Origin of the sequence: Streptomyces achromogenes (assembly GCF_030816715.1) — a bacterium.
Lineage (GTDB): Bacteria > Actinomycetota > Actinomycetes > Streptomycetales > Streptomycetaceae > Streptomyces > Streptomyces achromogenes_A.
Genome location: NZ_JAUSYH010000001.1, coordinates 5377661 through 5490081, shown reverse-complemented (window position 1 = coordinate 5490081; position 112421 = coordinate 5377661). Strand labels below are relative to the sequence as shown.

Below are 112421 nucleotides of genomic sequence, written 5' to 3'. Positions count from 1 at the left end.
CTGGGCGGAGCTGCCGGTGGCGGAGCGCAACTGGGCGCGGCTCGTCTTCCTGCGCCCCGACTACCAGGACCTGTTCGTGGACTGGGAGCAGAAGGCGATCGACATCGTCTGCGCGCTGCGGATGGACGCGGGCTGCTATCCGGACGACCCGCGGCTCTCCGCGCTGGTGGGCGAACTGTCGGTGAAGAGCGAGGCCTTCCGGCGGTTGTGGGCGACCCACGACGTCAAGGAGAAGAGCCACGGCGTGAAGCGGCTGCGGCATCCGCTGGTCGGCGAGCTCAGCCTGAACTTCGAGGGGTTCAGGCCGGCCGGTGACGGCGAGCAGACCTTGGTGACGTACCACGCGGAGCCCGGGTCGGCGTCGGCGGAGGCGCTGCGGCTGCTGGCGAGCTGGGGCGCCGACGCGCGGAAGGCGGGGGCCGGCTCACAGACGCCGTCCGCCTGACCGCCTCCGCCCCGAACGCCCGCCCCCGGGCGCCGAGCCTTCGGACGCCCGCCCCGGGCCGTCGCCTCCCGGCGCGGAGCCGCCGACCGCCGGCCGTGCTCAGCCCCGGTACGGCGGGGCCGCCCCCCATCCCCACTTCGGCGCCGGCTGCTCGGCCGGCGGCTTGGCGTCCGGTCCGGAGAAGTGGACGGCGAGCCGCGTGCCCCACTCCACATAGGCGAGGAACGCGGACCGGAACTCGGCGTCGGTCGGCAGACCGGCCTCGTCGGCGGCGTCCTGGATCAGGTTGACCCACCGGCGGCGCTGGGGCTCGGTGATGTCGCGGCCGAAGTGCTTGGCGACCATGTGACCGTGGCCGCCCTGGGTCGCCGAGTAGGTATCGGGCCCGCCGAAGACCTCCGCGAGCCAGAGCGCGACGTGTTCGGCGTGCTCCGGGGCGAGGCCGGCGAAGACGGGGGCGAGGAGGTCGTCCTGGAGCACCTTGGCGTAGAACACCTCGGTGAGCCGGGTGAAGGCCTCCGCTCCGCCGGCCCACTCGTACAGCGTGGGCACGGCGGAGCCGGAGCCGTGCACCGAGGTGGCCTTGTAGTGGCGCATCTCGTCGATGTGCCCGACATAGGGGCGGATCTCGGCGAGGAAGGCGGGGAACAGGTCCGAGGTCCTGAAGCCCTCCAGATGGTCCTCGGTCGACGTCCAGGTGATGCGCAGGACGAAGTGCTCGAAGTCCTCCTCGCAGCGGGCGAGTTCGTAGTCGACGCAGTGCGGGGAGGCCGCGAGTTGTCGGGCGCCCCGGGTGTAGGCGGCGAGGAACTCCGCCGACCGCTCCTGCGGGATGCGGTAGCGGATGTACTCGACCGTGGTGGGGCCGGTGGATGGGGTGGCTGTCTCGGCTGCGGTCATGGGGACACGCAAGCACGAACCGCCCGCCGGAGGCTGCTCTTCCGGCGGGCGTTCGCTCAGCGCTCAGCGTGCTCGGTGTTCGGCGTGCTCGGTGTTCGGCGTGCTCGGTGTCAGCGCGGGGGGCGACGCGTGTCAGGCGGAGGTCGCGTTCTCCTTCACCGAGATCCGGCCCTTGCGGATCGTCGCGACGCGCGGCGCCCTCTTCGCGATGGCGGAGTCGTGGGTGACCATGATGAAGGTCAGTCCGTGCTCCTCCCACAGGGTGTGCAGGACGTCCATGATCTCGTCCCGCGTCCCCTCGTCGAGGTTGCCGGTCGGTTCGTCGGCGAGGAGCACCTTCGGCTGCTTGACGAGCGCGCGGGCGATGGCGACGCGCTGCTGCTGACCGCCCGACATCTCGGACGGCAGATGCCCGAGGCGTTCGCCGAGGCCCACCGACTTCAGCGCCTCGGCGGCCCGTTCGCGGCGCTCCCCGCCCTTCACGCCGAGCGGGACGAGGGCCGTCTCGACGTTCTCCCGCGCGTTGAGCGTGGGGATCAGGTTGAAGGACTGGAAGACGAAGCCGATGTTCTCGCTGCGCACCTTCGTCAGCCGGGCCTCGGAGAGTTTGGCCAGGTCGACGCCGTCGAAGACGATCTCGCCCTCGCTGGGCCGGTCGAGCGCGCCGATCATCTGCAGCAAGGTCGACTTGCCGCCGCCCGTGGGCCCCTGGATGACGAGCCGGTCGCCGTCGGGGACCGTCAGGTCGACGCCGTCGAGGGCGTGGACGGTCTCCCGGCCCCGGGTGTAGCGCTTGGTGACGCCGCTGAGTTCGTACATGGGGACAACAACTCCTGGAGCTGGTGGGTGGGTTGGCTATTCGACGCGGCGCAGCGCGTCCGCCGGGCGCAGCCGAGAGGCGCGCCAGCCGCCGAACGCGCCCGCGATCAGGCCGCCGGCCACGGCCAGCGCCACCGCGACGGCCACCGTCGTGACGCTCACCGGAGCCGTCAGCGCGACGTCGAGGGTCCTGGCCGCCGCCCGGCGGCCGAAGCCGCCACCGCCGGGGCCGCCCTGGCCGCCGCCGACGCCGGCGCCCAGCTGGGCCTGGAGGGTGGGGCTGATCGCGGTCACGGCGTAGGCGCCTGCCAGGCCGAGCGCGATGCCGAGGGCGCCGCCCAGCAGTCCGTTGACCACGGCCTCGCCGACGACCTGCCGGGTGACCCGGCCGGACTTCCAGCCCAGCGCCTTCAGGGTGCCGAACTCGCGCACGCGGCGGGAGACGGCCGAGGAGGTGAGCAGTCCGGCGACCAGGAAGGCGGCGATCAGGACCGCGATCGACAGCCACTTGCCGACGTCGGCGGCGAGCGAGGAGGCCGTGGAGAGGGAGCCGGAGACGGTGTCCGCGAGGTCGGCGGAGGTCGTCACCGTCGTCCCCGAGACGTTCTTCTGAATGGTCGACTTGACGCTGCCGATCTTCTGCGAGTCGGTCGCCTTGACGTAGATCGTCGTGACCTTGCTCTTCGCGTCGGCGAGGGTCTGAGCCTGGGCCAGCGGGATGTAGACGTTGGCGGCGGCGTCGCCGCTGTCGGCCGTGGCGATGCCGATGACGGAGAACGTGACGCCGCTGATGGTGAGCGTGGAGCCGACCTTGAGCGACTTCTCCTTGGCGTACGCCGAGTCCACGACGGCGACCTTGCCGTCGGTCTCGGAGGTCTTGAAGGTGCGGCCGCTGCTGATCGTGGAGGAGGTCAGCGGCCCGAGTTCGGGTTCGGTGACGTCGGCGCCGTAGACGGAGTAGTTGTCGACGTCGAAGTCCGCGCCGCCGCCCTGTACTTCCCCCTGCGGCCGGGCGCTGCCTCCGGCCTCCCCGCGCTGCCGGCCGCCACCGCCGCTGCCGCCGCTCTCGCCCTGCCGGAACTGGCCACGGGTGAACTGCCCGTTGATCTTGATGACCCGGAGGCTCAGCCCGCCGGCCGCGTCGGCGACCCCGCTCTGCTCGCCGACCGTGGCGACCGTCGCCGCCGACAGGGTCTCAAAGCCCTGGACCATGACGCGGTCGGTGCTCTGCTCCGCGTCGGAGTCGTTGTCCTGCGCGTCGAACCGGAAGCGCGGGCGGTCCGAGGAGCTCGCGGTGGGCGCGGCGGCCTTGGTGACCGTCATGTCCGTGCCCAGGCCGTACAGGGACTGCAGGACCTTGTCCTGGGCCTTCCCCATACCGGCGGACACGGAGGTGACCACGATGACCAGCGCGATGCCGAGCGCGAGGCCGGAGGCGACGACGAGTGCCGCTTTTCTGCGGCGGCGCAGTTCGCGCCTCAGGTAGGTGAAGAACATGGCCGCAAGCTAGGCACGGCGCGTGATGGTGGCATAAGGCCGATATAAGAGAACGATGAGAAGGCTGTGCCGGACCTCGGAAACGCCGATGCCGCCCCTGGGGGCGGCATCGGGAGTTCTGTGGATCGGCACAGACCGGGGGTCGGGTCGGACGGCTCAGGCGGCCGAACCGGCCTTCCACTGCTCCCAGTCCATGTTCCAGCCGTTGAGGCCGTTGTCCGGGGCCACGGTCTTGTCGCCGGTGTTCTTGACCACCACGACGTCGCCGACGATCGAGTTGGTGAAGAACCAGTAGCCGGCCGTGCCGGTGTCGTTGGCGCCCTTGGTGTCGGACAGGCCCACACAGCCGTGGCTGGTGTTCACCGAGCCGAAGATGGACTTCGCGCCCCAGTAGTTGCCGTGCACGAAGGTGCCGGAGTTGGTGAGACGGATGGCGTGCGGCACGTCCTTGATGTCGTACTCGCCCTTGCCGTCGTCGTCGGTGAAGCCCACGGTCGCGCCGTTCATGCGCGTCTCCTTGAACTTCTCCGACATCACCATCTGGCCCTCGTACGTCTTGTTGTCGGGCGAGCCGGCCGAGATCGGGATGGTCTTGATGACCGTGCCGTTGTGCGTGATCTTCATCTGCTTGGTCTTGGCGTCGACGTAGGAGACCTGGTTGCGGCCGACCTTGAAGGTGATCGTCTTCTGCTGGACGCCGATGACGCCCTTGGCGCCCTCCACACCGTCGAGCGCGAGCTTCAGCGTGACGGTGGAGTTCTCCTTCCAGTAGTCCTTGGGACGGCAGTCCATCCGCTGGGTGGAGAACCAGTGACAGGCGACCTCCTGACCGCTGGTGGAGGTGACCGTGACGCCCTTCTGGACGGCCGCCTTGTCGGTGATCTGCTTGTTGAAGGTGATCGACACGGGCATGCCCACGCCGACGGTCGAGCCGTCCTCGGGCGTGAAGTTGCCTATGAAGCTGTTGGCCGGGGAGACCGTGGTGAACGAGGCGTTCTCGTGCGCCACGAGGCCGTTGGAGTCCTTGGCCTCGGCCGCCACCTTGTAGGTGGTGGAGCGCTCGAGCTGCGCGTCCGGCTTCCAGCTGGTCTTGTCCGCGGAGAGCGCGCCCTTGACGGCTGCGCCCTCTGCGGTGGTCATCGTCACTGCGGTGAGGGTGCCCTTGCTCACCGTGACGGCGGCGGAGTTGTTGATGGAGGCGTTGTCCGAACCGTCCGCCGGCGTGATCTTGATCTGGGCCTCGGAGGACTTCTTCGCGGCCGCCTCGTCGGCTTTGGCCTGCGAGGAGCTGCCTCCGCCGTCGGAGGCGCCGTCGCCGCCGCCGGAACACGCGGAAAGCACCAGAACACCGCCGAGCAGTGCGGACGCCGTCATCAGACCTCGGCGCCGCCTACTGTCCGTCATCACACGCTTCTCCATCGTCGCCGATTGCCTGAACCCCGAGAGTCCCCGTCAAGAACATCAACGCTACGACCGGTTCGTCCCGTTCCCCCTGCACAGCAGGTGTGGGGCACGCCACGTTCGCGGCGCGCAAGGTGCGGGTGTCGGTTCGTGCGCCTGCTGAGACGACGAAACCCCGGCCGGCGGTTGCCGTCCGGGGTCACGAGTTTCCCGGAACGCTCAACCGATGCGGCCTTCTTCGCCGTCCGCCCCGTCATCCTCGTCGAGATCGTCCTCGTCGAGGTCCCACTCCGTCGAATCCGGGTCGTGGTCGGCCCGTTCACTGGACCAGGAGGCCTGCTGGAGCTCCACCCCGGGCACCTCTCCGAGCAGGTCGAAGGGGTCGACGAGGTAGGCGAGGGCCTCCGCGGTGTCTTCCGTCACAGCCGCCTCGGCGTGCGCGCGCTCGTCGTCCGGGACCTCCGGGTCGTCGGCGAGCCGCCGCAGCGCCGCCGTGGTCACGGCGTCCTCGTCGTGCACCTCGAGGAGAACGTCCACCCGAACCCGTACAAAACGTGATGTCTTCTCATCGCTCATGGCCGGAGCGTACGGCTCTCGGCTCCCGCAACTTTCCCACGACCCGCGACTTTCATTAGCATCGGGGGACACGGCCAATTCGCCAGCACCACAAGGGGATCGATATTCCGTGTCATCCGCTCGACGTCCGTTGCTGACCGCCACCGCCGCGGGGACCCTGCTGGGCGCCCTGTGGTTCGTCCCGTCCGCCAACGCGTCCCAGGACGCCCCGGTCAGAACGGTCACGACGACACAGGTCACGACCCAGGCGCGGGCCGCGTCGACGACCACGACCGGGGCGGTGACGCGGGCCGCCGACCGGACGACGGACCGCGACGCCACGCGGACCCTCTCCGACGGCGAGGCCGAAACCGAGGCCCGAACCGGGGCCGAGGCCGGAGCCGGGGCCGACGACGGCGTCCGGCTCGCCGACACCGGAAGCTTCGACACCACCCCCTATGTGATCGGCGGGACGACCCTGCTCGCACTGGGAGCGGGATTCGTGGTTTATTCCATTCGCCGGGAACGTCTGGGTTTTTGATTTGACTTGACTCTCCCTTGACAGCTTCTTCATAGTTCGCTCATGAAGAGATCATCGGGGGCCCGGCTGTGCGCCACGGCCGCAATCGGCGCACTGTCGCTCTCCCTCCTCACCGCCTGTTCGGACGAGGGGTCGAAGGACACCGCGGACCCCAAGACGTCCGCCTCCTCGTCCGCCGCCGCCTCCTCGGATCCGGCCGCGAAGGCGCTCACCAAGGCCGAGCTCGAGAAGCTGCTGCTCGCGCAGGGTGAACTCAAGGGCTACAAGGTCGACTCGGGGGACGACACCCTGCCGGCCTCCAAGAGCGTGGTGAAGACCGACAAGCCGGCCTGCGACCCGCTCGCGTGGGCCACGGCCGCGCTGGCCCCGGGCGACACGGACGCGAGCGTCGGCAACACGGTCGCCGAGGACAAGACGTCCGCCGCCACGGCCAAGCCGACCGACCTCGCGGACGCCTTCGACATCGACATGACGTTCGTCGGTCTCTCCTCGTACGCGGGCGACGGCGCCGAGAAGGCGATGAAGGCCGTCTCCGACGGTGTGGCGGCCTGCGCCGGCGGGTTCGGCCTGACGGCCGACAGCGAGAAGACGAAGATCACCAAGATCGCCGCGGCGAAGGGGTCCGGCAAGGGCGACGAGACGGTGGCGTTCACCGAGGAAGTCGACATGGACGGTCAGGGCAAGGCCACCGCCCACGCCGAGGTGGTGCGCAAGGGCAACACCGTCGCCACGTTCTACACGGTGAACTTCGCCGCGATGGCCAAGGGCGGCGACCTGGGCACCGTTCCGGCGGCCGTGATCGACGCGCAGGTCGCGAAGCTCAAGTAACTCCGCTTCGCCTGAGCGAACTTCGGGGCCCCGCCGCACCTCCCTCCGTGCGGCGGGGCCCCGCTCGTGTCACCTGAGCGGTCCGGTGACCGTCTCCACCGCCGCGACGAGCCCACCGGCGCGCACGAAGGCGTCCGCCGCCGCGAGGTCGGGGGCGAGGAACCGGTCCGGACCGGGCCCCTGCACGCCGGCCTCGCGTACCGCCGCGATGACCGCGCGCGTCGCCGGCGCCGGGGTCAGCCCCTCGCGCAGCTCCACACCGCGCGTGGCGGCGTACAGCTCGACGGCGATCACGCGGGTGAGGTTGTCGACGGCGGTGCGCAGCTTGCGGGCCGCGGACCAGCCCATCGACACGTGGTCCTCCTGCATCGCGGAGGACGGGATCGAGTCGGCGGACGCCGGCACGGCCAGCCGCTTCAGCTCGCTGACCAGCGCGGCCTGCGTGTACTGGGCGATCATCAGCCCGGAGTCGACGCCGGCGTCGTCCGCGAGGAACGGCGGGAGGCCGTGGCTGCGGTTCTTGTCCAGCAGCCGGTCGGTGCGCCGCTCGGCGATGGAGGCGAGGTCGGCCACGGCGATGGCGAGGAAGTCCAGGACGTAGGCCACCGGCGCGCCGTGGAAGTTGCCGTTGGACTCCACCCTGCCGTCGGGCAGCACCACCGGGTTGTCGACGGCCGAGGCCAGCTCGCGCTCGGCGACGAGACGGGCGTGCGCCATGGTGTCGCGGCCGGCGCCGGCGACCTGCGGGGCGCAGCGCACCGAGTAGGCGTCCTGGACGCGCGGGGCGTCGTCCTGGTGGTGGCCGGTGAGTTCCGAACCCGCCAGCACCGCCAGCATGTTGGCGGCCGAGGCGCCCTGCCCCGGGTGCGGGCGGATGGCGTGCAGCTCGGGGGCGAGCACCTTGTCGGTGCCCAACAGGGCCTCCAGCGACAACGCTGCCGTGACGTCGGCGGACTTGTAGAGCATGTCGAGGTCGGCGAGGGCCATCACCAGCATGCCGAGCATGCCGTCGGTGCCGTTGAGGAGCGCCAGGCCCTCCTTCTCGCGCAGCTCGACCGGGGCGATGCCGTGCTCGGCGAGCAGTTCGCCGGCGGGGCGTACGACGCCGTCCGGGCCCTCCGCGTCACCCTCGCCCATGAGGGTGAGGGCGCAGTGCGAGAGCGGGGCCAGGTCGCCGGAGCAGCCGAGGGAGCCGTACTCGTGCACGACCGGCGTGATGCCGGCGTTGAGGATGTCGGCCATGGTCTGCGCGACCTCGGGCCGGACGCCGGTGTGCCCGGAGCAGACCGTCTTCAGCCGCAGGAACATCAGCGCCCGGACGACCTCGCGCTCCACCCGCGGGCCCATGCCGGCGGCGTGCGAGCGGACGATGTTGCGCTGCAGCTGAGCGCGCAGCTCCGGGCTGATGTGCCGGGTGGCGAGGGCGCCGAAACCGGTGGAGACGCCGTAGACGGGCTCGGGCTTGGCCGCCAGCGCGTCCACGATGCCGCGGGCCGCGGCGAGGGCCGCCACCGCCTCCGCGGAGAGCTCGATCCTGGCGCCGTCGCGCGCCACGGCGACCACGTCGGACGCGGTCACGCCGGACGTCCCCACCACCACAGTGTGCATATCCATATTCAGGAGCGTACGCAGTGAAGACGAAGATGTCACCAGTGGGGGCGGGGTTCGCCCCTTACCGATGCGTCACGTCGCCCGCCGCGGGTCACGTCACCCCCGCGCCGCCTCACCTCGCCGCCCACGGATCACGTCGCCGCCCGCGTCTCAGGGCCGCCCGCGGAACCGGCGCCGCTCGGCGGAGGTCCGCTCGCGCGGCGGCTCCGGCTCGTCGGCCAGCCGCACCACGGGGTCGTCGGGGCCCTGCCGTCCGGCGACCACCGGCCGGGCGGCCCGCACGGCCTTGGCGCGGTACTGGGCGGCGTCCGCCAGCCGGAACAGCCGGCGGGCCGAGGACACCGGTCCGATCGGGTCCGCGGTCGAGGCGACCCCGCAGGCCACGCCCTCGCCGAGCTCCAGCTCTCCGGCCCGCCGACAGAGGTCGTCGGCGACCTTGACGACGTCGTCGGCGGGCGGTCCGACGGCCAGCAGGCAGAACTCGTCCCCGCCGAGGCGGGCGGCCAGCGCGCCCGGCAGCATCGCCCCGCACAGCGACAGCACCGAACCGAACCGCTCCAGCAGCCGGTCGCCGACGGCGTGCCCGCGGGTGTCGTTGACCCGCTTCAGCCCGTTGAGGTCGCACACCACGAGAGAGACCGCCACCCCCTCCGCGCGATGCCGCTCCACCGCCTCCTCCAGCCGTACGTCGACGGCGCGACGGTTGGCCAGGCCGGTGAGGGCGTCGGTGAAGGCGAGGCGGTGGGCCTCCTCCAGCCGCTCGGTCTGGGCGAGCCCGGCGGCGACGACGGCGGCGAGGACGGTGGCGAAATCGGCGTCGTCGCGGTCGAAGACCCGGGTGCCGGCGGAGCGGGCGACGTACAGCTCGCCCCAGGCCCGGCCGTGCAGCACGATCGGCGCGACCACGCAGGAACCCCGGCCCCGGCGGCGCAGGGCCGCGACGCGCTGATGGCAGTAGCCGGGACGGCCGGCGGCGAGGCCCTGGGCGGTCTCCACCCAGGCGTTGGGCTCGCCGCCCGCCGCCCAGCGCTCGTGCAGGAACTCGGTGATCTCGGGGAACTGGTGCACCGGGTAGGCCTCCGCCTCCGGGAACTCGGCCTCGTCGGCGGCCCGGTCCCCCACGTTCACCAGGACCCGCAGCCGCCCGAGGTCGCGTTCCCACACCGAGAGCGCGGCGAAGCTTCCCGTCAGCGCCCGGCCGGCTCCCAGCGCGGCCGCCCGCCAGGACTCGCGGGGGGTGCGCGCCGCCGCCATGCCCTGCGCGAGCGCCACCACGGCCGCCAGGCGCGTGTCCTCACCCATCGCCCTCACCCCCACTGCCCTCGCCCATGACATCAGGCTAGGGATATTTGGGTGAAAAAGAGACACGAAGGGGGCACTTGGAGTGACAGCGCCGGGAGCGGCGTGGGCCGCCCCGGGAGTCTCACTCGCCGGGCCACTGCGGCCTGCGCTTCTCGTTGAACGCGGCGACCCCCTCCGCCCGGTCCCCGGAGAACGCCACCGACCGCCACGCCGCGTCCTCGACCTCGAGCCCGGCCCGCAGGTCCAGCCCCTGCCCGAGCCGCAGCGCCCGCTTCGCCGCCCGCAGCCCCACCGGCGAGTTGCCGGCGATCCGCGCGGCCATCGCCAGCGCCTCCTCCCGGTCCCGCCCCTCCTCCGCCAGCACGTCCACCAGACCCAGCTCGCGCGCCTCGGCCGCCTCCACGCGCCGCGCGGTGAAGATCAGCTCGGCCGCCCTGGCCGCGCCCACCCGGCGGGGCAGCAGCTGTGTGCCGCCGCCGCCCGGGATCACGCCCACCGACACCTCGGGCAGGCCCACCACCGCCGTGCGGTCGGCCACGATCACGTCGCACGCCAGAGCCAGCTCGAACCCACCGCCCAGGGCGAAGCCGTGGACGGCCGCGATCGTGGGCGCCGGCAGCTCCAGCACGCCGGTGTACGCGCCGCGGGCGAGGGGCCGCTGCCGCACCAGTTCGGCGTCGCTGAAGGAGTTGCGCTCCTTGAGGTCGGCGCCGACGCAGAACGCCCGCTCGTGCGTCGAGGTCACCACGACCGCCCGCACCTCGCGGTCCTCGCCCAGCGCCGCGCACGCCGCCGCGATCGACCGGGCCATCTCGGTGGAGACCGCGTTCATGGCCTTCGGCCGGTCGAGGACCAGCTCCGCGACATGGCCGCCCTCCCCGTGCCGCCGCACCAGCACGAACTCCCCGAAGCGCTCCTCGCCCACGCGCTCCCCGCCCACGACACCGCTCACGACAGCCCTCCGGTTAACGATGGTTAACTCACAGGGTCCGATCATCCCAGTCGCCGGCCGCGAGCGAAAGACCGGCCCCCTCCGTACCGGTGCCCCGGCCACCCGTACGAGTGACATCCTGCCCAACTCCGCGCACACCGCCCTCGCCGGCGCATAACGTGCCTCCGCCCCGGCGCATCGAGGGCGCTACCGCATCGGGGAGGAACGTGATGGCCGCCACGCTGATCGGGCTGGACGAGACGACACGGCAGGACGTGGCCGCGGAGGCCGACCCGCCCTGGATCCCGCGCGCCCGGGGCCGGCACCGCCGGCCGCGCCCCCGCAAGGTGCTGTTCGCCGTGGGCGGCCTCGCGCTGGCGGCGGGCGTGCTGAGTCTTCTGCGGCCCACCCCCGACGCGGGCGGCGCCGGCGCCGTCGGCACCGCGGAGGCGGAGCCCCAGCCCGACCTGGTCACGAGCGCGGACGACGACACCGGCGACGACGCCGGTGACGAGGCCGGCGAAGGCGCCGACAAGGCGGCGGACCCCAGCGGGGGCGACCGTACGGCCGCCGCCGGCCGGGACTCCGCCGCCGGACCGGCCGCCGTCACGCCCGCCCCCACCGCGCCCACCGCCATGGGCGGCGCGAGCCCCGGCCCGGGCCGCGCGGCGGCCGGCCTCCTGCCGGGCGCGCCCGGAGCTCCGACGTCCGTCGCCCTGACCCCCGGCGCCACCTACGTCCCGGCCCCCCGCGCGGCGACGCCCGCGCCCACCCCGACCCCCGCCGCCGAACCCCCGTCCTCGGCGCCCCGGCCGGCCCCGGCCACCGCCACCCCGGCGCCCCGGCCGCCGAAGCCGCCGAAGGCCGAAGAGCCCCGGCAGCCGGGTCTCTGCGTCCCGATCATCGGCCTCTGCGTGGACCCCCTGAGCGCCCCGGCGTCACAGCGCTAGCCGCAGGCCGGGACAGCCACGCACCGGGCCCGCCGCAGGCCGTCAGCCGCGTCCCGGCGCAGGCGTCCGTCAGCGCGTCCGGAAAAGGCGTCCGTCAGCGGTGCGGGTCAGATGTCGGTGTCGTTGCGGCGGGTGAGCAGCCAGGGTTCGACCACGCCCAGGCCGCGTACCGGGCGCTGCCACATCGGCTGCAGGGCGAAGCGGTACTTCGAGGGCTCCTCGCCCTCCTTCTCCGCGGCGGCCGCCTCCTCCGCGGCCTCGGCCTCCGAGGAGGGGGCGTCGCCGGTGCGGATCAGCTCCTCGGCGAAGGCACTGTCGACCAGGACGGCGTCGCGGGGAGCTATCGACGTCAGCCGCGAGGCCAGGTTGACCGTCGTGCCGAAGACGTCGCCCATCCGGGTGGTGACCGTGCCGAACGCCATCCCGACGCGCAGTTCCGGCATCGTCTCGTCGTTGCTCATCGTCTCGACCAGCAGCAGCGCGATCTCGGCGGCCGTGCCCGCGTCGTCGGCCGCGTAGAGCACCTCGTCGCCGAGGGTCTTGATCAGACGCCCCCCTCGGGCGGCCACCAGATCGGCGGAGGTGGTCTCGAAGGCCTCGACGAGCTCGCCGAGTTCCTCCTCCTCCATCCGGCGGGTCAGCCGGGTGAAGCCCACGAGGTCGGCGAAGCAGACGGCGAGCCGGCGGTCCACCATCTCCTCGTCGTCGGCGGCCTGCACGACCCGGCCGGCCGAGGCGGCGAGCTGGCGGCGCCAGACGTAGACGAGGAACTCCTCCAGTTCGGGCAGCAGCAGCTCGACGATCGGGTAGGTGACCTCGGTGCGGGTCATGCCCGGCTCGGGCGGCTCGGTCAGGCCCTCCAGGAACGAGTCGATCTGCCACTCCGCCAGACGAGCGGTGGTCTGACCCGTGGACCGCGCCACCTGTACGGCCATCGCCTCGCTCAGCAGCCCGGCCTCGACGAGACCGGCCAGCCGCCGCAGGGCCAGCACGTCGGCCTCGGTGAGCGCCTTGGCCTGTCCGATGTCGGCGAAGCCCATCGCCCGCCAGAAGCGCGATGCCAGCTCCATGGAGACGCCCGCGCTGCGGGCGGCCTGGAAGGGGGTGTAGCGGCGCTCGGCGCCGAGGATGAGCTGTTCGAGGCGCAGCGCCAGAGGGTGCGGGTCCTCACCGGGGTCGCCCGGCTCACCGGGGTCGGCGGCCGGCAGGTTGCCCCGGCCGTCCTCGCCCGCGCCGGAGCCCGTGTCGTCGACGGTCACGCCTGCTGCCCTTCCGATCTTCCGCGGTCAGGTTTCGACCGGCCTCAACTCTACGGCAGGTGTGCGCCAGCTCACTCCGTTCGGTTCGGCAGGGGCCGGGGCCCCGTTCGGGTCCGGTCGCCCCCCGAACTCCCCCGGGGAGGCCGCCGGACGGGCTCGGGCACCATGCCCGGCCCACGTTTCGTCGTGCGTCACGCCGGTCGCAAGTGGACGATGTCGCCCGCTCCCACCGGTTCCTGCACCCCTTTCTCGGTGGCGATGACGAGGCGGCCGTCCCCGTCGACCGCGACCGCCTCGCCGACCAGCGACCGGTCGCCGGGCAACTCGGCCCGAACCGTCCGTCCCAGGGTCGCGCATCCGGCCGCGTACGTCTCCTGCAGGCCGCTCGTCACCGGGTCGCCGCCGGCGGCGCGCCAGCGTCCGTACCACTCCTCCAGCGACCGCAGGACGGCCCGCAGCAGCGGGTCCCGGTCCGTGGTGACCGCGCCGGCCAGCGCCAGGGACCCCGCCTGCGGCACCGGCAGCTCCTCCGCGCGCAGGGTGATGTTGAGGCCCACGCCGACGACCACCGCGTCCGTGCCGGCCCGTTCCGCGAGGATGCCGCCGGCCTTGCGTTCCTCGCCGCCGACGGTCACCAGCAGGTCGTTGGGCCATTTGAGTGCCGTGTCGACGCCCGCCGCCCGGGACAGCCCCGTCGCCACCGCGACGCCGGTGAGCAGGGGCAGCCAGCCCCAACGGGCCACCGGCACCTCACTCGGCGAGAGGAGGACGGAGAAGAACAGTCCGGAGCGCGGGGGCGCCGTCCACCGGCGGTCCAGCCGGCCCCGGCCCGAGGTCTGCTCCTCGGCCACCAGGATCGCGCCCTCACGCGCCCTGCCCTCGCCCGCGGCCGTCACCAGGTCGGAGTTGGTGGAGCCGGTGCGCTGCACCACGTCCACCCCGGACCACAGGCCGCCCTCCCGTACCAGCGCCCGGCGCAGGGCCGCGCCGTTGAGGGGCGGGCGGTCGAGGTCGGACCACCGGCCGTCGCCGCCCGCCTCTGATGCATCTCGCGGTGTCATGCAAGCCACCCTAGGTGTGTTGAACACCGCACTGCCGATCCGTAGGGGCACCACTACGCTACGGATGAGTAACCGTCCCCCCTTTTGAGCAGGCAGGGAGCCGCATCCCGATGTCCGAGCCGGAAGAGCGCCACGAGATCCCAGGGATCGACATCCACACCACCGCGGGCAAGCTCGCGGATCTCCAGCGGCGCATCGAGGAAGCGACGCACGCCGGTTCGGCACGCGCCGTCGAGAAGCAGCACGCCAAGGGCAAGCTGACGGCACGTGAGCGGATCGAGCTGCTGCTCGACGAGGGTTCCTTCGTCGAGTTGGACGAGTTCGCCCGGCACCGCTCCACCAACTTCGGTCTGGAGAACAACCGCCCGTACGGGGACGGCGTCGTCACCGGGTACGGCACGGTGGACGGCCGTCCGGTCGCCGTGTTCTCGCAGGACTTCACCGTCTTCGGCGGGGCGCTGGGCGAGGTCTACGGCCAGAAGATCGTCAAGGTCATGGACTTCGCGCTGAAGACCGGCTGCCCGGTCATCGGCATCAACGACTCCGGCGGCGCCCGTATCCAGGAGGGCGTGGCCTCGCTGGGCGCGTACGGCGAGATCTTCCGCCGCAACACCCACGCGTCCGGGGTGATCCCGCAGATCTCCCTGGTCGTCGGCCCGTGCGCGGGAGGAGCCGTCTACTCCCCCGCGATCACCGACTTCACGGTGATGGTCGACCAGACCTCGCACATGTTCATCACCGGCCCGGACGTCATCAAGACGGTCACCGGCGAGGACGTCGGCTTCGAGGAGCTGGGCGGCGCGCGCACCCACAACTCCGTCTCGGGCGTGGCGCACCACATGGCCGGCGACGAGAAGGACGCCATCGAGTACGTCAAGCAGCTGCTGTCGTACCTGCCGTCCAACAACCTGTCCGAGGCGCCGGTGTTCGCGGAGGAGGCGGACCTGTCCGTCACCGACGAGGACCTCGAGCTGGACACGATCGTGCCGGACAGCGCGAACCAGCCGTACGACATGCACACGGTGATCGAGCACGTGCTGGACGACGCCGAGTTCTTCGAGACGCAGGCGCTGTTCGCGCCGAACATCCTCACCGGGTTCGGCCGGGTCGAGGGCCACCCGGTGGGCATCGTCGCCAACCAGCCCATGCAGTTCGCGGGCTGTCTGGACATCACGGCCTCCGAGAAGGCGGCCCGGTTCGTGCGCACGTGCGACGCGTTCAACGTCCCGGTCATCACGTTCGTGGACGTGCCCGGCTTCCTGCCCGGCGTCGGCCAGGAGCACGACGGCATCATCCGCCGCGGCGCGAAGCTGATCTACGCGTACGCGGAGGCCACCGTCCCGCTGATCACCGTCATCACCCGCAAGGCCTTCGGCGGCGCGTACGACGTGATGGGCTCCAAGCACCTGGGCGCCGACCTCAACCTGGCCTGGCCGACCGCGCAGATCGCCGTCATGGGCGCCCAGGGCGCGGTCAACATCCTGCACCGCCGCACGATCGCGGAGGCGCAGGCGGGCGGCGAGGACCTCGAGGCGGTGCGCGCCCGGCTGATCCGGGAGTACGAGGACACCCTCCTCAACCCGTACATCGCGGCCGAGCGCGGCTACGTCGACTCGGTGATCATGCCGTCCGACACCCGCCGGCACATCGTGCGCGGACTGCGTCAGCTGCGCACCAAGCGGGAATCCCTGCCCCCGAAGAAGCACGGCAACATCCCCCTCTAAGGAGCCGCTGTGACGATCAAGGTCGTACGGGGCAACCCGACCCCGGAGGAGCTCGCCGCCGCCCTGGCGGTGGTCCGGGCCCGCGCCGCGGCGGTGGCGGCGACGCCGCCGTCCGGCGCGGAGACCCCGAGGGACGCGTGGTCCGACCCCGCCCGCATCGCGGGCCGGCGCGTACCCCAGCCCGGCCGGGCGTCCTGGACCCGCACCTACTGGCCGAGCTGAGCGCAGCGCGCCTGCGCCTGTCGCTCTCGGGGCGGGCCGTGCCCGCACGCGGCTCCGCCGCGCGGGGGCGGTCGTCCCCCGTCGGCCCGCGGTCGGACGACGACCGGACATCCGGTGAACGACCGCGGGCCCACGACTTGAGTACGGGTACTCAGGCGCCGTCAAGCCGCCGGGCCGCACGCTGGTGGCATGCTGTGGTCCGACCCCGAGAACGAGCCCCCCGAGGAACTCCGCGACATGCAGGAGACCCTGCGCAGACTGGGCCTCTTCCTCGCGCTGGCCATGGTGCTGGCGATGATCGTGCTCGGCGTCAGATGAGAGCACCGGCGATACGCTGACCGCATGACCGCTGCGCGCCGCCTCGTCCTCGCCTCCCAGTCCCCCGCCCGGCTGAACCTGCTGCGGCAGGCCGGCCTCACCCCCGAGGTGATCGTGAGCGGGGTGGACGAGGACGCCGTCACCGCCCCCACCCCCGCCGAACTGGCGCTCGCCCTCGCCGAGGCGAAGGCCTCCGTCGTCGCCGCGAAGCCCGCCGTCAAGGGCGCCCTGGTGATCGGCTGCGACTCGGTGCTCGACCTGGACGGCGAGGCGCTGGGCAAGCCGGCGGACGCCGAGGAGGCCACCGCGCGCTGGAAGGCGATGCGCGGCCGGGCCGGCACGCTGCAGACCGGCCACTGCGTCTACGACACCGCCAGCGGCCGCTACACCTCCGCGACCGCGTCCACCGTGGTGCGCTTCGGCGACCCGACGGACGCGGAGATCGCGGCGTACGTCGCCTCGGGCGAACCCCTCTACGTGGCCGGGGCGTTCACCCTCGACGGCCGGTCGGCGCCGTTCATCGAGGGCATCGACGGCGACCACGGCAACGTGATCGGCCTCAGCCTGCCGCTGCTGCGCCGGCTGCTGGCGCAGCTGGGCGTCGGCATCACGGAGTTGTGGGCGCCGCCGGAGGCGTGACGGGCGCCGGCGCGACCGGCGCCGCCGGGGAGCCGCCGCCGTCGCCCTTGCCCTTGGCGTCCTCGGGCGCCGGGGCGGCGGGCCGCTGCCGGGCGTCGTAGGTCATCAGCAGCAGCACGATCAGGGCGAGCACGACCACCATGAACACGAACTGCGACACGCCGAGCAGTCCCCAGGCGAACGCGCCCAGCAGTCCGTGCACGACGGCGGCGCTGATCAGCAGGACCCGCCCGAACCCGGCGGGCGCGCGGTCGCGCAGCGCCACCAGCAGGGCCACCACGCCGCACAGGACGAAGTAGAGGCCGAAGACGATCCCGCCCACCTTGGAGGACGTCGACATGACGTCCGGGTCCAGGCCGGCCAGGGACATGTCCTGCCGGTCCACCACGACGCCCATGAACCAGTTCAGCGCGGCGACGCCGAGCCCTTCCGCGAAGAGCACGACCGCCACGATCCACGCCACCGGTCTGCGAACCACCGGTCCCCACCCACTTTCGACCCCGACCCGAGCAACGGTGCTGTTACCTCAAGTACGTTCGAGACATCCTGAACGCTACTAACGGGTAAACCCTGGGACAAGGGTTCTGCGGGGGGCAAAGAATCATTGGGCCATTCGTAGGGACTCGACAAAGAAACGGAGTGGGCCGCAGCACGCTCTCACAGAGACCTTGACCACATCGGAGGGCTAGGGTTTCCCGGAGGAGTGCTGCGTACGGCGGTACTGCAAGGAATTTCGGTGTCGAGTGAGCCTCGCATCACGCTCCGTGTGGGCAAGCTCACCTGTGGGCACGGGTCGATGAGTCGTGTCGGCAGTCCCTAAACTCGGCTTGTTTCAAGGAGGGAGCCTCAATCGTGCGCAAGGTGCTCATCGCCAACCGTGGCGAAATCGCTGTCCGCGTGGCCCGGGCATGCCGGGATGCCGGTATCGCGAGCGTGGCCGTCTACGCCGACCCGGACCGGGACGCTCTGCATGTCCGCGCCGCGGATGAGGCGTTCGCCCTGGGCGGTGACACTCCCGGGACCAGCTATCTCGACATCGAGAAGGTGCTGAACGCGGCCCGGGAGTCGGGCGCGGACGCCGTCCATCCGGGTTACGGATTCCTCTCGGAGAACGCCGAGTTCGCCCAGGCGGTCCTGGACGCGGGGCTTATCTGGATCGGCCCGCCGCCACAGGCCATCCGCGACCTCGGCGACAAGGTCGCCGCCCGGCACATCGCCCAACGCGCCGGCGCGCCTCTCGTGGCCGGCACGCCCGACCCGGTCTCCGGCGCCGACGAGGTCGTCGCCTTCGCCGAGGAGCACGGCCTGCCCATCGCGATCAAGGCCGCGTTCGGCGGCGGCGGCCGGGGTCTCAAGGTCGCCCGCACCCTCGAAGAGGTCCCCGAGCTGTACGAGTCGGCGGTCCGCGAGGCGGTCGCCGCCTTCGGCCGGGGCGAGTGCTTCGTCGAGCGCTACCTGGACAAGCCGCGGCACGTGGAGACGCAGTGTCTCGCCGACAGCCACGGCAACGTGGTTGTCGTCTCCACCCGTGACTGCTCCCTGCAGCGCCGCCACCAGAAGCTGGTCGAGGAGGCCCCGGCGCCGTTCCTCTCCGAGGCGCAGACGGCCGAGTTGTACGCCTCCTCCAAGGCCATCCTGAAGGAGGCCGGCTACGTCGGTGCCGGCACCGTGGAGTTCCTCGTCGGCGTCGACGGCACGATCTCGTTCCTGGAGGTCAACACCCGGCTCCAGGTCGAGCACCCGGTGACCGAGGAGGTCGCCGGCATCGACCTCGTCCGCGAGATGTTCCGCATCGCCGACGGCGAGGAGCTCGGTTACGGCGACCCGGAACTGCGCGGCCACTCCTTCGAGTTCCGCATCAACGGCGAGGACCCGGGCCGCAACTTCCTGCCGGCCCCCGGCACGGTCACCCTGTTCGCCCCGCCGTCGGGCCCGGGTGTCCGCCTGGACGCCGGTGTCGAGTCCGGCAGCGTGATCGGCCCGGCCTGGGACTCCCTCCTCGCCAAGCTGATCGTCACCGGCGCGACCCGCGAGCAGGCGCTGCAGCGGGCGGCCCGAGCCCTGGCCGAGTTCCAGGTCGAGGGCATGGCCACGGCGATCCCGTTCCACCGCGCGGTGGTCGCGGACCCGGCGTTCGCCCCCGAACTCACCGGCTCCGACGCCCCCTTCACGGTCCACACCCGCTGGATCGAGACCGAGTTCGTCAATGAGATCCCGGCCTTCTCCGCCGCGGCGGACACCGACGCCGAGGACGAGACGGACCGCGAGACGATCGTCGTCGAGGTCGGCGGCAAGCGCCTGGAGGTCTCCCTCCCGTCCTCGCTCGGCATGTCGCTGGCCCGCACGGGCCTCGCGGCGGGCGCCAAGCCGAAGCGCCGCGCGGCCAAGAAGTCCGGCCCCGTGGCCTCCGGCGACACCCTCGCCTCTCCGATGCAGGGCACGATCGTCAAGGTCGCGGTCGAGGAGGGCCAGGAGGTCAAGGAGGGCGACCTGGTCGTCGTCCTGGAGGCCATGAAGATGGAGCAGCCCCTGAACGCCCACCGTTCCGGCACCGTCAAGGGCCTGAGCGCGGAGGTCGGAGCGTCCATCACGTCGGGCGCGGCGATCTGCGAGATCAAGGACTGACCCCACCGTTCACCACGCCGAGGCGCCCGCTCACCCGGGCGCCTCACCGCGTTGTACCGACGGTCACCCCCGGCCTCCCGGACCCGCACAATCAGCCCGTCCGGCACGATCCGTGCCCGGGGCCCGCACACTCAGCCCCTCGGACGATCAGTCCGGGGCCCCATCCATCAGCCCGTCCGGCGTTCGAGGACGAGGCCCGTCCAGGGCCGATCGGGGGCCTGGGGGCGGAGCTCCCGGCATGCGGACCGCGAGGTCACCGCCGACGCAGGTCCGCGACGCGCGCCCGCTCCGCACCCGGCGGTTGCTCACCCAGCACGGATCCCGCGCGCAGCCCCGACGCGGCTCCGGGGACCTGGCCCCGCCGCGGCGCCGGCAGCGGTACGTCCCGGCGCTGTTGCTGATGGCGCGCCGGGACCGCGTCACCCCCCGGGCTTCCCGACGCCCCGGCCACGGCGATCTGCACCCCCTGGTCCGCCAGGGCCTGCAGTTCGGTGGCGGCACGGTCGTCGTGCGCGGGCGGCTCGTCCGTCACCAGGCGGGTGACGAGGTCCGTGGGCACGGTCTGGAACATGGTGTCCGTGCCGAGCTTGGTGTGGTCGGCGAGGACGACGACCTCGGCGGCCGCCTGGACGAGCGCCCGGTCGACCGACGCCGACAGCATGTTGGACGTGGACAGCCCGCGCTCGGCGGTCAGCCCGCTCCCGGAGAGGAAGGCGCGGGAGACCCTGAGTCCCTGGAGGGACTGTTCGGCCCCGCTGCCCACCAGGGCGTAGTTGGAACCGCGCAGGGTGCCGCCCGTCATCACCACCTCGACCCGGTTGGCGTGGGCCAGGGCCTGTGCCACCAGAAGGGAGTTGGTGACCACGGTCAGTCCGGGCACCCGGGCGAGCCGGCGGGCCAGCTCCTGTGTCGTGGTGCCCGCCCCGACCACGATGGCCTCGCCCTCTTCGACGAAGTTGGCGGCGAGGTCCGCGATGGCGGTTTTTTCGGCGGTCGCGAGATGGGATTTCTGCGGAAAGCCGGACTCCCGCGTGAACCCGCCCGGCAATACCGCACCGCCGTGCCGGCGGTCGAGGAGTCCTTCTGCCTCCAGTGCGCGCACGTCCCGCCGCACGGTCACTTCGGAGGTCTGGACGACGCGGGCGAGTTCACGGAGCGACACGGCCCCGTTCGCTCGCACCATTTCGAGGATCAATTGACGACGTTCTGCAGCGAACACGAAACTGACAGTAACGCGGGCGACCGTCTGCTTTCAGCTCTTTGCGCCGAATAGTAGAAGTTGTTCGCACAGAGGCACAGGGGGTGGTATAGGGCCCGGTTCCGGCGCCTGCGCCTCCCGCACCGGACCCGACGCGGCGCCGGCCCACCGGTCAACTTCCTTTGACCGGCGGGGAGTCCGGCGGGCGGGCGGCAGCGGGCGGAACGGGCGGTCAGCCCTCGTCCGACGTCTTCCGGGTGTGCAACTGTCGCGCCACCTCCGCGATCGACCCCGAAAGGGACGGGTACACGGTGAACGCGTTCGCGATCTGTTCGACCGTCAGGTTGTTGTCGACGGCGATCGAGATGGGGTGGATCAGTTCCGAGGCGCGCGGGGCGACGACCACGCCGCCGACGACGATCCCCGTGCCGGGCCGGCAGAAGATCTTGACGAAGCCGTCCCGGATGCCCTGCATCTTGGCGCGCGGGTTGCGCAGCAGCGGCAGCTTGACGACCCGGGCGTCGATCTTCCCGCCGTCCACGTCCGCCTGGCTGTACCCGACGGTGGCGATCTCGGGGTCGGTGAAGACGTTCGAGGAGACCGTCTTGAGGTTGAGCGGGGCCACCGCGTCGCCCAGGAAGTGGTACATGGCGATCCGGCCCTGCATGGCGGCGACGGAGGCGAGGGCGAAGATCCCGGTCACGTCGCCGGCCGCGTAGACGCCCGGGGCGGTGGTACGGCTGACCTTGTCGGTCCAGATGTGCCCGGACTCGCGGACCCTGACGCCCGCCTCCTCGAGCCCCATCCCCTCGCTGTTGGGGATGGCGCCGACCGCCATGAGGCAGTGCGAGCCGGTGATGACCCGGCCGTCGGACAGGGTGACCTCGACCCGGTCGCCGACCCGCTTGGCGGACTCGGCGCGCGAGCGGGCCATGACGTTCATGCCGCGACGGCGGAAGACGTCCTCGAGGACGGCGGCCGCGTCCGGGTCCTCGCCGGGCAGCACGCGGTCGCGGGAGGAGACCAGGGTGACCTTGGAGCCGAGGGCCTGGTAGGCGCCGGCGAACTCCGCGCCGGTGACGCCCGAGCCGACCACGATGAGCTCCTCGGGCAGCTCGGCGAGGTCGTAGACCTGGGTCCAGTTCAGGATGCGCTCGCCGTCGGGCTGCGCGTCCGGCAGCTCGCGCGGGTGGGCGCCGGTGGCGAGCAGCACGGCGTCGGCGGTGAGGGTCTCCTCGGTGCCGTCCACGGCGGCGACCACGACCTTGCGCGAGCCGTCGAGGGCCTGCATGCCCTCCAGCCGGCCGCGACCGCGCAGCACGCGCGCGCCGGCCCGGGTGACGGAGGCGGTGATGTCGTGCGACTGGGCGAGCGCGAGGCGCTTCACGCGCCGGTTCACCTTGCCGAGGTCGACCCCGACGACCCGGGCCGCCTGCTCCAGCGGCGGGGTGTCGTCGGCGACGATGATGCCGAGTTCCTCGTACGACGAGTCGAAGGTCGTCATGACCTCGGCCGTAGCGATAAGAGTCTTCGACGGCACGCAGTCGGTCAGCACCGACGCTCCGCCCAGACCGTCGCAGTCGACGACGGTCACCTCCGCGCCGAGCTGCGCGGCCACCAGGGCCGCTTCATAGCCGCCGGGTCCGCCACCGATGATCACGATCCGAGTCACGTACTCCATTCTCCCGCACGAGGCGCGGTGGTACCGCCCCGGGGCCCGTCACGGGCGCCGCCGCCCGTGACGGGAGTGCGCCCGTGGCCGCTGCCGTACTCTCCTTGCATGTCGCTCTACGCCGCGTACGCCGGCAACCTCGACGCGCGGCTGATGTCCCGCCGCACCCCGCACTCGCCGCTGCGCGCCACCGGCTGGCTGAACGGCTGGCGGCTGACGTTCGGCGGCGAGCAGCTCGGCTGGGACGGCGCGCTGGCGACGGTCGTGGAGGAGCCCGGCGCGCAGGTGTTCGTCGCGCTGTACGACATCGCCCCCATGGACGAGGAGTCGCTGGACCGCTGGGAGGGCGTGGGCCTCGGCATCTACCGGCGAGCCCGGGTGCGGGTGCAGACGCTTCAGGGCGAGGAGTCCGCCTGGATGTACGTGCTGAACGGCTACGAGGGCGGTCTGCCGTCGGCACGGTACCTGGGCGAGGTCGCGGACGCGGCGGAATCCGCGGGGGCGCCCCACGATTACGTGATGGAGCTGCGCAAGAGGCCCTGCTGAAGGCGGCCGACTCTAGACTCGGTGGGCATCGGCACACGAACGGGAGGGCGCGATGACCGGCAGGACTGCGTACACCGTCTTCTACACGGAGCAGGCGGCAGCGGCGCGCGACCGGCTCGATGAACAGCAGCGGGCCTCGTTCGAGAAGGGCATCATGATGCTCGCCGCGGACCCGTTTCCCGACCTGTCCCGACCCATAAGCTCCACCGGGGACGACCGGACGATCCGGCTGACCCAGAACATCCTCATCGAGTACACGGTCAGCGTCGGCAGGCTGTTGATCTTCATCGTCGAGGTCTTCAACGACAGGGACATCTTCGTCACGGGTGAGTGACCGCTCCGGCGGCCCGTCCTCGTCGGAAACGACAAGACAACGATCGCATTCCCGTGGGCTCTGTCATCTACGCGCGTAGGCACAAACCGGCTACGCTCTCCCGCGTGAACGCATCTCTTCTCCCGGACGACATCCAGGGCGACCCGCACGCCGCCGCCGACGCCGCCGCCGCGCGCCTGCGCGAACTGACCGGCGCCGAGACCCACGACGTCGCCCTCGTGATGGGCTCCGGCTGGGCGCCCGCCGTGGACGCCCTGGGCGCCGCCGACGCCGAGTTCCAGGTCACCGACCTTCCCGGGTTCCCGCCGCCGGCGGTGGAGGGTCACGGCGGCAAGGTCCGCTCGTACCGGATCGGCGAGAAGCGGGCGCTGGTGTTCCTCGGCCGCACCCACTACTACGAGGGCCGTGGCGTCGCCGCCGTCGCCCACGGCGTGCGCACCGCGGTGGCGTCCGGCTGCAAGACGATCGTGCTGACCAACGGCTGCGGCGGTCTGCGCGAGGGCATGCGTCCCGGTCAGCCGGTGCTGATCAGCGACCACCTCAACCTGACGGCGACCTCGCCGATCATCGGCGCCAACTTCGTCGACCTGACGGACCTCTACTCCCCGCGGCTGCGCGCCCTGTGCAAGGAGATCGACGCCACCCTCGAGGAGGGCGTCTACGCGCAGTTCCCGGGCCCGCACTACGAGACCCCGGCCGAGATCCGCATGGCGCGGACCATCGGCGCGGACCTGGTGGGCATGTCCACCGTGCTGGAGGCCATCGCGGCGCGCGAGGCGGGCGCCGAGGTGCTCGGCATCTCCCTAGTGACCAACCTCGCCGCCGGCATGACGGGCGAGCCGTTGAACCACGAGGAGGTCCTCCAGGCGGGCCGGGACAGCGCGACGCGCATGGGGTCGTTGCTGGCCCGGGTGCTCGGCCGGCTCTGAGCGCGCCGCCGGGGGCCCGCCGCCCCCGGTCCCGCCAAGGCCCCGAGCGGGCCTCGTCCTCGCACTTCCCCGGAGGGGGACCCCAGCCCTGGCCGGCCGGAATCCGGCCCGGGCTGGCAGACAAGCCGCGTCCACACGCAAACCGGAGGGTGACCCCCGTGCACGACGATCTCCTCGCCCGCGCCCAGGCCTGGCTCGCGGAGGATCCCGACCCCGAGACCCGCGCCGAGCTGGCCGAGCTCATCGAGGCCGGGGACGTCACCGAGCTCGCCGACCGCTTCGCGGGCACCCTCCAGTTCGGCACCGCCGGACTGCGCGGCGAGCTGGGCGCCGGGCCCATGCGGATGAACCGGTCCGTGGTGATCCGCGCGGCGGCCGGTCTCGCCGCCTACCTCACGAAGAACGGCCAGGCCGGCGGCACCGTCGTCATCGGCTACGACGCCCGCCACAAGTCCGCCGACTTCGCCCGCGACACCGCGGCCGTGATGACCGGCGCGGGATTCCGGGCGGCCGTGCTCCCCCGCCCGCTGCCCACGCCCGTCCTCGCCTTCGCCATAAGGCACCTGGGCGCGGTCGCCGGGGTCGAGGTCACCGCCAGCCACAACCCGCCCCGCGACAACGGCTACAAGGTGTACCTCGGCGACGGCTCGCAGATCGTGCCGCCCGCCGACACGGGCATCGCGGCGCAGATCGACGCGATCGTCTCGCTCGACGACGTCCCCCGTCCCGAGACCGGCCCGCAGACGCTGGACGACGCCGTCCTCGACGCCTATCTGGCCCGCACGGACGCCGTCCTCGCCCACGGCTCCCCGCGCACGGCCCGGACCGTCTACACGGCGATGCACGGCGTGGGCAAGGACGTCCTGCTCGCCGCCTTCGCCCGCGCGGGGATCCCGGAGCCGGTCCTCGTCGCCGAGCAGGCCGAGCCCGACCCGGACTTCCCGACCGTCGCCTTCCCCAACCCGGAAGAGCCCGGCGCGATGGACCTCGCCTTCGCCGCCGCCCGCGCGACGGCCCCCGACCTGATCATCGCCAACGACCCGGACGCCGACCGCTGCGCGGTGGCCGTCCCGCACGACGGCGACTGGCGCATGCTGCGCGGCGACGAGGTCGGCTCGCTGCTCGGCGCGCACCTCGTCCGGCGCGGCGCGCGGGGGACGTTCGCCGCGTCGATCGTCTCCTCCTCCCTCCTCGGCCGCATCGCCGAGAAGGCGGGCCTGCCCTACGAGGAGACCCTCACCGGCTTCAAGTGGATCGCCCGCGTGGACGGCCTGCGCTACGGATACGAGGAGGCCCTCGGCTACTGCGTCGACCCCGAGGGCGTCCGGGACAAGGACGGCATCACCGCCGCCCTGCTCGTCACGGAACTGGCCTCGGAACTCAAGGAGCAGGGCCGCACCCTCCTGGACCTGCTGGACGACCTCGCCGTGGAGCACGGTCTGCACGCCACCGACCAGCTCTCGGTCCGGGTGCAGGACCTTTCCGTCATCGCCCACGCGATGGACCGGCTGCGCGCGCGGCCCCCGGTCTCCCTCGCGGGCCTGGCCGTGACCGCGGCCGAGGACCTCACCCGGGGCACGGACCGGCTGCCGCCCACCGACGGCCTGCGCTACACGCTCGACGGCGCCAGGATCGTCGTCCGGCCCAGCGGCACCGAGCCGAAGCTGAAGTGCTACCTGGAGGTCGTCGTCCCGGTCGCCGCCCACGCCGACCTGCCGGCCGCCCGCACCAGGGCGACCGCACTCCTGACGGACCTCAAGCGCGACCTGTCGGCGGCAGCGGGCATCTGACGCCCGCCCGCTTCCGCCCGCCTCGCCCGCCTCGCCCGCTTCCGCCCGCCTCGCCCGCCTCGCCCGCAAGCCTGCTCGGCGGGGCCGGACGGGGGTGCGGGCGGCGGCGGTCCTCACCGCAGCACGAGCAGTACCGCTGCGACCGCCGTCGCGGCGGCCGCGCCGAGGGGCCACAGGGGCCGTCCGCGCAGGCGGCCGGTCGCCGTGGCGGTCGGCCGCAGTGCCGGGGTCCGCCACATGGCGGTGATCTCCGCGGCCGTCCGCTCGTACGGGTGCAGCACTCCGAGCCTGGCCTCCAGCCAGGACCAGCGCGGGGAGGACACCCGCCACTCCCCGAACGCCGCTCGTCGGCTGTCGATCCTCAGGCGCGCGCCGTCGGCCTTCACCATCCGGACGTCGTCCCAGAGAATGTGCCGGGGCCCCCGCAGCCCGTTGAACCACAGGCCCTCCCGGTCGGCGGTGACGCGCCAGGCGAGCTGGCGCGGCAGCACGAGGCCGGCGAGGGCCGTGAGGACGAGGGCGTAGACGTCCCCCCACCAGCCGGACCGCAGGTAGCACGCGAGGAACAGCGCCGCCAGCGCCACGGCGGTCCGGTCGGCCCACCCGGCGCTCCAGTGCCGCACCCGCTCCGGCGCCTCGTCGCCCCGGTCCTGTCCGGCGGCGGCCTCCACGGCCTCCGCGGCCCTCGCGCGCAGCCCAGCGTCCCGGGCGGCCCGGACGGACCTCCGCTTCTCGGCTCTGCTCCTGGTCCGCAACACGCCTGGGGTCATCGGCCGCACCGGCCCGAGGGACGCCTCCACCACAGGCGTCCCGGCGGCCACGGACGCGGCGGCGAGGAAGACTGCCTCGCCCCCGTCGCAGGGGATTCCGTACAGTACGGCCTCCCGCAGCGGTCCGGCGCGCTCGTCGCCGATCCGGTCGATCAGCGCGCGCAGCTCCTCGTCGTCGTCCTCGTCGCCGTCGACCTTGTGACCGTCGACCCTGTGGCCGTCGCCCTCGTCCGTGTCGCCGTCGGCCGCGCCCCGGGAGGCCTTGGACGCGTATGTGGAGACCGTGAAGAGGGGATGCAGCGCGGCGAGATCGTCGGCGGCGTAGACCTCGGTGTCGGCGTCGCTGTTGTCGCGCACGAGGACCCGCAGCACCGGGACGGGCGCGCGGCGCAGAGCGAGAGCCCGGCGGCGGCCCAGCAGCCCGGAGAGCAGCAGGGTGAGGCCGAGGCCGGCGAGACACCAGCCGGCCGCCGGGACCGCCTGACGGCCGGCTGACCGGTCCCAGAGCCCGGCGGCGGCGTACAGCGCCCCGCCCGCGACGACCGCGCCGAGCCCGCACCACAGCAGGAACGTTCCGCGTTCCGCCCGCTCGCTCCCGGCCCCGGGAGTCGGCACCGGGGCCGTCACACCTCCGGCGGCCTCCCGTCCCACCGCCCGCTGCCGCGCGCGCACTGCCAGCCGCAGGCAGACGGTGCCCCAGACGCCCGCCAGGACGGCCGCCGCGCCCAGCCGTGCGCCGAGGGCGAGGTCGCCCGCCGTCAGCACCACGCCGACGGCGACGGGCCCGAGGACCGCGGCCGCCTCGGGCCGCAGCACCGGCCACACGAGGTGCAGGGCGACCAGGGCGGCGGCCCACGCGGGCAGTGCGCCCCACGGGCTCAGCAGACCGGCGCCGAGGACGGCCAGCAGCGGCAGCACCACGAAGGCCGGCACAGGAGGCCGCACCGGCACCCAGCGCGGCGGCAGCGCGCGCGTCCAGCGCGCCGCCCGCCCACCGTCCCAGGGCGGACAGCCCTCGGGTATCGCCGCCTCCGGCAGCCGCAGCACCGTGTTGACTTCCGTACTCATCGCTCACTCCCCCGATTCACCGGATCACCGAACCCCCACCGCCCCGGACCACCCGGGATCGGACGGCCAAGGGCCGGCGGCCGTCGACATCGCAGACTCGTGCCGTGGGCCACCACCCGCCCCATCGCCGCACACCGCCACACACCGCCACACACCGCCCAAAGCTCCGCAGCCCCGCCGCGCCCCGAAACCCACCGCACGTCAGCCGAACCCCGAAGCCCACGCCCTGACACCCCGAAGCCGCGCCGCACCTCGCCCGAACCCCGAAGCACACGTCCAACGGACCGGCTCCCGCACCGCGCCCCGCCGACGCGACTGACGCCCGCCCGACGCTCCGCGGCCCCGCCTGACCAGACCGAACCCCGCGGAGCAGGCCCCGACAGACCGGCTCCCTCAGGGCCCCAACGCCGCGCCCCGAGACCCGAGGCGCACGCCCACCGCCCCGACCCCGCAGACGCACGGCCACCGCCCCAGAGCCCCAGAGCCCCAGGCGCACCCCCGCCGCCGCCGCCCCAAGACCCCAGGCACGCCCCGAACCGAAAGCACCCCTACCCGGACCCCATGCCGAAGCCCACGCCCACCCGGTCCCGAGGCATGCGCCCCCGCCCGGCCTCAGCCCACGGCCAGCAGGATTCCCAGCACCACGGCCCCCGCCGCGGCCGGGCCCAGGATCTCCCAGGCCCACCGCACGGACACCTCGCCCTGCGCGCTCTCCTCCTGCTGTCGCGCCTCCCACACCTCGCGCAGCTCGTCCACGTCCCGGTCGCCGCGAGCGCGCAGAGGAGCGTCCGCGGCACTCGCGCCGGCCCCGCCGAAGCGGCCGCTCTTCCCCCGGGCAGCCCGCTTGCGCGCCCGCAGCGAGACGGGAATGGACCACAGCTGGAACTTCTTCCCCGACACGGCGATCGCCTCGTTGGAGTAGCCGGACCGCAGCGTGGCGACCTGCCCCCAGGGCAGCACGATCAACCGGAACGGGTTGCGCACCCGCAGCCGGTCCGGGCCCGCGTACACGGCGGGCCGCAGCGTGAAGGCGATGATCAGCGGCACGACGAGGATCAGCGTCGCCAGCGCCAGCCAGGGGGTGCGCCCCTCGCCCGCGACGATCGCGTCGACGCCGAGCCAGGCGGCCAGCCCGAGCAGCGCCGCACCGGTGGCGACGCCCGCGGACGAGCGGTAGACCCGGTCCTTCGTCACGGGCTCCGGCGGCTCCTGGAACCCCGAAGCCGCCGGAGAACCCGGGTCCGCCGACGAGTCCGCGCCGGCCTGGGCGCCCGAAGCCGACCGGCCACCCGAGTCGGCCCCGGAACCCGGATCCGCCGGGGAACCCGGATCCGCCGGGGAACCCGCGTCCGCCGGGGAACCGGAGGGCCCGGGAGTCGCCGCGGGCCCCGGAGTCCCCGCGGGCCCCGGCGTGCCCGCGGGCCGTTCGGGCTCCGGGGCGCCCGCCGGCTTCGCGGGCCGTGGCTCTGGTGACTGGTCTTCCGGGCTCGTCATGGCCCCGATTGTGCCCGAAGCCCGCGATCCGCTCATACGCGGTGTCCCGGCGTGCGATGAGCGCCCGAACGGCTTCCGGGGGTGTACACCCGCTACGCGCGTAGATATGCTCGTCTGGTGACCATGCCCACCAATGCACCCACCGCAGCCCCGGCGCTCACCGACGTGACAGCGTCCGACGCCGCGTTGCGCCGCTTCCTCCACGGGCTGCCCGGCGTCGACGCGGTCGGCCTGGAGGCGCGCGCCGCCACGCTCGGCACCCGTTCCATCAAGACGACCGCCAAGGCGTACGCCATCGACCTCGCCATCTCGATGGTCGACCTGACGACGCTGGAAGGCGCGGACACCCCGGGCAAGGTCCGGGCGCTCGGCGCGAAGGCGGTCCGTCCCGATCCGACCGACCGGACGGCCCCCGCCACGGCCGCGGTCTGCGTCTATCCCGACATGGTGGCCGTCGCCAAGGAGGCCGTCGCGGGCTCCGCCGTGAAGGTCGCCTCGGTCGCCACCGCCTTCCCGGCCGGCCGCGCCGCCCTGGACGTGAAGCTGGCCGACGTCCGTGACGCGGTCGCCGCCGGCGCCGACGAGGTCGACATGGTCATCGACCGCGGGGCGTTCCTGGCCGGCCGGTACATGAAGGTGTACGACGAGATCGTCGCCGTCCGCGAGACCTGCGGGACGGCCGCCCGCCTCAAGGTCATCTTCGAGACCGGCGAGCTCTCGACGTACGACAACATCCGGCGGGCGAGCTGGCTCGGCATGCTGGCCGGGGCGGACTTCATCAAGACGTCCACCGGCAAGGTCGCCGTCAACGCCACCCCCGCCAACACCCTGCTCATGCTGGAAGCCGTCCGCGACTTCCGCGCCCAGACCGGCGTCCAGGTCGGTGTGAAGCCCGCCGGCGGCATCCGCACCAGCAAGGACGCGATCAAGTTCCTGGTCCTGGTCAACGAGACCGCGGGCGAGGACTGGCTGGACAACCACTGGTTCCGCTTCGGCGCCTCCTCGCTCCTGAACGATCTGCTGATGCAGCGTCAGAAGCTGGCCACCGGCCGCTACTCCGGCCCCGACTACGTGACGGTGGACTGATCACCATGGCTTCCGCATTCACCTCCGCTTTCGAGTACGCACCGGCGCCCGAGTCCCGCTCGGTCGTCGACATCGCCCCCTCCTACGGCCTGTTCATCGACGGCGAGTTCACCGAGGCGGCCGACGGCAGGGTCTTCAAGACCGTCTCGCCGTCCACCGAGGAGGTCCTCTCCGAGATCGCCCAGGCGGGCGAGGCCGACGTGGACCGTGCCGTGAAGGCCGCCCGCAGGGCCTTCGGCGCCTGGTCCGCGCTCCCCGGCGCCGAGCGGGCGAAGTACCTGTTCCGCATCGCCCGGATCATCCAGGAGCGCAGCCGTGAGCTGGCCGTCCTGGAGACGCTGGACAACGGCAAGCCGATCCGGGAGACGCGCGACGCCGACCTGCCGCTGGTCGCCGCGCACTTCTTCTACTACGCGGGCTGGGCCGACAAGCTCGACCACGCCGGGTTCGGGTCCTCGCCGAAGCCGCTGGGCGTGGCCGGCCAGGTCATCCCCTGGAACTTCCCCCTGCTGATGCTGGCGTGGAAGATCGCCCCGGCGCTCGCCACCGGCAACACGGTCGTCCTGAAGCCGGCCGAGACCACGCCGCTGTCCGCGCTGTTCTTCGCGGACGTCTGCCGTCAGGCCGGTCTGCCCCGGGGCGTCGTCAACATCCTGCCCGGGTACGGCGACACGGGGGCGGCGCTCGTCGCCCACCCCGACGTGAACAAGGTGGCCTTCACCGGTTCCACGGCCGTCGGCAAGGCGATCGCGAAGACGGTCGCGGGCAGCCGCAAGAAGCTCACGCTGGAGCTGGGCGGCAAGGGCGCCAACATCGTCTTCGACGACGCGCCGATCGACCAGGCCGTCGAGGGCATCGTCAACGGCATCTTCTTCAACCAGGGCCAGGTCTGCTGCGCGGGCTCCCGTCTCCTCGTCCAGGAGTCGATCCAGGAGGAGCTCCTGGAGTCCCTCAAGCGCCGGCTGTCGACGCTGCGCCTCGGCGATCCGCTGGACAAGAACACGGACATCGGCGCGATCAACTCCGAGGAGCAGCTGACCCGCATCACCTCGCTCGTCGAGCAGGGCGAGGCGGAGGGCGCGGAGCGCTGGTCCCCGGCCTGTGAGCTGCCGAACGCCGGCTTCTGGTTCGCGCCGACGCTCTTCACGAACGTCACCCAGGCCCACACCGTGGCCCGGGACGAGATCTTCGGCCCGGTCCTGTCGGTCCTCACCTTCCGCACCCCGGACGAGGCCGTCGCCAAGGCCAACAACACGCCGTACGGCCTGTCGGCGGGCGTCTGGACGGAGAAGGGCTCCCGCATCCTCGCGGTGGCGAACAAGCTCCGGGCCGGCGTCGTCTGGTCCAACACGTTCAATAAGTTCGACCCGACCTCGCCGTTCGGCGGGTACAAGGAGTCGGGCTTCGGCCGCGAGGGCGGCCGCCACGGCCTGGAGGCGTACCTCGATGTCTGACAAGTCCGAGAAGACCGAGCAGCCGCGTCTGAGCGTCTTCAAGACCTACAAGCTGTACGTCGGCGGGAAGTTCCCGCGTTCGGAGAGCGGCCGGGTGTACGAGGTGACCGACGCACAGGGCAGGTGGCTGGCCAACGCGCCGCAGTCGTCCCGCAAGGACGCGCGTGACGCGGTGGTCGCCGCGCGCAAGGCGTTCGGCGGCTGGGCCGGGGCCACGGCGTACAACCGGGGCCAGATCCTCTACCGCGTCGCGGAGATGCTGGAGGGTCGCCGGGGGCAGTTCGCCCGTGAGGTCGCCGACGCCGAGGGCCTGTCCAAGTCCAGGGCGGCCGCGGCGGTGGACGCGACGATCGACCGCTGGGTCTGGTACGCGGGCTGGACCGACAAGATCGCCCAGGTGGTGGGCGGCGGGAACCCGGTCGCGGGCCCGTACTTCAACCTCTCCTCGCCGGAGCCGACGGGTGTCGTGACCGTCCTCGCGCCGCAGGACTCGTCCTTCCTGGGCCTGGTCTCGGTCGTCGCCCCGGTGATCGCCACCGGCAACACGGCCGTCGTGATCGCGAGCGAGCGCTCGCCCCTGCCGGCACTGTCGCTCGGCGAGGTGCTGGCCACCTCCGACCTGCCCGGCGGCGTCGTCAACGTCCTCTCCGGCCGCACTGCGGAGATCGCGGCGCCCCTGGCGTCCCATCAGGACGTCAACGCGATCGACCTCGCGGGCGCCGACGAGGCGCTGGCGAAGGAGCTGGAGATCGCCGCGGCCGACAACCTCAAGCGCGTCCTTCGTCCACAGGCTGTGGACGACTGGGCGGCGACTCCCGGCATCGACCGCATGACGGCCTTCCTGGAGACCAAGACCGTCTGGCACCCCACGGGCTCCCTGGGCGCGTCCGGCTCGTCGTACTGACGACGGCCCCGGGGCTTCGCGTCGGCGCCCCCTACCAGCGGGGCCGCGCCTCCTCTCCGTCCGGAGGAGACGCGGCCCGAGACCGGGAGCCGCGTCACCCTCCGTCGGAGGGCGGCGCGGCTCCCGTCTTTCTGCCGTGCGGGGCGCTCAGCCGCCCAGCACCTTCGTCACCTCGCCCAGCACCGGGATCGACCCGATCGACTGCGCCTGGGCGACCGGGGCGGTCAGCATCTGGGAGGTCAGGGGCTGGAAGTCGGCGAGCTGGGTCCCCACGCCGTTGTCCAGGGGGTCGACGCCGGTGCCCGCGAGGGGGTTGGGCTTGAGGCCGGAGACGGCGCCGGTGACGTACGGCAGAGCGCCCAGCGCCCCCTGCACGCCCGCCTGCGGGTCGATCGAGCCGATCGAGGTGGGCCGGCTGTTCAGCGCGCCGAGGACCGGTTCGCCGGTCGCCGCCGAGGCGGCCGAGGCGCCCGCGCCCAGCGCCACCCCGGCGGTCGCGAGGACGGCGAGGGCGCGCCGGCCGGTGGAGGTGTGGGAGGAGTCGTGTCGGGCCATCGTCGATGCCGCCTTCTGATGCGCAAGGTGATCAGGTCGCCACGAAGGGTAGTTGAGATGTGACGCGCGCATCAAAGCCGACCCGCGGGGTCGTTGACGGACCGGGTGATGCCTCACACTGGTGTCCTGTGACGCCCCCTCCGCCCATACCGACGCGAGTCGTGCTGCTCTGCGGCCCTTCCGGCTCCGGCAAGTCCCTGCTCGCGGCCCGCTCCGGCCTGCCTGTGCTGCGGCTCGACGACTTCTACAAGGAGGGCGACGACCCGACGCTGCCGTCGGTCGCCGGCAGCTCCGACATCGACTGGGACCACCCCGACTCGTGGGACGCGGCCGCCGCCGTCGCCGCGATCGTGGACCTGTGCGGCACCGGGCGCACACATGTGCCCGTCTACGACCTCTCGCTCAGCGCGCGCACCGGCGAGGAGGCGGTCGAGATCGGGCGCACCCCGCTGTTCATCGCCGAGGGCATCTTCGCCGCCGAGATCGTCGTCCGCTGCCGGGAGCTGGGCGTCCTGGCCGACGCGCTGTGTCTGAGCCGCGGTCCGGTGAAGACCTTCCGCCGCCGCTTCCTGCGCGATCTGAGGGAGGGCCGCAAGTCGGTTCCCTTCCTCCTGCGGCGCGGCTGGCGTCTGATGCGCGCCGAACGCTCCATCGTGGCCCGGCAGACCGGGCTCGGCGCTTACGCCTGCGACCGTGACGAGGCGATGGGCCGCCTGGCCGCCGCCGCGGCGGGCCGCCGCGCCGCCGGCACGCGAACCGCCGTCTAGCGGCCCCTCGTTCGCCCGGATCGGGCCCGGACGCACGGGGCGGCCTCGGGGACCGGACCGGCGCTCAGGACGCGGCGACGCGAGGCGACGCGAAAAAGCGGGACTGGACGGACCCCCCGGCCCTCCAGCCCCGCTCCCCCGTGCTTCCCCCGTGATCCCCCGTGTGGTGCTTCCCCCGTGCTTGCGCGGTGCCGCTCCCCGTACGTCCCCCGTCGGGTCCCCCCGGCACCGCTCCCCCGTTCACCGGCTCCCCTGAGCGGAGCCGGGCCCTCCCCCGTTCACCCTCAGGCGACAAGCTCCCCGAAGGCGTCCTCCTCGTCACGGCCGAAGCTGAGGACCTCGTCCTCGCGCAGCCGGCGGAGCGACCGCCAGATGCTCGACTTCACCGTGCCGACACTGATGTCGAGGATCTCCGCGATCTCCGGGTCGGTGCGGCCCTCGTAGTAGCGCAGGACCAGCATCGTCCGCTGGAGTTCGGGCAGCCGGGCCAGCGCCTGCCACAGGACGGCGCGCAGTTCGGTGCCGCGCATCGCGTCCGTGTCGCCGGGCGTCTCCGGCAGTTCCTCGGTCGGGTACTCGTTCAGCTTGCGGCGGCGCCACGCGCTGATGTGCAGGTTGGTCATCGTCCGGCGGAGGTATCCGCCGACCGCGGCCTTGTCGCTGATCCGCTCCCATGCCCGGTACGTCGAGAACAGGGCGCTCTGCAGCAGGTCCTCGGCCTCGAATCGGTCGCCGGTGAGGTGGTACGCGGTGGCGTACAGGGAGGCGCGGCGCTCCTGGACGTAGGCGGTGAACTCCGCCTCCGTCAGGGAGCGACGCTCCCCCGAGTCCTCCCCGTACGCGGCTCCCCCGTGAGCCGCCTGCTCCCCCGTGTCGACGACCGCCATGAGGGGGGCGTGCTGACGCCCGATGCCGCGACCGCACCCCCGCCCGGTCACAGCACCGGACTTCTCGGAACCCCGGTTCACGTCGTGCAGACGCGTGACGACCGCGACTGCGTTGGTGCTCATACCGTGCAGCGTGTTCATCTCGCGCCCCCCGTCGTGGACTTACGGTGTTCGGTCCGGTGCTCGGCCGGGTTCCGCGGTGTTCGTCTTCCGCGTCGCCCCGCCTTGTGACCAAAAGACTGCCCGGGGCACTTCATCGCCGTGTCCGCCGTCTGTCACAGACCTGTCACAGGGGCCTGTCACGGGAACACCACAGCCGCTTCACAGCCCTGCGCGGTACGGCAGTTGGCCTGGTCGCCGCAGGTCACCGCCGAGGGACACAGGGGGGCGGTCCGGGACCCGGGGCGGCCCGCGGGAGCGGTCACGGGGATGGTCAGCGGGGGCTCTCCGAGGAAGCACCGCACGGCAGGGACCGCCCCGCCGCGCCGAGGGCGGCGGGAGCCGGAGGCGGCGGTGACCTCGAGGGCGGCGGGGAGCCGCGCGGGTCACCGGCCGGTCTCCCGTCGCGCCTCGGCCGGTGGCGAGGAGCGGCCGATCCCGTCTCGCCGGGGCCGGTGTCTCCGCGGCCGGGACGGCCGGACCCGCGCATCCGCGCGTCCGCGAAAGAGCGCCCGGCTCGCCGAAACCGCAGGTCTGCGGCGTGTGAACCGGTCCTGCGTACGCCTCTGGCGCAGGTGTTCGCGGCCTTTCCCGGGGCCCTCGCGCGCCGCCCGCGCCGCCGGAACGGTCGCCGCGCGGCGACCGCGCCCGGACCGGCACCTACCCACAGGTCGAACGACAGCACCCTCATAGGCCAGAATGAGCCCGTGCCTTCCCTGTTGCTGATCGAGGACGACGACGCCATCCGCACGGCCCTGGAGCTCTCACTGACGCGCCAGGGGCACCGTGTGGCGACCGCTGCGAGCGGTGAGGACGGTCTGAAGCTCCTGCGCGAGCAGCGGCCGGATCTGATCGTGCTGGACGTGATGCTGCCCGGCATCGACGGTTTCGAGGTCTGCCGTCGCATCCGGCGCACCGACCAGCTGCCGATCATCCTGCTCACCGCGCGCAGCGACGACATCGACGTGGTGGTCGGGCTGGAGTCCGGCGCCGACGACTACGTCGTGAAACCCGTGCAGGGCCGGGTGCTGGACGCCCGGATCAGGGCGGTGCTGCGGCGCGGGGAGCGCGAGTCGAACGACTCGGCGACCTTCGGCAGCCTCGTCATCGACCGCGCGGCGATGACGGTCACGAAGAACGGCGAGGACCTCCAGCTCACCCCGACCGAGCTGCGGCTGCTGCTCGAACTGAGCCGCCGGCCCGGCCAGGCGCTGTCCCGGCAGCAACTGCTGCGGCTGGTGTGGGAGCACGACTACCTGGGCGACTCGCGGCTGGTGGACGCCTGCGTCCAGCGGCTGCGGGCCAAGGTGGAGGACGTGCCGTCCTCCCCGGTCCTGATCAGAACCGTGCGCGGCGTCGGCTACCGCCTGGACGCCCCTCAGTGACACAGCCGCAGGGGGGGCTCCGCGGCTGGTCCGCGGCGCGCAAGGGAAGAGTGTCACGGCTGCGTCTCACCAGCCTGCGTCTGCGGCTGGTGGTGGTCTTCGGCGCGGTGGCGCTGACGGCCGCCGTGTCCGCGTCCGGCATCGCGTACTGGCTGAACCGCGAGGCCGTGCTGACCCGCACGCAGGGTTCGGTGCTGCGGGACTTCGAGCAGGAGATGCAGAACCGGGCGGGTTCGCTGCCGGAGCGTCCCTCGCAGGACGAGCTCCAGCACACCGCGGGGCAGATGGCCACCAGCAGCCAGCGGTTCAACGTGCTGCTGGTGGGCGCGGACGACAGCGGCAAGACCGTGTACGGCAACTCCAACGGGCTCAACGGGTTCTCCCTGGAGGACGTCCCCGAGTCGCTGCGCACGGCGGTGAACAAGCAGCAGGACGTGACCGGCGGCAACAAGTCGCCGTACCACCTGTACTGGCAGCGGGTCGTGGACCACGGGACGCCGTACCTGGTGGCCGGGACGCGGGTGAACGGGGGCGGGCCGACCGGCTACATGCGCAAGTCGCTGGCGCCGGAGGCCAAGGACCTCAATTCGCTGGCCTGGTCGCTGGGGATCGCCACCGCCCTCGCGCTGGTCGGGGCCGCGCTGCTCGCGCAGGCCGCCGCCACGACCGTCCTGAAGCCGGTGCACCGGCTGGGCGTCGCGGCGCGCCGGCTCGGCGAGGGACGGCTCGACACCCGGCTGCGGGTCTCCGGGACGGACGAACTCGCCGATCTGTCGCGGACGTTCAACCGGACCGCCGAGGCGCTGGAGAAGCGGGTCGACGACATGGCCGCCCGTGACGAGGCGTCCCGCCGGTTCGTCGCCGACATGTCGCACGAGCTGCGGACGCCGCTGACCGCCATCACCACCGTCGCGGAGGTGCTGGAGGAGGAGCTGGACGCCGAGTCGGGCAGCATCGACCCGATGATCGAGCCCGCGGTGCGGCTGGTGGTCAGCGAGACGCGGCGGCTGAACAACCTGGTGGAGAACCTGATGGAGGTCACCCGCTTCGACGCGGGGACCGCGCGGCTGGTCCTGGACGACGTCGACGTCGCCGACCAGATCACCGCGTGCATCGACGCGCGGGCCTGGCTGGACGCGGTCGACCTGGCCGCGGAGCGCGGCATCCACGCCCGGCTCGACCCGCGCCGGCTGGACGTCATCCTCGCCAACCTCATCGGCAACGCGCTCAAGCACGGCGGTTCGCCGGTGCGGGTGTCGGTGTCGGCGCAGGACGACTCGGTGGTCATCGCCGTGCGCGACCACGGGCCGGGCATCCCGGAGGAGGTGCTGCCGCACGTCTTCGACCGGTTCTACAAGGCGAGCGCCTCCCGGCCGCGTTCCGAGGGCAGCGGGCTGGGCCTGTCCATCGCGCTGGAGAACGCCCACATCCACGGCGGTGAGATCACCGCCGCCAACTCCCCGGAGGGCGGCGCGGTGTTCACGCTGCGGCTGCCGCGGGGCGTCGCCGAGCCGGCGGACCGGGACGGCGCGGACGGCGGCGAGCAGGGCGTGACGACCGGGCTGGACGAGGGGGACGCATCGTGACCATGGGCCGTGCGACCGTACGACGGCTGTGCGCCGCCGCGGTGCTGGCCGCCCTGGCCGGTCCGCTCGCGGGCTGCGGCATCCGGGCGACCGAGGTGCCGACCGACTTCGGTCCCGCGCCCTCCCGGGTGCGCTGCTCGCTCACCGACCTCGCCGTGTCTCCGCAGGCCGCGCGCGCGGGTGTGCCGGTGCGGGTGTTCCTGCTGTGCGGTTCGGCGCTGGTGGCCGTGGACCGCAGTGTGCGGGTGCCGGACGGCGCGGCCGGCCCCGCGCGGCGCGTGCTGGTCGCTCAGGGCCTGCTCGACCAGCTCGCCGAGTCGCCGTCGGCCGTCGAGAAGGAGGCCGGGTACACGACGGACGTGCGCGGCGCCATGACCGTGAGCGGTCCGGCCGCCAAGGACCCGGACGACGCACTGCGGCTGAGCGTCCCGCCCGGGGACCTCAACTCGTACGCGCTCGCGCAGGTCGTGTGCACCTTCTCCGACTCGGCGGCGGCCGAGGGCGACGGCTCGGTGATCCTCGGCGGTCCCGGCTCCGAGCCCGTGCGCCGCTACGAGTGCACCGACGAGGTCCGTTCGCGGCCCGGCAGCACGGAACCCCCGTCCACGGCCGTCACGAGCGGCGGCTGAGGGTCCGCCTCCTCCCGTCCCCTCCCGGCCCCCGCACTGCCCCGCGGGTCTCGTGCGGCGCCACCCCGGCCCACCCGACCGCTGGAGCGGCGGCCGGGTGTGTCGGACGCCTCACGCGGGGCCGGGCGTCGACGTCGTCGCAGGTCATCGTCTGTCGTGGCGCGGCGGGGCGGGGACCGGGCCGGGTGCCGGGCCGGTGGGCCGGAACCGATCGTGCCGGGGGGCGCGTCTTGGGGGGCGTGCAGCGTCAAGGCTCCATCGGCGGCAGCGCCGCGTACCGCATCCGCGCGACCGGGATTCTCTTCCTGGCCGCCCACCTCGTGTTCGTCGCCTGGGTCTCGCTGCGCCCACTGGACGTTCCCTGGGTGATGCCGGCCAATCTGCATCCGTTCGACGGGATCCGCGCCGATCTGAGGCTGGGCTGGCCCGAGGCGGCGTCGCGGATCGGCGCCGGACTCGCGCTGTTCGCCCCGTTGGGCGTCCTGCTCCCGCTGGTGCACGGCAGGCTGCGCGTGTCGCCGCTCGCCTCCCTGGTCCGTACGGTCACGGCGGGCGCGCTGCTGTCCCTGGCCGTCGAGTTGCTGCAGACGGGGGTGCCCGGTCAGGTCGCGGACGTCGACTCGCTGCTGCTGAACACGGCGGGCGTGGCCCTGGCGCACGTCGCGGTGGTGCCGGCGGTCCGCGGGTGGCTGCGTCGCCGGGAGGAGCCCGGGGGGCGTGCCGGGGTCCGGCAGGGGGAGCCGGCTCAGGGTCGCACCCCGAGGATTCCCAGGGTCGGTATCGCCCCGTAGAGCGACGCTTCGTCCCCTTCGTCACCGTAGCGTTGTCGTCAGAGGGAAGGCAGCCGCAAGGGCCGCCTCCGACGGACGCTCACGAAGGAGCCACAGATGTCCAGCCTCGCCCGCCCCACCCATGGCCGCATGATCGGCGGAGTGTGCGCCGCGCTGGCCCGCCGCTTCGGCACCTCCGCGACCACGATGCGCGTGATCTTCGTACTCTCCTGCCTGCTGCCCGGGCCTCAGTTCCTGCTCTACATAGCCCTCTGGATTCTCCTGCCGTCGGAGGACAAGGCGGCGCGCACCGCCTGGTGACCCGCCGTCGCAGCACGCCGCGGAACGCCGCGGAAACGCCGCGGAAACGCCGTCGGGGCGTGCCCGGTACGTACGGGCACGCCCCGACGGCGCGATGGGGTTTGCGGTGGGTGCGGCGGGCGACGCCACTCAGCCCAGCGGGATCCCGTTGACCGGCAGGCCGTGGGGTGGGCAGGCCCTGCAGCGGCAGACCGCCGAGCAGCCCGGAGACGGGCGCGGTGGGGCCCTCGGCGAGCAGCTTCCCGGCGACCGGCTGGGCGGCGGTCAGACCGGCGCCGAGCGCCGGCTGGGCCTGGGTCAGCACCTGGCCGGCGGCGGGCAGCGCCTGGGTCACGTTCTCCGCCGGCAGCGTGCGGGTGATGCCGTCCAGGGCCTGCGTGGCGTCCGGTACGGCGGGGGCGGCGTTGGCGGCGCCCGCCCCGACGGCGGCGAAGGCGGCACCGAGAGCGGCGACACCGAGGGTCTTGGCAGCAGACTGCTTCATGATGAATGCGTCCTCGAATGGGATACGGGGAACTGAGCGGTTCTCGACCGTAAACACGGGACGGGGTCAGCGGCAAACATCGAAATGCGGACGGTTGGTGAACACCCGCCCGCATTTCGTACGCCAAAGGTTTCGCATTCAGCTTTCTGTCGCCACAGAACCGCTGGTGGAGACGGTCTGCTGGAACAGCCATTCGGATTTCAGCTCGGCATATCCGGGCTTGATCACGTCACTGATCATGGCGAGTCGTTCATCGAAAGGAATGAATGCTGACTTCATAGCATTGACCGAGAACCAGGCGAGATCGTCGAGCGTGTAACCGAATGCGTCGACCAGGTGCTCGAATTCCCGGCTCATACTGGTGCCGGACATGAGACGGTTGTCCGTATTGACGGTGGTCCGGAAGTGGAGCCGGCGCAGCAGACCGATGGGGTGCTCGGCGTAGGAGGCGGCCGCTCCGGTCTGCAGGTTGGAGCTGGGGCACATCTCCAGCGGGACGCGCTTGTCGCGGACGTAGGAGGCGAGCCGCCCGAGCTTCACCGAGCCGTCGTCCGCGACCTCGATGTCGTCGATGATCCGCACGCCGTGCCCGAGCCGGTCGGCGCCGCACCACTGCAGCGCCTGCCAGATGGACGGCAGCCCGAAGGCCTCGCCGGCGTGGATGGTGAAGTGGTTGTTCTCGCGCTTGAGGTACTCGAAGGCGTCGAGGTGCCGGGTGGGCGGGTAGCCGGCCTCGGCGCCCGCGATGTCGAAGCCGACGACGCCCAGGTCCCGGTGGCAGTTGGCGAGTTCGGCGATCTCCAGGGCGCGGGCCGCGTGCCGCATGGCGGTCAGCAGGGCGCCGACGCGGATCCGGTGGCCGTGTCCGCGGGCCGCCCGTTCCCCTTCCCGGAAGCCCTCGTTGACGGCCTCGACGACCTGCTCGAGGGTCAGTCCGCCGTCGAGGTGCTGCTCGGGCGCGTACCGCACCTCGGCGTAGACGACGCCGTCCTCGGCGAGGTCCTCGGCGCACTCGCGGGCGACCCGCACCAGGGCCTCCCGGGTCTGCATCACGCCGACGGTGTGCGTGAACGTCTCCAGGTACCGCTCCAGGGAGCCGGAGTCGGCGGCCTCCCGGAACCAGAGGCCGAGCTTGTCGGGGTCCGTCTCGGGGAGGCGGGAGTACCCGGTCTCCCGGGCGAGATCGACGATCGTGCCGGGGCGCAGCCCGCCGTCGAGGTGGTCGTGCAGCAGAACCTTGGGCGCCCGCCGGATCTGATCCGGGCTCGGGGTGATGCCCGTCTGGATGCTCTGGCTCGTCATTTCCGCACTCTAACTCCTACGCGCGTAGATCACCTGTTGTACAACTCCGCCGATATGTAACGGTGACCGCACGGACAGGTGGAGCACACCACTGCTTCTGACACTGTTCTGCCATGGCACAGGAACTGACGCCGGTTCGGACGGCCCGGCTGGGGAGGGCGCTCGGCCCGGAGCCGACGGCGGTGAGCGGAGCGGTGCTGCTGCTCCCGGGCGGCGAGGAGGTCTCCGGCCGCAGACCGTCCGCCCTGTGGGCGGCCGCCTCCGTCCGGGGCCTCGGGCGCCGGCTCGCCCGCGCGGGAGCCGGGGAAGGCCTGGCCGTGCACGCCGTGCACTACCGCTACCGCGGCTGGAACGGCGACGAGGCGCGTCTCGCGGCCGACGCGGCCTGGGCCGCCGACGAGATCGTGCGGCGGTACGGGGACGTCCCGGTGTGCCTGGCCGGCGTCGACATGGGCGCGCGGGCGGCGCTGCACGCGGCCGGCCACGAAGCCGTCAACTCCGTTCTGGCGATGGGTCCGTGGCTGCCGGAGGAGGACATGGCGGCCCCGCCCGAGCCGGTCAGGCAGCTCGTGGGACGACGGGTGCTCCTCGTACACGGCACCAAGGACGAGCGCTGCGACCCCGAGCTGTCGTTCCGGCTCGCCGCGCGCGCCAAGAAGGCGAACCGGGACGTGTGCCGGTTCGAAGTGCACTCCGACGGCCACGGGTTGCATCAGTACCGCGCCGAAGTCCTCGCCCTCGCCGAGGACTTCGTCATGGGCGCGCTGTTCGGCCGGGCGCTCTCCCGCCCGGTGGAGGACGCGCTCGCGGCGCCGCCCCCGCTGGGCCTGCGCATGCCGCTGGCAGCCGGTTTCGGGAAGTCGTTACGGCGACGGTAGGCACGGTCGGGAGACGGTGGGGACGGCAGGAACGGACGCCGGTGGCGCGGACGGGCGTCCCGTCATGGAACCGCACTGCGGGTCAATCCACCTAGGACGGGAGCAGGTTGCCTCGTCTCGAGAGCAGGAACTTCTTGAAGGCGGCCACCGGCGGGGTGTCCGGACGGCCTTCGAGCCAGGCCACGCCGATCTCACGGGCCGCCCGCGGGGCCGTGACCGTCAGTTCCACCACGCCGGGGCGGGCCACGGCCGGCGGTGGCAGCAGGGCGACTCCCAGACCCGCCGCCACCAGCCCGCGCAGCGTCTCCGCCTCCTCCCCCTCGAAGGCGACCCGCGGCCTGAAGCCCGCCTCCGTGCAGAGGTCGTCGGTGATGCGGCGCAGGCCGTAGCCGGGTTCCAGCGTGACGAAGGCCTCGTCTGCGGCCTCCGCGAGGCGGACCCTTCTGCGGGCGGCGAGGCGGTGGTCGGCCGGGACGACCAGACGCAGTTTCTGCTCGTCGAGCCTGCGGGCGACCAGGTCCGGGGCGTCGGGGACCGGGGAGGTCAGACAGAGGTCCAGCTCGCCGGCCCGCAGCCCTTCGAGCATCGCCTCGCCGTAGTTCTGCACGAGGCTGAAGCGCACCCGCGGGTGGTCGGCGCGGAAGGCGTGCAGGAGCCCGGGCACGGTCTCCGCGCCCATGGTGTGCAGAAAGCCGAACGCGACCTTGCCGGCCGTCGGATCGGCGTCGGCGCGGACCTCGTCGGCCGCCCGCTCGATCTCCGCCAGGGCGCGCTCCACCGAGGTGAGGAAGGTGCGGCCGGCCGGGGTGAGGGAGACCGTGCGGCCGCGGCGGGCGAACAGGTCGACGCCGAGGTCCTGCTCCAGCCGGACCATCGCCCGGGACAGCGTCGACTGGGGGACGTCCATCTCCTGGGCGGCGCGCGTGACGTGCTCGGTGCGGGCGACGCCGGCGAAGTAGGCGAGCCGGGGGGCGAGCAGCCTCACCATGTCGGCGGTGTCTTCTGTGTCACCGGACGGTGACAGGCGAGTCCGTGACCTCTGCTGATGCACCATGGGAACGATTATGACGAGTCCGTGCATTGGACGGATCAGCGAGGCCGTCCGTAGGTTCGAGGCATGTCTCCCGCCAGTACCGGGGCGTCCACGATCGTGGTCGCCGCTTCGCCCGCCCGCTCGACCGCCACCGCCCCCGCCGCCGTCTCCGCCGCCCCTTCCGACACGCGGCTGGCCCCCGGCGGCCCCGGCTACCGCCGGATGAGCTTCGCGCTCTTCCTCGCCGGTGTGGCGACCTTCGCCCTGCTGTACTCCACACAGGCGCTGCTGCCGCTGATCTCCGGCGACTTCGGGGTGGCGGCGAGCCGGGCGAGCTGGACGGTAGCGGCGGCGACCGGCGGACTGGCGCTGTTCGTCCTGCCGATGAGCGCCCTGTCCGAGCGCTACGGCCGCCGTACGGTGATGACGGCCTCGCTGGGGGTCGCGGTCGGCGTGGGCCTGCTGGTCCCGTTCGCGCCCTCCCTGGGCTGGCTGGTCGTGCTGCGGGCGGTGCAGGGCGCGGCGCTGGCCGGGCTGCCCGCCTCGGCCACGGCCTACCTCGCGGAGGAGGTCCGGCCGAAGGCGCTGGTGACGGCGATCGGCCTGTTCGTGGCCGGCAACAGCGTCGGCGGGATGAGCGGCCGGGTCATCACCGGCTGGGTCGCGCAGGAGTGGGGCTGGCGGATCGCCGTCGGCGTGATCGGCGTGCTGGCGGTGGCCTGCGCGGTCGCCTTCCGGCTGCTGCTGCCCGCGCCGCGCCACTTCACGCCGGGCTCCCTGGCGCCCCGCGTCCTGGCCCGTACCGTCCGCGGCCACCTCGCCGACCCGCTGCTGCGCCGGCTGTACGCGATCGGCGCGCTGTTCATGACCGTCTTCGGCGGCGTGTACACGGTGATCGGCTACCGGCTGACGGAGGAGCCGTTCTCGCTCCCCCAGGGCGTCGTCGGCTCGATCTTCCTGGTGTACCTGGTGGGCACGGTGTCGGCGTCGACGGCGGGTCGGCTGGTCGGCCGGCTGGGTCGGCGCGGCGCGCTGTACCTGGCGGGCGGCACGACCGCCGCCGGCCTGCTGCTCTCCCTGGCGGACTCGCTGGCGCCGGTGCTGCTGGGCCTGGTCCTGATCACGGCGGGCTTCTTCGCGGGGCACGCGGTGGCGTCGTCGGCGGTCAGCAGGACGGCGACCACCGGCCGCGCCCAGGCCTCGGCGCTCTACCAGTCCGCTTACTACGTCGGCTCCAGCGCCGGCTCCACGGTCGGTGCGATCGCCTTCCACTCGGGCGGCTGGGCCGGCACGGTCGGCGTCGGCCTCTTCGCGGTGCTCGGCGTCGTCGCGATCACGGTGGCCGGCACGCGCGCGGCGCGCCGGGAGGCACCGGCCGTCGCCTGACCGCCCCTTCCCGCCTGACCGCCCCCGTCCGGCCGGGCCAGGCACGCCCCGGCCGGACGGCCCGGCACCGCGCCCTTCCCGGTCCCCCGCTCCTCCTGCTCCTCCTGCTCCTCCTGCTCAGAGCCTTTTGTCAGTGGTCGCGGATAGCGTCCGCGACCACTGACCGGTTTCTGGCACAGGGGGTATGCGTCCATGGAGTTGCGGATCGACCGCGGTGATCTCGTCGAGGCCGTGGGATGGGCGGCCCGGGCGCTGCCCGCCCGCCCACCGGTGCCGGTGCTGGGCGGGCTGGTGCTGGAGGCGTCGGCGGGGACGCTGAGCGTGTCGGGGTTCGACTTCGAGACGGCCGCGCGGATCGAGGCGGACGCCGAGGTCGGCACCGGCGGCCGGGTGCTCGTCCTCGGGCGGCGGCTGCTGGACATCTGCAAGGTGCTGCCGGACGGGCCGGTGAGCTGTGCGCTGGAGGGGACGCGGTTCACGGTCGAGGCGGGCGGCACGAGCTTCGGCTTGTCCACCCTCCCGCACGAGGAGTACTCCGCCCCGCCCGCGCCGCCGCAGGTGTACGGCGCCGTCGACGCGGCCGCGTTCGCGGCCGCCGTCGCGCAGGTCGCGGTGGCGGCAGGCCGCGACGACACCCTCCCGGTGCTGACCGGCGTCCAACTGCGCCTGGAGGGCGACGAGATGACGCTGTCGGCGTCGGACCGCTACCGGTACGCGGTGCGCCGGCTGGAGTGGAAGGCGGAGCCGGAGGCGGCGGGCGGGGGCGTGGTGGAGGCGCTGCTGCCGGCGCGGCGGCTGCTGGACGCGGCCCGGTCGCTCGCCCGGTGCGGGACCGTGCGGATCGGCCTCGACGGGGCTGCCGGGAGCGGGTCGGCCGGAAGCGGACCCGTCGGGTTCGGGGGCGGGCGGATGCGGACGGTCCTGCGACCGCTGGACGGTCGGCTGCCGTCGTACGGGAAGCTGTTCGACATGGCGGAGGCCGTGGTGGCCGAGGTCGAGTGCGGGGCGCTCACGGAGGCCGTGCGCCGGGTCGCGGTGGTGGCCGAGACGAACAGTCCGGTGCGGCTGGACTTCTCGGCGGAGTCGGTGCTGCTGCGCGCCGGATACGGCGACGACGTGGCGGCGCAGCGGCTGCCGGCCGCGCTGACCGGCGCCGAGGACGTCAGCGTGGCCTTCAACCCGGCGTATCTGGTGGACGCGCTGGCGTCGTTCGGGGCGACGCGACTGCGGGTGGAGCTGCTGGGGACCGGCCAGCGGTCGCTGCTGAGCGCGGCGGACGCGCCGGAGAGCCACCGGCACCTGCTGATGTCCGTCAAGCAGTTGGTCTGAACAGCGGCCGCGAGGGCTTGGACAGGGCGTCCACCTGCGCTTTCGTCGACTCGGCAGGCCATTGTCAGTGGGCTGCGGTAGCTTCCGGAGTGCTGGGCGCGACGACGCGTGACAGGACGGCCACAGGGGTGGGTTGGACGATGGGCGACAGCACGGCGACGACGGACCTCGACGTCGCACTGGAGAAGCACCGGACGGAACTGACCGGTTACTGCTACCGCATGCTCGGCTCGTCCTTCGAGGCGGAGGACGCGGTGCAGGACACCATGGTGCGCGCCTGGCGGAGCTACGACAGGTTCGAGGGCCGTTCCAGCCTGCGGTCCTGGCTGTACCGGATCGCCACCAATGTCTGTCTGGACATGCTGGCGGCCGGCAACAAGCGGGCCAGGCCGATGGACCTCTCCGGACCCACCCCCCTCGCCCGGGCCGCGCTCTCGCCCCGCCCCGACCACACCTGGCTGGAGCCGATGCCCGACGCCCGTGTGCTGCCGACGGTGGAGGACCCGGCCGAGGCGGCCGTCGCGAAGGAGTCGGTGCGGCTGGCGTTCATGGCCGCGCTGCAGCAGCTGCCGCCGAAGCAGCGGGCGGTGCTGATCCTGCGGGAGGTGCTGGCGTGGCGGGCGAGCGAGGTCGCCGAACTGCTGGACACCTCCGTCGCCTCGGTCAACAGCGCGCTGCAGCGGGCGCGGGCCACGCTGGCCGAGCGCAAGGAGTCCGGCGCGGACGCGGCGGTGTCGGACCCGCTCGACGAGGAGCAGCAGAAGCTTCTGGACCGCTATGTGGCAGCCTTCGAGGGCTATGACATGACGGCGCTGACGGCCCTGCTCCACGAGGACGCCGTCATGACGATGCCGCCGTTCGACCTGTGGCTGACCGGGCACGACGACATCACCGGCTTCATGACCACGCTCGGCTCCGCCTGTGAAGGCTCGCGCCTGCTGCCGGTCGAGGTCAACGGTCTGCCGGGGTTCGCCCAGTACAAGCCGGACCCGGAGAAGGGCGGGTTCACGCCGTGGGCCGTCCAGGTCCTGGAGATCTCAGAGGGCCGCCTCACCGGGTTCCACTTCTACCTCGACACCCAGCGCTGGTTCCCCCTCTTCGACCTCCCCCTCCACCTCGACGGGGAGTCCGACCAGGTGGAGCAGGGCGCGTAGCGCGGGGTCGGGGCCGCGCAGCCGTATCCGGCCCCCGGCCCGCCGGGCGGCCAGCTGGAGCCGCGCCAGCAGGTCGACGGTGAGCAGCCCGGGCGGCCCGATCCCGGCCACGTCGCAGACCACGACTCCGGTCTCGGCGGCGGTCAGCAGCATGCGCACAGCGTCGCCCAGCCCTGCCGCCTGCCCGCTGGTGGCGGGTCCGGTCAGGGTGAGCACGGGGGGTGTCGTCGCTTCCACGATCGGTAGACCGTGGTCCAGGCCCCAACTCATCGGCAACGGCTGCAGGGCCAGCCCGGCGAGCCTGTGCGGCAGGCCCTATTCGGCGGGAAACTCGCCCGTGTCGATGACGACGTCGAAGGGCACGGGAAGCTTGAGCGCCTCGCCGAACTTCGCCGTGCTCAGCAGGCGGTACACGTCGCCCTTCGGTTCTCCGTACAGCGTCGCGCTGGGGCCTTCGGGAGCCCAGCGGTCGACGAGGAGGTAGAAGGGGATGCCTGCGGAGGCGCAGGCGGCGGGTTTGCTGATGCGGTCGTGCCGGGCGTTGGACTTCGAGGTGACCTCGACGACGAGTTCGGCCAGTCCGGCCGGGATGTGACTGTCCGCCTCCGTGTGCTCCCGCACGGGGGCCACCACGAGGTCCGGAATGAGCATGCCCAGCCGCGACGGCACGGCGATGGCCAGGGTTTGGAAGATCCCCCAGTCATCGGGGATGACGGAGTAGAGGCGGCGCTGAATGCGTTCCGCGATGATGTTGTGGCGGTAAGCGGGAGCAGGTGACACGGTGACGATCCCCTCGATGATCTCCACCTTGCTGCCCTCGGGCCATTCCATCTCCTCCCAGAACCGGACGAGGTCGTCCCAGCTCTGCTCGGGGTCGTGGCCCACGGTGAGTGCGCTCATGGCGGTCTCCTTGATCGTGCGTCACCGAGTCCAGCATGCCGAACGGGACCGGCGGAGGTCCACCGATCCCGTTCACCCGAAAGGGGACTGTGACACCGGCGGCCTCCAGCCGCGGGTCAGGTAAGGCCAGGTCAGGCGATGCGTTCCAGCACGACCGGGGAGGCCGTGAACGGGGTTCCGGGCGCGTCGATGTCGTACGAGCCCTCGACCGCCTGGAGCGCGTAGTCGAAGCGCTCCGGGGTGTCGGTGTGCAGGGTGAGCAGCGGCTGGCCGGCCGTGACCGTGTCGCCGGGCTTGGCGTGCAGCTCGACGCCGGCGCCCGCCTGCACCGGGTCCTCCTTGCGGGCGCGGCCCGCGCCGAGGCGCCAGGCGGCGATGCCGATGTCGTAGGCGTCGAGGCGGGTCAGGACGCCCGAGGCGCCCGCCTTCACCACGTGCTGTTCCTTCGCGGTGGGCAGCGCGGCGTCCGGGTCGCCGCCCTGGGCCGCGATCATGCGCCGCCAGACGTCCATCGCCGAGCCGTCGGCGAGCGCCTTCGCCGGGTCGGCGTCCGTGATCCCGGCCGCGTCGAGCATCTCGCGGGCCAGAGCGATCGTCAGCTCGACGACGTCCGCCGGGCCGCCGCCGGCCAGCACCTCGACCGACTCGCGGACCTCGAGGGCGTTGCCCGCGGTGAGGCCGAGGGGGGTGGACATGTCGGTCAGCAGGGCGACCGTCCTCACACCGTGGTCGGTGCCGAGGCCCACCATCGTCGAGGCGAGCTCACGGGCGTCCTCGATGGTCTTCATGAAGGCGCCGGTGCCGACCTTCACGTCCAGGACCAGCGACCCGGTGCCCTCGGCGATCTTCTTGGACATGATGGACGAGGCGATCAGCGGGATGGCCTCGACGGTGCCGGTGACGTCCCGCAGCGCGTAGAGCTTCTTGTCGGCCGGGGCGAGACCGTCGCCTGCGGCGCAGATCACCGCGCCGGTGCCGTCCAGCACGGACAGCATCTCCTCGTTGGAGAGCAGTGCGCGCCAGCCCGGGATCGACTCCAGCTTGTCCAGCGTGCCGCCGGTGTGGCCGAGGCCGCGTCCGGAGAGCTGCGGGACCGCCGCGCCGCAGGCCGCCACAAGGGGGGCCAGCGGCAGCGTGATCTTGTCGCCGACGCCGCCCGTGGAGTGCTTGTCGGCGGTCGGGCGGGACAGGGCGGAGAAGTCCATGCGCTCGCCGGAGGCGATCATCGCGGCCGTCCAGCGGGCGATCTCGCGGCGGTTCATGCCGTTGAGCAGGATGGCCATGTTGAGGGCGGCCATCTGGTAGTCGGCGACCTCGCCGCCGGTGTAGGCGTCGATGACCCAGTCGATCTGCTCGTCGCTGAGCTCACCGCGGTCCCGCTTGGTGCGGATGACGGAGACGGCGTCCATGGCCATGGCTTTCCTTCCGGTGATGCAACGGTGATGCGCGGTGGTGCACGGTGGTGCGACAAGACGTGGGGAGAAACGGGGGGAGAAAGTGCGCGGCCCCTCTGCGGTGGTCAGAGGGGCCGCGCGCGGGAGTCACTTCGTGAGGTGGTCCGGGCCGAAGGCCTGCGGGAGCATCTCCGCGAGCGGCAGGATCCCCGCCGGCGTCTCCAGCAGGAGGCCGGGGCCGCCGAACTCGTACAGCAGCTGGCGGCAGCGGCCGCACGGGACGAGGATTTCGCCGCGGCCGTCCACGCAGGTGAAGTGCGTGAGCCGGCCGCCGCCGGTGTTCTGCAACTGCGAGACCAGCCCGCACTCGGCGCACAGGCCGAGCCCGTAGGAGGCGTTCTCGACGTTGCAGCCGGACACGGTCCGGCCGTCGTCGACGAGCGCCGCCACACCGACCGGGTAGCCGGAGTAGGGGGCGTACGCGCGGGACATGGCCTCGCGGGCCACCTCGCGCAACGCCTCCCAGTCGACGGCGGCGGCCGGGGTCACTTGCCCTGGCCCTTGCGGTAGCGCATGCCGTCGGCCCTGGGCATGCGCAGTCGCTGCGCGGACAGCGACAGCACCAGCAGGGTGACGACGTACGGGGTGGCGCCCACGAAGTCGCTCGGGACCTCGTCGGTGAACAGGTACCAGACCAGGACGAGCGCGGCCACCATGAGGCTGATCCCGGCCTGCCAGTGCGCCTTGCGGTACAGCTTCCAGCCGGCCAGCCCCGCGAGGAGCACGACCAGCAGGAGCAGCAGCGCGTGGACGGTCTCGCCGCCGTTGCGCAGTTGCAGCGCGTCGGAGTAGCCGAACAGGCCCGCGCCCATGGCCAGACCGCCGGGGCGCCAGTTGCCGAAGATCATCGCTGCGAGGCCGATGTAGCCGCGGCCGCCGGTCTGGCCCTCGAGGTAGGTGTGCGAGGTGACCAGGGCGAGGAAGGCGCCGCCGAGACCGGCGAGGCCGCCGGAGACGGCCACGGCCGCGTACTTGTACTTGTAGACGTTGACGCCGAGGGACTCCGCGGCGATCGGGTTCTCACCGCAGGAGCGCAGCCGCAGGCCGAACGGGGTGCGCCACAGCAGCCACCAGCTGCCGACGAACAGCAGGAAGGCGAGGAGCGTCACCACGGACAGGTCGGTGACCAGGCCGCCGAGGATGCCCGCGATGTCGGAGAGCAGGAACCAGTGGTGCTTCTCGACGGACTGGAGGGCGTCCGAGAGGCCGGGCACGTCGATGTGGGGCAGTGACTCGACGGGCGGGGACTGCTTGGGGTTGCCGCCCGCTTCGGCCGGCTTGCCCTCCGAGAAGAACAGCTTGGCGAGGTACTGGGTGATGCCGAGCGCAAGCAGGTTGACCGCGACGCCGGAGACGATGTGGTCGACGCCGAAGGTGACGGTCGCGACGGCGTGCACCAGACCGCCGAGGACGCCGAAGCCGACGCCGCACAGCAGGCCGAGCCAGGGGTTGGACTGCCAGCCGATCCAGCCGGCGCCGAAGGTGCCGAGGATCATCATGCCCTCGAGGCCGATGTTGACCACACCGGACCGCTCGGACCACAGGCCGGCCAGACCCGCGAGGCCGATGGGCACGGCGAGGCCGAGCGCGGCCGAGACCTGGCCCTCGGAGGTGAGCTGGTTGGCGCCGGTGATGATGCGGACCACGGCCACGAGCACCAGCGCGCCGGCGATGATCGTGAGGATCCGGCCGACCGAGCGGCCCGACCGGCCGCCGGTGTCCGCCTTGGGCGCCGCGGGGGGCGGCGTGTCGGTCATCGTGGCAGTCATCACGCCACCTCCTGCTTCTGGGTCGGGGCGGCGGCCTGGGCGGCGAGCTCGGCGCCGACCCGCTGCTGCTGGCGCTTGAGGCCGTAACGCCGGACGAGCTCGTAGGCGATGACGACGCACAGCACGATGACGCCCTGGATGACGCCGAGGATTTCCTTGTCGTACCCCTCGAACTCGAGGTGGTTGGTCGTGCGCTCCAGGAAGCCCCAGAGCAGCGCGCCGAGCGCGATCCCGACCGGGTTGTTGCGGCCGAGCAGGGCGATGGCGATGCCGGTGAAGCCGATGCCCGACGGGAAGTCGTTGCTGAACTGGTGGCTGTCGTTGAGCAGGGTCGGCATGCCGATCAGACCGGCCACGGCACCGGAGATGATCATGCTGGTGGCGACCATCTTCTTGACGGAGACACCGCTCGCGGTGGCCGCGCTCTCGGACTGGCCGACGGTGCGCAGGTCGAAGCCGAACCGGGTGCGGCCGAGCACGAACCAGTAGGCGATGCCGACGAGGACGGCGACGACGATGAAGCCCCACAGCACACCGGCCGCGCCGGTGTCGATGGTGAAGAAGTACGAGGACTTCGGCAGCGGGTCGGTCGAGACGACCGTGCCGCCGCTCTGCAGTTCGGCGAGCTTCCCCGGCTGCAGCAGGTAGGCGATGATCGCGGTGGCGATCGAGTTCAGCATGATCGTGGAGATGACCTCGCTGACGCCGCGGGTCACCTTGAGGATGCCCGCGATGGCCGCCCACAGGGCGCCGGTCGCCATGGCGCACAGGATGATCAGCGGGATCGCGATCCAGCCGGGCACGGTCAGCGCGCCGCCGAGGACGGCGGCGACGAACGCGGCGAGCCGGTACTGGCCGTCGACGCCGATGTTGAACAGGTTCATGCGGAAGCCGATGGCCACCGCGACACCCGCCAGGTAGTACGTCGTCGCCTTGTTCAGGATGTAGACCTGGCTGTCGCTGGCGGAGCCGTAGGTCAGCATGTCGCTGAAGGCCGCGCCCGGGTTCTTGCCGGTGGCGAGGATGACCAGGGCGGTGACGACGAGCGCGGTGACGATCGCCAGCAGCGGGGCCGCGACCCCGAGGAGCAGCCGCTCCTTGTCGATCCTTGAGGTCAGCTTTTTCATCGGGCGTCGTCCTCTGCGTGCTCCAGGTGGCCGGTGGCCGCACCCGTCATGGCGGAGCCCAGCTCCTCGGGGGTGATCGTGGCGGGATCGGCGTCGGCGACCAGCCGGCCGCGGTACATGACCCGCAGGGTGTCGGAGAGCCCGATGAGCTCGTCCAGGTCGGCGGAGATCAGCAGCACGGCCAGGCCCTCGCGGCGCGCCTCGCGGATGTGGTCCCAGATCGCGGCCTGCGCGCCGACGTCCACACCGCGGGTGGGGTGGGCGGCGATGAGGAGCTTGGGCGCGTGGCTCATCTCGCGGCCGACGATCAGCTTCTGCTGGTTGCCGCCGGACAGCGAGGCGGCGGTCACGTCGATGCCGGGCGTGCGGACGTCGTACGCCTGGACGATGCGCTCGGTGTCGGTGCGGGCGGACTTGATGTCGAGCAGCTGGCCGCGCGAGTTGGGCCGCTCGGTGACATGGCCGAGGATGCGGTTCTCCCACAGCGGCGCCTCGAGGAGCAGGCCGTGGCGGTGGCGGTCCTCGGGGATGTAGCCGACGCCGGCCTCGCGGCGGTTGCGGGTGGGCACGTGGGAGATGTCGGCGCCGTCGAGGGTGATGGCGCCGGCGTCCGGGGCGCGGATGCCCATGATCGCCTCGACCAGCTCGGACTGGCCGTTGCCCTCCACGCCGGCGATGCCGAGGACCTCGCCCTTGTGGATGGTGAAGGAGATGTCGTCGAGGATGATGCGCTCGACGCCGTCGAGGTCCGTCTGGGTCAGGTGCAGTCCGTCCAGCTTCAGCAGCGGGACGTCCGTGACCGTGGACTCCTCGGTCTCCGGCGTGGGCAGTTCGCTGCCGACCATCAGCTCGGCGAGCTGCTTGGTCGTGGTGTTCCGCGGCTCGACCGTGCCCACCGTGGTGCCGCGCCGGATGACGGTGATCTCGTCGGCGACGGACAGCACCTCCCCCAGTTTGTGGGAGATGAAGATGACGGTGAGGCCCTCGGCCTTCAGCTCGCGCAGGTTGTCGAAGAGGGCGTCGACCTCCTGCGGCACCAGGACGGCCGTGGGCTCGTCGAGGATGAGCGTCTTGGCGCCGCGGTAGAGGACCTTGAGGATCTCCACGCGCTGGCGGTCGGCGACGCCGAGCTCCTCCAGGAGGACGTCGGGCCGGACGTTCAGCCCGTACGCGTCGGAGATCTCCCTGATCTTCGTCCGGGCCTTGCCGCCGATGCCGTGGAGCTTCTCCGCTCCGAGGACGACGTTCTCCAGGACGGTGAGGTTGTCGGCGAGCATGAAGTGCTGGTGCACCATGCCGATGCCGCGCGCGATGGCGTCGGCGGGGTTGCTGAAGGTGACCTGGTCGCCGTTCACGGTGATGGTGCCCTCGTCCGGCTGCTGCATGCCGTAGAGGATCTTCATCAGGGTGGATTTGCCGGCGCCGTTCTCACCGCACAGGGCGTGGACGGTGCCGGTGCGAACCGTGATGTCGATGTCGCGGTTGGCCACGACGCCGGGGAATCGCTTGGTGATGCCGCGCAGTTCGACGGCAGCGGGAGGGCTGGACGCGTTGATGGCGCACTCTCCTCGGGGAAAAGGGGCTGCGTAGGGGAGGGCAGGCGTCGGCGACGCTAGCGCGGCAACTCCGTGCTACACGCGTAGAGTTGACACATTGTTACGGCTCGACGAGGGGGTTGTCGTGCACCCCCCTCGTCGAGCCGGGGTCAGGCGGCGACCATCAGGTCACGGGGTGGTCTTGACCTTGATGGAGCCGTCGACGATCTTCTGCTTCGCCGCGTCCAGCTGGGTCTTGATGTCGTCGATGAAGCCACCGCTGGTGGCGAGCGAGACACCGTTCTTGGCGAGCGAGTAGTTGTTGACGCCCGTCAGCGGCTTGCCGTCGTGGACGGACTTGACGAAGTCGTAGACGCCGACGTCGACGTTCTTGACCATCGAGGTCAGGATCGAGGCCTTGTACTTGGCCAGACCCGGGATGTTGTACTGGTCGGAGTCCACGCCGATGGCCCAGGCGCCCTTGACGCCGTTGACGGCCTCGATCGCGCCGTTGCCGGAGGAGCCGGCCGCCGAGTAGATGACGTCGGCGCCGTTGTCGAGCATGCCCGACGCGGCGGCCTTGCCCTTGTCGGGGCTGGCGAAGCCGGAGAAGTCCGAGCCGTGGCTCAGGTACTGGCTGTCGACCTTGACCGCGGGCTTCGTGTCGTGCACGCCCTGCGTGAATCCCGCCTCGAACTTCTTGATCAGCGGGACGTCGACGCCGCCGATGAAGCCGACGTGGTTCTTCTTCGTCTTCAGGGCCGCGGCGACACCGGCCAGGTAGGAGCCCTGCTCCTCGGTGAAGGTGATGCTGTCGACGTTCTTGGCGTCCACCACCGAGTCGACGATGCCGAAGCTGACCTTCGGGTACTTCGCGGCGACCTTGGTCATCGAGGCGGCGTAGGAGAAGCCGACGCCGACGATGGGGTTGTAGCCGGCGTCCGCCAGGTCGGTCAGACGCTGCTCGCGGTCGGCCTCGGTGTCGGAGGTCTTGGCGGTCAGCTCCTTGATCGAGCCGCCGAACTCCGCCTTGGCCTTGTCGGCGCCGCGCGCGGCGGAGTCGTTGAAGGAACGGTCACCACGGCCGCCGACGTCGAAGGCGAGACCGATCTTGACGCCCGAACCGCCGCCCGCAGAGGCGGAGGACGAGCTGCTGCTGTCGTTCTCGGAGGAGGTGCTGCCACATGCAGTGGCAGTCAGTGCGAGAGCTGCGGTGGCGATACACGCAGCGGAAAGCTTGGCTACCCGGCGCACGGGAAGGCTCCTTCACCTGACCTGAGCGCCTTGTCGGCGCTTGATGTGAGCACCATGCCAGTGCTCGGGCCTGGACGCCTCGATCGGCGTTGGCTTCGCGGCATCGTAACGCGCGTAGATGTCAGAAAAACACCCCTCGAGACGCCGTTATCGATTCGAGGCGAACGCCGTCTGAACTCGGTGCCTTGCGGCCTCGCGCCGATGATTTCGAACCGGGGACGAATGGCTTACAACACGGTTGCGCCGAACGGCGGAACGGCCACGTGAGGGCCGTTCCGCCGCCGTCGGCTACCTGCCCGCCGCGTCCAGCAGCGCTGCCGCCGTGAAGAGCTCCACGCCGACGGTGATCGCCGACTCGTCGGCGTCGAAGTCGCCCTGGTGCAGGTCGCGCACGGTGCGCTCGCCGGGCGGGCGCACACCGAGCCGGGCCATCGAACCGGGGACCCGCTCCAGGTACCAGGAGAAGTCCTCGCCGCCGAGGCTCTGCTCGGTGCCCTCCACGGCCGACTCGCCGCGCCGGGCCACCATGGCGTCCCGCAGCAGGGCGGTGACGTCGCCGTCGTTGACGACCGGCGGGACGCCCCGTACGTAGTTGATCTCCGACTTGGCCCGGTGCAGGTTGGCCACCTCGTCGATCGCCGCGACCACGATGTCCGGCGCCTGCCGCCACGCCTCGAGGTCCAGGCAGCGGACGGTCCCGGAGAGCTCGGCGCGCTGCGGGATCACGTTCGGGGCGTGGCCGCTCTCGATGCGGCCCCAGGTGACGGCCAGTCCGGCGCGCGTGTCGACCCGGCGGCCGACCAGCGCGGGCACGTCGGTGACCACCCGGGCGGCCGCCGTGACGAGGTCGGTGGTCAGGTGCGGGCGTGCGGTGTGGCCGCCGGGCCCGTCCAGGGAGATCTCCAGCCGGTCGCAGGCGGAGGTGATGGCGCCCTCGCGCAGACCGACCCTGCCCGCGTCGACCCGGGGGTCGCAGTGCACGGCGATGATCCGGCCCACGCCGTCCAGCGCGCCGTCGGCGATGGCGTCGGCGGCGCCGCCGGGCAGCACCTCCTCGGCGGGCTGGAAGATCAGCCGCACCGGCCGCGGGAGCCGGCCCTGCCGGTGCAGTTCCGCCAGGACGAGACCGGCGCCGAGGACGACGGTGGTGTGCACGTCGTGGCCGCAGGCGTGCGCGCGGTCGGGGACCGTGGACCGGTAGGCGCACTCGGTCTTCGTGTCCGGGATGGGCAGCGCGTCGATGTCGGCGCGCATCGCGAGAACGGGGACGCCGCCGACCGCCGCGCCCTCCGCCCCCACGGTCCCGATGTCGCAGATGAGGCCGGTGCCGACGGCGAGCACGCGGGGCCGCAGCCCCGCCTTCTCGAGGCGGGCCTTGATCGCGGCCGTCGTGCGGAACTCCTGGTTGCCCAGCTCAGGGTGCATGTGCAGGTCGCGGCGGAAGGCCACGAGCTCGGCGCGCAGCGCCTCCGGCAGGGCGCCGGGAAGGGCGCCGGGGAGCGCTGCTTCCCCTGAGGGATCGGCCTCGGACTCTCGGGACATCAGTTGCTTCACCCTCTGAAGGGTAGGACGCCTGGGCGGTCGACCGACCTACGATCAACAAAACTTCAACCCGTCAGGCGAAGAAAAGTCGGCCGCGCGGCGCATGGCTGCTGTGCGGGATGGGTAAACTCGCCGACTTTCGAGGTCGGCTGCCCGCACTTCTTCCTTTCTCTCACGGATACCACGGACCACCGGTGGCACGCCGTGCCAGTCCACCTACCGGGACCGATCCTCGAATCATCACCTCCGCGCAGCGGTCCCGCCACACAGGGCGACCCGTCCGGCGCGGCCGGGGAGGGCCGGGCACGGCCGGGGGAGGGCGGGCGCGAGGAGAGCGTGGCGCCGACGCACGGAGAACGGGCGGAGCCCCGGCGGAGGGTGCGCCGTCGAGGCCGCTCAGAAGGCGTCCGAGGGGACATAGGTCCCCCAGACCTCCCGCAGGGCGTTGCACACCTCGCCCACCGTCGCCCGGGCCCGCAGCGCGTCCTTCATCGGGTACAGGACGTTGTCCTCGCCCCGCGCCGCCTTCCTCAGGGCGTCGAGGGCGGTGTCCACGGCCGCCGGGTCGCGCTCCGCGCGGAGCCGGGCGAGGCGCTCCGCCTGCTGCGCCTCGATGGCCGGGTCGACGCGCAGGGGCTCGTACGGCTCCTCCGCGTCCAACCGGAAGCGGTTGACGCCGACCACGACCCGCTCGCCGGAGTCGGTCTCCTGCGCGATCCGGTAGGCGGACCCCTCGATCTCGTTCTTCTGGAAGCCGTGCTCGATGGCCGACACCGCCCCGCCGAGGTCCTCGACCCGGCGCATGAGAGCGACGATCGCCGCTTCCAGGTCGTCGGTCATCCGCTCCACGACGTACGAGCCCGCGAAGGGGTCGACGGTGGCCGTCACATCCGTTTCGTGAGCCAGGACCTGCTGGGTGCGCAGGGCCAGCCGCGCGCTCTTGTCGGTCGGCAGCGCGATGGCCTCGTCGAAGGAGTTGGTGTGCAGCGACTGGGTGCCGCCGAGCACCGCCGCCAGCCCCTGGACGGCGACCCGGACCAGGTTCACCTCGGGCTGCTGGGCCGTCAGCTGGACGCCGGCGGTCTGCGTGTGGAAGCGCAGCATCAGCGACTTGGGGTTCTTCGCACCGAACTCCTCCTTCATCACCCGCGCCCAGATCCGGCGGGCGGCGCGGAACTTCGCGACCTCCTCGAGGAGCGTCGTGCGGGCCACGAAGAAGAAGGACAGCCGCGGTGCGAAGTCGTCCACGTCCATGCCGGCGGCGACCGCCGTACGGACGTACTCGATGCCGTCGGCCAGCGTGAAGGCGATCTCCTGGGCGGGCGACGCGCCCGCCTCCGCCATGTGGTAGCCGGAGATCGAGATGGTGTTCCACCTCGGGATCTCGGCCCGGCAGTACCGGAAGATGTCGGCGATCAGGCGGAGCGAGGGCTTCGGCGGGAAGATGTACGTCCCGCGCGCGATGTACTCCTTCAGCACGTCGTTCTGGACCGTGCCGGTGAGCCGGCCGGCCGGGACGCCCTGCTCCTCGCCGACCAGCTGGTACATCAGCAGCAGCAGCGCGGCGGGGGCGTTGATCGTCATGGACGTCGACACCTGGTCCAGCGGGATCCCGTCGAACAGCACCCGCATGTCCTCGACCGAGTCGATCGCCACGCCGACCTTGCCGACCTCGCCGTGCGCGATCGGGGCGTCGGAGTCGTGGCCCATCTGGGTGGGCAGGTCGAAGGCGACCGACAGGCCCGTGGTGCCGTGGGCGATCAGCTGCCGGTAGCGGGCGTTGGACTCGACGGCCGTGCCGAACCCCGCGTACTGACGCATCGTCCAGGGGCGGCCCGTGTACATCGACGGGTAGACGCCCCGGGTGAAGGGGTACGCGCCCGGCTCGCCCAGCTGCTCGGCAGGGTCCCAGCCGGCCAGGTCCTGCGGGCCGTACACCGGCTCGATGGGCAGTCCGGACTCCGACTCACGCGCCATGGGTGCAGGCCTCCCGCCGGGCGGTCGCGGCGGCCGCCTCTGGTCTCCGACTGAGTACTCGTCAGTGTGCCGGGCGGTTCGCGACTCGTCATCCGGACGGGAGGGGAGAGAGGTATGGGGCGCGAGCGGGACCGGGGGAACGTGTCCCGCCCGCGCCGAGCGCACGAGCCGAAGGTACGGGGGGAACCCCCGGCTCTGTGCTGGGGCCGATGACCAGTCGGCTCACTCGGTACTGCGTAGCCTCCGCGGAAAATGTCACACCCGCCGCGGAAGAATTTTTCGACGATCTTAAAATCGCAGGTCAGCCGCGGTGTCCAGGGCCGCCGCCGGCACCGCGGCCGTGCCCCTGGCCGTGCCCGTGTCCCTGCCCCCGGCCGGGTCCCCGGTCGTGCCCGTGACCCTCTCTGCCCGCGTCATCGTCGTCGTCGGAGCCGCCGTGCCCGCCCGTGCCGTCGGCGCCTTCCTGTCCGGCAGTGTCGCCGCCGCTCCCGCGGCCCGACTGCCCCTTTCCGGCGTCCCGGCCCGCCGAGCCGCTCCCGACGCGGGCGCCGTCGAGCAGGACCGCGCAGTACGCCTGGACCCGCTGTGCGCCGCCCGCCAGCTTCTCCAGGCGTCGGCGGCGCTCACGGTCCAGGGTCTTGCCGGCGCCGAGTTCACGGCAGGAGGTCACGCCGGACGGCCGGTCGCCCCGGGCCTTCGGGGCGCCCGAGGCGTCGTCGCCGGCGGTGCCCCGCCCGGCCGCGCCCCGGTCGGTGGCGCTCGCGCCGGGCTTCGGCGCGGACGCCGCGCCGTCGCCGGATGGAGCGGTCGGGGAGGACGAGCCGAGCGGACGGCCGCCGGAGGGCGCGGGGGCGGAGACGGACGCCACGGGCCGCCCGGGCCCCTGGCCGTCGAACGGCGTCGGCAGATATCCGGCCGCCGTCGCGACCGACACCCCGCCGACCATCCCGACGGCCAGTGAGGCGGCCAGCGCCAGCCGCACGGGCCGGCCCCGGCGCGGACGACGCCCGCCCGCGTCGACCGGCCCTCCGATGCGGACCAGGTCCGCGTCGCCGCCGCCTTCCGGCTCGGGCGCACCCACGACCACGGCCCCGGCCGCACGTCCGGCCCGGGCGGTCCGACCCGGATGCCGGGCGACGCCCGGGAGACCCGTGGCACCCGCATGACCGGAGCGGGCCGCGAGGTCGTGGCGGTCGGCCTGGACCTTGCGGAACGCGGCGAGGGCCGCGGCCTCGCCGGGCAGCTCCTCGTCGGCGGACGGCGGAGCGGCGGCCGAGGCCGCGAGCGCGCCGAGCGTCCTGGCGAGCCGTTCGGCCTCTTCCCGGGGCGCGCCGGCGACAGCGTTGTCGGGTGACTCACCGCGCAGCAGACGCTCCGACGTCTCGCGGTCGAGCCACCTGTCGTGCTTGTCGGCCATCACATGTCCCTCTGCGTCCGCGTGCGCGCATGCGTCACACCGGCGGACGTCACCGTGCGGGAGCGCGGTCGTCGCTGGGGCGGCAGCGCGTCCAGCACACCGGCCGTCTCCGGGTCGTCGCCGAGCAGTTCGGCGAGTTTCCTCAGGCCTCGATGGGCGGCGGTGCGCACCGCGCCGGGCCGCTTGCCGAGCGTGTCGGCGGCCGTCTTGGCGTCCAGTCCCATGACCACCCGCAGGACGACGGCCTCGGCCTGGTCCTGCGGCAGCCGGGCGATGAGGCCGAGGGTGCGGCCGGTGGCCAGCGCCTCGATGGCCTCACCCGCGGTGTCGGACTCGGCGGCCCGGCCGGCCAGCTCGGTCTCGTCGCCGCCCGTCGCCGGGCGTCTTCCGCGCATCCGTATGTGGTCCAGGGCGCGGTTGCGGGCGATCCTGGCGGCCCAGCCGCGGAAGCGGTCCGCGTCGCCGGTGAACCGCTCGAGGTCCCGGGCGATCTGCAGCCAGGCCTCGGACGTCACGTCCTCGGCGTCGGGATCACCGACCAGTGTGCGCACGTATCCCAGCAGCCGCGGGTGCACCGCGCGGTACACGGTCCGAAACGCGGTCTCGTCCCCGTGCTGTGCCGCGAGCACCGCGGCTGTCAGCTCCGCGTCGTCCCCCACGTCGTGGTTTCCTCGGTCGATGCTTCGCGGTCTCGGGACCGCAGGTCGTAGCGGTGGTCTTCCGCTTGGCCGTCCGGCGCGAAAGGCACGTTACGACCTGAAACCGCCGCCCGTCCATGTTCATAGAACATGCAACGGGTTCGTGACGCGCGCAAGGTGTGACGGAAACCGCACTCCTGGCGCTGTAGGGAGTACGGGTCGCCGCGCGGCCCGTGCCGCGCGACGGCCGGGGCCTCTCCTGTGGGGGGTGGCGGCCCCGGCCGTTGCCCCGGTCACGGCGCTCCACGCTCCCGGTGCCGCCCCGCTCCCGGTCCTGGATGCGTTCCCGCTCACGCCTCCCGGGTCGTCCCCCGGTCGCCCCGCGGTTCACCGGCTCCCCGGGACCGCGTCCCGGCACAGCAGGCGCAGCGACCCGTGGCCGGCGTAGCAGCGGCGGGCCTCGTCGAGGGGCTCCCACAGGCGGCCGTCGGGGGTGCGGACCCAGTGGTCGCCGCCGGACGCCCACCACTCGGCGCCGGACCGGCGGACGATCACCTCACCGGCGTAGGCGCCGAGTCCGCGCAGCAGGTCCTCGACGGCCGCGGGCGCGGGGCCGGTGCGCCGCAGTTCCGCGATCCACCGGTCGACGCGCCACAGGCTCTGCGGCGAGTGGTCGAGGTGTGGCCGCACGGTGTCGGGCGCGGCGGCCACCGCCTCCGCCGCCCATCGCACGGGCCGGGCCGCGGCGGAGGGCCGGGCGGGGGGACGGGGCTGTCCGGTCTGTTCGTTCTGCTCTGTCGTCCTGCGGGTCACACTCCATTGAGCGAGGCCGACGGGTGTTCCGTCACGCGATTGCGCGGCGGACGCGAGACCGGTGCAGGACCGCCCCAGCTCCGCCGCGAAACTCTCACGACCGTCCACGAGCCCGCCGCGACACCACGGCGCGCAGCACCCGGCGTCCTTCCGTGGACACCTCCAGCGCCCGCCGCAGTCCGCCCGCACCGTGACCGGCGAGCACCTCAAGGACGATGACCTGGCGGCGCAGTTCGGCGGCGACGAGGGGCGACATGCCCGCCGTACGGCCCTCGCGGCCGGGGTCGACCGGGCCGGAGTCCGCCGCCGGGTCGAGCAGGCGGTGGATCTGGAGCGAGGCGACGGAGCAGGCGTCGGCCCAGGTCCTCACCTCGGCGGCGCGTCGGTCGGCCGGGGCGGCGGCCAGCATGCGGCGGACCAGCACCACGGCCTCGTCGCCCCCGCCCTCACCCTCGTCCTGACAGGACTCCAGCTTGCCGCGCGTCTGCTCCAGCAACTCGCCCCAGCCGGACGCGTCGGAGTCGTCCGCGAGGTTTCCCCACAGCGGCCGCAGGGTCTCGTCGTCGCCGCCGAGCAGGGGCACGCACCGGTCCAAACAAGCCAACCCGCTGGCGGCCAGTGCGCGTTCGTCGGCCTGCGCGATCAGTTCCACCAGGCTCATGCACGCCTCCCTCGCCAGGGCCCGACCTGACGGAGCCCGCACTTCCCCTTACTGCGTGCGACGGCCCGGGAGTGTCACAGGAGATCTTTTCAGCCACCCCCGAGGGCTCGGTGCGCAGTCGGCCGAGCATGACAGACGAGCCGGGATCAGCCCAGCCTGTTCGCAAGGGACGTGAACTGCGTCCAGGTCAGCGCCGGCGTCCGGGCGTCCCACAGTTTCTGCGAGGTGGCCCGCAGCGGCATCCGCACGCCCGCCGCGACCTGCGCCTGCGTCTGGGAGTTCGCGAGGTCGCACCAGACCGAGAAGGAGCCGCCGAGGATCTGGGCGTCGTACCTCGCGGCGACCGGGGTGGTGCCGCGCAGCACGCGCGGGGTCCACTCCTCGTAGATGCGCCGTCCGGTCGGGTACACGAAGTCGTTGGGCTCGCCGAGGACGTAGTAGAGGTACTTGTCGTTGTAGTTGAGCATCTTGCGCCCCGCGCTCAGGTACTCCGTCGGCGTCCGGGCGCCGAACTCCTTGCCCGTCCAGTAGGCGACCACGAGGTCGGCGGCCGGCTTCACCGACGTGCCGCGGAAGAACCCGTCGTTCCACGCGCGCATGGTCCGGTCGTGGGCGCGGACGGTGTCGGCGCGGTCGTTGAGCCAGCCGGTGGCGAGGTCGGAGACGCCCGCGCCGGCGCCGTACCGGGCCCGTGCGGCGGAGGCCAGCTGCGGGTAGGAGGCGGCCGGGTTCGACACCGTCAGCGCCTGGTACTCGTCGCCGCCGAGATGCCAGTAGCCGCCGGGGAAGAGGCCGGCGTACTCGTTCAGCAGGTCGTCGAGGAGGCTCGCGGACGCCTGCTTGGAGATGTCGATCGCCCCGCGGGTGGCGACGCCCCGCACGTTGCGCAGCTGCAGCTCGGGGTGGGCGGCGAGGACGGCGCCGAGGTGTCCGGGCGAGTCGATCTCGGGCACGACGGTGATGTGCCGCTGGGCCGCCACCGCGACGATCTGCCGCACCTGGGCCTTGGTCAGGTGCTCCGGGGCGACGATCTCCGGATGCGTGTCGGACTGGATGCGGAACGCCTGGTCGTCGGAGAAGTGCAGGCCGAGCTGGTTGTACTTGAGGTCGCCGAGCTCGCGCACCCGGTCCTCGATCCAGCCGGCGCTGAAGTTCTTGCGCGCGATGTCCAGCGTGAACCCGCGCTGCGGCTTGGCCGGCTGGTCGCGGACGACGCCCTCGGGGGCCGTCCCGCCGCCGTGCACCTCCTGCTTGAGCGTGCGGGTGCCGTAGAAGACGCCGGCGTCCGAGGGCGCGCTGACGGTGACCCGCCCGCCGCGCACGGTCATGGTGTACGACTCCGGGTTCGCGCCCCGGTCGGCGTTGCGGACGAGGCGCAGGTCGCCGGCGCGCGTGTCGCCGCGCACGCCGGCGTAACTCAGTCCCAGCTCGCCGGCGACCAGACGCCCCTCGTCGGCGAGCCGGGCGTCGCCGACCACGACCCGGCGGCCGGCCGCGGGCCGCCAGCCCGGGCCTCGGGCCGGGGTGTGGGAGCGGACGGCGGGGATGGTGCGGGGGGCGGTGGACAGGGGGTAGGAGCGGCTGGGCGTGGGGCTCGGGGAAGGGGCGCGGGCCGCGCCCGGGCCGCCGCCGGAGGCGCCCTCGGCGACCTGCCGGGAGGACGACCCGGCCGGCGTCCCGGGATCACCCGAGGAGGCCCACAGCCCCGCTCCGACACCGAGCGCGGCGACCAGCCCGCCCGCCGTCAGTGCCCGTGTCACGACCCTGTGGTGCGGTTGCGTCTGCGGCGCCCGGCGCCGGTGCCTGTGCCTGCTCACTCCGCCAACCGTACGACCCGCGCGCGGCCGGGGCGCGCCGAAGTCCGCGCGAAGGGGTCCACGACACACTCTGAAACTCTCTCGTTCGAGTGAAATTCAGGCATCGGTCGGACACACTTCGACCGCTCTCGATAACGTGACGACACATCCTTCACTGCATCCCCTGCCAGCACACACGTGACGCGAGGATCCACGCTGCCTGCGCACCGTCTTCCCCACCTCTCCGGCCGCCTCGCCATACCGGCGCAGACCCGGACGTCACCGGTGCCCGTGCTGCACGGCTTCAACACCGCGTCCGCCGACGAGGCCCGCCGTGTGCTGCTGACCTGCCTGCACAGTCCCCGCTGGGCCCGTCGCCTCGCCGACCACCGCCCCTATCCGACGATGGACTCCCTGCTGGCGGCGTCGGACGAGGCGGCGTACGACCTGACACCGGACGACCTGGCGGAGGCCCTGGCGGCGGAGACCCTTCCCACGCTGCCGGACGACGCGTACGAAGCGGCCCACATGGCGCTGAGCGCGGCCCACTCCGCCTACGAGGCCAGATTCGGGCACGTGTTCGTCATCTGCCTGGACGGGCTGCCGCCGCCGGAGGCCCTGGACCACGTCCTGGAGGGCATCCGGTCACGGTTGGCGAACGATCCGGAGGACGAGCGGGTGGTGGCGGCGGAAGAGCTCCGCCGCCTGGCCAGAGGGCGGCTGGTCGGCGCCGTCAGGGGCGCGGGGCTGTAGTCGACGCGCGGTGGCGGCCGCCGCGCGGGCGCCAGGGGCCACCACACGGCGATCAGGGGCCACCACGCGACCGCATTGAGGCATTCCGGTCGATACCCTCCCGGATGCCGCAGGCGCTCACCCATACGCGTGCCACTTTGATCACACCGGTAGGCCCGGCGTAAGCCCTGCGCCGACGTCTCGCTACGATGCTGGGGGCCGGTGGACCGTACCCGGCCGGGCCCGTCCGACACCCAAGCCGGCAGGCCCCAATCCCCGCTCCCGGAGGGTTCTTCCGTGCCGGCTGGAACGCTGTACCGCGGCCGGGAAGGAATGTGGTCCTGGGTGGCTCATCGAGTCACCGGCGTCCTCATCTTCTTCTTCCTGTTCGTCCACGTGCTGGACACCGCCCTCGTGCGTGTCTCCCCCGAGGACTACGACAAGGTCGTAGCCACCTACAAGACCCCCATCGTCGCGCTGCTGGAGTACGGCCTCGTCGCCGCCATCCTCTTCCACGCGCTCAACGGCCTGCGCGTCATCGCCGTCGACTTCTGGTCGAAGGGCACGCGCTACCAGAAGCACATGCTCTGGACCGTCGTGGGCCTGTGGCTCGTGCTGATGCTCGGGGCGGTCTACCCCGTCCTCGGACACGCCGCTCGTGAACTGTTCGGGAGCTGACACCCATGGCGACCACTGAATCCACCGCAGCCGGGATCGGCCCCGTAGAGGGCGGCTCCGGCTACGACGTCGACAACCCTGCGCCCTTCATCGAGGCCCCGCGCCGGCGCACCAAGAAGACCCCGAAGTCCACCCGGGGCAACTTCGAGATGGCCGCCTGGCTGTTCATGCGCCTGTCGGGCGTCGTGCTGGTCGTGCTGGTCCTCGGCCACCTGCTGATCCAGCTGGTGCTGGACGGCGGCGTGTCGAAGATCGGCTTCGCGTTCGTGGCGGGCCGCTGGGCGTCCCCCTTCTGGCAGGTCTGGGACCTGCTGATGCTGTGGCTCGCGATGCTGCACGGGGCGAACGGCCTGCGCACGGTCATCAACGACTACGCGGAGCGCGCGAACACCCGGCTGTGGCTGAAGGGCCTGCTCTACACCGCCACGGTGTTCACCATCCTGCTGGGCACGCTGGTGATCTTCACCTTCGACCCGAACATCCGCTAGGCACGGGGTTGCGAGAATCATGAAGATCCACAAGTACGACACCGTCATCGTCGGCGCCGGCGGCGCCGGTATGCGCGCCGCCATCGAGTCGACCAAGCGCAGCCGCACCGCCGTGCTGACCAAGCTCTACCCCACCCGCTCCCACACGGGCGCAGCGCAGGGCGGCATGGCCGCCGCGCTGGCCAACGTGGAGGAGGACAACTGGGAGTGGCACACCTTCGACACGGTCAAGGGCGGTGACTACCTGGTCGACCAGGACGCCGCCGAGATCCTGGCGAAGGAGGCCATCGACTCCGTCCTCGACCTGGAGAAGATGGGCCTGCCGTTCAACCGCACCCCGAACGGCACGATCGACCAGCGCCGCTTCGGCGGTCACAGCCGCAACCACGGCGAGGCCCCGGTCCGCCGGTCCTGCTACGCGGCCGACCGCACCGGCCACATGATCCTCCAGACGCTGTACCAGAACTGCGTGAAGGAGGGCGTGGAGTTCTACAACGAGTTCTACGTCCTCGACCAGCTGATCACCGAGGTCGACGGCGTCAAGAAGTCCGCCGGCGTCGTGGCGTACGAGCTGGCCACCGGCGAGATCCACGTCTTCCAGGCGAAGGCCGTGATCTACGCCTCCGGCGGCTGCGGCAAGTTCTTCAAGGTGACGTCGAACGCGCACACGCTGACCGGTGACGGCCAGGCCGCCGTGTACCGGCGCGGGCTGCCGCTGGAGGACATGGAGTTCTTCCAGTTCCACCCGACCGGCATCTGGCGCATGGGCATCCTGCTGACGGAGGGCGCCCGCGGTGAGGGCGGCATCCTGCGCAACAAGGACGGCGAGCGCTTCATGGAGAAGTACGCGCCGGTCATGAAGGACCTCGCGTCCCGTGACGTCGTCTCCCGCTCGATCTACACGGAGATCCGCGAGGGCCGCGGCTGCGGTCCCGAGGGCGACCACGTCTACCTGGACCTCACCCACCTCCCGCCGGAGCAGCTGGACGCCAAGCTGCCCGACATCACCGAGTTCGCGCGCACCTACCTCGGCATCGAGCCCTACACGGACCCGATCCCGATCCAGCCGACCGCGCACTACGCCATGGGCGGCATCCCGACGAACGTCGAGGGCGAGGTCCTGCGCGACAACACGACGGTCGTCCCGGGCCTGTACGCGGCCGGCGAGGTCGCCTGTGTGTCGGTGCACGGCGCCAACCGTCTGGGCACCAACTCGCTGCTGGACATCAACGTGTTCGGCAAGCGGGCCGGCATCGCCGCCGCGGAGTACTCGCAGAAGGCGGACTTCGTCGAGCTGCCGGACAGCCCCGCGCAGCTGGTCGTCGACCAGGTGGAGCGGCTGCGCGCCTCCACGGGCACCGAGCGCGTGGCGGTCCTGCGCCGTGAGCTGCAGGAGACCATGGACGCGAACGTCATGGTGTTCCGCACCGAGCAGACGATCAAGACGGCGGTCGAGAAGATCGCCGAGCTGCGCGAGCGGTACAAGAACGTCTCGATCCAGGACAAGGGCAAGCGGTTCAACACGGACCTGCTGGAGGCCGTCGAGCTGGGCAACCTGCTCGACCTGGCCGAGGTCATGGCGGTGTCGGCGCTGGCCCGCAAGGAGTCCCGCGGCGGCCACTACCGCGAGGACTACCCGAACCGCGACGACGTCAACTTCATGCGCCACACCATGGCGTACCGCGAGGTGGGCGACGACGGCACCGAGACCGTCCGTCTCGACTACAAGCCGGTCGTCCAGACCCGCTACCAGCCGATGGAGCGTAAGTACTGATGGCTACCCCGACCCTCGACAAGGCGGACGCGGCCGGCGCCCCCGAGCCCGGCTTCGCCGACTCCCCGTACATCACCGTCACCTTCCGCATCCGCCGGTTCAACCCGGAGGTCTCGGCGGAGGCGGTCTGGGACGACTTCCAGCTGGAGATCGACCCCAAGGAGCGCGTCCTCGACGGGCTGCACAAGATCAAGTGGGAGCTCGACGGCACGCTCACCTTCCGCCGTTCCTGCGCCCACGGCATCTGCGGCTCGGACGCGATGCGGATCAACGGCAAGAACCGTCTGGCGTGCAAGACGCTGATCAAGGACATCAACCCCGAGAAGCCGATCACGGTCGAGCCCATAAAGGGCCTGACGGTCCTGAAGGACCTGGTCGTCGACATGGAGCCGTTCTTCCAGGCGTACCGGGACGTGATGCCCTTCCTGATCACGAAGGACACCAACGAGCCGACCCGGGAGCGTCTCCAGACGGCGGAGGACCGCGAGCGGTTCGACGACACGACGAAGTGCATCCTGTGCGCGGCCTGCACGTCGTCCTGCCCGGTGTTCTGGAACGACGGCCAGTACTTCGGCCCCGCCGCGATCGTCAACGCCCACCGGTTCATCTTCGACTCGCGTGACGAGGCCGGCGAGCAGCGGCTGGAGATCCTGAACGACAAGGACGGCGTGTGGCGCTGCCGCACCACGTTCAACTGCACGGACGCCTGCCCGCGCGGCATCGAGATCACGAAGGCGATCGCCGAGGTCAAGAAGGCCCTGATCACCCGCCGCTACTGAGCTGCGTTCCCTGCGTCCACGAGGGCCCCGTCTCCCGGTTCCGTCACCGGGGGCGGGGCCCTCGGGCGTTCAGACACCACGATCGGGTGAACGTGATCAAGAGGGACATCCGGGGGCGTCCGGCCTACGAGGATGCTCTCGACACCAGCCCCGAGGAGGCACGCGATGTCCGCTGCACAAGGTCCCCGCGTACGCCGATCGGCGCCGAGGTCACTCTGAGCGCGGCCGGCATTCTCGCGGCGGGCCGGCCGAGGACGAGCGACTGACCCTCCCTCACCACGACGCGTACCACTGCGGGTCGTCGCCGAGCCGCCGGCGCAGGTAGTCCTCCAGGCCGTTCGCCGCCCAGCGGCGGCTGTCGTTCTCGTGGTCCCAGACGAAGACGTCCGGGCGTTCGGGCTTGACGACACAGGCGAACAGGTCGCCGCCGGCGCTCTCGCCGAAGAGCAGCAGCGGATCGAACGGCATGTAGAGGTCGCGGAAGGCGGCCGAGCTCCTGAACTCCAGGTTGCGGCCCATCACTTCGCCGACCGAGCAGACGACGGCGAACCCGTCCTCGTCGTGCGCGCCGTCCGCGAGCCGCCAGAAGTCCTTCAGGGCGGCCGGAAGAGGATGCCCCAGCACGGCCTCGGCCGCCCGCATTTCCTCCTCGCATCCGGGACCGCCGAACTTCACGTCGGCGCTGAGCGAGGAGACGAGATCGATCCACATGCGGCCATCTTCCACGGATCCCCACGGCGCACACCCCCTTTCGCCCGGCGCCTCCCCCGCCCGGGTGACCCTCCCGGTCAATTCCTCCCGGACGCCCCGGCTTTCGAGTTGAACATGTTCAAAAGCAGAGCTACAGTCATCCCCGACAGCGTTTTGAACGCGTTCAAGAAGAGGTGGGGAACATGGACCGCACGGTCATCGCCTACGTCGTCTATCTGATCGTCAGCATCGGGCTGACGGTCTGGGTGGCCAGGACCCTCAGTCGCAACGGGCGGGTCTTCCTCGCCGACGTGCTCCAGGGCAACGAGAAGCTCGCCGACGCCGTCAACCACCTTCTGGTGGTCGGCTTCTACCTGGTCAATCTCGGGTTCGTCGCCCTGTACCTGAGCGGCGACGACACCATCGAGGACACCCGGGAGATCTTCGAGGCCCTGTCGACCAAGCTGGGCGTGGTGCTGCTGGTGCTCGGCGCGATGCACCTGGGCAACGTGTACGTGCTCAACCGGATCCGGCGGCGCGGGATCATGGAGCGGGAGCAGCTGCCGCCCGTCGCCCCGCAGGGCTGGACCGCCCCGTCGGCGCCCGCGACCGGGGCGTGAGCACCATGACGGCCGACCGGGGCGCGCCGGCCGCGCAGGCCGCCGCCGACCGGGACGCCCGCCGCGTCCCGGTCCGCCGGCTCACCGTCCTGCACGACGCCGAGTGCTCGCTGTGCGGCTTCCTGTGCGACTGGCTGCGCCGGCAGCCGCAGCTGGTGCCGCTGGAGTTCGTCCCGGCGGGGTCGGCGCAGGCGTGCGCCCGCTATCCCGGCCTCGACCACCGCGCCACCCTCGACGAGATCACCGTCGTCGGCGACGCGGGCCAGGTCTACCAGGGCGCCGCCGCCTGGATCGTCACCCTGTGGGCGTTGCGCGAGCACCGCCCGCTGTCCCACCGGCTGAGCACTCCGGCCGGGGCGAAGGTCGCGCGGGCCGCCGTGCTCGCCGCCGCCAGGTGGCGCCAGGGGCAGGAGCCGGCCACCGGCTGGGGCGGGGGCGTGTACCGGCGCGGCGACGGCTGGTCGTACGACCCGCAGCTGGGCTGGCTCTACGACCCGCCTGCCTGTGCGGGCGGCGCCTGCGCCACTGACTAGGCTCTCCTTCCGTGCCCGCGAACAACGACGGCCCCGACGAGGCCGCTTCCCCGACCGGGTCCCCCGGGACTCCCGCGTCCAAGTCCGAACAGACCCGCGCCCTGATCCTGGAGACGGCGATGCGGCTGTTCCAGGAACGCGGCTACGACAAGACGACGATGCGGGCCATCGCCAAGGAGGCCGGGGTCTCGGTCGGCAACGCGTACTACTACTTCGCCGGCAAGGAGCATCTGATCCAGGGCTTCTACGACCGGCTCGCCGCCGAGCACCGGGAGGCCGTCCGGGACGTCCTGGCGCGGGAGACGAGCCTGGAGGCCCGGCTGGCGGGGGTGCTGCGGGTGTGGCTGGAGGTGGCGGAGCCGTACCACGAGTTCGCCGTCCAGTTCTTCAAGAACGCCGCCGACCCGGACAGCCCGCTCAGCCCGTTCTCCGCCGAGTCGGAGCCCGCGCGCGTGCAGGCCATAGCCGTCCACAAGGAGGTGCTCGCGGGGTCGAAGGCGAAGGTGCCGGAGGAACTGCGGGAGGTGCTGCCCGAGTTGATGTGGCTCTCGCAGATGGGCCTCGTCATGTACTGGATCTACGACCGCACGGAGGGCCGCGAACGCAGCTACCGGCTGGCCGGACGGGGTGCGCGCCTCACGGCGCGGGGGGTGGCGCTGGCCCGGTTCCGGGTGCTGCGACCGCTCGTCCTCGAGGTGCACGACCTGTTCACGGACTTCCTGCCCGGGATGACCAACGCGCTGCCGGACCCGGCGAGGAAAGACCCGCCGGGCCCGGCCGAGGCGTGAGTCAGCCGACCTCCGCGCCCTCCTCCAGCTCCACGTCGTACACCAGGGGCTCCCCGGCGACCGTCAGCTGCCGGGTGCGTTTCAGCAGCGGCGGCTCGGCCGTCGTCACCAGCAGGTAGGTCCCGGCGGCGGGGACGGAGAGGATGTACGAGCCGTCGGCGAGCGAGGTCACCCGGTCGCGTTCCGCCCCGTCCTGCGTCAGCAGGGTGACCGTCGCGCCCTCGACCGGGTCGCCCGCCGTGTCGCGGACGAAGCCGTGGACGACCGTGGCCGGGGCGCCGCCCGCCGCGGCCTGCTCCGCGGCCTCCTCCTTCGGCTCGACCGCGAGATGCGGCAGCCGCCTTTCCAGCCACCCGGGCAGCCACCAGTTGGAGTCGCCCAGCAGGTGCATCGCCGCGGGCACGAGAGCCGTGCGCAGGATGAACGCGTCCAGCGCGACCGCCGCCGCGAGGCCGACGCCCGCCATCGCCGCGCCCGAGTCGCCGCTGAGCACGAAGGCGAGGAAGACGCACACCATGATCAGGGCCGCCGAGTTGATGACCCGGCTGGTCTCCGCGAGGCCCACCCGGACGGCCCTCGCGTTGTCCCGGGTGTGCACCCACTCCTCGTGCATCCGGCTGACCAAAAAGACCTGGTAGTCCATCGACAGGCCGAACAGCAGGGACAGCATGATGACCGGCAGGAAGGCGTTGATCGGCCCCTCCTTGCCGAGGCCGAGCAGGTCCAGGCCCCAGCCCCACTGGAAGACCGCGACGAGCACGCCGAACGAGGCGGCGGCCGCGATCAGGTTCATCACGGCGGCCGTCAGCGGCACGACCAGCGAGCGGAAGGCGACCAGGAGCAGCAGGAAGCCGAGGCCGATGATGGTGGCGATGAACAGGGGAAGCCGGTCGCCGGTGACCGTCGCGAAGTCCTTGGAGACCGCCGTGACGCCGCCCACGTGCGCCTCCGCACCGGACGCGGGGATCACGTCGTCGCGCAGCCGGTCGATCAGCGTGTCCGTCTGCTCGGACTGCGGCGAGGTCGTGGGCACCACCTGGATGACCGTGACCCCGGCCGCCGGCGGCAGCGCGGCGACCTGGGCCACGCCGGGCGTCTTCTCGATGCCCCGGGCCAACGCGGTGGCGTCACCGCCGTCCACGACCACCTGGAGGGGGCCGTTGAAGCCCGGCCCGAAGCCCTCGGCGAGCAGGTCGTAGGCCTGGCGGGTGGTCGTCGAGGCGTCGTCGTTGCCCTGGTCGGTCGCGCCGAGGCGCAGCGACAGCACGGGCAGCGCCAGAACGACCATGACGGCGAGGGCGAGCGCGGCGATCGTCCGGGGGCGGCGCTGCACACCCGTCGACCAGCGGGCCGCCGGACTGCTCGCCTTCTCCGGTTCCGGGCCCGTCGCCAGCAGACGCCGCTGCCTGCGGCTCAGCACGCGCACGCCGAGGAAGCCGAGCAGCGCGGGCAGCAGCGTCGTCGCGGCGAGGACGCTCAGGACCACCGTGAGGGAGGTGCCGATGACGACGCCGTCCAGGAAGCGCAGGTCGGTCACCAGCATCCCGGCGAGCGCGATGCACACCGTGCCGCCCGCGAACAGCACCGCCCGGCCGGAGGTGTTGAGAGCGGTGACCGCCGACTCCTGCGGGTCCAAGCCGCGCAGGACGCCCTTGCGGTGCCGGGTGACGATGAACAGGGCGTAGTCGATGCCGACGCCGAGTCCGATCAGCGAGGACAGCAGCGGGGCCAGGTCCGGGATGTCGGTGACGTGACTGAGCAGCTGGGTCGAGAACAGCCCCATGCCGACGCCGAAGACCGCCACGGCGAGCGGCAGCAGCATCGCGTACAGCGAGCCGAAGGCCAGGAACAGGACGACCGCCGCCGCCGCGAGGCCGACCATCTCGGCGAGGCCGGTGGGCGGCTCCTGCACCCGCTGGACGGCCTGGCCGCCCACCTCGACCTCCAGACCGTCCCGCCCGGCGCCCCGCGCGGTGTCGACGACGTTCTGGACGAGTTCCTTGGGGACGGCGTTCGCCTGCTCGGTGAAGGTGATCTGGGCGTAGGCGATCCGCCCGTCGCCGCTGATCTGCGCCGCTCCCCCCGCGTACGGGCCGGTGACCCCGCCGACGCCCTTCATCTTCGCGATGCCGTCGAGGACGGGCTGCATCCGGGACCGTACGTCCTGGTCGCGCACCGAGCCCTCGTCGACCTTCCAGACGACCGTGTCGGTGTCGCCCGCGCGCGCGGGGAACGCCTTCTCCATCAGGTCGTACGCCTTCTTGGAGTCCGTGTCGGGGAGGGAGAAGACGTTCGCGTAGTCCGTTCCCGCCGTCGAGGCCGAGAAGCCCAGCCCGAACAGCGCCCCCACCCAGAGCAACAGGACCACCAGCCGGTGCCGGTAGCACCAGCGCGCCAATGCCGCCACGCTCAAACTCCTTCTGCAGATCGTCGGTCGGTCCCCCAGGTCCTGGGGACCAGGATCGGCGTCGGCGCGCCCGCGCGGACACGCGGACGGGCCGACTCTCAAGGAACTCCAAAGCGCGAACCGGCCCCGCCGGCCCGGGGGCCCGCCGATACTGGGGGCATGACGACGGCTTGTGGAACCGTGCTGGTCGTGGAGGACGAGCCGAGCATCGCGGACGTCCTCGCCATCGCCCTGCGCTATCACCGCTTCGAGGTCATGACCGCGGGCACGGTCCGCGACGCCCTCGCCCTCGCCGACCGCACCCGGCCGGACGCGGCCCTCCTCGACGTGATGCTGCCGGACGGCGACGGGCGGGCGCTGGGGCGCGAACTGCGGGCCCGCAGGCCCGACCTGGCGCTGGTGTTCCTCACCGCGCGCGACGCGCCGGCCGAGATCGTCGGCGCTCTCGGCTTCGGCGACGACTACATCACCAAGCCGTTCGACATCGACGTGGTGGTCGCCCGGATCACGGCGGTCCTGCGGCGCACCCGGCCGGCCGACGTCCTGCCGCAGCGGCCGCCGCTGCGCTACGGCGACCTGGAGCTGGACGAGACGACGTACAGCGTGCACCGGGCCGGCCGCTCGGTGGAGCTCACCCCCACCGAGTACGCGCTGCTGCGCTTCCTGGTGCGCAACGGCGGCCGGATCGTGCCCAAGGAGCAACTCCTGCGGCACGTCTGGCAGTACGAGCACACCCCGCCGGAGTCGACCGTCGTCGAGACCTACATCAGCTATCTGCGGCGCAAGCTGGACTCCCTGGGGCCGCCGGTGATCACCACCCGGCGGGGCGTGGGATACGGGCTGGCGTGAGGCGGGTCCACCGGCACGGCGTCCACTCCCTGCGCGCCAAGCTGACGGCGGCGAGCGTGGGGCTGCTCGCGCTCGGCATCGTCGTGGCGACCGCCGTCAGCCTGATGGGGATGCGGCACTACCTGCTCGACCAGGTGGACACCGAACTGACGCATCTGCGCGACTCGCTGGGCGGTTCGCGGCTCACGCTCAGCCAGATCGACTCGCTGAGCGCGCTGAGCGTCGTCAGCGACCGCCTCGCGCCCCGGGGCGGCGACGCGCCTCCCGCGCCGGACTCGGTGTTCACCGCCGTCGACGGCCGGGGCGCCGCCCTCACCCTGTTCGGCGTCGAGCCCACCGACGCCCAGCGCGGCCTCGCCGACGCCGTACGGGATCCGGGTGCGCTCGCCGCCGCCGACGGCCCGAGCGACGTCACCGTGCACGGCGTCCCCTACCGGGCGACCGCGACCCGGCTCTCCGACGGCACGTACATCCTGCTGGCCACCTCCACCGAGGCGCTCCACAACGGCATAGCGAAGGCCCTGAAGCTCGACCTCGCCGTCGGCACGCTGCTGCTGGCGCTGCTCGCCTGTCTGACGCTGTTCAGCGTGCGGCGGCGGATGCGGCCGCTGGAGGACATGGTGGAGACCTCGTCGGCGATCGCCGAGGGCGACCTGACCCGGCGGGTGCCCTCCAGCCGGCATCCCACCCACGAGGTCGAACAGCTGCGGCTGGCCCTGAACTCGATGCTCCATCAGGTGGAGACGGCGTACCGCACGCGCGAGCGCAGCGCGGCCCAGCTGCGCCGTTTCGTGGCCGACGCCTCGCACGAGCTGCGCACCCCGCTCTCCGCGATCCGCGGCTATCTCCAGCTGTACGACCAGGGGATGCTGGTGGAGCAGGAGGAGCGCCGGCGGGCCTGGGACCGGATGAACGGCGAGGTGGACCGGATGGGCCGGCTGGTCGACGAGCTGCTCATGCTGGCCCGTCTCGACCAGCGGCCCGAGCTGCGGCTGCGCACGGTGGACGTGAGCCGTCTGGTGCGGGAGTCGGCGCAGGACCTGCGGGCGCAGCAGCCCGGCCGGCCGGTGACCGTCGAGGCCGACGGGGCCGTGCTGCTACGGGCCGACGAGTCGGGGCTGCGGCAGGTGCTGGGCAACCTGGTCGGCAACGTCCGCACGCACACGCCGGCCGGGGTGCCGGTGCGGCTCGGCGTGGGGCGGGTGGACGGCGTCGTACGGCTGTGGGTGGAGGACGAGGGGCCGGGGCTGGCCGCCGAGGACGCGGCGCGGGTCTTCGACCGCTTCTTCCGGGCCGGCGGCGGCGCGGGCAGCGGGCTGGGCCTGGCGATCGTGCAGGGGGTCGTCGGGGCCCACGGGGGCGAGGTGAGCGTGCGGACGGCGCCGGGTGAGGGGCTGGCTGTGACGGTGACCTTGCCGAGCCGCCCGACGACCTGCGGATGAGCACGTCGTCGAAGCCCCGCCCGGTCGGGCTCCTGCCGGCGGTAGCCGGTGGGCCCCCACCTGCCTGCGTTCCGGGGCTCGGCGCCGGGTGAGTGCCCGGTGCCACGGGGGCGTACGCCCGGCGCGTGGGGTCCACCGCGCGGGCCGGGGCGCACGGCGGCTCCGATCCCGTCGGGCCCTTGTCAGGCGTGCCGGGAGGCCAGTTCGACGACGGTGATGTCGGACGGTGCGCCGACACGCGTGGGCGGGCCCCAGGCGCCGGCGCCCCGGGACACGTACAGCTGGGTGTCGCCGTGGCGTTCCAGTCCCGCCACGGTGGGGTTCGCGGCGGCGGCGACGAAGTTGCCGGGCCACAGCTGACCGCCGTGGGTGTGTCCGGAGAGCTGGAGGTCGACGCCGTGGCGCATGGCGTCGTGGATCTGGACCGGCTGGTGGGCGAGGAGCACGCAGGCGCGCGCGGTGTCGCGGTCGCCGAGCGCCCGGGTGAAGTCGGGGCCCTGCCCCTCGCTCTCGCCGGCGATGTCGTTGACGCCGGCGAGGTCGAACCAGGCGAGCTCGGTGCGCGCGTTCTCCAGCGGGGTGAGGCCGAGCCGGCGGACCTCCGCCACCCAGCTCTCGGCGCCGGAGAAGTACTCGTGGTTGCCGGTGACGAAGTAGCTGCCGTGACGGGCCCTCAGCTGCGAGAGCGGGGCGGCGGCCGGCCCGAGGTCCTTGACGCTGCCGTCGACGAGGTCACCGACGACCGCGATCAGGTCGGGCTGCGTCGCGTTGATCGTGTCCACGACCTTCTGGGCGAAGCCGCGGCCCAGTACCGGCCCCAGGTGGATGTCGCTGACCACGGCGATCCGGTAACCGTGGGCGGCCCGCGGAAGCTTGGCGAGCGGAACGGTCACCCGCTTGACGCGGGGTCCGCGCAGCACGCCGTAGGTGCCGTAGCCGACGGTCCCCGCGGCGGCCGCGGCCGCCGCGCCGGCCACCACCCGGGAGACGAACAGCCGACGGGACGGCGAGCACGCCCCGGAGCCCGGCCTGCCCGCCCCCGGCTGCGACTCCGACCCCGGCGCCGGCTCCGCTGACGCCGACCGCTCGGACGCCGGCTGCTTCGACGCCGGCTGCCGCGGGCCGGACTGCTCCGGCCCCGACCGGCCCGGCTCGGACTTCGCCGAACCGGGCTCCCCCGGAACCCGATCCCCCGGACCCGGCTTCCGCTGACCCGGCTCGCCCGGCCCCGGCGTGCCCGGTGCCGGTTTCGTCCCCGAGCCGGACTGCCCGGGGGCGGGCGCGCCCACCGGGACCGGGTCCGGCCGCGGAGGGGCGACGGACGTCCCGGCCGGGGCTGCGGCACGCGCCCGCTTCTCCAGGAAGCGGCGCAGCAGCGGCCGTACCGCCTCGCCCGCGACGACGCCCAGCAGCAGGTAGACCGACAGGGCCAGCCACAGGAAGCCGGGCCAGGCGAGGACCCGCTGGAGCCAGAAGGGAGCGCCGGCCCGCTCGGCGACCAGGGCGCCGACGGCGAGGACCCAGCCGCCGGCGATGAGCGCGGCGCCGCCGCGGCGGGCCCACCCGGGGCCGCGTGTGGTGTCGCGGAACAGCCGGCGCCACAGGTACCAGTTGCCCGTGACCAGCACGGTCAGTGCGACGAGCGCGAAGACGATCACCATGGCTATGACGTCCGGCCGAGTGCGCGCAGACCACGCAACCCGATGGCCCCGACGACCGTCCCCAATACGAAGGACACGACGGCCAGCGTGAGATGCACCCAGAAGTACGCGGTGGGGTCGCCGTCCTCGAACGCGAGCCCGCTGCTGTCCTTGACCAGGTTCTTGACGAAAGTGACCCAGATGATCCAGCTCCACACCCCGAAGGCGAGCAGGAACCAGGAGAGGCGGCGGCTGAGCGTCATGCGTTCAGTATCGCCGCCCGGTGTCCTGTTCCGTGACCGGGGTGGGGAGGGGAGCGCGACTTCGCGTCGCGGGCCGGGTACGTTCTGCGTCGTGCCCGCACCCATGAAGCCGACCGTCAGGCGTTCCCTGCTGGTCACCTCCGCGACCCTCGCGGCCCTCGCGCTGACCGCGCCCGTCTCGCTCGCCGTGCCGATCCCGCCCCCGGCGGCGCCCCGTCCGCCCTCGGCGTCGCCGTCCGCGTCGGCGTCGGCCTCGCCGTCCGCCGGGGCCTCGAAGGGGGCCTCGGCGTCGGCCAGTCCCTCGGTCACTCCCCCCGCGAAGATGTCGACCGTGGGCGGGACCCGGCTCGGGCAGGCCGGCACGCAGGTGACGATCGCGGGCGGCGCGCCGGTGCTGCCGAAGGACCTCACGGCGCGGTCGTGGATCGTCGCGGACGCCGAGTCGGGCGATGTGCTGGCCGCGCACAACGCGCACTGGCGGCTGCCCCCGGCGAGCACGTTGAAGATGCTGTTCGCCGACACCGTGCTGCCGCGTTTTCCCCGGACCACCGCGCACAAGGTCGACCCGAAGGACCTGGCCGGCATCGGCGCCGGCTCCAGCCTCGTCGGCATAAAGGAGGGCGAGACGTACACGGTCCACGACCTGTGGCTCGGCGTCTTCCTGCGGTCGGGCAACGACGCCGTGCACGTCCTGTCCGCGATGAACGGCGGCGTCGCCGCCACGGTCGCCCAGATGAACGCGCACGCCGACGAACTGCAGGCCCTCGACACCGATGTCGTCTCCCCCGACGGCTACGACGCGCCCGGCCAGGTCTCCTCGGCGTACGACCTGACCCTGTTCGCCCGTTCGGGCCTGCAGAAGAAGGACTTCCGGGAGTACTGCTCGACGGTCTCGGCCAAGTTCCCCGGTGCGACGACGAAGAACAAGAAGGGCAAGCCCAGCCGCGGGACCTTCGAGATCCAGAACACCAACCGGCTGCTCAGCGGCGACTACGACATCTCCCAGTACCCGGGCATCGCGGGCGTGAAGAACGGCAACACCACCAACGCGGGCGCCACCTTCACCGGCGTCGCCGAGCGGAACGGCAAGGTGTTGCTCGTCACGGTCATGAACCCGGAGAAGTCCGACCACAACGAGGTCTACAAGGAGACCGCCGCACTGTTCGACTGGGGCTTCCAGGCGGCCGGCAAGGTGACGCCGGTGGGCGAGCTGGTCGCACCGCGCGACGCGGCGCAGCCGAGCGCCCAGCCCGGCGCGAACCCGTCCTCGTCCGCGGGGGCCGGGCAGGCGGGCGGCGCGGCGGGGAACGCGTCGGGGAAGCCGGTGGCGGGCGCGGTGGCCGACGACGGCTCCGGCGGCATGTGGATCGCGCTGGCGATCACCGGCGGTCTGCTGGTGCTGCTCGCGGGCGGCGCATGGCTGGTCAACCGCCGCTGGCCGCTGCCGGACCTGGTACGACGTCGTCGCTGACGTCGATGTCCCGGGGGTCGTCGGGTGCGCTGCCGGTCGCCGTCCACGCCGCGCAGTACAGGACCAGCTTCGCGGTGAAGTTGATCCACAGCAGCAGGGCGACGGGCACGCCGAACGCGCCGTACATGCTCTTCGCGGCCACGCCCTGCATGTAACCGCTGAGCAGCAGCTTCAGCAGTTCGAAGCCGACGGCGCCGATGAACGCGGCGACGACGAGCCGGCGGCGGCCCGGTTCGACGCCCGGCAGCAGGGTGAGGACGTAGAGCAGCAGCAGGAAGTCGGCGAGGACGGCGACGGCGAACGCGGCGGACCGCAGCAGGACGCTGCCCCAGCCCCCCTGGTCGATGCCGAGTTCGTCCGTGATCCAGCCGACCAGTGCCGAGGCGACGGTGGAGATGGCGAGGGTGAGCAGGAGCGCGCCGCCGAGGCCGACGAGGACTCCCGCGTCCTTCGCCTTGGCGAGGACCGGGTTCTCGTCCTTGTCGGGCCGCTCCCACACCGCGCGCAGGCAGTCCCGCATCTGCCCGACCCAGCCGATGCCGGTGAGCAGCAGGACGGCGCCGGCGATGGATCCGACCGTGCCGGCGTTCTCGACCAGGCCGTGGATGTCGATCTGCTCGGAGATGCCGGGCACCTGGTCGGCGATCTTGTCCTGGAGCTCCTGCTGCCGGGACTCGCTCAGCGTGGCGGCGGCGACGGCCGCGGCCACGGTGAGCAGCGGGAAGAGGGCGACGAAGCTGACGAACGTCATCGCGGCGGCGAGCCGCGTCCACTTCACGCGGTCCAGGCGCTCGTACGACCGCCACGCGTGCGTGGCCATGAGGCGCGCGACCGCCGGCCCGATCCCGGGCAGCTTTCTGAGCCAGTCCATGAGCCCACTCTGCCCTCCTCCCGGAGGATGACGCCGAGGAGGGGGGTACGAGTACGCCGACGCCACCGGAACTCCGGCAATATCGAGCCACATCCCATTAATCGCCCATTCCGGGGATGATCGTCACGTTTCACGACCAGTCGCCCGAGCAGGGGCGATACCGTCGCCGACATGTCCGCCGAGACCGTCGCCGACACCGTTCCTCAGGAGCCCGCATGAAGGACGCCTCCGGCCTCCCCCAGTCCCTGCTCGTCCTCGGCGGCACGTCCGAGACCGCCCTGGCCACCGCGCGCCGGCTGATCGCCCGCCGCACCCGGACGGTGTGGCTGGCCGGGCGGCCGTCGCCGGCCCTGGAGTCGGCCGCCGCGAAGCTGCGGCTGCTGGGGCCGGACGTCCACACCGTGCCGTTCGACGCGCTGGACCCGGAGTCCCACCAGGCGGCCCTCGGGAAGGTCTTCGCCGAGGGCGACGTCGATCTGGTGCTGCTCGCCTTCGGCGTCCCCGGCGACCAGGCGAACGACGAGCGCGAGCCGGCGGCCGCGGTGCGGGTCGCGCAGACCAACTACACGGGGGCGGTGTCGGCCGGCCTCATCTCCGCGCTGGCCCTGCAGGCGCAGGGACACGGCTCGCTGGTCGTGTTCTCCTCGGTCGCCGCCGAGCGGGCCCGCCGCTCGGACTTCATCTACGGCTCCGGCAAGGCAGGCCTCGACGCCTTCGCCCAGGGCCTCGGCGACGCCCTGCACGGCACCGGCGTCCACGTCATGGTCGTACGCCCCGGGGCCGTGCGGACGAAGGGGACGGCCAGGCGGGCGGCGGCGCTGTCGACCACGCCGGAGGCGGTCGCCGTGGCCGTCGAACTAGGGCTGCGGCGCCGCTCGGAGACGGTCTGGGCGCCCGGGTCGCTGCGCGCGGTGACGTCCGTCCTGCGGCACCTGCCGCGGGGACTGTTCCGGCGCCTGCCGCTGTGAACCCGTCGGCCGGGGCTCAGCGCGCCGGCAGGGATCCCCGGTCGACGTGGGCGGCCTGCGGTGGCACCACCGTGCCGCCGAAGGGGTACTCGCGGAGCTTGCGCCAGACGCCGTCGGCACCCTGTTCGGCGAGGGCGAAGCCGGTGCAGGGCCACTCGGCCTCGTAGTCGGCGAGCTCCTCGAAGGCCCGGTCCATCGCCGCCTCGTCGATGCCGTGCGCGACGGTGACGTGCGGGTGGTAGGGGAACTGCAGCTCGCGCACGAGGGGCCCGGAGGCGTCCCGGATGCGCTGCTGGAGCCGGGCGCAGCTCTCCGCGCCCTGGACGACCCTCAGGTAGACCACCGGCGACAGCGGCCGGAAGGTCCCGGTGCCGGACAGCCGCATCGGGAAGGGCCGGCCGGCCGCCGCGACCTCGGTGAGGTGCGCCTCGACGGCCGGCAGCGCGCCGGCGTCGATCTCGGTCGGCGGCAGGAGCGTGACGTGGGTGGGGATGCCGTGAGCCGCGGCGTCGCCGAAGCCTGTGCGCCGCTCCTGGAGCAGGCTGCCGTGAGGCTCCGGGACCGCGATCGACACGCCGATCGTTACGGTCCCCACGTCTTCTCCTGTCGTCATGTCGTGATGGCGGGGTGTGGTGCCGGGTTCGTACTCAGTCGTACGGCTATCGACTGTACGACCCCGGCCGTGCTCTGGGCAGGCGCAGACGGAGTGATGTGCAGCGCTCCGCCCCGGGGAACACGTGTGCGGTGCGCCCCGGGTGCTCCGGAGCGCCTTCAGTGCTTCGCGGGCAGGAAGCCCATCCGCTCGTACGTCCGGGACAGCGTCTCGGCGGCGACGGCGCGCGCCTTCTCGGCGCCCTTGGCGAGGATCGAGTCGAGCGTCTCGGGGTCGTCCAGGTACTGCTGGGTGCGGTCCCGGAACGGCGTCACGAAGTCGACGACGACGTCGGCGAGGTCCGTCTTGAGCGCGCCGTAGAGCTTGCCCTCGTAAGCGATCTCCAGCTCGGGGACGCTGCGGCCGGTCAGCGTCGAGAGGATGGTGAGCAGGTTGCTGACGCCCGGCTTGTTCTCGGTGTCGTAGCGGATCACCGTGTCGGTGTCGGTGACCGCGCTGCGGACCTTCTTCGCGGTGGCCTTCGGCTCGTCGAGCAGGTTGATGAGGCCCTTCGGCGTGGACGCCGACTTGCTCATCTTGATCGACGGGTCCTGGAGGTCGTAGATCTTCGCGGTCTCGCGCAGGATGTACGGCTTCGGGATCGTGAACGTCTCGCCGTAGCGGCCGTTGAAGCGCTCGGCGAGGTCGCGGGTGAGCTCGATGTGCTGGCGCTGGTCCTCGCCCACCGGGACCTCGTGGGCCTGGTAGAGCAGGATGTCGGCGACCTGGAGGATCGGGTACGTGAAGAGGCCGACGCTCGCGCGGTCGGCGCCCTGCCGGGCGGACTTGTCCTTGAACTGCGTCATCCGGCTGGCCTCGCCGAAGCCGGTGAGGCAGTTCATGACCCAGGCGAGCTGCGCGTGCTCGGGGACGTGGCTCTGGACGAACAGCGTGCAGCGCTCGGGGTCGAGGCCGGCCGCGAGGAGCTGGGCGGCGGCCAGCCGCGTGTTCGCGCCGAGTTCCTTCGGGTCCTGCGGGACCGTGATCGCGTGCAGGTCGACGACCATGTAGAAGGCGTCGTGGGACTCCTGCAGGGCCACCCACTGGCGGACGGCGCCGAGGTAGTTGCCGAGGTGGAACGAGCCTGCGGTGGGCTGGATTCCGGAGAGCACGCGGGGTCGGTCAGAGGCCATGCCCCCTATTGTCTCAGAGCGCGGAGACCACCCGGAACGGGTCCCGGGCGGCCGCGCGGGCCGCCCGGGACGCCGACGGGTCAGCCGAGGTCGATCTCCGGGTACAGCGGGAAGCCCGCCACCAGGTCGGTCGCCCGGCGGGAGATCTCGTCCGCGATCTTCCCGTCCAGGACGTGGGAGGCCTTCGACGGCGCGCCCGACTTCGTGGTGCCGGGCTCGGCGGCCGTGAGGACCCGGTCGATCAGGGCCGCCACCTCGTCCATCTCCGCCGTGCCGAGGCCGCGGGTGGTCAGCGCGGGGGTGCCGATGCGGATGCCGGACGTGTACCAGGCGCCGTTCGGGTCGGCCGGGATCGCGTTGCGGTTGGTGACGATGCCCGAGTCGAGCAGCGCGGCCTCGGCCTGCCGGCCGGTGAGGCCGTAGGAGGAGGCGACGTCGATCAGGTTCAGGTGGTTGTCCGTGCCGCCGGTGACCAGGGTCGCGCCGCGCCGCGTCAGGCCCTCGGCGAGGGCGCGCGCGTTGTCGACGATGCGCTGGGCGTAGTCCTGGAAGGCGGGCTGCCGGGCCTCGGCGAGGGCGACGGCCTTGGCGGCCATGACGTGCGGGAGCGGGCCGCCGAGGACCATCGGGCAGCCGCGGTCGACCTGGTCCTTGAGGGAGTCGTCGCACAGGACCATGCCGCCGCGCGGGCCGCGCAGCGACTTGTGGGTGGTCGTGGTGACGATCTGGGCGTGCGGGACCGGGTCGAAGTCGCCGGTCAGGACCTTGCCGGCGACCAGGCCCGCGAAGTGCGCCATGTCGACCATGAGGGTCGCGCCGACCTCGTCGGCGATCTCCCGCATGATCCGGAAGTTCACCAGACGGGGATACGCCGAGTAGCCCGCGACGATGATCATCGGCTTGAACTCGCGGGCCGTCGTGCGCAGCGCGTCGTAGTCGATGAGGCCGGTCGCGGGGTCCGTGCCGTAGGAGCGCTGGTCGAACATCTTGCCGGAGATGTTCGGGCGGAAGCCGTGCGTGAGGTGGCCGCCGGCGTCCAGGGACATGCCGAGCATGCGCTGGTTGCCGAAGGCCTGGCGCAGCTCGGCCCAGTCGGCCTCGGAGAGGTCGTTGACCTGGCGTGCGCCGGTCTTCTCCAGGAAGGGGGCCTCGACGCGGTCGGCGAGGACGGCCCAGAAGGCGACGAGGTTGGCGTCGATGCCGGAGTGCGGCTGGACGTAGGCGTGGCGGGCCCCGAAGAGCTCGCGGGCGTGCTCGGCGGCGAGCGACTCGACGGTGTCCACGTTGCGGCAGCCGGCGTAGAAGCGGCGGCCGGCGGTGCCCTCGGCGTACTTGTCGCTGAACCAGTTGCCCATCGCGAGGAGGGTGGCCGGCGAGGCGTAGTTCTCCGAGGCGATCAGCTTGAGCATCTCGCGCTGGTCGGCGAGCTCCTGGCCGATGGCGTCGGCGACGCGCGGCTCGACGGCTCGGACGACGTCGAGGGCGGCGCGGAAGGCGGCGGACTCGGTGGACAGGGGTGCGGAATTCTCGGGCATCGGGACCTCCGGACGTGGCGTACGGCGAGTTCGGTTCGGCCCAGGCGCACGGCACTGTCACTGCTCACGGGCCGCTCCCCGATGGTCCGTCCCATCCCAGCGCGCCAGTCACGACCCGTTCAGCAGCCTACCGGGTACGGGTCAGAGGATCACGTGCGGGACGAAGCGGGCGTACTCGTCCGTGATCAGGCCGGCCGACTCGCGGATGCCGAGGCCGGCCGGCTCGCCGTCCACGACCCACGCGCCGAGGACGACGTGGTTGCCGTCGAAGGCGGGGAGCGGGGCGAGCGCCTGGTAGCAGCAGGGCTCGTCGTCGCGGACGACGGGATCGGCACCCTTCTCGTGGATCGTGACGCCGGCCCCTTCATCGGCACCCTTCTCGTGGATCGTGACGCCGGCCCCTTCACGGCCCAGCAGCGGCTTGGCGACGTAGCCGGTGGTCGCCGCGAGGTCGCGCGGGCCGTCGAGGTAGGCGGGCAGCAGGTGCGGGTGGCCGGGGTTCAGTTCCCACAGGACGGCGAGCAGCGCCTTGTTGCTGAGGAGCATCTTCCAGGCGGGCTCGATCCACAGGGTGCTGCCGGTGCCGCCGCCGTTGTCGAGGGTGTCGAGGACGTGGCCGGCGAAGCGGTCGGTGGTGAGCCATTCCCAGGGGTAGAGCTTGAAGCAGCTGCGGATGAAGCGGAGTTGTCCGTCGACGAAACGGCCGGACAGCGGGTCGAAGCCGATCTCCTCCATGGAGATCCAGTCGGTGTCCAGGCCGGCCTGCTCGGCGGTCTCCTTGAGGTAGGCGACCGTCATCAGGTCCTCGCCGAGCTCGTCGGCCGAGGAGTGCGCGAAGTAGAGGGGGTTGCCGGGCGGGAGCAGCGCGGCCTGCTTCTTCCAGGCGGCGACGAGGCGTTCGTGCAGGGAGTTCCACTGGTCGGCGGCGGGGAAGCGGTCCTCCATCCAGAACCACTGGGGGGAGGCGGCCTCGACGAGGGAGGTGGGGGTGTCGGCGTTGTACTCCAGGAGCTTCGCCGGTCCCGTCCCGTCGTAGCGGAGGTCGAACCGGCCGTAGACGGAGGGGAGTTCGGCGCGCCGCCGCCAGGCCTCGGCGACCGCCGCGGCGATCCGCGGGTCGGTGACGCCGAGGTCGGCGAGGCGGCCGGCGTCCACCAGGTGCTCGGCCGCCGCCAGGCACAGGGCGTGCAGTTCCTCGACGGTCTCCTCCAGCGTCTCGACCTCGTCGAGGGTGAAGGCGTAGTAGGCGCTCTCGTCCCAGTAGGGGCGCAGGCTGCCGTCGGGGTGGCGGGTGAGGGGGTAGACGAGGCCCTGTTCCTCGACGGTCCGCTGCCAGCCGGGGCGGGGTTCGACGGTGTGACGTCGCATGGGTGACGGTGTCCTGTTCAGCCGCTCGGGTCGTCGGATCGCCGGGTCGCCGGGTCGTCCGGTCGGTCAGCCGCCGGAGCTGCCCTTGTGGCTGCCGCCGTCGCCGTCTCCGCCGAAGCCGCCGCGGTCGACGCCGCTGCCGCCGCTGCTGCTCGACCCGCCGGAACCGCCGGACCCCTTGCCCGGCTTGCTGAGGGAGCCGCCGTCGACCCAGGAGCCCTGCTTCTTGCCGCCGTAGTACCAGACGCCGTTCGACGTGCTCTTGGAGGACTTGCAGTTCTTGTCGGCGACGACCTCGTACCCCTTGGCGAGGGTGTAGCTGTCGCGGTCGACGCACCGCTTGTCGGGGTCGGAGGAGCAGGCGGTGAGGGCGGTGGCGAGCAGCCCCACGCCTCCGAGCACGACCGTGCCCGAACGAAGTCGTCGACGTGTTTGCGCCATGTCCGTGTCTCCCCCTGGTCGCATCGCCCGTACGGCGATCTCCGGTCGACAGCCTAGACACCGGGACGAGAGCGCGCGGAGGCGACTCGGCGGCGGCCGGCTCGCCTACAGTCCGTTTCGTGCTCTGGGGAATGGTGTGCGCGCTCGGCGCGGCGGTCTGCTTCGGTGCGGCGACGGTGTTGCAGGCGATGGCGGCGCGGGCGGCTGCCGCCGGGGCGGGCGCCGGGGGCGGTCGCGGCGGGGACGCGGCGCTGCTGCTGCGGGCCGTGCGGCAGTGGCGGTACCTGGCGGGGCTGGGGCTGGACGGGCTGGGGTTCGTGTTCCAGATCGTCGCGCTGCGGTCGGTGCCGATCTACGCCGTGGGGGCGGCCCTCGCGTCGAGCCTCGCGGTGACGGCGGTGGTCGCCGCGCGGCTGCTGCACGTGCGGCTGAGCCGGATCGAGTGGGCGGCGGTGGCGGTGGTGTGCGCGGGGCTGGCGATGCTGGGGCTGGCCTCCGGCGCGGAGGGCGAGGAGAGCGGGCCGGCCGCCCTGCCGTGGGCGATGCTCGGCGCGGCGGTCGCGATGCTGGGGCTGGGGCTGGTCGGCGGGCGGCTGCCGGAGCGGGGGCGGGCGCTGGCGCTGGGCCTGGGCGCGGGGTGCGGGTTCGGGGTGGTGGAGGTGGCGGTGCGGTTGATCGACTCGTTGTCCCCCGGGGAACTGCTGACCGACCCGGCCCTGTACGCGCTGCTGCTGGGCGGCGGGGCCGCGTTCCTGTTGCTGACCACGGCCCTGCAGCGGGGGTCGGTGACGACGGCCACGGCGGGAATGGTGATCGGGGAGACGATCGGGCCGGCGGTGGTGGGCGTGGTGTGGCTGGGCGACCGCACCCGGGAGGGGCTAGCGTGGCTGGCGGTGCTGGGCTTCGTGGTCGCCATCGCGGGCGCGCTGGCGCTCGCCCGGTTCGGGGAGGCGCCGGAAACGACGCCGCCTTCGGAATGAAGGTCGTCCGGCGATCCCGGCTGCCCGTCCGGTGATCATCCGGCATGCGCGGCCGTTTCTCTTCTTTTTGATTCCGTCCGCAGGGTGACGAGACCCGCCGAAAGCCTCCTTTCGGACAGCGGGACGGCAGCGGTAAAAGTTTGAAGGACCTGTGAACGCAAGCGCTCTCTGACGCGTACTCGACGGTGTGACCAGTAATCCCGTCACCGTCACCGCCGCTTATCACGTGGTGCCGGGCCGAGAGGCCGACTTTCATTCCTGGGGGTGGGGCATGTTGGGCGCGAGCGCACAGCAGCCCGGATTCCTGGGAGGTGGTGTGCTCGTCGACGAAGGGGCGGAATGGCATGTGGTCTATCGCTTCGTCAGCGAAGGCGCGGCGCGCGCCTGGGAGGACTCGGCCGCCCGGGTGCGGTGGGACACCCGGGCACAAGGCATCGCCCGGCAGACCGACCGCCGCAGCGTGCGGGGGTCGAAGGCGTGGTTCGACGCCCAGGCGCCCACGCCGAAGCCGCCGGGCCCGCCGTCGAAATGGAAGTTGTGGTTCGTGAATATGAGCGCCGTTTTCCCGCCGGTGCTCCTCTTCAATCTCATCGTGCTTCCCTACCTCGGCGGACTCAATCCTTTCGTGCGCACGCTGCTGTTGTGTCTGTGCGTGACGGCCCTCGTCACCTGGATTCTCATGCCCCGCCTCCAGCGTTTCTTCAAGAAATGGCTGTATCCACCGCTCCAGGCACTCCGCGGTCGGCACAAACGCACCGCGTAGGCCAGAGAACGACCCTAGGGAGGTGGGCGGGTGAAAACCCTGCTCATCGACAATTACGACTCGTACACGTACAACCTGTTCCAGCTGATCGCCGAGGTCAACGGCGAGGAGCCGGTGGTGATCCTCAACGACGCCCCCGCGGACGCCGTCCCCGACCTCACGGCGTTCGACAACGTGGTGGTGTCGCCGGGTCCCGGGCATCCGGCGAAGGCGCGTGACTTCGGCATCAGCGCCCGTGTGCTGGCCGAGTCCCCGCTGCCGGTGCTCGGCGTCTGCCTCGGCCACCAGGGCATCGCGCTCGGGGAGGGCGGCCGGGTGTCCGCCGCCCCGCAGCCCCGGCACGGTCATCTGTCGGCCGTCCGGCACGACGAGCGGGACCTGTTCCAGGGGCTGCCCCAGAACTTCACCGCCGTCCGCTACCACTCGCTGGCCGTGCGCGAGCCGCTGCCCGACTCCCTGGAGGCCACGGCCTGGGCGGAGGACGGCGTCCTGATGGGCCTGCGGCACCGCGAACGGCCGCTGTGGGGCGTGCAGTTCCACCCGGAGTCGGTGCTCACCGAGTACGGCCACCGGATGCTGGTGAACTTCCGCAACCTCACGGCCGAGCGGGCCCGCAAGACGCGGACGAAGAACACCGCGGTCACGCCGGCGGCCGCCGCGATGCCGCGGCAGAGGGTGACCGTCCCCGGACCGCGCCGGGGAAGCGGGCCCGCCTACCGGCTGCACACCCGCCGCATCGCCGTGGCGATCGACGCGGAGGCCGCCTTCACCCGGCTGCACGCCGACGCGCCCCGGGCGTTCTGGCTGGACAGCTCACGGGTCGAGCGCGGCCTGTCCCGGTTCTCGTTCTTCGGCGACGACAGCGGTCCGCTCGCCGAGTTCGTCCGCTACGACGTCGAGGCCGGGCTCTGTGAGATCGAGCGGGCCGGACGGCCGACCCGCAAGGTCCGGGCGAGCGTCTTCGACTACCTCAAGCGGCAGCTCGCGAGCCGCCGGGTCGACGCCACCGGGCTGCCCTTCGACTTCACCGGCGGCTACGTCGGCTACTTCGGCTACGAGACGAAGGCCGACTGCGGCTCCCCGAACCGGCACCGCTCCGCCGTCCCGGACGCCTGCTGGCTGTTCGCCGACCGGCTCGTCGCGGTGGACCACCAGGAGGGCTTCACCTACGCCGTCTGCCTGGCCGAGGACACCCCGCAGGCCGCCCTGGAGGCCGCCGACTGGCTCGAGGGCACACTGGCCCGGCTCACCTCGCTGCCCGCGGAGTCCGACCGGGCGCCCGACGGGGCGCGGCCCGCGGCTCCGGGGCCGTCGGCGCAGGCGGATCTCGGGGCCGTCGAACCGTGGCTGGTGCGGGACCGCGAGACCTACCTCGCGGACATCGCGGCCTGCCGGCAAATGCTCGCGGCGGGCGTCAGCTACGAGATCTGCCTGACCGACGCCGCCCGGTTACCCGCACCGGCCGACGCCCTCGCCTTCTACCGGACGCTGCGCCGCGTCAACCCCGCCCCCTACGCGGCCTTCCTGCGCCTCGGCGACCTCGACGTGGCCGGCTCCTCGCCGGAGCGGTTCCTGCGGATCACCCGGGACGGGGTCGCCGAGACCAAGCCCATCAAGGGCACCGCGCCGCGCGGCGCCGATCCGCTGGAGGACGCCCGGCTGCGGGACGCGCTGGCGGCCGACGCCAAGACGCGCGCCGAGAACCTGATGATCGTCGACCTGCTCCGCAACGACCTGGGGCGGGTCTGCCGGACCGGCACCGTGCGGGTCTCGCGGCTCATGGCCGCCGAGACGTACGCCACCGTGCACCAGCTCGTCTCCACCGTGGAGGGACGGCTGCGCGAGGACACCGACGCGGTGGACTGCGTGCGCGCCTGCTTCCCCGGCGGCTCGATGACCGGCGCGCCGAAGCTGCGCACCATGGAGATCATCGACCAACTGGAGACCCAGGCGCGCGGCGTGTACGCGGGCGCACTCGGCTATCTGGGCTGCAGCGGCGGCGCGGACCTGAACATCGTCATCCGCACCGCGGTCCTCGCCGACGGTTCGATGCAGCTGGGGGCGGGGGGCGCGATCGTCCTCGACTCCGATCCGGTCGCCGAGTACGACGAGATGCTGCTGAAGACGGCCGCGCAGATGCGGGCCCTGCGGGAGGACGCCGAGGACGGGACGGCGGCCTCGCAGCCGGGCCCCGCCACCGCCGAGGAGGCCGCCCGATGACGACACGACGCCCCACGACGGCACCCCGCCCCATGACGGCACCCCGGGCCACGCCGGCTCCACAGGTCACGCCGGCGTCCCCCGCCGCGGCGGCTCCGCGTGCCTCGGCCGTGCCCCGGCCGAGGAGGAACGGCGACGGCGACGCGCCCGGCAACCTGGCCGCGGCACTGGCCGACCTCGCCGAGCGGCGGGGCTGGGCCGGGCGGGCCGCGTTCCACCAGGGGCACCGGCGCTTCACCCACGGCGAGGTGCACGATCTCGGGGCACGGGCGGCAGGGGTGCTCGCGGACCACGGGGTGCGGGCCGGCGACCGGGTGCTGCTCGCGCTGCCCGACGGCCTGGCGTGGGTGGCGGCATTCCTCGGCGTCGCCCGGCTCGGGGCCGTCGCCGTCCTGGTCAACCCCGAACTGCCCGCCGCCGAGCACGCGTTCATGGCCAAGGACACCGACGCCGTGCTCTGCCTGACCGGGCCGGGGCTCGAGGACCGGGAGAACCGGCAGGACCGCTTCGCCGGACGGGCGCGGCTCGGCGCCGACGAGCTCCTCGCGCTGGCCCCCGCCGCCGAACCGGCCGCCGTCCACCCGGTCGACGCGCACGCGCCGCTGTACGTGCAGTACACCTCCGGCACCACGGGCCGTCCCAAGGGCGTCGTGCACGCGCACGGCGACCCGAAGGCGTACCACGACCTGATCGGCCGGCGGCTGCTCGGGATCACCGAGGAGGACGTCACCCTGTCGGTGTCGAAGCTGTACTTCGCGTACGGCATCGGCAACGCCTTCGTCTTCCCGCTGTTCTCCGGGTCGTCCGCCGTGCTGGTGGACCGGCGTCCCACGCCCGCCGCCGTCGACGAGCTCGTCGCCCGGCACCGGGTCACCCTCCTCTACTCGGTGCCGTCGGCGTACGCGGCGCTGGTCGCCGACCGGGGCAGCGGGCACGGGGACTGCTTCGCCTCGGTGCGCGCCGCGGTGTCGGCCGGCGAGGGCCTGCCGGACGGCCTCGGCGTCCGGGTCGCCGAGCTGCTCGGCGCGCCCGTGCTGGAGCAGATCGGCTCCACCGAGGCCGGTCACGCCTTCTGCGCCAACAGCCTCGGCCACGACCGTCCCGGCACCGTCGGGCGTCCCGTGCCGGGGTTCGAGGTGGAGCTGCGCGACCGGGCCGGGCGGCCGGTGCCGGACGGCGCGGAAGGGGAGATGTGGGTGCGCGGGCCGACGCTGACGTCCGGCTATCTGAACCGGCCGGAGGAGACAGCACGCACCCTGGTCGGCGGCTGGCTCGCCACCCACGACCGGGCCCGCCGCGAGCCGGACGGCTCCTTCCGGCATCTGGGCCGCACCGACGACATGGAGATGGTCGGCGGGATCACCGTCTCCCCGCTGGAGGTGGAGGCCGTACTGCGGACCCGCCCGGCGGTGCGCGAGGTCGCGGTCGCCGCCGTCACGGACGGGCGCGGCTCCAGCCGGCTGCGCGCCTTCGTGGTCCCCGCCGGCCCGGTCGCCGCCGGCCTCGAGGACGACCTCCTCGCCCTGGCGCGCGAGCACCTCGCCGCCTTCAAGGTGCCGAGGAGCGTCAGCTTCGTGACGTCCCTGCCGCGCACCGCCACCGGAAAGCTCCGCCGCCATCTGATCCGCCAGGGGGCGTGGTGACCCCCACGGGTCCCCACCGCACGGCCGAAAGGAACAGTCACATGTCGCAGCCACGCCTGCTCGCCGACCGCGGGTTCTATCTGGGCCCCCTGTTCCGGCGGGCGGCCGACCGGCACGGCGCCGTGTTCGTCACCCTGGACCGGCCGCTGGACACCCATCCCGGCCTCGGCGTCGACCTCGACTACACGGTCCTCGCCGACGTGGTCGAGGAGCTGTCGGGACGGCTGTGGGCGGCCGGGGTACGGCCCTCCGAGCAGGTGGCCCTGCACAAGACGGACAACGTCGACATCGTCCTGCTGACCTGCGCGATCTCCCGCATCGGCGCGGTGCCCGTGCTGCTCTCCCCCGGCCTCGCGGGCCCGGTCGTCGGGCAGCTGCTGGAACGGCTGCGGGAACCCTGGCTGATCACCGACAGAGCCAAGCTGGAGGGTCCGCTGAAGGGCGTCGGGGTCCGCGTGCGGCGGACGCTGTCCGTCGACGCCGCGCCCGGCGCCGAGCCGCTGGCCGGGTTCACCTGTGCCGGGCCTCCCGCGCCCGTGCGGCTGCACCCCCGCGAGCCCGCGCTGATCACCCACAGCTCCGGCACCACCGGCGTCCCCAAGCTGGCCGTGCACTGCCCGAACACCATGTGGAACCGGCTGGTCCCGCAGCAGGCGATGGGCTGGCCCACCCGCGGCGAGACGGCCGCGCTGCACATGTCGTTCGTGCACTCGCGCTTCTACCACCTGCTCGGCGTCCTGCTGCGCTTCGGCAGCCCGCTGGTGCTGATCACCGACCCGGACCCGGCCGCCGTACGGCCGCTGCTGGTCCGCCACCGGCCCGGCATCGTCGAGACCCACCCCAACACGTTCGTACTGTGGGAGGAGCTGGCCGACGCGCCCGGCGCCCCGCTGTCCCAGGTGAAGTCGTACGGCTCCACGTTCGACGCGATCCACCCGCGCACGGTGCGCCGGCTGCTGGGCGCGTCGACACGCCGTGCCCCCTGGCTGGTCCAGCTGTACGGGCAGAGCGAGACGGGCCCGGTCGCGGTCCAGTGGTTCACCCGGCGCAGCGCGCAGCGGGCGGACGGCCGCCGGGTCGGAACGGGCATCCCCGGCTTCACCCGGCTGCGGATCACCGGCCCCGACGGCCGTCCCGTCGCGCCCGGCACGCCCGGCCGGATCGAGGCGCGCACCCGGGGACGCATCCTCACCTACCTCGGCGCGCGGGCGCAGTACGAGCGCCAGCTCGACGACGGATGGTGGCAGATGGGCGACATGGGCGTCCTGAGCCGGCTGGGCGCGCTGCGTCTGATCGACCGTGAGATCGACCGGATCGACGCCGTGCACAGCAGCCTGGAGGTGGAGGACGCGCTGATGGAGCGTCTGGAGGAGCTGCGCGAGGTGGTCATCGTGCCCGGCGCGGACCGGGAGCCGGTGCCGGTGGTGTGCGTGCGGGGCGAGCGGCCGCTCGATCCGGAGCGCTGGCGGGCGGCCACGGCCGATCTGCCCGCGATGGCCGAGCCGCGGCAGTGGCGGTTCGAGGAGCTGCCGATGACGGCGACCTGGAAGGTGAAGCGGGTGGAGATCACCCGCCTGCTGACCGGGACGCCGCGGAGCGTGCCCGCGTGAACCCGGCCGTCGTGGTGGGCGCGGGCCCGGTCGGTCTGTCGGCGGCGCTCGCGCTGCGCGCGCACGGGCTGCCGGCGCTGGTGCTGGAGGCGGACCCCGAGGACCGTGAACGGCCGGGCAGCCGCGCCCTGTTCGTGCACCGCGAGACCCTCGCGCTGCTCGACGGGGTGGCGCCCGGGCTGGCCGCCGAGATCACCGCCTACGGGCGCACCTGGCACACCCGGCGGACCCTGTACCGGGGCCGGGAGGTGTACGCCCGCACGTTCCCGCCCCGGTCCGGACCTCAGACGGCGCTGCCGCCCTTCACCAGCCTGCGCCAGGTGGACACCGAGCGGTTCCTGCGCGCCGCCTGCGCACGGGCGGGGGTCGAGTTCGTGTGGGGGGCGCGCGTCACGGACGTACGCACCACGCCGGACGGGGCCGTGCTGGGCGGCGAGGACGGGCGGGAGTGGCACGCCGGGCACGTCGTCGCCGCCGACGGGGCCCGCTCGGCGGTCCGGCGCGGGCTGGGCATCGCCATGGAGGGCGTGCGCGGCGAGGGCTTCCACGTCGTCGTGGACGTGGCCGACGTGCCCGGCGCCGAACTGCCGCTGGAGCGCGTCTTCCACTACGAGCATCCGGGGGTGGGCGGCCGCAGCGTGATGCGGGTGCCCTTCACCGGGGGCTTCCAGGTCGACCTGCAGTGCCGCGACGACGACACGGAGGAGGCCTTCGGCACCGAGGAGGCCGTACGGCGTTGGCTGCCGGCGGTCGTCGGCGACGGGTACGGCGGGGCCGACGGCCACGACCGGCGGATCCTGTGGGTGTCGACGTACCGCTTCCTGCGCAAGGTCGCCGCGTCGTTCGCCGATCCGCACCGGCGGGTGCTGCTGGTCGGCGAGGCGGCGCACCTGTTCCCGCCGTTCGGGGCGCGCGGCATGAACAGCGGGATCGCCGACGCGGTGGCGGCGGCCGGGGCCGTCGCCGCCGGCACGGACCGGGCCGTCGAGGAGTTCGCCGGGACGAGGCGGGCGGCGGGCCTGTTCAACAGCGCCGCCGCGGGGCTCGCGCTGGAGCATCTGCGCCCCCGGCGCCGGACCGTACGGCTCCGGCAGCGGGCGGCGGCGGCCCTGGCGCCGGTGCTGCCCTCGTGCGGGTCGTGGCTGGAGCACGCTCCGTACGGGCCCCGGGGCGGGGCGCCGGCGGCGGCCGGCAAGTACTGAGCGGGACGTCCGGAGAGGAACAGGCGATGACGCAGACGATGACTCAGGCGATGACGCGGGCCACGACGCGGGCGACGGTGGTGGAGGGGCTGTCGGGGTGGACGTCGGCCGGGGGGCTGCTGCCCGCCGCCGAGGCCGGCGGGCGGCTGCTCGTCGCGGACTCGTGGCTGGTGCGTGACGGCCGGGTGCGCGGCCTGGAACGGCACCGGGAGCGGTTCCTGCGGGCCTGTGGCGAGTGCAGCGGTCCGCCGCTGCGCCGGCTGGTGGAGTTCTGGCGGGACGTGACGGCCGCCCTGCCGCGGTCCGGCGAGTGGTTTCCCCGGGTGGAACTCGCCGCCGGTTCGCTGGAGTTGCGGCTGCTGCTGCGGCCCGCCCCGCAGCTCGAGCCGGACATCCGGGTCTGGGCCGCGGGCCAGCCCGATCCGCGGACCGTGCCGCGCCGCAAGGGGCCCGACCTCGACGCGCTGGCCCGGGTGCGCCGCCGGGCGTCCGGCGCGGGCGCGACGGAGGCGGTGCTGGTCGCGTCCTCCGGGGCGGTCCTGGAGGCGGCCACCGCGAGCGTCCTGTGGTGGGAGGACGACACCCTGTGTCTGCCGCCGCCCAGGCTGCCGGTCCTGGCCGGGGTGACCGGGCAGCTGATCCAGGAACGGGCCCACCGCCTCGGCGTCCGGGTCGTGCACCGCGAGCGGACGCCCGCCGAGCTGGACGGCCGGGAGGTGTGGCTGGTGAACGCGCTGCACGGCATCCGCCCGGTCACGGCCTGGGTGGGAGGCCCGCTCACTCCCGGGCCGGCGGTGCGGGCGGCGGAATGGCGGCGGTGGCTGGATTCCCTGGGCGAGCCGCTGCCCCGGATATAGCCCGGATATCACCCACATGCCGCCCGAAGAAATACGGGCACCGGCCGACTGAACCGGTGCCCGCATTTCGCATTTCGCTTTTCCCTGAATTCCCCGGGTTATTTCTTCGCCGGCTGGTAGGCGCCCGGGACCATGCGCGTCGCGACGGCGATGCGGTTGTAGGCGTTGATGACGGTGGCCGCCCAGATCAGCGCGGCGAGCTGCGCCTCGTCGAAGACCTCCGCCGCCTCGGCGTACACCGCGTCCGGCACGTGACCGTCGTGCACCAGGGTCACGGCCTCGGTCAACGCCAGTGCGGCGCGCTCGCGTTCAGAGAAGAACGGGGTCTCCCGCCAGGCGTTCAGCGCGTAGATGCGCTGCTCGGTCTCGCCCTCGGCGCGGGCGTCCTTGGTGTGCATGTCGAGGCAGAACGCGCAGCCGTTGAGCTGCGAGGCGCGGATCCTGACCAGCTCCAGGATCTCGGGTTCGACCTTGGCGTCGCGGGCGGCGGAAACCGCGGCACCGTGCAGGGCGCCCATCGCGGCGGAGACGTCGGGGGTTATCTTCTTGAGCGCCACGCGGGTCACGGAATTACTGTTCGTCATGGTGGGACTGTATCGGGGAAATTCCGGGAAATCTATCCGGGAAAAAGAATTCCGGAGCCGTCGTCGTCGACGGGAAGAGCGGCGCACAGGGCGTCCAGCGCGCCGGACCAGGCGTGGTCCGGCGGGGTGCCGTACCCCACGACCAGAGCGTCGAGCGGGGCGGCTACGGCGCCCGCGTGCCGATGGCGCGAGGTCAGACCGTCGACCGCAAGGCCTTGCCGGGCCGCCGCACGCACCACGGCCGCCTCCGTGCCCGGCGGCAGGCGCAGGACGGCGTGCAGGCCCGCCGCGATGCCGGTGACGCGGATCGCGGGAGCCCGGTCGGCCAGGACGGCGACCAGCGCGTCGCGGCGGCGGCGGTAGCGCGTGCGCATGGCCCGCACATGGCGGTCGTACGCGCCCGAGGCGATGAACTCCGCGAGCGTCAGCTGGTCCAGTGCCCCGCAGGTGTCCACCCCGCCCTTGGCCGCCGTCACCTCCTCCGCCACGCCCGGCGGCAGCACCATCCAGCCCAGCCGCAGGCCGGGGGCCAGCGACTTGCTCGCCGTGCCCAGGTACACCACGTGATCGGGGTCGAGCCCCTGGAGTGCGCCCACGGACTGGCGGTCGTAGCGGAACTCGCCGTCGTAGTCGTCCTCCAGGACCAGACCGCCGGTGCGCCGCGCCCAGTCCACGACGGCCGCCCGGCGGTCGTGGTGCAGCGGCACGCCCATCGGGAACTGGTGGGCGGGGGTCAGCAGGACCGCGCCGGCGTCCGTGGCCCCGGCCGTCGGGTCCGTGCCGCGTTCGTCGAACGGCAGGGCGGTGGTGGCCAGTCCCGCTTCCGCCAGCAGTCGCCAGTGCTCGTCCAGGCCGTAGGACTCGACGGCCACCGAGTGCGCCCCGCGCGCCCGCAGGACCCTCGCGAGGACGCGGAGGCCGTGCGAGAACCCGGCGCACACCACGATGCGGTCGGGGTCGGCGCGCACCCCGCGGGCGCGGGAGAGGTAGCCGGCGAGGGCGGTGCGCAGTTCCACCCGGCCGCGCGGGTCGCCGTAGCCGAAGGCGTCGGAGGGAGCCGCGGCCAGGGCGCGGCGGGCCGCCCTGAGCCATGCGCCGCGCGGGAAGGAGGAGAGGTCGGGGCTGCCCGACCGCAGGTCGTGGACGGGCCGGTGATCTGCGGGGCGGCGGGGGGCCGAGTTCGCCGGAGGCACGACGTGCCGTTCGGACACCCGGGTGCCCGAGCCCTGGCGGGCGGTGAGCCAGCCCTCGGCGACCAGGTCGGTGTAGGCGTCGGCGACCGTGTTGCGGGCGATGCCCAGGTCGGCGGCGAGGGAGCGGGAGGAGGGCAGCCGGGTGCCGGGCGGCAGCCGGCCGCTGCGGACCGCCTCGCGCAGACCGTCGGTCAGGCCCCGCCGCACCCGCGGCCCGGTCGGCTCCACGTGCAGGTCGACCCCGAAAGCGGCCCATGATTTCGCCATAGAAATGGACCATACTCCTGGGCTGCCTGACGCCTAGGGTCGAAGCCATGACGACCGACGCACCCGCCCCGACCACCACGACGAGCACGGTGACCAGCCCCGCGACCAGCCCCACGACCAGCCCCGCCATCGGCCCGGCGGCCGGCCCCGCGACCGGCGCCCCCGCCCGGGCCACCGGCGAGCGGGCGGACCACGCGCCCGAGCACACCCCCCGGCTGAACTGGTCCGCGCACGCCCCCGAGGTGTACAAGGCGATGCTCCGGCTGGACGCCGCCGCCCGTAAGGGCCTCGACCCGAAGCTGCTGGAACTGGTGAAGATCCGGGCCTCGCAGCTCAACCGCTGCGCGCTCTGCGTCGACATGCACAGCAAGGACGCGCTCGCGGCGGGCGAGAGCGTCGAGCGGATCGTCCAGCTCAGCGCCTGGGAGGAGTCGGGGCACTTCTACACGGAGCAGGAGCTCGCGGCGCTGGCGCTGACCGAGGCGGTGACGGTGCTGACGGAGGGCTTCGTGCCGGACGCGGTGTACGCGAGGGCTGCCGAGCACTTCGACGAGCCCGCCCTCGCGCAGCTGATCGCCGCGATCACGGTGATCAACGCCTGGAACCGGTTCGGCGTCACCTGCCGGCTGGTGCCGGGGCACTACCGGCCGGGGCAGCACAGGTGAGCCGGGCGGACGACGTCGACCGCGAGGAGTGGACGCCATGAGCGAGGCGGACGACTTCCGCCGGCTGCACCACGGCCGGCTGCCGGGCGACCCCCTGGTCCTGCCCGGCCCGTGGGACGCGGCCAGCGCCCGGGTCTTCGCCGAGGCGGGCTTCCCGGCGCTCGCGACGCCCAGCGCGGGCGTCGCCGCCTCCCTCGGGTACGCCGACGGGCAGACCCCGGCGGACGAGATGTTCGCGGCGGTCGCCCGGATCGTGCGGGCGGTGGACGTGCCGGTGTCCGCGGACGTCGAGGACGGGTACGGGCTGGCGCCGAAGGAACTGGTGGAGCGGCTGCTGGAGACGGGCGCCGTCGGCTGCAATCTGGAGGACTCCGTCGGCGGGGTCCTGAAGGACCCGCGGGAGCACGCAGAGTGGCTGGCGCGGGTGCGGGCGGAGGCGGGCGGCCTGCTCTTCGTGAACGCGCGTGTGGACGTCTTCGAGTACGGCGACGACGCTGGCGACCCCGAACGGGCCGTCGAGCGGGCCATCGAGCGGGCCGCGCTGTACGTCGCGGCCGGCGCCGACTGCGTGTACCCGATCGGCGCGCCGACCCGTCTGCTGCCGCTGCTGCGGTCGGGGATCCAGGGCCCGGTGAACGTGGGCGGACGGGTGGACGGCGAGGGCCCCTCGCCCGCCGGGCTCGGCGAACTCGGGGCCACGCGCGTCACGTTCGGGCCGGGTCTCCAGCGGCGGGCGGCGGCCGCCCTGCGGGAGATCAGCGCCGGTCTGGCGTAGCGGCAGCGGTCGGCGCACTCACCGCGCTCAGGACAGCCACGCCTTCCACTTCGAGGCGTGGCCGTCCACCCACTGCTTCGCCGCCTCCTCCGGCGTCATCTTCTGGTCGGCGATGGCCAGGGACACCTCGTTCTGGTCCTCGGTCGTCCACCTGAACTTCTTCAGGAACGCGGCCGCCTTCCCGCCGTCCTTCGCGAAGTCGGCGTTGAGGTACTTCTGCAGGGGGGTGTGCGGGTAGCCGCAGGCGACCTTCTCCGGGTCGGCGTCGCAGCCCTCCTTGTAGGCGGGCAGCTTCACCTCGGTCATGGGGACCTTCTTGAAGAGCCACTGCGGCGCGTACCAGTAGGTGAGGAAGGGCTTCTTCTCCTTGGCGAACTGCCGCATCTGGGTGATCTGGGCGGCCTCCGAACCGGCGAACACGACCTGGAAGTCCAGGTCCAGGTTGTTCACCAGCGCCTTGTCGTTGGTGACGTAGGAGGGCGAGCCGTCCATGAGCTGGCCCTTGCCGCCGCTCTCCGCGGTGGCGAACTGCGCCGCGTACTTGTTCAGGTTCTTCCAGTTCGTGACGTCCGGGTGCTGCTTCGCGAAGTACGTCGGCACGAACCAGCCGATGTGCCCGGTCACGCCGAGGTCGCCGCCGGGCGTGATCGTCTTCTTGTCCTTGACGTAGCGCTGTTCCTGCTCGGGGTGGCCCCAGTCCTCCAGGATCGCGTCGACCCGGCCCTGGCTGAGCGCGTCCCAGGCGGGCACCTCGTCGACCTGCACGGTGTCGACGCGGTAGCCCAGCTCGTGCTCGAGGAGGTACTGAGCGACGGCCACGTTGGCCTGGGCGCCCACCCAGGACTGCACGGACAGGGTGAGGCTCTTGGCGCCCTGCGCATTGGCGAACGGCGAGGCCTGCTTGGTCATGTCGGCGGCGCCGCAGCCGGTCAGCAGGAGCAGCGCGGACGCGCCGGCGACGGTCGCGGTGGTACGGATGCGCATGTCACGCCCCCTTCTTCGTACGGCGTTCCGTCGGCTGGGTCACCCGGTCGAGCATCAGGCCGAGGCAGACGATGGCCGCGCCGGCCACCAGACCGGTGGCGAGGTCGCCCTGGGCGAGGCCGAAGACGACGTCGTAGCCGAGCGCGCCGCCGCCGACCAGGCCGCCGATGATGACGACGGCGAGGACCAGCACCACGCCCTGGTTGAGGGCGAGCAGCAGCGCCGGGCGGGCCAGCGGGAGCTGCACCTGGCGGATCTGCTGGCCGCTGCTCGCGCCGAGCGAGCGGGCCGATTCCAGGGCGGCCGGGTCGACCTGGCGCAGTCCCTGGGCGGTGATGCGGACGACGGCGGGCAGCGCGTACACGACCGCGGCGGCCACGGCGGGCGCGCGGCCGACACCGAACAGCGCGACGACCGGGATCAGGTACACGAACTGCGGCATCGTCTGGAAGACGTCGAGAACGGGCCGCAGCAGCCGTTCGAAGCGGTCGCTGCGGGCGGCCGCGATACCGGTCGCGAAGCCCAGCACGAGGGTGACGGCGACCGCGGCGAGGACCTGCGACAGCGTGTCGAGCGACGGCTTCCACACGCCGAGGACGCCGATCGCGGCCATCGCGAGGACGGCGGTGAGCGCGGTGCGCCAGGTGCCGATCACCCAGGCGAGCGCGGCGACGATCAGCAGCACCGACCACCAGGGCAGGCCCTGGAGGCCGTCGCGCAGCGGGTCGAGGACCCAGGTGGTGAAGTGGCCGGCCCAGTCGGCGGTGCCGCCGATCACGGGCACCCCGGAGTAGAGGTGGTCGGTCATCCAGTCGACGGCCCGGTTGACCGGCTCGGCGATGTTCAGCGTCCAGGCGTCGGGCCAGTCGAGGCGGCCCGCGAGCCGTACGGCGACCGCGACGACGACGGTCGCGGCGAGCGCGGCCGCCCATCCCGCGCGGCGCGAGAGGCCGCCGTGCCGGGTTCCGGCGCCGGGGTCACCGTCACCGGCCGCGCCGGTGACCCGGTCCAGGACGACGGCGAGGAGGACGATCGGGATGCCGGCGGCGAGGGCCGCGCCGACGTCGACCGAGGCGAGCGCCTGGTAGACGCGGTCGCCGAGGCCGCCCGCGCCGATCACCGAGGCGATGACCGCCATGGACAGCGCCATCATGATCGTCTGGTTGAGGCCGAGCAGGAGTTCCTTGCGGGCCAGCGGGATGCGCGCGGTGAGCAGGCGTTGCCGGGCGGTGGCGCCGAGCGACTCGACGGCTTCGAGCACCTCCTTGTCGGCGCCGCGCAGGCCGAGCGAGGTGAGCCGGGCCATCGGCGGCGCGGCATAGACGACGGTGGCGAGGACGGCCGCGGGGACGCCGATGCCGAAGATCAGGACGACCGGGAGCAGGTAGGCGAAGGCGGGCAGCACCTGCATGGTGTCCAGGACGGGGCGCAGGATGCGGTCCATCCGGTCCGAGAGCCCGGCGGCGAGGCCGAGCACGGCGCCGACGGCGACCGACACGAGGACCGCGACGACCATCAGCGCGAGGGTCTGCATGGTCGGGATCCACATGCCGAGCAGTCCGCAGGCGAGGAACGCGACGGCGGTGCCGGCGGCCAGTCGTACTCCGGCGACCCGCCAGGCGATCAGCGCGGCGGCGACGGTGACGCCCGCCCAGCCGGCCGCGAGCAGCACCAGGTAGACGGCTCGCACGCAGAGCACGACGGCGTTGCTGACGTAGCCGAAGCCGTAGAGGAACAGGGGGTGGCTGTCGCGGTTGTCGATGATCCAGTCGCTGGCCCTGCCGAGCGGCTCGGTGAGGTCGACGGTGAGGGCGGCGGGCCAGCTGCCGCTGGCCCACTGGGCGTTGGCGAGCGGCACGAGGACCGCCGCGGCGAGCGCGAGCAGCGCGAGCTTGGCGACCGAGCGGTGTTTGAGGACCCCGGGCAGGGAGACACGGGGGGCGGGTGCGGTGACCGTAGCCATGTCAGACCGCCTCCTTGCGGAGCTCCGTTCCGGCCACGACGTCCAGGAGCCGTTCGTGATCGACGACCCCCAGACACCGGCCGTCCTCCACGACGCACGCCGGCTTGTGGCTGCGCGACACGACCTGGATCGCCTCGGCGACCACCGCGTCGGCGGCGAGCGCGCCCGGGTGGCCGGGGCCGCCGCACTCGCCGGCCCGCATGGCCCGGCGGACCGTCATGACCTGCTCGCGCGGGACGTCGCGGACGAACTCGCGGACGTAGTCGTCGGCGGGCGAGCCGACGATCTCCTCGGGGGTGCCGAGCTGCACCACCGCGCCGTCGCGCATGAGGGCGATGCGGTCGCCGAGCTTGAGGGCCTCGCTGAGGTCGTGGGTGATGAAGACCATCGTGCGGCCCTCCTCCCGGTGCAGCCGGACGACCTCCTCCTGCATGTCGCGCCGGATCAGCGGGTCGAGGGCGCTGAACGGCTCGTCGAAGAGCAGGACCTCGGGGTCCACGGCGAGCGCGCGGGCCAGTCCGACGCGCTGGCGCTGCCCGCCGGACAGCTCGCTGGGCCTGCGGTGCTCCATGCCCTCCAGGCCGACCTTCTCGACGACCTGCCGGGCCCGGGCGCGCCGCTCGGCCTTGCCGACGCCCTGTATCTCCAGGCCGTAGGCCACGTTGTCGACGACGGTGCGGTGCGGGAGCAGGCCGAAGTGCTGGAAGACCATCGCGGCCCGGTGCCGGCGCAGTTCGCGCAGCCGGTTCTTGTCCATGGCGCGGACGTCCTCGCCCTCGATGGCGATGCGGCCGGCGGTCGGCTCGATCAGCCGGGTCAGACAGCGCACGAGGGTGGACTTGCCGGAGCCGGACAGGCCCATGACGACGAAGACCTCGCCCTTGCGCACGTCGAAGGAGACGTCCCGGACGGCGGCGGTGCAGCCGGTGCGGGAGCGGAGGTCGGCGGGGGGCAGGGAGGCCAGTTCGGGGTCGCCGGGGACGGTCTCGGCCTTCGGGCCGAACACCTTCCACAGGCCGTCCACCGAGAAGACCGGCGGGCGCTCCTCGATGCTGGTGTGGGCGGTCGTGTCGGTATGGGTGTCGATAGCGGTGTCGGTGCTCGGGTCGGTACTCATCAGGCATCGCCTCCGATCAGGTCCACGGCCCGTTCGCCGACCATCAGCACGCCGATCATCGGGTTCACGGCTGTCATGGTCGGGAACACGGAGGCGTCCGCGATGCGGATGCCGTCCAGTCCACGGATTCGCAACTGGGGGTCCACGACGGCGAGTTCGTCGTCGGCGGCGCCCATCTTGCAGGTGCCGGCAGGGTGGTAGACGGTGTGCGCGACCTTGCGCGCGTACTCGCTCAGCTCCTCGTCGCCCGTGATGTGCGGGCCGGGCGCGACCTCGCGCTTGAGCCAGCCGGCCAGCGGCTCGGTCCTCGCGATCTCGCGGGCGATGCGGATGCCGTCGACGAGGGTGCGGGCGTCGTAGTCGTCCTCGTCGGTGAAGTAGCGGAAGTCCAGCGCGGGCTTGACGGCCGGGTCGGCGCTCCGCAGGGAGAGCCGTCCGCGGGACTTCGGCTTGGGGATGTTGGGAGTCATCGACACGCCGTGCGCGGGGCGTTCGTAGCCGAGCCGCTCGGGGTTGTCGGTGAAGGGGACCTGGTAGAAGTGGAACATCAGGTCGGGGCCCGGGTGCTCGGGGTCGCGGCGCACGAACAGCCCGGCGTCGGAGTCCATCGCGGAGTTCTCCGGGAGCGGCCCGTGGGTCTCCCAGACGATGACCGACTCGGGGTGGTCGAGCAGGTTCTCGCCGACGCCGGGCAGGTCGTGGACGACGGGGATGCCGAGCGCGTCCAGGTCGGCCTTGGGGCCGATGCCGGAGTGCAGCAGCAGCCGAGGCGTGTCGACCGCGCCGGCGCAGAGCACGACCTCGCGGCGGGCGCGGACGAGGATCTCCTCGCCGTCCTGGGTGCGTACGTGCACGCCCCGCGCGTGGGCGCCGTCCAGCTCCAGCCGGTACGCCCAGGTCTCCAGGAGGATCGTCAGGTTGGGTCGTTCGTCCATCACCGGGTGGAGGTAGGCGACGGAGGCGGATGACCGCTTGTTGGTCTCGGGGTGGTAGGCGAGGTCGAAGAACCCGACGCCGTCGTCGAAGGGCTTGCTGTTGAAGCCTTCGACGCGGGGTACTCCGGTCGCCTGCCGCGCGGCGTCGACGAAGTCGCGGGCGATGGCGTTGCGGTCCTTCTCGTCGACCGGAACGATGTTGTTCAGCAGGCGCGCGTAGTACGCCTCCATCGGGACCGCGCCCCAGCCCTCGGCGCCGGCCGCCTCCCACTCGTCGAAGTCGGACGGCAGCGGCTTGAACGCGATGAGCGTGTTGTGGGAGGAGCAGCCGCCGAGGACGCGCGCCCGGCTGTGCCGGATGTGGGAGTTGCCGCGCGGCTGCTCGGTGGTCGGGTAGTCGTAGTCGAGCTCGCCGCCGAGCAGGCCCGTCCAGCGGCGCAGGGTGAGGACGTCGTCGCGGCCGACGTCGCTGGGGCCGCCCTCGATGACGGCGACGGTGGTGTCGGGGTTCTCGGTGAGCCGGGAGGCGATGACGGAACCGGCGGTTCCGCCTCCGACTATCACGTAGTCATAGACGGGTGAGGTCTCTGGCATGAGGGGTACTCCAGGGGCGTGCGAAGTCTGTGCGAAGTGCGTTCGGGGAGGGAGGCGGGGTCTGCGGGGCCTGTCGGCGGGTCAGCCCGCGAACCAGCGGACGGGCTTGGGCGCGAGGTTCTGGTAGACGTGCTTGGCCTCGCGGTACTCGGCGAGTCCGGCCGGCCCGAGTTCGCGGCCCACGCCGCTCTTGCCGAAGCCGCCCCACTCCGCCTGCGGCAGATAGGGGTGGAAGTCGTTGATCCAGACGGTGCCGTGGCGCAGCCGGCCGGCGACCCGCCGCGCGCGGCCCGCGTCGGCGGTCCAGACGCCGCCGGCGAGGCCGTACTCGGTGTCGTTGGCGAGAGCGACGGCCTCGTCCTCGGTGCGGAAGGTCTCGACGGTGAGGACAGGTCCGAAGACCTCCTCCCGCACGACCCGCATCTCGCGGTGGCAGCGGTCGAGGACGGTGGGTTCGTAGAAGTAGCCCGACCCGGGCCGTTGCGGGGAGGGTTCGGGCCGCCTGCCGCCGGAGCGCAGCACGGCGCCCTCGGCGAGCGCGGAGGCCACGTACTCCTCGGTCTTGGCGCGCTGCTGCTCGGAGACGAGCGGGCCGCACTCGACGCCGTCCTCGGTGCCGCGCCCGAGCCGGATCTTCCCGGCCCGGCGGGCGAGTTCGTCGACGAAGCGGTCGCGGACGGACTCCTCGACGATGAGCCGGGAGCCCGCCGAGCAGACCTGGCCGCTGTGGATGAAGGCCGCGTTGAGGGCCTGGTCGACGGCGGTGTCGAAGCCCTCGTCGGTGGCGCAGGCGTCGGCGAAGACCACGTTGGGGTTCTTGCCGCCGAGTTCGAGGGCGACCTTCTTGACGGTGGGCGCGGCGGCCTGCGCGACCTTCGTGCCGCTGACCAGGCCGCCGGTGAAGGAGACCAGGTCGACGTCGGGGTGTTCGGCGAGCCGGGCGCCGACCGTGTGGCCGGGACCGGTGACGATGTTCGCGACGCCGGCGGGGAGTCCCGCCTCGGCGAGCAGGTCGATCAGCGCGACCGTGGTCAGCGGCGTGATCTCGCTCGGCTTGACGACGAAGGAGTTGCCGGCGGCCAGCGCCGGGGCGATCTTCCAACTCGCCTGGAGCAGCGGGTAGTTCCACGGCGTGATCAGCGCGCACACGCCGACCGGCTCGTGGACGACGACGCTGTGGACGTCGGCCGATCCCGCGTCCACCACCCGGCCCGACGACTCGGCGGCCACCAGACCCGCGAAGTAGCGGAAGGCGTCGGCGACGCAGTCGATGTCGACGCGGCCCTCTTCGAGGGTCTTGCCCGCGTCCCGGCTCTCCAGCAGGCCGAGCCGTTCGCGGTCGCGGACGAGGAGGTCGGCGACGCGGTACAGCAGGGCCGCACGCTCGGCGGCGGGGGTGCGCGGCCACGCGCCCTCGTCGAAGGCGGCACGGGCGGCCGCGACCGCCAGGTCGGTGTCCTTCTCGTCGCCTTCGGCGACCACGGCGAAGGGGCGGCCGTCCGCGGGGTCGATGATCTCGCGGGTGGCGCCGGAGACGGCTTCCCGCCATTCTCCGCCCGAGTGAATCGTCCGGTGCTCCCGCAGCTGCGGCATGTGCGGCGGTTCGGTCCTGTCGGCCATGATCGGCGTTGCCTTCCGTTCCTGTTCCGTCCCCCTGTGTCACCCCCGGGTCACACGGGGACTGCGTCCACCTGCCCCCGACCTCGCATTGCATGCGCAATTCGCGGCCGAAAGTGCCTGGGGTCACGGAACTTGCTCGCATAAGCGGACAAATAGTATCGGGACGACCGAGTGGACTGAACTCCACGGAGAGTTGAATTACCCTTCGTGTTCCTGCCGCCACGCAGAGCCGCGAAGGAGTCGCCCCATGCCTGCGAGACGAGTGGTCACCGGCCGCAGCCAACAGCCCCGCAAACGCTTCGCCGAGGAGCTGCGGCTGCTGCGCAACGGCCGCGGCGAGAGCCTGCGGGAGCTGGCCGAGCGCCTGGGCTGGGACGCGTCCACGCTCGGCAAGATGGAGAGCGGGACGAACCTGGGCAGCCCCGAGGTCGTCGAAGCACTGGACACGCATTACGGAACGCCGGGACTGCTGCTGGCCCTGTGGGAAGTCGCGATGGGCGACAACAGTCAGTTCAAGGAGCAGTACCGCAGGTACATGGACCTGGAGGCGGAGGCGCTGAGCCTGTGGCACTACGGCGTGAGCACCGTGCATGGCCTGCTGCAGACGGCGGAGTACGCGCGTGAGGTTCTCACGCTGGGCGGACTCAAGGGGCCAGAGCTGGACCAGCAGGTCGAAGCCCGCACGGGCCGAAGGAAGTTGCTGGAGGGAGAGGACGCGCCACCCTTCCGCGCCATCGTCTCCGAGGCGGTCCTGCGTACGCCACTGCGCATGCCTCAGGAGTGGCGGGAACAGCTGGAGTACCTGCTCGAGGTCTGCGAGCGCCCGAATGTCACTCTCCAGGTGCTACCGCTGTGCGCCGGTCTTCACGGACTGGTCAGCACCGACATGATGTTCCTCCGGCTGCCCGACGGCGTCACCGTGGCGTACGCGGAGACCGCTCACCGGGGCGAACTGGTCGAGGAAATCCGAGCAGTTGAGCTACTTCTACGGCGTTACGATGCGATGCGTGACCAGGCGCTTTCCCCAGCCGAGTCACGGAAGTTCATCATGCGAATGTTGGAGGAAGTGCCGTGCGAGCCATCGACCTGAGCAACGTCACCTGGCGCAAGTCCAGCTACAGCAACCCCGACGGAGGAGCGTGCCTCGAAGTCGCCGATCACATCCCGGCCGTCGTCCCGGTCCGGGACAGCAAGACCCCCGAGCGCGGAGCGGTCCTCTTCGGGCTCGGCGCGTGGGCGAGCTTCCTGGACGCCCTCAAGCAGAGCTGAACGCGCAGGCGAACGCGAGCGATCCCCGGACGGTCCAACCGTCCGGGGATCGCTTTGCGTTCAGGTCGGGCTCAGATCAGGCCGAGTGCGCGAACCGCCTCGCGCTCCTCCGCCAGCTCCTGCACCGACGCGTCGATGCGGGCGCGGGAGAACTCGTTGACGTCCAGGCCCTGGACGATCTCGTAGACGCCGTCCTTCACGGTGACCGGGAAGGAGGAGATCAGGCCCTCCGGGACGCCGTAGGAGCCGTCCGACGGGATGCCCATGGAGGCCCAGTCGCCGTCCGCCGTGCCGTTCACCCACGTGTGCACGTGGTCGATCGCGGCGTTGGCGGCCGACGCGGCGGAGGACGCGCCACGGGCGTCGATGATGGCCGCGCCGCGCTTGGCGACGGTCGGGATGAAGTCCTCGGCCAGCCACTTCTCGTCGTTGACGACCTCGGCGGCGTTCTTGCCGGCGATCGTGGCGTGGAAGATGTCCGGGTACTGGGTGGCGGAGTGGTTGCCCCAGATCGTCAGGCGCTTGATGTCGGCGACCGTCGAGCCCGTCTTCTTCGCGAGCTGGGTCAGCGCGCGGTTGTGGTCGAGACGGGTCATCGCGGTGAAACGCTCGGCCGGTACGTCCGGGGCGGCGGCCTGGGCGATCAGGGCGTTGGTGTTGGCCGGGTTGCCGACGACGAGGACCTTGATGTCGTCCGCGGCGTGGTCGTTGATGGCCTTGCCCTGCGGCTTGAAGATGCCGCCGTTGGCCTCGAGGAGGTCACCGCGCTCCATGCCCTTGGTGCGCGGGCGGGCGCCGACGAGGAGGGCCACGTTGGCGCCGTCGAAGGCGACGTTGGCGTCGTCGGTGATGTCGATGCCCTGGAGCAGCGGGAACGCGCAGTCGTCCAGTTCCATGGCGGTGCCCTCGGCGGCCTTGAGCGCCGGGGTGATCTCCAGCAGGCGCAGCCTGACGGGCACGTCCGCGCCGAGCAGCTGGCCGGAGGCGATGCGGAAGAGCAGGGCGTAACCGATCTGGCCGGCCGCGCCGGTCACGGTGACGTTCACGGGAGTGCGGGTCATGGCGTTCTCCGTATGACAGCTGTCGGTGGGGCGTCCCTGCCCCGGGTGGGACGTACAAATGATCGATCTCTTGGTATCAAGAGATCCGATCAGCGGTCAGGCTATCGCGCATCCGGGATGCCGGACGTCCGGGGTTGTGTGGCCCGCTTCACAGAGTGCCTCTCGGCGTACGGGAGACCCGCACGAAGCGGCGGCCGCCGGTCCGGGAGAGGGGGATCGGCGACCGCCGTGTGGGGGTGCCGGGTCGCGCCGGACTCCCGTGGGGGTACGGGTGCGCCTTCCCGGAGCGGAGGCGGCTATTCCTGTGCGGGCGGCATTTTTTCTCAGGCCGGTTCCGCCCGCGTCCCTTTCAGGAGTGCGCGGCGCCGGCCTCGGGGCTCCGCCGTCGAGGTCGCCGTCACTCAGCCGAAGGCGACCGCGCCTCCGACGGCGGCCAGCAGCAGCGCCAGCAGGAGCAGGGCCGCGTAGAGCAGGAGCCGTCCGGCCGGTCCGGGCGCGGGCTGCGGGGCGGGCTCCTCGAGCCGGTCCCACCAGGGGACCGTCGGATCCTCCTCGTAGGCCTCGGCCGGGTTCGCCGACGCCTGCCGCGGCCAGGCCTCGACCGCCAACTCCCAGCGGACGACGTGCCGTTCGGCCTCCGCGCCGGCCAGTCCCGCCACCCGGCACAGCGCGGCGACGGCCTGCCGGGGCGGCGGCTGGACGGCGTTGAGATAGCGCTGCCAGGACGACTTGCTGTACGCGGTGCGCGCACCGAGCGCGGCCAGGCTGAGGCCCGTACCGTCCTTGAGCTGCCGCAACTGTTCCACGAAGTGCCGTACCTCCGACGGCAGCCCGTCCGGCAGCGGCTGCCAGGCGCCCATCCCGCCCACCTTCCCTTCGGTTCGTTGAGGGGACGACGCGGGGCGGCCGGTCGGTTCCCCTGCCGGGGGCGACTGCGCCCGGGCGCGCGCCCGGTAGCGGAACGGTCACTTCCGTGCCACAGCGTCCGGACAGCTGTTGAACAGGCCGTTCGCGATGCGAGAGCGTGGCACACGTCGGCGGCCCGTCCTTCTCGGGGGATGAGGACGGGCCGCCGGTCGTGTGCCGTCAGCTGCTGTCGACCGTGAAGTGCAGGGTGTCCTTGAGGAACGGGATCTGCAGCCACGGCTCCGGCTGCGCCATCAGCGCCAGCAGGACGATGACCGTGCCGAGCACCCCGTAGGTCACGATGTCGGTGAAGCGGGAGCGCACCGCGAGCATGCCGACGCCGGGCAGCAGCCAGCGCAGGACCGCGCCGGTCAGCAGTCCGACGCCGATCAGGATGGTGCCGATCCGGAACTGGTCGAGCGCGGTCACCAGCAGGCCGAGCGCGACGATGCCCAGCACCGCGATGATCGGCCACTGCCGGGCGGCCAGCGCGTCGCCGGGCGCGGCCCGCCCGGCGCCCTCGGGACGCGCGGTGTCCCGGGTGAACTTGGGGAAGCGGCGGGTGGTGCGACGCGGCACGCCGTCGGCGTCGGGCGCGCTGATCGGATCCCGCACCTCGATCTCGTCGCCGCCACCGGCACCGCGCTCGACCCGGTGGTCGCCCCCGTCGGCGATACGGCCGTCGGTGCCGTCCATGTCGTCGGTCTTCCCGGAGACGCCGTCAGCCGACACTGCGCTCCGCCGCCTCGACCACGTTGACGAGCAGCTGGGCGCGGGTCATCGGGCCCACCCCGCCGGGGTTCGGGGAGACCCAGCCGGCCACCTCGCGGACGTCCGGGTGGACGTCGCCGACGATCTTCCCCTCCGCGTTGCGGGAGACGCCGACGTCGAGCACCGCCGCGCCCGGCTTGACGTCCTCGGCCCGGACCAGGTGGGCGGAGCCGGCGGCGGCGACGATGACGTCGGCCCGCTTCAGGTGCGCCGAGAGGTCCCGGGTGCCGGTGTGGCACTGCGTCACCGTGGCGTTCTCGCTGCGCCGGGTCAGCAGCAGCGGCATCGAACGGCCGATGGTGACGCCACGGCCGATCACCACGACCTCCGCGCCCTTGATCTCCACGCCGTACCGGCGCAGCAGCGTGAGCACGCCGTTGGGGGTGCAGGGCAATGGGGCGGGCTCGTTGAGGACCAGCCGGCCGAGGTTCGTCGGGTGCAGGCCGTCGGCGTCCTTCGCCGGGTCCATCAGCTCCAGGATCCGGTTCTCGTCGATGCCCCTGGGCAGCGGGAGCTGGACGATGTAACCGGTGCAGGCGGGGTCGTCGTTCAGTCCGCGGACGACCGCCTCGATCTCCTCCTGGGTGGCCGTGTCGGGCAGCTCGAGCTGGATGGACGCGATGCCGACCTCGGCGCAGTCGCGGTGCTTGCCGGCCACGTACTTCTGGCTGCCGGGATCGGCGCCGACGAGGATCGTGCCGAGGCCGGGCGTCACGCCCTTCTCCTTCAGCGCCGCCACTCGGGCGGTCAGATCGGACTTGATCTCGGCTGCGGTGGCCTTGCCATCGAGAATCTGGGCGGTCATGGTCCCATCCTCTCGGATGACGGCCTCCCGGTTCCAATCCGGGTGAACCCGTACGGAGGCGGCGGCTGGGGCCGTCAGGTGTGCGGACGTGATCGTTGATGTTGCACTTGCACAACACATGCTCTTTGCCGCGGAATGCGGCTGGACAACAAACCGGCCATTGCAGAACGATTGACGGCACAGTGCCGCGGGCAGTACCGGGGGGACGGACCGCATCTGTAGAACTTTCCTCCGAGCCAGGCCGCGCGTCCCCGCACTCGAACGCAACGGAGGAAGGACCGCCATGAGTTTCGGCGACCCGAACAACCCCTACGGCCCGCCGCCCCAGCAGCCCCCGACCGCTCCGGGCTACGGCTACCCCCAGCAGCCTCCGGCGCCGACCGGCCCACCGCCGGGTTACGGATTCCCGCAGCAACCGGCGTACCCCGGTTACCCGGGGGGCAACGCCATGCCACAGTCGATGCCCGGCCTGATGGTCACCGCGCGGGTCATGCTCTACATCGTGGCTGCCGTGCAGGCCCTGATCGGCATCTCCGCCATGTTCGGCGCCGCGACCATCAACGACGCGTCCAACGCCGGCGAGGACACCTTCGGCGGGAACAGCTTCTCCGATCTGGGCCACGCCTCGGCCGGCATCATCTTCGTCATGGCGTTGCTTTTCCTCGGCCTGGCCGGCTTGTCCATCACCCTGGGCGTCAAGTTCAGCCGGGGCGGACAGGGCATCCGCATCACGACGATGATCTACGGCATCCTCGGCGCGCTCTTCGGCCTGCTCATCCTGATCGGCGCGGCCGACGCCGGCTCCTCCGCGGTTCTGATCTGGGCGTTGCTGTGGATCGGCTTCGGCGGCGTCATGGCGGCCGCCATGATCGCCCCGACCGGTTCGGCCTGGTTCAACCGCCCGCGCTACTGACCGCGGGCGCGCTGTCGACCGCTCGGGAACCGGAGGCGCTATGAACCGGTCGGTGAGCGCCGCAACGGCGTCTTCTCGTCACTCTCGACGGGGCCGTGTCACCACGTGACACGGCCCCGTTCCGTACGTCCCGCGCGCCGGCGCCCGTCCACGCGCGTCCCGCACGCCGCCCGCCGACCACGTCGGGGAAAGTCTCGTGGTCCGTGCGGAGCCTCCGTTAA

At 72.6% G+C, this 112421-nt stretch carries 106 protein-coding genes, 1 pseudogene and 1 riboswitch (1 of these 108 cut by a window edge); of the genes and pseudogenes, 51 read left to right on the top strand and 56 right to left on the bottom strand.

Annotated elements, in window-relative coordinates:
* Positions 1-445: the end of a helix-turn-helix domain-containing protein gene (locus QF032_RS24815; protein ID WP_306949593.1), read on the top strand. It extends 461 nt beyond the left edge of the window; the window shows 445 of its 906 coding nt (coding positions 462-906); its start codon lies beyond the left edge, outside the window; it ends in the stop codon at positions 443-445.
* Between the two features lie 99 nt (positions 446-544).
* On the opposite strand, the gene QF032_RS24810 is transcribed toward QF032_RS24815, so the two are convergent.
* The 5 genes from QF032_RS24810 to QF032_RS24790 all read right to left on the bottom strand — a co-directional run bounded on the left by QF032_RS24810 (position 545) and on the right by QF032_RS24790 (position 5638).
* On the bottom strand, positions 545-1345 hold the full coding sequence (locus QF032_RS24810; protein WP_307045476.1) for a group II truncated hemoglobin: 801 nt from the start codon (positions 1343-1345) through the stop codon (positions 545-547).
* Positions 1346-1477: 132 nt separating this feature from the next.
* Entirely contained in the window at positions 1478-2164 is a 687-nt protein-coding gene (locus QF032_RS24805; protein ID WP_307057532.1) for an ABC transporter ATP-binding protein, read from the bottom strand.
* Positions 2165-2200: 36 nt separating this feature from the next.
* A complete protein-coding gene (locus tag QF032_RS24800) occupies positions 2201-3661 on the bottom strand; it encodes an ABC transporter permease (protein WP_307057530.1) in 1461 nt (486 codons plus the stop codon).
* A gap of 156 nt (positions 3662-3817) precedes the next feature.
* Positions 3818-5065, bottom strand: a complete 1248-nt coding sequence (locus QF032_RS24795) for a L,D-transpeptidase (RefSeq protein ID WP_307057528.1) — start codon at positions 5063-5065, stop codon at positions 3818-3820.
* Between the two features lie 216 nt (positions 5066-5281).
* The gene (locus QF032_RS24790) at positions 5282-5638 is read right to left on the bottom strand and encodes a hypothetical protein (protein ID WP_307045469.1); all 357 of its coding nucleotides are present in this window, start codon (positions 5636-5638) and stop codon (positions 5282-5284) included.
* Positions 5639-5747: 109 nt separating this feature from the next.
* On the opposite strand from QF032_RS24790, the gene QF032_RS24785 reads away from it, so the two are divergent.
* Together QF032_RS24785 and QF032_RS24780 are read left to right on the top strand one after the other, a co-directional pair.
* A complete protein-coding gene (locus tag QF032_RS24785) occupies positions 5748-6158 on the top strand; it encodes an LPXTG cell wall anchor domain-containing protein (RefSeq protein ID WP_307057526.1) in 411 nt (136 codons plus the stop codon).
* Between the two features lie 42 nt (positions 6159-6200).
* Complete coding sequence (locus tag QF032_RS24780) at positions 6201-6986, top strand: hypothetical protein (RefSeq protein WP_307057523.1); 786 nt, start codon at positions 6201-6203, stop codon at positions 6984-6986.
* Between the two features lie 69 nt (positions 6987-7055).
* On the opposite strand, the gene hutH is transcribed toward QF032_RS24780, so the two are convergent.
* The 3 genes from hutH to QF032_RS24765 all read right to left on the bottom strand — a co-directional run bounded on the left by hutH (position 7056) and on the right by QF032_RS24765 (position 10824).
* Positions 7056-8594, bottom strand: coding sequence for a histidine ammonia-lyase (gene hutH / locus QF032_RS24775; protein ID WP_306955958.1), 1539 nt, complete (start codon positions 8592-8594; stop codon positions 7056-7058).
* A 153-nt stretch (positions 8595-8747) separates the two neighbouring features.
* Positions 8748-9899 carry a GGDEF domain-containing protein gene (locus QF032_RS24770; protein WP_307057521.1) on the bottom strand — a complete coding sequence of 384 codons (1152 nt, stop codon included), beginning with the start codon at positions 9897-9899 and terminating at the stop codon, positions 8748-8750.
* Positions 9900-10020: 121 nt separating this feature from the next.
* Positions 10021-10824: an enoyl-CoA hydratase/isomerase family protein gene (locus QF032_RS24765; RefSeq protein ID WP_307060360.1), complete on the bottom strand. Its 804-nt coding sequence runs from the start codon at positions 10822-10824 to the stop codon at positions 10021-10023.
* Positions 10825-11060: 236 nt separating this feature from the next.
* On the opposite strand from QF032_RS24765, the gene QF032_RS24760 reads away from it, so the two are divergent.
* On the top strand, positions 11061-11780 hold the full coding sequence (locus tag QF032_RS24760; protein WP_307057519.1) for a hypothetical protein: 720 nt from the start codon (positions 11061-11063) through the stop codon (positions 11778-11780).
* A 107-nt stretch (positions 11781-11887) separates the two neighbouring features.
* Here the strand turns inward: QF032_RS24760 and QF032_RS24755 are convergent, their stop codons facing one another.
* Positions 11888-13039 (bottom strand): adenylate/guanylate cyclase domain-containing protein, encoded by a 1152-nt coding sequence (locus QF032_RS24755; RefSeq protein WP_306949603.1) that lies wholly within the window; start codon positions 13037-13039, stop codon positions 11888-11890.
* A gap of 191 nt (positions 13040-13230) precedes the next feature.
* Complete coding sequence (locus QF032_RS24750) at positions 13231-14100, bottom strand: biotin--[acetyl-CoA-carboxylase] ligase (RefSeq protein WP_307045459.1); 870 nt, start codon at positions 14098-14100, stop codon at positions 13231-13233.
* 110 nt (positions 14101-14210) lie between these two features.
* On the opposite strand from QF032_RS24750, the gene QF032_RS24745 reads away from it, so the two are divergent.
* The 4 genes from QF032_RS24745 (at position 14211) to QF032_RS24730 (ending at position 17003) form a co-directional block, all read left to right on the top strand.
* On the top strand, positions 14211-15824 hold the full coding sequence (locus QF032_RS24745; protein WP_306949605.1) for an acyl-CoA carboxylase subunit beta: 1614 nt from the start codon (positions 14211-14213) through the stop codon (positions 15822-15824).
* A gap of 9 nt (positions 15825-15833) precedes the next feature.
* Positions 15834-16046, top strand: coding sequence for an acyl-CoA carboxylase epsilon subunit (locus tag QF032_RS24740; protein ID WP_057584513.1), 213 nt, complete (start codon positions 15834-15836; stop codon positions 16044-16046).
* Positions 16047-16235: 189 nt separating this feature from the next.
* Entirely contained in the window at positions 16236-16364 is a 129-nt protein-coding gene (gene mmpB / locus QF032_RS24735) for a morphogenic membrane protein MmpB (RefSeq protein WP_107105390.1), read from the top strand.
* Positions 16365-16388: 24 nt separating this feature from the next.
* Positions 16389-17003, top strand: coding sequence for a Maf family protein (locus QF032_RS24730; protein WP_057584514.1), 615 nt, complete (start codon positions 16389-16391; stop codon positions 17001-17003).
* Here the strand turns inward: QF032_RS24730 and QF032_RS24725 are convergent.
* Positions 16972-17481: a hypothetical protein gene (locus QF032_RS24725; RefSeq protein ID WP_306949607.1), complete on the bottom strand. Its 510-nt coding sequence runs from the start codon at positions 17479-17481 to the stop codon at positions 16972-16974. The genes QF032_RS24730 and QF032_RS24725 overlap by 32 nt on opposite strands.
* Before the next feature lie 374 nt (positions 17482-17855).
* Between QF032_RS24725 and QF032_RS24720 the strand changes: the two genes are divergently transcribed.
* Positions 17856-19628, top strand: coding sequence for an acetyl/propionyl/methylcrotonyl-CoA carboxylase subunit alpha (locus QF032_RS24720; RefSeq protein WP_307045456.1), 1773 nt, complete (start codon positions 17856-17858; stop codon positions 19626-19628).
* A gap of 253 nt (positions 19629-19881) precedes the next feature.
* On the opposite strand, the gene QF032_RS24715 is transcribed toward QF032_RS24720, so the two are convergent.
* Both QF032_RS24715 and QF032_RS24710 read right to left on the bottom strand, forming a co-directional pair.
* Entirely contained in the window at positions 19882-20847 is a 966-nt protein-coding gene (locus QF032_RS24715; RefSeq protein ID WP_306949608.1) for a DeoR/GlpR family DNA-binding transcription regulator, read from the bottom strand.
* A 211-nt stretch (positions 20848-21058) separates the two neighbouring features.
* A complete protein-coding gene (locus tag QF032_RS24710) occupies positions 21059-22507 on the bottom strand; it encodes an NAD(P)H-quinone dehydrogenase (protein ID WP_307045452.1) in 1449 nt (482 codons plus the stop codon).
* A gap of 99 nt (positions 22508-22606) precedes the next feature.
* On the opposite strand from QF032_RS24710, the gene QF032_RS24705 reads away from it, so the two are divergent.
* The 4 genes from QF032_RS24705 (at position 22607) to QF032_RS24690 (ending at position 26097) form a co-directional block, all read left to right on the top strand.
* Positions 22607-23044 (top strand): gamma-glutamylcyclotransferase, encoded by a 438-nt coding sequence (locus tag QF032_RS24705; RefSeq protein ID WP_306949610.1) that lies wholly within the window; start codon positions 22607-22609, stop codon positions 23042-23044.
* A gap of 52 nt (positions 23045-23096) precedes the next feature.
* Positions 23097-23378: a type II toxin-antitoxin system RelE family toxin gene (locus QF032_RS24700; RefSeq protein ID WP_307045450.1), complete on the top strand. Its 282-nt coding sequence runs from the start codon at positions 23097-23099 to the stop codon at positions 23376-23378.
* A gap of 104 nt (positions 23379-23482) precedes the next feature.
* Positions 23483-24307: a purine-nucleoside phosphorylase gene (locus tag QF032_RS24695; RefSeq protein ID WP_306949612.1), complete on the top strand. Its 825-nt coding sequence runs from the start codon at positions 23483-23485 to the stop codon at positions 24305-24307.
* 158 nt (positions 24308-24465) lie between these two features.
* Complete coding sequence (locus QF032_RS24690) at positions 24466-26097, top strand: phospho-sugar mutase (RefSeq protein WP_307057517.1); 1632 nt, start codon at positions 24466-24468, stop codon at positions 26095-26097.
* Positions 26098-26210: 113 nt separating this feature from the next.
* On the opposite strand, the gene QF032_RS24685 is transcribed toward QF032_RS24690, so the two are convergent.
* Together QF032_RS24685 and QF032_RS24680 are read right to left on the bottom strand one after the other, a co-directional pair.
* Complete coding sequence (locus tag QF032_RS24685) at positions 26211-27935, bottom strand: hypothetical protein (RefSeq protein ID WP_307057516.1); 1725 nt, start codon at positions 27933-27935, stop codon at positions 26211-26213.
* 612 nt (positions 27936-28547) lie between these two features.
* Entirely contained in the window at positions 28548-29129 is a 582-nt protein-coding gene (locus tag QF032_RS24680) for a PH domain-containing protein (RefSeq protein WP_306949615.1), read from the bottom strand.
* 423 nt (positions 29130-29552) lie between these two features.
* Here QF032_RS24680 and deoC point away from each other — a divergent pair, with 423 nt between their 5' ends.
* Genes deoC through QF032_RS24665 form a run of 3 tightly spaced genes read left to right on the top strand, consistent with a single transcriptional unit; the run spans position 29553 to position 32873 of the window.
* On the top strand, positions 29553-30515 hold the full coding sequence (gene deoC / locus QF032_RS24675; protein WP_057584762.1) for a deoxyribose-phosphate aldolase: 963 nt from the start codon (positions 29553-29555) through the stop codon (positions 30513-30515).
* A gap of 5 nt (positions 30516-30520) precedes the next feature.
* Entirely contained in the window at positions 30521-31969 is a 1449-nt protein-coding gene (locus QF032_RS24670) for an aldehyde dehydrogenase family protein (protein WP_307057514.1), read from the top strand.
* Complete coding sequence (locus tag QF032_RS24665; protein ID WP_307045442.1) at positions 31962-32873, top strand: aldehyde dehydrogenase family protein; 912 nt, start codon at positions 31962-31964, stop codon at positions 32871-32873. Before QF032_RS24670 ends, QF032_RS24665 begins: the two co-directional genes overlap by 8 nt.
* 147 nt (positions 32874-33020) lie before the next feature.
* On the opposite strand, the gene QF032_RS24660 is transcribed toward QF032_RS24665, so the two are convergent.
* A complete protein-coding gene (locus QF032_RS24660; protein WP_307057512.1) occupies positions 33021-33428 on the bottom strand; it encodes a hypothetical protein in 408 nt (135 codons plus the stop codon).
* Positions 33429-33487: 59 nt separating this feature from the next.
* Between QF032_RS24660 and QF032_RS24655 the strand changes: the two genes are divergently transcribed.
* Entirely contained in the window at positions 33488-34195 is a 708-nt protein-coding gene (locus QF032_RS24655) for a uridine kinase (protein ID WP_307045438.1), read from the top strand.
* A gap of 284 nt (positions 34196-34479) precedes the next feature.
* Here QF032_RS24655 and QF032_RS24650 read toward each other — a convergent pair whose 3' ends face one another.
* Positions 34480-35223 (bottom strand): SigE family RNA polymerase sigma factor, encoded by a 744-nt coding sequence (locus tag QF032_RS24650; protein ID WP_306949623.1) that lies wholly within the window; start codon positions 35221-35223, stop codon positions 34480-34482.
* Between the two features lie 725 nt (positions 35224-35948).
* On the opposite strand from QF032_RS24650, the gene afsQ1 reads away from it, so the two are divergent.
* The 5 genes from afsQ1 to QF032_RS24625 all read left to right on the top strand — a co-directional run bounded on the left by afsQ1 (position 35949) and on the right by QF032_RS24625 (position 39932).
* Entirely contained in the window at positions 35949-36626 is a 678-nt protein-coding gene (afsQ1, locus tag QF032_RS24645; RefSeq protein WP_173985586.1) for a two-component system response regulator AfsQ1, read from the top strand.
* On the top strand, positions 36623-38212 hold the full coding sequence (locus QF032_RS24640) for a sensor histidine kinase (RefSeq protein WP_307045436.1): 1590 nt from the start codon (positions 36623-36625) through the stop codon (positions 38210-38212). Before afsQ1 ends, QF032_RS24640 begins: the two co-directional genes overlap by 4 nt.
* Before the next feature lie 2 nt (positions 38213-38214).
* Entirely contained in the window at positions 38215-38841 is a 627-nt protein-coding gene (locus tag QF032_RS24635; protein WP_307050284.1) for a hypothetical protein, read from the top strand.
* Positions 38842-39080: 239 nt separating this feature from the next.
* Positions 39081-39632 carry a VanZ family protein gene (locus tag QF032_RS24630; RefSeq protein ID WP_307045435.1) on the top strand — a complete coding sequence of 184 codons (552 nt, stop codon included), beginning with the start codon at positions 39081-39083 and terminating at the stop codon, positions 39630-39632.
* A 96-nt stretch (positions 39633-39728) separates the two neighbouring features.
* Positions 39729-39932 carry a PspC domain-containing protein gene (locus QF032_RS24625; protein WP_306949626.1) on the top strand — a complete coding sequence of 68 codons (204 nt, stop codon included), beginning with the start codon at positions 39729-39731 and terminating at the stop codon, positions 39930-39932.
* A gap of 129 nt (positions 39933-40061) precedes the next feature.
* On the opposite strand, the pseudogene QF032_RS24620 reads toward QF032_RS24625, so the two are convergent.
* Together QF032_RS24620 and QF032_RS24615 are read right to left on the bottom strand one after the other, a co-directional pair.
* Positions 40062-40416 (bottom strand): annotated as a pseudogene (locus tag QF032_RS24620) (ATP-binding protein).
* A 138-nt stretch (positions 40417-40554) separates the two neighbouring features.
* Entirely contained in the window at positions 40555-41718 is a 1164-nt protein-coding gene (locus QF032_RS24615; protein WP_307057509.1) for an adenosine deaminase, read from the bottom strand.
* Between the two features lie 113 nt (positions 41719-41831).
* Between QF032_RS24615 and QF032_RS24610 the strand changes: the two genes are divergently transcribed.
* Positions 41832-42596, top strand: coding sequence for a prolyl oligopeptidase family serine peptidase (locus tag QF032_RS24610; protein WP_307045429.1), 765 nt, complete (start codon positions 41832-41834; stop codon positions 42594-42596).
* Between the two features lie 91 nt (positions 42597-42687).
* On the opposite strand, the gene QF032_RS24605 is transcribed toward QF032_RS24610, so the two are convergent.
* Positions 42688-43650 carry a LysR family transcriptional regulator gene (locus tag QF032_RS24605; RefSeq protein ID WP_307045427.1) on the bottom strand — a complete coding sequence of 321 codons (963 nt, stop codon included), beginning with the start codon at positions 43648-43650 and terminating at the stop codon, positions 42688-42690.
* A gap of 63 nt (positions 43651-43713) precedes the next feature.
* Between QF032_RS24605 and QF032_RS24600 the strand changes: the two genes are divergently transcribed.
* The 3 genes from QF032_RS24600 (at position 43714) to QF032_RS24590 (ending at position 47498) form a co-directional block, all read left to right on the top strand.
* Positions 43714-45015: an MFS transporter gene (locus tag QF032_RS24600; RefSeq protein ID WP_307045425.1), complete on the top strand. Its 1302-nt coding sequence runs from the start codon at positions 43714-43716 to the stop codon at positions 45013-45015.
* A 192-nt stretch (positions 45016-45207) separates the two neighbouring features.
* The gene (gene dnaN, locus QF032_RS24595; protein WP_307057507.1) at positions 45208-46344 is read left to right on the top strand and encodes a DNA polymerase III subunit beta; all 1137 of its coding nucleotides are present in this window, start codon (positions 45208-45210) and stop codon (positions 46342-46344) included.
* 140 nt (positions 46345-46484) lie between these two features.
* Positions 46485-47498: a sigma-70 family RNA polymerase sigma factor gene (locus tag QF032_RS24590; protein WP_307057504.1), complete on the top strand. Its 1014-nt coding sequence runs from the start codon at positions 46485-46487 to the stop codon at positions 47496-47498.
* Here the strand turns inward: QF032_RS24590 and QF032_RS24585 are convergent.
* The 15 genes from QF032_RS24585 to QF032_RS24515 all read right to left on the bottom strand — a co-directional run bounded on the left by QF032_RS24585 (position 47382) and on the right by QF032_RS24515 (position 64345).
* The gene (locus tag QF032_RS24585) at positions 47382-47768 is read right to left on the bottom strand and encodes an STAS domain-containing protein (protein WP_307057502.1); all 387 of its coding nucleotides are present in this window, start codon (positions 47766-47768) and stop codon (positions 47382-47384) included. The two genes, QF032_RS24590 and QF032_RS24585, sit on opposite strands and share 117 nt — an antisense overlap.
* A 45-nt stretch (positions 47769-47813) precedes the next feature.
* A complete protein-coding gene (locus QF032_RS24580; RefSeq protein WP_307057499.1) occupies positions 47814-48398 on the bottom strand; it encodes a Uma2 family endonuclease in 585 nt (194 codons plus the stop codon).
* Positions 48399-48529: 131 nt separating this feature from the next.
* Positions 48530-49813: a thymidine phosphorylase gene (locus tag QF032_RS24575; RefSeq protein WP_307045416.1), complete on the bottom strand. Its 1284-nt coding sequence runs from the start codon at positions 49811-49813 to the stop codon at positions 48530-48532.
* Between the two features lie 126 nt (positions 49814-49939).
* Entirely contained in the window at positions 49940-50341 is a 402-nt protein-coding gene (locus QF032_RS24570; RefSeq protein WP_307045414.1) for a cytidine deaminase, read from the bottom strand.
* Complete coding sequence (locus QF032_RS24565; RefSeq protein WP_306949636.1) at positions 50338-51621, bottom strand: ABC transporter permease; 1284 nt, start codon at positions 51619-51621, stop codon at positions 50338-50340. Before QF032_RS24565 ends, QF032_RS24570 begins: the two co-directional genes overlap by 4 nt.
* On the bottom strand, positions 51621-52748 hold the full coding sequence (locus QF032_RS24560) for an ABC transporter permease (protein ID WP_306949637.1): 1128 nt from the start codon (positions 52746-52748) through the stop codon (positions 51621-51623). Before QF032_RS24560 ends, QF032_RS24565 begins: the two co-directional genes overlap by 1 nt.
* Positions 52745-54271: an ABC transporter ATP-binding protein gene (locus QF032_RS24555; RefSeq protein WP_373430489.1), complete on the bottom strand. Its 1527-nt coding sequence runs from the start codon at positions 54269-54271 to the stop codon at positions 52745-52747. The genes QF032_RS24560 and QF032_RS24555 overlap by 4 nt, the downstream gene beginning before the upstream one ends.
* Positions 54272-54472: 201 nt before the next feature.
* Positions 54473-55537: a BMP family lipoprotein gene (locus QF032_RS24550; protein ID WP_307045410.1), complete on the bottom strand. Its 1065-nt coding sequence runs from the start codon at positions 55535-55537 to the stop codon at positions 54473-54475.
* 288 nt (positions 55538-55825) lie between these two features.
* Entirely contained in the window at positions 55826-57079 is a 1254-nt protein-coding gene (locus QF032_RS24545) for an amidohydrolase (RefSeq protein ID WP_307050281.1), read from the bottom strand.
* 396 nt (positions 57080-57475) lie between these two features.
* Entirely contained in the window at positions 57476-59056 is a 1581-nt protein-coding gene (locus QF032_RS24540) for an acyl-CoA mutase large subunit family protein (RefSeq protein ID WP_307045408.1), read from the bottom strand.
* A 301-nt stretch (positions 59057-59357) separates the two neighbouring features.
* On the bottom strand, positions 59358-60473 hold the full coding sequence (locus QF032_RS24535) for a hypothetical protein (protein ID WP_307057497.1): 1116 nt from the start codon (positions 60471-60473) through the stop codon (positions 59358-59360).
* Positions 60473-61132, bottom strand: coding sequence for an RNA polymerase sigma factor (locus QF032_RS24530; RefSeq protein ID WP_307045404.1), 660 nt, complete (start codon positions 61130-61132; stop codon positions 60473-60475). Before QF032_RS24530 ends, QF032_RS24535 begins: the two co-directional genes overlap by 1 nt.
* A gap of 366 nt (positions 61133-61498) precedes the next feature.
* Positions 61499-61924, bottom strand: coding sequence for a hypothetical protein (locus tag QF032_RS24525; RefSeq protein ID WP_306949643.1), 426 nt, complete (start codon positions 61922-61924; stop codon positions 61499-61501).
* Between the two features lie 94 nt (positions 61925-62018).
* A complete protein-coding gene (locus tag QF032_RS24520; protein WP_307057495.1) occupies positions 62019-62585 on the bottom strand; it encodes a hypothetical protein in 567 nt (188 codons plus the stop codon).
* Positions 62586-62731: 146 nt separating this feature from the next.
* Complete coding sequence (locus tag QF032_RS24515; RefSeq protein WP_307045400.1) at positions 62732-64345, bottom strand: beta-N-acetylhexosaminidase; 1614 nt, start codon at positions 64343-64345, stop codon at positions 62732-62734.
* 234 nt (positions 64346-64579) lie between these two features.
* Here QF032_RS24515 and QF032_RS24510 point away from each other — a divergent pair, with 234 nt between their 5' ends.
* The 6 genes from QF032_RS24510 (at position 64580) to QF032_RS24485 (ending at position 69098) form a co-directional block, all read left to right on the top strand.
* Positions 64580-65134, top strand: a complete 555-nt coding sequence (locus QF032_RS24510; RefSeq protein ID WP_307045398.1) for a 2-oxo-4-hydroxy-4-carboxy-5-ureidoimidazoline decarboxylase — start codon at positions 64580-64582, stop codon at positions 65132-65134.
* Between the two features lie 276 nt (positions 65135-65410).
* Positions 65411-65791: a succinate dehydrogenase, cytochrome b556 subunit gene (gene sdhC / locus QF032_RS24505; protein WP_306949647.1), complete on the top strand. Its 381-nt coding sequence runs from the start codon at positions 65411-65413 to the stop codon at positions 65789-65791.
* A gap of 5 nt (positions 65792-65796) precedes the next feature.
* Entirely contained in the window at positions 65797-66279 is a 483-nt protein-coding gene (locus QF032_RS24500; protein ID WP_306949648.1) for a succinate dehydrogenase hydrophobic membrane anchor subunit, read from the top strand.
* Positions 66280-66298: 19 nt separating this feature from the next.
* Positions 66299-68053, top strand: coding sequence for a succinate dehydrogenase flavoprotein subunit (gene sdhA, locus QF032_RS24495; protein ID WP_306949649.1), 1755 nt, complete (start codon positions 66299-66301; stop codon positions 68051-68053).
* Positions 68053-68832 carry a succinate dehydrogenase iron-sulfur subunit gene (locus QF032_RS24490; RefSeq protein ID WP_306949650.1) on the top strand — a complete coding sequence of 260 codons (780 nt, stop codon included), beginning with the start codon at positions 68053-68055 and terminating at the stop codon, positions 68830-68832. The genes sdhA and QF032_RS24490 overlap by 1 nt, the downstream gene beginning before the upstream one ends.
* 86 nt (positions 68833-68918) lie before the next feature.
* Positions 68919-69098, top strand: a complete 180-nt coding sequence (locus QF032_RS24485; RefSeq protein WP_307045397.1) for a hypothetical protein — start codon at positions 68919-68921, stop codon at positions 69096-69098.
* A gap of 7 nt (positions 69099-69105) precedes the next feature.
* On the opposite strand, the gene QF032_RS24480 is transcribed toward QF032_RS24485, so the two are convergent.
* Positions 69106-69543, bottom strand: a complete 438-nt coding sequence (locus tag QF032_RS24480; protein WP_307045395.1) for an SMI1/KNR4 family protein — start codon at positions 69541-69543, stop codon at positions 69106-69108.
* A gap of 182 nt (positions 69544-69725) precedes the next feature.
* Here QF032_RS24480 and QF032_RS24475 point away from each other — a divergent pair, with 182 nt between their 5' ends.
* From QF032_RS24475 to QF032_RS24465, 3 genes are read left to right on the top strand one after another with little or no spacing between them, the layout of a single operon-like run.
* Positions 69726-70142: a hypothetical protein gene (locus tag QF032_RS24475; protein ID WP_307045393.1), complete on the top strand. Its 417-nt coding sequence runs from the start codon at positions 69726-69728 to the stop codon at positions 70140-70142.
* Between the two features lie 5 nt (positions 70143-70147).
* The gene (locus tag QF032_RS24470) at positions 70148-70675 is read left to right on the top strand and encodes a thiol-disulfide oxidoreductase DCC family protein (protein WP_307050279.1); all 528 of its coding nucleotides are present in this window, start codon (positions 70148-70150) and stop codon (positions 70673-70675) included.
* A gap of 11 nt (positions 70676-70686) precedes the next feature.
* Entirely contained in the window at positions 70687-71463 is a 777-nt protein-coding gene (locus QF032_RS24465; RefSeq protein WP_306949654.1) for a TetR/AcrR family transcriptional regulator, read from the top strand.
* A gap of 1 nt (position 71464) precedes the next feature.
* Here the strand turns inward: QF032_RS24465 and QF032_RS24460 are convergent, their stop codons facing one another.
* Complete coding sequence (locus QF032_RS24460) at positions 71465-73861, bottom strand: MMPL family transporter (RefSeq protein WP_307050277.1); 2397 nt, start codon at positions 73859-73861, stop codon at positions 71465-71467.
* Positions 73862-74029: 168 nt separating this feature from the next.
* Between QF032_RS24460 and QF032_RS24455 the strand changes: the two genes are divergently transcribed.
* Both QF032_RS24455 and QF032_RS24450 read left to right on the top strand, forming a co-directional pair.
* Positions 74030-74719, top strand: a complete 690-nt coding sequence (locus QF032_RS24455; RefSeq protein ID WP_307045391.1) for a response regulator transcription factor — start codon at positions 74030-74032, stop codon at positions 74717-74719.
* Positions 74716-76161, top strand: coding sequence for a sensor histidine kinase (locus tag QF032_RS24450; RefSeq protein WP_307045389.1), 1446 nt, complete (start codon positions 74716-74718; stop codon positions 76159-76161). Before QF032_RS24455 ends, QF032_RS24450 begins: the two co-directional genes overlap by 4 nt.
* A 182-nt stretch (positions 76162-76343) precedes the next feature.
* On the opposite strand, the gene QF032_RS24445 is transcribed toward QF032_RS24450, so the two are convergent.
* Together QF032_RS24445 and QF032_RS24440 are read right to left on the bottom strand one after the other, a co-directional pair.
* Positions 76344-77822 carry a metallophosphoesterase gene (locus tag QF032_RS24445; RefSeq protein WP_307057493.1) on the bottom strand — a complete coding sequence of 493 codons (1479 nt, stop codon included), beginning with the start codon at positions 77820-77822 and terminating at the stop codon, positions 76344-76346.
* 2 nt (positions 77823-77824) lie between these two features.
* Entirely contained in the window at positions 77825-78064 is a 240-nt protein-coding gene (locus QF032_RS24440; RefSeq protein ID WP_057584767.1) for an SCO4848 family membrane protein, read from the bottom strand.
* Between the two features lie 91 nt (positions 78065-78155).
* On the opposite strand from QF032_RS24440, the gene QF032_RS24435 reads away from it, so the two are divergent.
* Positions 78156-79535, top strand: coding sequence for a D-alanyl-D-alanine carboxypeptidase family protein (locus tag QF032_RS24435; protein WP_307045386.1), 1380 nt, complete (start codon positions 78156-78158; stop codon positions 79533-79535).
* Here the strand turns inward: QF032_RS24435 and QF032_RS24430 are convergent.
* Positions 79489-80406, bottom strand: coding sequence for a YihY/virulence factor BrkB family protein (locus tag QF032_RS24430; RefSeq protein ID WP_306949659.1), 918 nt, complete (start codon positions 80404-80406; stop codon positions 79489-79491). The two genes, QF032_RS24435 and QF032_RS24430, sit on opposite strands and share 47 nt — an antisense overlap.
* Before the next feature lie 215 nt (positions 80407-80621).
* Here QF032_RS24430 and QF032_RS24425 point away from each other — a divergent pair, with 215 nt between their 5' ends.
* Positions 80622-81374, top strand: a complete 753-nt coding sequence (locus QF032_RS24425; protein WP_306949660.1) for an SDR family NAD(P)-dependent oxidoreductase — start codon at positions 80622-80624, stop codon at positions 81372-81374.
* Between the two features lie 16 nt (positions 81375-81390).
* Here the strand turns inward: QF032_RS24425 and QF032_RS24420 are convergent, their stop codons facing one another.
* The 5 genes from QF032_RS24420 to QF032_RS24400 form a co-directional block, all read right to left on the bottom strand.
* Entirely contained in the window at positions 81391-81969 is a 579-nt protein-coding gene (locus QF032_RS24420) for a 2'-5' RNA ligase family protein (RefSeq protein WP_306949661.1), read from the bottom strand.
* 176 nt (positions 81970-82145) lie between these two features.
* Positions 82146-83159 carry a tryptophan--tRNA ligase gene (trpS, locus tag QF032_RS24415; protein ID WP_306949662.1) on the bottom strand — a complete coding sequence of 338 codons (1014 nt, stop codon included), beginning with the start codon at positions 83157-83159 and terminating at the stop codon, positions 82146-82148.
* Positions 83160-83239: 80 nt separating this feature from the next.
* Positions 83240-84694: a glycine hydroxymethyltransferase gene (locus QF032_RS24410; RefSeq protein ID WP_307057492.1), complete on the bottom strand. Its 1455-nt coding sequence runs from the start codon at positions 84692-84694 to the stop codon at positions 83240-83242.
* 31 nt (positions 84695-84725) lie between these two features.
* A riboswitch (ZMP/ZTP riboswitch) is annotated at positions 84726-84816 on the bottom strand.
* Between the two features lie 19 nt (positions 84817-84835).
* Entirely contained in the window at positions 84836-86062 is a 1227-nt protein-coding gene (locus tag QF032_RS24405; protein ID WP_307057490.1) for a glutathionylspermidine synthase family protein, read from the bottom strand.
* Positions 86063-86128: 66 nt separating this feature from the next.
* The gene (locus tag QF032_RS24400) at positions 86129-86503 is read right to left on the bottom strand and encodes a hypothetical protein (protein WP_306949665.1); all 375 of its coding nucleotides are present in this window, start codon (positions 86501-86503) and stop codon (positions 86129-86131) included.
* Positions 86504-86634: 131 nt separating this feature from the next.
* Between QF032_RS24400 and QF032_RS24395 the strand changes: the two genes are divergently transcribed.
* The 7 genes from QF032_RS24395 to QF032_RS24365 all read left to right on the top strand — a co-directional run bounded on the left by QF032_RS24395 (position 86635) and on the right by QF032_RS24365 (position 95778).
* Positions 86635-87483 (top strand): hypothetical protein, encoded by an 849-nt coding sequence (locus QF032_RS24395; RefSeq protein ID WP_307060358.1) that lies wholly within the window; start codon positions 86635-86637, stop codon positions 87481-87483.
* A 187-nt stretch (positions 87484-87670) separates the two neighbouring features.
* On the top strand, positions 87671-88246 hold the full coding sequence (locus QF032_RS24390) for an antibiotic biosynthesis monooxygenase (protein WP_307057489.1): 576 nt from the start codon (positions 87671-87673) through the stop codon (positions 88244-88246).
* Positions 88247-88276: 30 nt separating this feature from the next.
* Positions 88277-90466 carry an aminodeoxychorismate synthase component I gene (pabB, locus tag QF032_RS24385; RefSeq protein WP_307057487.1) on the top strand — a complete coding sequence of 730 codons (2190 nt, stop codon included), beginning with the start codon at positions 88277-88279 and terminating at the stop codon, positions 90464-90466.
* Positions 90463-92109, top strand: coding sequence for a benzoate-CoA ligase family protein (locus tag QF032_RS24380; protein WP_307057485.1), 1647 nt, complete (start codon positions 90463-90465; stop codon positions 92107-92109). Before pabB ends, QF032_RS24380 begins: the two co-directional genes overlap by 4 nt.
* Before the next feature lie 41 nt (positions 92110-92150).
* On the top strand, positions 92151-93719 hold the full coding sequence (locus tag QF032_RS24375; protein WP_307045379.1) for a class I adenylate-forming enzyme family protein: 1569 nt from the start codon (positions 92151-92153) through the stop codon (positions 93717-93719).
* The gene (locus QF032_RS24370; RefSeq protein ID WP_307057484.1) at positions 93716-94921 is read left to right on the top strand and encodes an FAD-dependent monooxygenase; all 1206 of its coding nucleotides are present in this window, start codon (positions 93716-93718) and stop codon (positions 94919-94921) included. The genes QF032_RS24375 and QF032_RS24370 overlap by 4 nt, the downstream gene beginning before the upstream one ends.
* Positions 94922-94947: 26 nt before the next feature.
* The gene (locus tag QF032_RS24365) at positions 94948-95778 is read left to right on the top strand and encodes an aminotransferase class IV (protein ID WP_307045377.1); all 831 of its coding nucleotides are present in this window, start codon (positions 94948-94950) and stop codon (positions 95776-95778) included.
* Between the two features lie 98 nt (positions 95779-95876).
* Here the strand turns inward: QF032_RS24365 and QF032_RS24360 are convergent, their stop codons facing one another.
* Both QF032_RS24360 and pdxR read right to left on the bottom strand, forming a co-directional pair.
* Positions 95877-96362: a carboxymuconolactone decarboxylase family protein gene (locus QF032_RS24360; RefSeq protein ID WP_307045376.1), complete on the bottom strand. Its 486-nt coding sequence runs from the start codon at positions 96360-96362 to the stop codon at positions 95877-95879.
* A 32-nt stretch (positions 96363-96394) separates the two neighbouring features.
* Complete coding sequence (pdxR, locus tag QF032_RS24355) at positions 96395-97822, bottom strand: MocR-like pyridoxine biosynthesis transcription factor PdxR (protein ID WP_307045375.1); 1428 nt, start codon at positions 97820-97822, stop codon at positions 96395-96397.
* A gap of 47 nt (positions 97823-97869) precedes the next feature.
* Here pdxR and QF032_RS24350 point away from each other — a divergent pair, with 47 nt between their 5' ends.
* Together QF032_RS24350 and QF032_RS24345 are read left to right on the top strand one after the other, a co-directional pair.
* Complete coding sequence (locus QF032_RS24350; protein ID WP_307057482.1) at positions 97870-98487, top strand: carboxymuconolactone decarboxylase family protein; 618 nt, start codon at positions 97870-97872, stop codon at positions 98485-98487.
* A gap of 37 nt (positions 98488-98524) precedes the next feature.
* Positions 98525-99262, top strand: a complete 738-nt coding sequence (locus QF032_RS24345; RefSeq protein ID WP_307045374.1) for an isocitrate lyase/PEP mutase family protein — start codon at positions 98525-98527, stop codon at positions 99260-99262.
* A gap of 27 nt (positions 99263-99289) precedes the next feature.
* On the opposite strand, the gene QF032_RS24340 is transcribed toward QF032_RS24345, so the two are convergent.
* The 5 genes from QF032_RS24340 to QF032_RS24320 all read right to left on the bottom strand — a co-directional run bounded on the left by QF032_RS24340 (position 99290) and on the right by QF032_RS24320 (position 106475).
* The gene (locus tag QF032_RS24340) at positions 99290-100246 is read right to left on the bottom strand and encodes an ABC transporter substrate-binding protein (protein WP_306949676.1); all 957 of its coding nucleotides are present in this window, start codon (positions 100244-100246) and stop codon (positions 99290-99292) included.
* A 1-nt stretch (position 100247) separates the two neighbouring features.
* Complete coding sequence (locus tag QF032_RS24335; protein WP_307045373.1) at positions 100248-102209, bottom strand: ABC transporter permease; 1962 nt, start codon at positions 102207-102209, stop codon at positions 100248-100250.
* Position 102210: 1 nt separating this feature from the next.
* The gene (locus QF032_RS24330) at positions 102211-103326 is read right to left on the bottom strand and encodes a quaternary amine ABC transporter ATP-binding protein (RefSeq protein WP_307045372.1); all 1116 of its coding nucleotides are present in this window, start codon (positions 103324-103326) and stop codon (positions 102211-102213) included.
* On the bottom strand, positions 103326-104855 hold the full coding sequence (locus QF032_RS24325; protein ID WP_307057480.1) for a GMC family oxidoreductase: 1530 nt from the start codon (positions 104853-104855) through the stop codon (positions 103326-103328). The genes QF032_RS24330 and QF032_RS24325 overlap by 1 nt, the downstream gene beginning before the upstream one ends.
* Positions 104856-104936: 81 nt before the next feature.
* Positions 104937-106475, bottom strand: a complete 1539-nt coding sequence (locus QF032_RS24320; protein WP_307057478.1) for an aldehyde dehydrogenase family protein — start codon at positions 106473-106475, stop codon at positions 104937-104939.
* A gap of 247 nt (positions 106476-106722) precedes the next feature.
* Here QF032_RS24320 and QF032_RS24315 point away from each other — a divergent pair, with 247 nt between their 5' ends.
* The gene (locus QF032_RS24315) at positions 106723-107565 is read left to right on the top strand and encodes a helix-turn-helix domain-containing protein (RefSeq protein WP_307045370.1); all 843 of its coding nucleotides are present in this window, start codon (positions 106723-106725) and stop codon (positions 107563-107565) included.
* On the top strand, positions 107547-107744 hold the full coding sequence (locus tag QF032_RS24310) for a DUF397 domain-containing protein (protein ID WP_307045369.1): 198 nt from the start codon (positions 107547-107549) through the stop codon (positions 107742-107744). The genes QF032_RS24315 and QF032_RS24310 overlap by 19 nt, the downstream gene beginning before the upstream one ends.
* 71 nt (positions 107745-107815) lie before the next feature.
* Here the strand turns inward: QF032_RS24310 and QF032_RS24305 are convergent, their stop codons facing one another.
* From QF032_RS24305 to QF032_RS24290, 4 genes are all read right to left on the bottom strand, one after another.
* Positions 107816-108805, bottom strand: coding sequence for a malate dehydrogenase (locus QF032_RS24305; RefSeq protein ID WP_307045368.1), 990 nt, complete (start codon positions 108803-108805; stop codon positions 107816-107818).
* A gap of 401 nt (positions 108806-109206) precedes the next feature.
* On the bottom strand, positions 109207-109665 hold the full coding sequence (locus tag QF032_RS24300; RefSeq protein ID WP_307057476.1) for a helix-turn-helix domain-containing protein: 459 nt from the start codon (positions 109663-109665) through the stop codon (positions 109207-109209).
* A gap of 226 nt (positions 109666-109891) precedes the next feature.
* A complete protein-coding gene (locus tag QF032_RS24295; protein ID WP_306949685.1) occupies positions 109892-110443 on the bottom strand; it encodes a DUF3017 domain-containing protein in 552 nt (183 codons plus the stop codon).
* Complete coding sequence (locus tag QF032_RS24290) at positions 110433-111287, bottom strand: bifunctional methylenetetrahydrofolate dehydrogenase/methenyltetrahydrofolate cyclohydrolase (RefSeq protein ID WP_307045367.1); 855 nt, start codon at positions 111285-111287, stop codon at positions 110433-110435. The genes QF032_RS24295 and QF032_RS24290 overlap by 11 nt, the downstream gene beginning before the upstream one ends.
* A 283-nt stretch (positions 111288-111570) precedes the next feature.
* On the opposite strand from QF032_RS24290, the gene QF032_RS24285 reads away from it, so the two are divergent.
* On the top strand, positions 111571-112200 hold the full coding sequence (locus QF032_RS24285) for a hypothetical protein (RefSeq protein WP_307057474.1): 630 nt from the start codon (positions 111571-111573) through the stop codon (positions 112198-112200).
* Positions 112201-112421 lie beyond the last annotated feature (221 nt).

Excerpts from the sequence above, each read along its gene's own strand:
- QF032_RS24810 (WP_307045476.1), bottom strand. The coding sequence starts at position 1,345 with ATGACCGCAGCCGAGACAGCCACCCCATCCACCGGCCCCACCACGGTC.
- QF032_RS24805 (WP_307057532.1), bottom strand. The coding sequence starts at position 2,164 with ATGTACGAACTCAGCGGCGTCACCAAGCGCTACACCCGGGGCCGGGAG.
- QF032_RS24800 (WP_307057530.1), bottom strand. The coding sequence starts at position 3,661 with ATGTTCTTCACCTACCTGAGGCGCGAACTGCGCCGCCGCAGAAAAGCG.
- QF032_RS24795 (WP_307057528.1), bottom strand. The coding sequence starts at position 5,065 with ATGACGGACAGTAGGCGGCGCCGAGGTCTGATGACGGCGTCCGCACTG.
- QF032_RS24790 (WP_307045469.1), bottom strand. The coding sequence starts at position 5,638 with ATGAGCGATGAGAAGACATCACGTTTTGTACGGGTTCGGGTGGACGTT.
- QF032_RS24780 (WP_307057523.1), top strand. The coding sequence starts at position 6,201 with ATGAAGAGATCATCGGGGGCCCGGCTGTGCGCCACGGCCGCAATCGGC.
- hutH (WP_306955958.1), bottom strand. The coding sequence starts at position 8,594 with ATGCACACTGTGGTGGTGGGGACGTCCGGCGTGACCGCGTCCGACGTG.
- QF032_RS24770 (WP_307057521.1), bottom strand. The coding sequence starts at position 9,899 with ATGGGTGAGGACACGCGCCTGGCGGCCGTGGTGGCGCTCGCGCAGGGC.
- QF032_RS24760 (WP_307057519.1), top strand. The coding sequence starts at position 11,061 with ATGGCCGCCACGCTGATCGGGCTGGACGAGACGACACGGCAGGACGTG.
- QF032_RS24750 (WP_307045459.1), bottom strand. The coding sequence starts at position 14,100 with ATGACACCGCGAGATGCATCAGAGGCGGGCGGCGACGGCCGGTGGTCC.
- QF032_RS24745 (WP_306949605.1), top strand. The coding sequence starts at position 14,211 with ATGTCCGAGCCGGAAGAGCGCCACGAGATCCCAGGGATCGACATCCAC.
- mmpB (WP_107105390.1), top strand. The coding sequence starts at position 16,236 with ATGCTGTGGTCCGACCCCGAGAACGAGCCCCCCGAGGAACTCCGCGAC.
- QF032_RS24730 (WP_057584514.1), top strand. The coding sequence starts at position 16,389 with ATGACCGCTGCGCGCCGCCTCGTCCTCGCCTCCCAGTCCCCCGCCCGG.
- QF032_RS24710 (WP_307045452.1), bottom strand. The coding sequence starts at position 22,507 with ATGGAGTACGTGACTCGGATCGTGATCATCGGTGGCGGACCCGGCGGC.
- QF032_RS24705 (WP_306949610.1), top strand. The coding sequence starts at position 22,607 with ATGTCGCTCTACGCCGCGTACGCCGGCAACCTCGACGCGCGGCTGATG.
- QF032_RS24700 (WP_307045450.1), top strand. The coding sequence starts at position 23,097 with ATGACCGGCAGGACTGCGTACACCGTCTTCTACACGGAGCAGGCGGCA.
- QF032_RS24685 (WP_307057516.1), bottom strand. The coding sequence starts at position 27,935 with ATGAGTACGGAAGTCAACACGGTGCTGCGGCTGCCGGAGGCGGCGATA.
- deoC (WP_057584762.1), top strand. The coding sequence starts at position 29,553 with ATGCCCACCAATGCACCCACCGCAGCCCCGGCGCTCACCGACGTGACA.
- QF032_RS24670 (WP_307057514.1), top strand. The coding sequence starts at position 30,521 with ATGGCTTCCGCATTCACCTCCGCTTTCGAGTACGCACCGGCGCCCGAG.
- QF032_RS24665 (WP_307045442.1), top strand. The coding sequence starts at position 31,962 with ATGTCTGACAAGTCCGAGAAGACCGAGCAGCCGCGTCTGAGCGTCTTC.
- QF032_RS24660 (WP_307057512.1), bottom strand. The coding sequence starts at position 33,428 with ATGGCCCGACACGACTCCTCCCACACCTCCACCGGCCGGCGCGCCCTC.
- QF032_RS24650 (WP_306949623.1), bottom strand. The coding sequence starts at position 35,223 with ATGAACACGCTGCACGGTATGAGCACCAACGCAGTCGCGGTCGTCACG.
- QF032_RS24635 (WP_307050284.1), top strand. The coding sequence starts at position 38,215 with ATGGGCCGTGCGACCGTACGACGGCTGTGCGCCGCCGCGGTGCTGGCC.
- QF032_RS24625 (WP_306949626.1), top strand. The coding sequence starts at position 39,729 with ATGTCCAGCCTCGCCCGCCCCACCCATGGCCGCATGATCGGCGGAGTG.
- QF032_RS24615 (WP_307057509.1), bottom strand. The coding sequence starts at position 41,718 with ATGACGAGCCAGAGCATCCAGACGGGCATCACCCCGAGCCCGGATCAG.
- QF032_RS24610 (WP_307045429.1), top strand. The coding sequence starts at position 41,832 with ATGGCACAGGAACTGACGCCGGTTCGGACGGCCCGGCTGGGGAGGGCG.
- QF032_RS24605 (WP_307045427.1), bottom strand. The coding sequence starts at position 43,650 with ATGGTGCATCAGCAGAGGTCACGGACTCGCCTGTCACCGTCCGGTGAC.
- QF032_RS24600 (WP_307045425.1), top strand. The coding sequence starts at position 43,714 with ATGTCTCCCGCCAGTACCGGGGCGTCCACGATCGTGGTCGCCGCTTCG.
- dnaN (WP_307057507.1), top strand. The coding sequence starts at position 45,208 with ATGGAGTTGCGGATCGACCGCGGTGATCTCGTCGAGGCCGTGGGATGG.
- QF032_RS24590 (WP_307057504.1), top strand. The coding sequence starts at position 46,485 with ATGGGCGACAGCACGGCGACGACGGACCTCGACGTCGCACTGGAGAAG.
- QF032_RS24585 (WP_307057502.1), bottom strand. The coding sequence starts at position 47,768 with ATGAGTTGGGGCCTGGACCACGGTCTACCGATCGTGGAAGCGACGACA.
- QF032_RS24580 (WP_307057499.1), bottom strand. The coding sequence starts at position 48,398 with ATGAGCGCACTCACCGTGGGCCACGACCCCGAGCAGAGCTGGGACGAC.
- QF032_RS24575 (WP_307045416.1), bottom strand. The coding sequence starts at position 49,813 with ATGGCCATGGACGCCGTCTCCGTCATCCGCACCAAGCGGGACCGCGGT.
- QF032_RS24565 (WP_306949636.1), bottom strand. The coding sequence starts at position 51,621 with ATGACTGCCACGATGACCGACACGCCGCCCCCCGCGGCGCCCAAGGCG.
- QF032_RS24560 (WP_306949637.1), bottom strand. The coding sequence starts at position 52,748 with ATGAAAAAGCTGACCTCAAGGATCGACAAGGAGCGGCTGCTCCTCGGG.
- QF032_RS24545 (WP_307050281.1), bottom strand. The coding sequence starts at position 57,079 with ATGTCCCGAGAGTCCGAGGCCGATCCCTCAGGGGAAGCAGCGCTCCCC.
- QF032_RS24540 (WP_307045408.1), bottom strand. The coding sequence starts at position 59,056 with ATGGCGCGTGAGTCGGAGTCCGGACTGCCCATCGAGCCGGTGTACGGC.
- QF032_RS24535 (WP_307057497.1), bottom strand. The coding sequence starts at position 60,473 with ATGGCCGACAAGCACGACAGGTGGCTCGACCGCGAGACGTCGGAGCGT.
- QF032_RS24520 (WP_307057495.1), bottom strand. The coding sequence starts at position 62,585 with ATGAGCCTGGTGGAACTGATCGCGCAGGCCGACGAACGCGCACTGGCC.
- QF032_RS24500 (WP_306949648.1), top strand. The coding sequence starts at position 65,797 with ATGGCGACCACTGAATCCACCGCAGCCGGGATCGGCCCCGTAGAGGGC.
- sdhA (WP_306949649.1), top strand. The coding sequence starts at position 66,299 with ATGAAGATCCACAAGTACGACACCGTCATCGTCGGCGCCGGCGGCGCC.
- QF032_RS24490 (WP_306949650.1), top strand. The coding sequence starts at position 68,053 with ATGGCTACCCCGACCCTCGACAAGGCGGACGCGGCCGGCGCCCCCGAG.
- QF032_RS24480 (WP_307045395.1), bottom strand. The coding sequence starts at position 69,543 with ATGTGGATCGATCTCGTCTCCTCGCTCAGCGCCGACGTGAAGTTCGGC.
- QF032_RS24475 (WP_307045393.1), top strand. The coding sequence starts at position 69,726 with ATGGACCGCACGGTCATCGCCTACGTCGTCTATCTGATCGTCAGCATC.
- QF032_RS24470 (WP_307050279.1), top strand. The coding sequence starts at position 70,148 with ATGACGGCCGACCGGGGCGCGCCGGCCGCGCAGGCCGCCGCCGACCGG.
- QF032_RS24455 (WP_307045391.1), top strand. The coding sequence starts at position 74,030 with ATGACGACGGCTTGTGGAACCGTGCTGGTCGTGGAGGACGAGCCGAGC.
- QF032_RS24445 (WP_307057493.1), bottom strand. The coding sequence starts at position 77,822 with ATGGTGATCGTCTTCGCGCTCGTCGCACTGACCGTGCTGGTCACGGGC.
- QF032_RS24440 (WP_057584767.1), bottom strand. The coding sequence starts at position 78,064 with ATGACGCTCAGCCGCCGCCTCTCCTGGTTCCTGCTCGCCTTCGGGGTG.
- QF032_RS24430 (WP_306949659.1), bottom strand. The coding sequence starts at position 80,406 with ATGGACTGGCTCAGAAAGCTGCCCGGGATCGGGCCGGCGGTCGCGCGC.
- QF032_RS24425 (WP_306949660.1), top strand. The coding sequence starts at position 80,622 with ATGAAGGACGCCTCCGGCCTCCCCCAGTCCCTGCTCGTCCTCGGCGGC.
- trpS (WP_306949662.1), bottom strand. The coding sequence starts at position 83,159 with ATGGCCTCTGACCGACCCCGCGTGCTCTCCGGAATCCAGCCCACCGCA.
- QF032_RS24410 (WP_307057492.1), bottom strand. The coding sequence starts at position 84,694 with ATGCCCGAGAATTCCGCACCCCTGTCCACCGAGTCCGCCGCCTTCCGC.
- QF032_RS24405 (WP_307057490.1), bottom strand. The coding sequence starts at position 86,062 with ATGCGACGTCACACCGTCGAACCCCGCCCCGGCTGGCAGCGGACCGTC.
- QF032_RS24400 (WP_306949665.1), bottom strand. The coding sequence starts at position 86,503 with ATGGCGCAAACACGTCGACGACTTCGTTCGGGCACGGTCGTGCTCGGA.
- QF032_RS24395 (WP_307060358.1), top strand. The coding sequence starts at position 86,635 with ATGGTGTGCGCGCTCGGCGCGGCGGTCTGCTTCGGTGCGGCGACGGTG.
- QF032_RS24380 (WP_307057485.1), top strand. The coding sequence starts at position 90,463 with ATGACGACACGACGCCCCACGACGGCACCCCGCCCCATGACGGCACCC.
- QF032_RS24375 (WP_307045379.1), top strand. The coding sequence starts at position 92,151 with ATGTCGCAGCCACGCCTGCTCGCCGACCGCGGGTTCTATCTGGGCCCC.
- QF032_RS24365 (WP_307045377.1), top strand. The coding sequence starts at position 94,948 with ATGACGCAGACGATGACTCAGGCGATGACGCGGGCCACGACGCGGGCG.
- QF032_RS24360 (WP_307045376.1), bottom strand. The coding sequence starts at position 96,362 with ATGACGAACAGTAATTCCGTGACCCGCGTGGCGCTCAAGAAGATAACC.
- pdxR (WP_307045375.1), bottom strand. The coding sequence starts at position 97,822 with ATGGCGAAATCATGGGCCGCTTTCGGGGTCGACCTGCACGTGGAGCCG.
- QF032_RS24350 (WP_307057482.1), top strand. The coding sequence starts at position 97,870 with ATGACGACCGACGCACCCGCCCCGACCACCACGACGAGCACGGTGACC.
- QF032_RS24345 (WP_307045374.1), top strand. The coding sequence starts at position 98,525 with ATGAGCGAGGCGGACGACTTCCGCCGGCTGCACCACGGCCGGCTGCCG.
- QF032_RS24340 (WP_306949676.1), bottom strand. The coding sequence starts at position 100,246 with ATGCGCATCCGTACCACCGCGACCGTCGCCGGCGCGTCCGCGCTGCTC.
- QF032_RS24335 (WP_307045373.1), bottom strand. The coding sequence starts at position 102,209 with ATGGCTACGGTCACCGCACCCGCCCCCCGTGTCTCCCTGCCCGGGGTC.
- QF032_RS24330 (WP_307045372.1), bottom strand. The coding sequence starts at position 103,326 with ATGAGTACCGACCCGAGCACCGACACCGCTATCGACACCCATACCGAC.
- QF032_RS24325 (WP_307057480.1), bottom strand. The coding sequence starts at position 104,855 with ATGCCAGAGACCTCACCCGTCTATGACTACGTGATAGTCGGAGGCGGA.
- QF032_RS24320 (WP_307057478.1), bottom strand. The coding sequence starts at position 106,475 with ATGGCCGACAGGACCGAACCGCCGCACATGCCGCAGCTGCGGGAGCAC.
- QF032_RS24315 (WP_307045370.1), top strand. The coding sequence starts at position 106,723 with ATGCCTGCGAGACGAGTGGTCACCGGCCGCAGCCAACAGCCCCGCAAA.
- QF032_RS24305 (WP_307045368.1), bottom strand. The coding sequence starts at position 108,805 with ATGACCCGCACTCCCGTGAACGTCACCGTGACCGGCGCGGCCGGCCAG.
- QF032_RS24300 (WP_307057476.1), bottom strand. The coding sequence starts at position 109,665 with ATGGGCGCCTGGCAGCCGCTGCCGGACGGGCTGCCGTCGGAGGTACGG.
- QF032_RS24290 (WP_307045367.1), bottom strand. The coding sequence starts at position 111,287 with ATGACCGCCCAGATTCTCGATGGCAAGGCCACCGCAGCCGAGATCAAG.
- QF032_RS24285 (WP_307057474.1), top strand. The coding sequence starts at position 111,571 with ATGAGTTTCGGCGACCCGAACAACCCCTACGGCCCGCCGCCCCAGCAG.